Below are 114,931 nucleotides of genomic sequence, written 5' to 3'. Positions count from 1 at the left end.
ACTGCCTCGCCGCCATCCGGGACGGGAAGGCCATTGACTACGACGGCGAGTCCGGCCCCGTCCGTTTCGATGCGAACGGGGACGTCACTGCCGCCAGGTACATGGTGTTCACCTACGGAGCCGACAACAAAGCCAAGCTCACGGGAAGCGAGGCCGCCGGCAGGTCTGCCGGCTGATCGCTGGCAGCGAATACCCTCCCGTTTACGGGATTAACAAGCTCATCTGCTTGCACTCTCCCCGGGGGAGTGCTAATTATTGATTAGCACTCCAGCGTGCCGACTGCTAAAGGGTCGACCGGTTCAGGCCGGCACCGTCCCGGCAGCGGCGCAAGGAGCGAAAGAAACACCTGGTTGGGGTGAGATCCGGACCGTTGGGCGTACATAGGCCTGCGGAAAGGATCGTCCGTCGCGGGCACCACAGCGAGGTTCCTTCTTAACGACTGTCCCGAAAGGACTACTGCCGTTATGGCCAAGATCATTGCATTTGATGAAGAGGCACGCCGCGGTCTTGAGCGGGGCCTGAACACCCTCGCCGACGCCGTCCGGGTCACCCTCGGCCCGCGTGGCCGCAACGTCGTCCTCGAAAAGAAGTGGGGCGCCCCCACGATCACCAACGATGGTGTTTCCATCGCCAAGGAGATCGAGCTGGACGATCCTTACGAGAAGATCGGCGCAGAGCTGGTCAAGGAAGTTGCCAAGAAGACGGATGACGTCGCTGGCGACGGCACCACCACGGCCACCGTCCTGGCCCAGGCGCTGGTCAAGGAAGGCCTGCGCAACGTCGCGGCCGGCGCTGACCCGCTGTCCCTCAAGCGCGGCATCGAGAAGGCTGTTGAAGCCGTCACCGCCGAGCTGCTGAACTCCGCCAAGGAAATCGAAACCAAGGAAGAGATCGCCGCCACGGCTTCCATCTCCGCCGGTGACGACGAAATCGGCGCCCTGATCGCCGAGGCCCTGGACAAGGTGGGCAAGGAAGGCGTCATCACGGTCGAGGAGTCCAACACCTTCGGCCTCGAGCTGGAGCTCACCGAAGGCATGCGCTTCGACAAGGGCTACATCTCCGCTTACTTCGTCACGGACACCGAGCGCCAGGAAACGGTCCTCGAAGACCCGTACATCCTGATCGTCAACTCCAAGATCTCCAACGTCAAGGAACTGGTTGCTGTCCTCGAGAAGGTCATGCAGTCCAACAAGCCGCTGCTGATCATCGCCGAAGACATCGAGGGCGAGGCCCTGGCCACCCTGATCGTCAACAAGATCCGCGGCACCTTCAAGTCCGTCGCCGTCAAGGCTCCGGGCTTCGGTGACCGCCGCAAGGCGCAGCTGGCCGACATCGCCATCCTCACCGGCGGACAGGTCATCGCCGAGGAAGTCGGCCTCAAGCTTGAGACCGCCGGCCTCGAGCTCCTGGGCAAGGCACGCAAGGTTGTCGTGACCAAGGACGAGACCACCATCGTGGAAGGTGCAGGCGACGCCGACCAGATCGCCGGCCGCGTTTCCCAGATCCGCGCCGAGATCGAAAACTCCGACTCCGACTACGACCGCGAGAAGCTGCAGGAGCGCCTGGCCAAGCTGGCCGGCGGCGTTGCAGTCATCAAGGCCGGTGCCGCCACGGAGGTTGAGCTCAAGGAGCGCAAGCACCGCATTGAGGACGCTGTCCGCAACGCCAAGGCTGCCGTCGAAGAGGGCATCGTGGCCGGTGGTGGCGTGGCCCTGATCCAGGCCGGCGCCAAGGCATTCGCCAACCTGCAGCTCCAGGGCGATGAAGCAACCGGTGCGAACATCGTCCGCGTTGCCATCGACGCCCCGCTGAAGCAGATCGCCTTCAACGCCGGCCTCGAGCCCGGCGTTGTGGTGGACAAGGTCCGCGGCCTGCCCGCCGGCCATGGCCTGAACGCAGCAACCGGCGAATACGTCGACCTGCTGGCCGCCGGCGTCAACGACCCCGTCAAGGTGACTCGCTCTGCCCTGCAGAACGCGGCTTCCATTGCCGGCCTGTTCCTCACCACCGAGGCCGTCGTAGCCGACAAGCCGGAGAAGAACGCTCCCGCCATGGGCGGCGGCGACGAGATGGGCGGCATGGGCGGCTTCTAGCCTCCCGCTGCTCCCAGTTGGCTCATGAGTGCGGCCCCCTCTACGGAGGGGGCCGCACTTTTTTGTCTGCTCATTTTTGTCCGTGCAGTCTGGCAGGATGGTTCGGTGACGATTACTGCAGCCGCCGACGGTTCGGCATTGGGAAACCCGGGTCCCGCGGGGTGGGCCTGGTACGTGAACGACGACTGCTGGCGGGCCGGCGGCTGGCCGCACGGCACCAACAACCAGGGTGAGCTGATGGCCGTTCTGGACCTCTTCCGCTCCACGGCACACCTCCCGGACGAGGACCTGCACATACTTTGCGACAGCCAGTACGTGATCAACTCCGTGACGAAGTGGATGCCGGGATGGAAACGCAAAGGTTGGCGCAAGGCGGACGGCAAACCAGTGCTGAACGTGGACATCCTCAAGGACATCGACCGGGAGCTCGCCGGGCGGAAGTACAGGTTCGAATGGGTCAAGGGCCATGCCGGGCACGAGCTGAACGAAGCCGCCGACGAGCGCGCCAGGGCCGTGGCAAGCGCCTACCAGCAGGGCGTTGCCGCCCGCTCGGGTCCGGGGTTCCCCGACGCCGAACCGGCAACGGGCCGGCGGGCCGTTAAGGAGGGCCGCGGCGAGGGCGGCATCCCGCCGTTGTTTGAGTCCGAACCACCGGCCCGCCGCGTGGCCGCCACTCCCTCCGCAGAGGCCGGCACCAAAGTTCGTCCCGAGCCCGAAGCCCCGGCGCTTTTTGGGTCCGATGAGCCGGATCTCTTCAGCGAACTGGGCGTGGACGAACTTGGCGCCGATGCGTTCGCGGAAGCGCCGGAGGGCGCCACGCCGGAAGAAACGGTGGAGGCCCTGGAACGCGAGCTCCTCCGCCCGGATGTACGCAGCGACATCGGGCGGACGGGCCAGCTCCTGCACCCTGACTTCACGGAAATCGGGACAGCCGGGCGCCTCTGGACGCGCGACGCCATGATGATGTCCCTCGAGGAAAGCCCGGCCGGTCCTGTCGATCTGGACGTGCTCAGCGCCGACCGGATCGGCACGGATACGGTCCTGCTGACGTACCGCAGCTACTCCCGCGCCGGCTCAGCCCTGCGGAGCTCCGTGTGGGTCCTGGACGGCGGACAGTGGCGCCTGCGGTTCCACCAGGGCACGCCTGAAGCCTGAGCTGCCACTGAAGCCTGAGCCGGCGCCGAAGCCTGAGTTGCCGCCAAGCCTGAGCCCGACCGCGGGTGGCTGGCCGTAGAGGTCAGCTGAAGCGCTGCGTGTTGCCCTGTTCCGCCTGCGCATAGGTGTCCGCAGCCGACGACAAGGCCAGGTTGATGGAGGCGAGTGAGGCCTCGACCTTGCCCTGGGTCAGCGTCCACTCGGCAACGAGCGCCTGGAAGTTGGTGGCAGCCGAGCCGCGCCACGTGGCCTGCAGTTCATCTAGCCCATGCTTCATTGCCTGGACGTCGGCGCTGATCCGGTCAACGGTTGCCTTGACGTTGGCTGATTTCACCTGCAGTAGGTCGGTATCGACGGAAATGATGCTCATGACGGGCCTCTCGACATCTTAAGGGACTGCCCCGGCAGGACAATCGCAATGGTGGGCGGACCGGCCACTCCGATCCACTACGTCGAGCCTAGGAACCCGCCGGCAGGAGGGGCCACAGCCCACTCCGCTATGTGGATAAACGGTTCCCGCCGGCAACCCGCTTCCCGATAGCAGCGTCGTCTCCGGATGTCCTGTCCGAGAACGTCCCGACGCTGTCCGCTTCGACGCTGTCCGCTTCGACGCTGTCCTCGTCGGGGGAGTCCTCCCGGAGAGGGAGGCTGACCACGAGCGTCGCGCCGCCGCCGTCGGTACCTTCCACCCGGACGGAGCCGCCGTGCGAACCGATAATGGCGGCCACGATCGCCAGGCCAAGTCCGCTGCCGCCCGTATCGCGGGTACGGGAGGTATCCGCCCTGTAGAAGCGCTCGAAGACCTTGGTGGCTTCGGTGTCGGAGATTCCGGGCCCGTGGTCCCGGACCTCGAGGACTGCCCGGGCTGAACCGGCGTCGCCCTGCCGGACGCCCACCGCGATTTCGATGGGTGTTCCCTCCGGCGTGTAGCGCAGCGCATTGCCCACCAAATTGCCAATGACCTGGCGGAGCTTCGCTTCATCGCCCAGCACCGGTGCCGGCCCGGCGCTTCCCCCGTGGAGGCCGGTCAGGGTGACGGCCCGCGTCCTTGCACTGGCCTGCGTGTCCACCACGGCGTCGTGGGCGAGCAGCTGCAGGTCGATGGGCTTGCGCTGCAGCGGACGCTGCTCATCGAGGCGTGCCAGCAGCAGCAGGTCCTCCACCATGGACCCCATCCGTTTGGCCTCGCTCTCGATCCGGCCCATGGCGTTGGCTACGTCCTCGGAGGACTGCAAAGCGCCGTGCCGGTACAGCTCCGAGTAACCCCGGATCGTCACCAGCGGGGTGCGCAGCTCGTGCGAGGCGTCTGCGGCAAACCGGCGCATCCGGTCCTCGGAGGCCATCCGTGCCGCGAACGCTCCCTCGATGTGGGCGAGCATGGCGTTCAATGACTGGCCCAAGCGGCCGACCTCCGTCGTCGGATTCTCCACGTCGACGCGGCGGGACAGGTCACCGGCGGCGATGGCCGCGGCGGTCTTTTCCACCCTTGCCAGCGGCCGGAAGGACCGGGTCACTGTCCAGTTAGCGATAAAAAAAGCGAGGATAAGGGCCAACAACCCCGCGCCCACCACAACCAGGGTGGCATGGCGCAGTACCTCATCCACTGATGAAAGCGGCAGCCCGATGACCAGTACTGACCTCCGCTGGTTGCTGTCCACGATGCCGACGGCAACCACCCGCCAGTTCGCCCCGTCCTTGCCGCGGACCTGGTACGGCTCCAGCCCGCGATCGCGGGCCTCCTCCAAGGAAATGGTGTCGATGGCGGGACGGTGGTTCTCCGTGCCGCCAAGCCGCCGGCCCTGGGCACCCGGGTAGTACACCACCACGGAGTAATCCGTGGGAACGACGGGGTTTGGCACGATGAGCTGGCTGAAGGACCGTTGTTCCTGGATGGAGTCGACGGCGGCCGCGAGTTTGTCGTCCACCTGGCCCTCAAGGTACGTGCGCAGCAGCGTCAGGGTGCCGGCTCCGGTCACCGCCAGGGCCACCAGCAGGAGGGCCATCATGATGGCCACCAGCTGGGACCGGAGGTTGGCTGACTTCCAGCGCTCCAGCGCCGACTTCCATCGCGCCAGCAAGGTCAGCGCTTTTCTGCTGTCCGCAGCACGTAGCCGACACCACGCTTGGTCTGGATAAGGGCCGGGGCGTCGGGATCGATGTCCACCTTGCGCCGCAGGTAGGAAATGTAGGACTCGACGATGGAGGCGTCACCGTTGAAGTCATATTCCCAGACGTGGTCCAGGATCTGCGCCTTGGACAGGACGCGGTTCGGGTTGAGCATCAGGTACCGGAGCAGCTTGAATTCTGTGGGGGACAGCTCGATCACCTTGCCGCCGCGGCGCACCTCGTGGGCGTCGTCGTCGAGCTCCAGGTCATCCACCCGGATGACGGCCTCGTCATCCTCCAGCATCGGCTGCGTCCTGCGGAGCACGGCACGGATGCGGGCCACCACCTCGTCAAGGCTGAAGGGCTTGGTGACGTAGTCGTCCCCGCCCACCGTCAGCCCAGTGACCTTGTCCTCGGTGTCGTCCTTGGCGGTCAGGAACAGGACAGGGAAATGCTTGCCTGCCGCACGCAGCCGGCGGGTGACGGTGAAGCCGTCCATGTCCGGAAGCATGACGTCCAGCACCGCGAGGTCTGGTGCGTGCGCCTCAACGGCAGCAAGCGCCTCCCGCCCGTTCCCCGCGGACACCACGTCAAAGCCGGCGAAGCGCAATGACGTGGAAAGCAGCTCGCGGATGTTCGGTTCGTCATCAACCACGAGGAGCTTCGCTTCGGCGCTGTTCTTTTTCATATTCCCATGATGCTCCCAGAATCTGGGAGTTTTCTGGATGAATGTTGTGTGTTGGTTGGGTCAGCAGGATTCGACGTCCTTGGCGTCCATGATGCGGTAGGCGTAGCCCTGCTCGGCCAGGAAGCGCTGGCGCTTGGCCGCGAAATCCTGGTCCAGGGTGTCCCGGGCAACGAGGGAGTAGAACCGTGCCGCGCGCCCGTCCTGCTTGGGCCGCAGCAGCCGCCCGAGCCGCTGGGCCTCCTCCTGGCGGGAACCGAAGGAGCCGGAGACCTGGATGGCCACCGAGGCCTCGGGCAGGTCGATCGAAAAGTTGGCCACCTTGGACACCACAAGGGTCTGGATCTCCCCGGCGCGGAAGGCGTCAAAGAGCCTCTGGCGGACTTTGACCGAGGTTTCCCCCTTGATGACCGGGGCGTCCAGCCGCTCGCCGAGCTCGTCGAGCTGGTCGATGTACTGCCCGATCACCAGGACCTGCTCGCCGCGGTGGTGGGCCACCAGCTGTTCGGCCACGACGGTCTTTGTCTCGGACGTGGCGCACAGCCGGTACTTGTCCGCATCCTCGGCCATGGCGTACGCCACGCGCTCATCCTTGGGAAGATCCACGCGGACCTCCACGCAGTCCGCGGGGGCGATGTAGCCCTGGGCTTCGATGTCCTTCCACGGAGCGTCGTAGCGCTTGGGGCCGATGAGGCTGAAGACCTCGCCTTCCCGCCCGTCCTCACGCACGAGGGTAGCCGTCAGGCCCAGCCGGCGCCGTGCCTGCAGGTCCGCCGTCATCCGGAAGATCGGCGCGGGAAGCAGATGTACCTCGTCGTAGATGATCAGGCCCCAGTCGTGGCCGTCGACGAGCTCAAGGTGCGGGTACACTCCGCCGCGTTTGGTGGTGAGGACCTGGTACGTGGCGATCGTCACAGGCCGGACTTCCTTGACGGCGCCGGAGTATTCGCCGATCTCGTCCTCGGTCAGCGAGGTCCGCCTGAGCAGCTCGTCCTTCCACTGCCGTGCCGCGACGGTGTTGGTGACAAGGATGAGCGTGGTGGTGGAGCCCGTGGCCATCGCCGCGGCGCCCACGAGCGTCTTGCCGGCACCGCAGGGGAGCACGACGACGCCGCTGCCGCCGGCCCAGAAGTTCTCCGTGGCCAGCCGCTGGTACGGCCTCAGCTTCCATCCCGACTCGTTCAGCATGATGAGGTGGGGCGTGCCGTCGACGTAGCCGGCCAGGTCCTCCGCCGGCCAGCCGATCTTGAGCAGCAGCTGCTTCAGCTGGCCGCGCTGGGAGGAATGGACCACCACGGTCTCGGCGTCGATGCGCGGGCCAAGCAGCGGCTGGATCTTCTTGGCCCTGCTGACCTCCTCCAGCACAGGGTAGTCGCTGGTGCGCATGACCAGCCCGTGCTGCGGGTCCTTCTCCAGCCGCAACCGGCCGTATCGGGACATGGTTTCCTCGATGTCGATCAGCAGCGAGTGCGGCACGGGGAAGCGGGAATAAGTGAGCAGCGTATCCAGCACCTTTTCGGCGTCTAGCCCTGCGGCCCGGGCGTTCCAAAGCCCTAGCGGCGTGAGCCGGTAGCTGTGCATGTGCTCGGGTGCGCGCTCCAGTTCGGCGAAGGCCGCGATGGCGTGCCGGGCCTCCGTCGCCTGCTCGTGGTCCACTTCGAGGAGGATGGTTTTGTCGCTCTGGACAATCAGCGGACCGTCATTCACGCGGGTAGAACCTTCACTGCTGCATGTCCTCTGCTGCCTCGATATCGATGATCCGGTGGATGGAGAGCACCCGCTCCGTGTCCTTCCCGGGGTCAAACACACGGACGCGTCCGCCCGCCACGGATACCGGAACCACCGTTTCCAGTTTCGCATTCCCCAGGCTGTCCACGACGTTCATCACTACCTTTTGCCGGAGCCTGATGGCCTTATGCAGGGTCTCGAGTCCCAGCTGGGTTGCCTCCTCGCCGCCGGCGGCAGCCGGACGGGAGCCGTTGGGGCTGATGCCGTGCTCCGCATGGCTGCGGAGAATGGCGAGCTGGGCGGTGACGTCGGCGTCAGGAAGGGCGGTGCGCGGCGCGCTGTAGACGGGGCGACCAGTGCCAGGAAGCGGAGCAGTGCGGTTGAGGCGGACGACGGCGGATCCGGCCTCTTCGACGGCAGGTGACAGTCCCAGCCCGCGCAGCACGAGGGCCGTCTGCCGGGGTGAAGCCATGGAGACCAGGACGGTGGGGGCGATCCGGACCAGGCCCAGGGACGAAGCCGCGCCCTCCCGGCAGAGCTCACTGAGAGCAGCTTCGTCATCACTCTGGATGAAGCTCGCGGCCGCTCCGATCCGCAGCTTGCCGTGCCTGGCGGCTGTATCCTCCACCAGGTACTGCAGCGGCTGCGGCACGGCGGTGGCGGAGTACCGGCGGAGGAAATCGAGGATGCCTGCAGCGTCCTGGCCCGAGTCGAGGGCGCGGCGGATGGACTCCGCGGAGAACCGGTAAGTCGTGGCAGGGCCCTGCCCTTCGGCGTCGGCCATCCGCTGCAGCTGCTCGGCCAGGTCGGGGGCGAGGTAGCCGGGCGCCACCGCGGTCAGGTCGGCCTGCAGGAGCACATGGTTGAGGGCCGCCGGGAGGTGTTCACCGAGGAGATCCATGGCGTCGTCAGGCGCGTCCGCGGCGATGGCGGCACCCAGCTGGCTGAGCGCGCCGGACCCGATCAGCCCCAGCAGCTCCGCCTCGGCAAGCACGCCGCCGATCAAGGAACTGAACCGCCGCGCCATTCGGGGCTGCGACCACTCGGCACGCAGCAGCACGGCCTCCGCATTGAGCACCGGCGCCGCCCCGTCCGGCACGTTGGCCTCGAGCGTCAGCTCCCGCAAGATCTCCAGGATCCTCTTACGGATGACAGGCGCGTCGGACCGCTGCGCCTCGGCAGAGAGGGCGTTGACGGTGGCCGCCGGGGCGGCACGGTGGTTGGCGGGCCCGGCGGGCTGGCCATTCATGCGCTGCCCCACGAGTGACGGGGCGCGCTCGCTGGCCAGCCAGGCGTTCACGAGCCACAGCCACTGTTCCTGCCGCGGCAGCCCGAGCCATTCCAGCTGGGGCGGCTGCACCCAGCACGAGCTGTCCACGTCCAGCCGGATCAGGCCCGCCAGGGCACAGAGCTCCAGCAGCACCGCAGTGGTGTGGTGGTCCACGCGGAGCGTCTCGGCGAGCCTGCGCATCTCGCGGATGCCCACCCCGCCGCTCCGCAGGGTGGCCAGCGGCTGGTCCCTGACCGCGTGCAGCAGTTCGCCGGTGAGGCGCAGAGTCTCGGCGATGGCCCCGAGCGCGGCGTTGCGGCGGAGTGCGGCGGTGGTGACGCCGAGCATTGGGACGGGCGGACTCAGGGAGAAGTTGTTGATGATGGCGCCGCCGCGCAGGGAAATGCCTACGCTGTGCGGCAGTTCCACATGTGCGGCGTCCAGCGGCACCAGCAGGCCCCGGGCCAGCAGCCAGTCGACCGGCCCGACGTCGTGACCTTCAGTGGTGACGGAAGCCTTCCGCTGGGCCTGGGGCACGGCACCCATCGCCCAGTTGCTGAACCGGGCCAGCAGCGCCGCGGTCCTCTCCGGGGCGCCGGCGAGGAGCGCCTGCAGTCCCTCGGGGGATGAAGTCCAGTGCTGCAGCGCCAGCGCTGCGTCCATCGGCGTGGTGGCCGCCTGCACGGCGGCGCCGCTGCGGCGCAGCTCCGCCACAAGCTGGACCACGCGCTGGGCGAATGCCGGCTGCAGCCTGACCAGTTCTGTGTAGCTGCGCCCCAGCCCTGCCGGGTAGATTCCGACGACGTCCTTCAGGCTGCTCACCGGAAGATAGAAGCGCTGCCTCTGGGCGCCAGGGCCCGCCCCATGCGGCGGCTCGGCCCGCTGCACCAGGGCGAGATCATGCAGTGACTGCACGAGCTGTTCGACAGCCCCCACAGTTGAACCTGCGATGGCCTTCTTCAGCACCGCGGCCGATGCGCTGTGACCGGTGTCCGTGTTGGTGCACAGGTGCAGGGTCTCCAGCACCTGCATTTGCGGGCGGTTCAGGCGCTCCAAGGCCCGCTGCACGCTCACCCGCGCGCTGGCACGGGCGGCCAGGGCAGGGAAGTCGGGAACGCCGGGGGAGATCAGGTCCGGCCGCGCAGCGAACAAAGCCCGCAGCGACTCGTCGCTGCGTGCCTCCAGTTCCTTGCTCAGCGCTCGAATGAGGGACATCAGTCCAACGTTACCGCCCGGCGGAGCTTCCTGCCCGGCGGCGGGCGGCAACGCCGTCTGCCACCAGCACGAGCATCAGCAGGAAGGCCGCCGGCAGGCCAAAGAGTGCCGTTGATGTGATCCACTGCGGGGCCGCCTGGCCCGCAGCGGCGAGGGCTATGACCGCCCCGACCGCTGCGAGGGACAAAACTGCAAGGAGCACTGCGGCGGCCATCAGTGGCCGCCGGATACGCGCGGATGTCATGAACGTAACGCTAACAGCAGTGCCGCGGCCGCGCCTCAAAGCGGGATTAGCCTGACTCTCAGGATAACCTTGAAGGAACAGACCAACATGGACCAGGCAGTCATACCCTGAACCCGCGCATCAGTGCGGATGCGGTGACGGCCGGCCATGTCCCAGAACGTCAGAACGAAGAAGGTTGATTAGGTGCCTACCGGCAAGGTCAAGTGGTACGACAAGGATAAAGGTTTCGGATTCCTCGCAGGCGAGGACGGACAGGAAGTGTTCCTTCCCAAGTCGGCGCTGCCCGCCGGAGTTACGGAACTGAAGGCCGGCACCCGGGTTGAGTTCGGCGTCGCAGACGGACGCAAGGGCGCCCAGGCCCTCGGCCTGCGCATCCTCGACAAGACACCGTCCATCGCAAAGGCCAAGCGCCCCAACGCGAGGGATCTTGCCCCGCTGGTGCAGGACCTGGTGACAGTTCTGGACAACCTGTCCGGCACGCTGTCGTCCGGCAAGTACCCGGACGGCAACAAGGGCAAGGCCATTGCCGCTGCCCTGCGTAAGGTTGCCGACGAGCTGGACGCCTAGGCCTCCCGATGAACCCGGAACCTGAACAGGCGGAATCCAAGGTGGAACCCAAGGCACCCCAGCGCCGCACCGGTGTCCCGGTGTGGCGGATGGGGAAGCCCGACGCCGTGCTGGCCGCTGCCGTGGACGCGGCCCGGACTGCCATCGAAGGCATCGCGAAGGCATCCGAAATCGGGGACCACCTGGCCGCCCGGACCGAGGGCGACCGCGTGGTGACGCACCTTTTCGAATCACGTCTGCCGGGGTATCTCGGCTGGCAGTGGTATGCCGTCCTGACCCGCAACTCCCGCTCCAAGGTGATCACTGTCAACGAGCTTGGCCTGCTCCCGTCCGAAGACTCGATCCTCGCCCCGGAGTGGGTGCCGTGGGCCGAGCGCGTACGCCCGGAGGACGAGCAGGAGCAGGACGAGCAGGAAGTGCCGGGGGAGGCGTCTACCGGCTCCGCAACAGAGCCCGACGCCGGGGCGGGGGCTGACGTCGAAGCAGAGCCCGACGTCGAAACAGCGGCTGATGCTGAAGCAGAGCCCGACGTCGAAACAGCGGCTGACGCTGAAGCAGCGCCTAGCGTCGAAGCAGAGCCCGACGCCCACGAACGCGACTAATCACAACGAGTAATGGTTTACAACCACTGACGGCGCCGTCCGGCCGCAAGCCTGGACGACGCCGTCGAACTTTAAGCAAAGAGTTTTTGTCCAGATAATGGGGCTAAAAGGCCTTCGAAACCCGATTATCTGCACAAAAACTCCCCGCTGGCGGTTACTTCTTCAGTTCGCTCACCACGTAGTCGATGCACTCCAGCAGGGCGGAGACATCCGAAGGCTCGATGGCCACGAAGGTGGCGATGCGCAGCTGGTTGCGTCCCAGCTTCCGGTAGGGCTCGGTGTCCACGATCCCGTTGGCGCGAAGCACCTTGGCAATGGCGGCGGCATCGATCGAGTCGTCGAAGTCGATGGTGGCGATGACGTTGGAGCGCTCGGCCGCCTTGGCAACGAATGGCGTCGCGTATTCGGAGGCTTCCGCCCACTTGTAGATGCGGCCAGCCGAGTCGGCCGTGCGGCCGGCGGCGAAGTCCAGGCCGCCGTTGGCGTTCAGCCACTGCACCTGGGCATCCAGCGTGACGAGCGTGGACAAGGATGGAGTGTTGTACGTCTGGTTCAGCTTGGAGTTGTCGATGGCGGTCTTCAGGTCCAGGAAGTCCGGGATCCAGCGCCCGCTGGCCTTGACGCGCTCAGCCCGCTCCAGCGCAGCCGGGGAGAAGAGGCCCAGCCACAGCCCGCCGTCGGAGGCGAAGTTCTTCTGCGGCGCGAAGTAGTAGACATCCGTCTGGGTCACGTCGACATCGAGGCCGCCGGCAGCCGAGGTTGCGTCCACCAGCACCAGTGCGCCCTCGTCGACGCCGTTCACCCGCTGGACGGGCGCAGCGACACCCGTTGAGGTCTCGTTCTGCGGCCAGGCGTACACATCCACGCCCGCCTCGGCCTTGGGGGCGGGACAGGTGCCGGGCTCGGACTTGATGATGGAGGACTCCGCGAGGAACGGCGCCTTGTTCGTTGCCGCGGCAAACTTGGACCCGAACTCGCCGAAGGACAGGTGCTGTGCCTTCTGTTCCACAAGGCCGAAGCAGGCGACGTCCCAGAACGCCGTGGAACCGCCGACGCCGAGGACAACCTCGTAGCCTTCGGGGGCACGGAAGAAGGTGCTCAGGCCTTCGCGGACGGATCCCACGAGGTTCTTCACGGGGGCCTGGCGGTGCGACGTGCCCAGGAGCGTCGTGGCGGCCGCGGAGAGGGCCTCGATCTGCTCGTGCCTGACCTTGGAGGGACCGGCGCCGAACCGTCCGTCCTTGGGCAGGAGGTTTGCGGGAATAGTGATGCTGGTGTCGCTCACAATGGCTCCAATTTTCGGCATGGAAGTGCGGTTCGGCTGGGTCGGGGCGATGGCCGACAGGCAACCGTGACCGCCACGAAGACCCTCCTTATTCTGCCCGAAGCGCGGATACGGCGGGAACACGCGCCCGTCATAGTCCAGTCACTGAGACGGGCCCGCCACCCACCGCGCAGATTATCCGGAGTAATTCAAAATAGGCTAAGCTAGCACTGGACGTACGGGCGGATAGCCGGTGCTGCGCCGCCGTCGGCTACGCGACCGCCGCTGCAGCTTGCCGGATCCCGGTGCGGCGGACCCGCGGTACGGTGGGACGGACAAAAATACTGGGCTCGAGGAGCTGAGCTGAATGACGGATCTGATCGACACCACGGAGATGTACCTTCGCACCATTCTGGAGCTGGAGGAAGAGAACATCGTGGCGCTTCGGGCACGCATCGCCGAACGCCTCCGCCACTCAGGCCCCACCGTTTCGCAGACCATCGGCAGGATGGAACGCGACGGCCTCGTCGTCGTCTCCGGTGACCGCCACCTGGAACTGACCGAAGTGGGCCGGAAGCGCGCCACCGAGGTGATGCGCAAGCACCGGCTCGCCGAGCGCCTCCTCGCCGACGTCATCGGCCTTGACTGGGCCTACGTTCATGACGAGGCCTGCCGGTGGGAGCACGTCATGAGTGAACGCGTGGAGCGCAGGATCTACGAAATGCTCGACCATCCCACCGAGTCGCCGTACGGCAACCCCATCCCCGGCCTGGCGGCGCTCGGGGGCCAGCCCGCCCGCTCGTTCTCCGACGGCGTGGTGAACCTGCTCGATGCCATGGCCGGCTACGGTCCGGAATCCAAGGTCACCGTCAGCCGCCTGGCAGAACCCATCCAGGTGGAGCCGGAGCTGCTGGTCCAGCTGGATGAAGGCGGGATCCGGCCGGGCGCTGCCGTCTCGCTCGAACGTGTGGGGGAGTACATTTCTGTCCGCGTACCCGGGTTCGAGGGTGCCCTCGAGCTGCCGCCGGAAGTCGCGGCGCACGTGTTCGTGCGGGTGGGTTAGCGCCGAAAGCGCAGCTCCGCCTGACGCCAGCGTCCCGTCTGACATCTGCAGGTAGGATGACCTACCACTTTTGCACAGCGAATATAACGGAATTATTACTGCGCTTCTTAATCGCCTATAGTTAAACGGCAACGCCGATGCAAAAGCGTTACCTGATCTGGAGCCGAACCTTGCCAGCAGATCAGTAGCACGAGTCACCCACTGGCAGGGGCGGGGGAACCACAACCGGCTGTTTCTACAGCCTTGGGGTGAAGTCCGCAGCAGCAAGTCTCTTCCGCAGAAGGAATCCTCCCGGGATACCCCTGTGCCGGAATGGCTTGTTATGGCGGGCCGGGTCCGAACTCTCTGACCCGAATCCGACAGCTAACTTCGCAGGCTATCCAGAGAGGAAGCAGTACTTGTCGATGCAGAATGCCCGGGGCCGCCGCCGCGCGTCCGGTCCCGCTCCTGAGCCGCGCCCTGCGGAGGCCATTGCCGCGGACCGTCCCCGGGACGCTCAGCGCGAGGCGCGCCGCCGCCGCCGGGGTCCGTTCCGGCAGGTTACGGATTTCGCTTCGGCCAGTGGTGTTGGGCAAAAGGCTGGAGTGGCCCTTGCTGCTACCGGCCTGCTGCTGACTGTTACCGTCCCCGCCACCAGCCCCGTCCTGGCTGCCGACGAGCATCAGGGAGGAGCGTCCGCGTCCGCCGCCTCACCGGCCCAGCCGAAGGTCTCGGCGGAAGCGGCAGCGAAGATCGACTTCAGCCGTACGTCCGTCTCCACCACCGGTGACCCGGACGGAAAGCTCAAGCAGCTCCTGAGTGCTCAGTCTGCCGGCAGCATCAGCCGTGCGGCCTCGGTGGGCACCTTGGGCGGGCCGCTGACCACGCTCGTGAAGTCTTCGCCGTTCGGCTACCGGGTTAGCCCGATCACCGGCGGCGCCGGTGAGTTCCACCGCGGCCAGGACTTCGCCGCCCAATGCGGCACGCAAGTGCTTGCTGCGGCCAGCGGCAAGGTCACGTTCGCCGGGTGGCACCCATACGGGGGAGGCAACCGCGTGGTCATCGACCACGGCAACGGCTTGGAGACCACGTACAACCACCTGTCGTCCTCCAGCGTCGAGGTTGGCCAAAAGGTCACCCGCGGTGAGGCGATTGCCCTGAGCGGGACCACCGGCGCCTCCACCGGCTGCCACCTCCACTTCGAGGTGATGGTCAACGGGGAAGTCGTTGATCCCACCGGCTGGCTCTAAGCCAAGCCGAGTGAGCACTCTCATTCCTGTGACATGCCGTGACCTGAATGTGACATTAGCTCCGAACTGCTGTACCGTCTAAACCGCGTCAACTTTTCCGAAGTTGACGCTCTTGAGTGGATTGCCTAGCTCTGCCACCGCTCAAGGTCCGTTCGCATTACATCGTCTGGCAGGGGCGGGGGAACCAATTTTGGTCTTCGCAAGAAGGCCTTGGGGTTAAGTCGCAAAAGCTTCCCAGGAAGCCGAGCGGCCGGGTGCACTCCCATCCGAATCCGACAGCTCACCTCGCAGGCATTGGGAGAGGCTACCTTCGTGTCTTCACGCCACAATGCCGCGCGCCACCGCGCGCAAACGGTTCGTATGAACCCATTGGACTCCGTGTCCAAGGCGGTTAGCGCCAATGCCGGCACAGTAGGTCGCCAGGCAGCTGTTATCGCAGCTGCTTCAGGGCTCATCCTGAGCGTTGGCATGCCTGCCAACGCAGCCGACGCCAACATTGGTGTTTCCGCCTCCTCGGAGACCGGATCCCAGGCCGCGCAGCTTGCTGTGACCGCCGCGCCCACCGCCACTGTCTCTTTCGAGCGTCCTGAAGTCACCACGGTGGCTGCCCCGGTCGCCGAAATCATTGCTCCGCAGTCGAGCGATGAGGGCCAGGCGGGCGATGCAGGCCAGGCCAGCGACGAGAGTGCCGGTGCGGCCCAGGCCGTCACTGCCAAGTCCACCGATGGTGCGGCCTCCGCCGCAGCGTCCGGACTGGCTGCAATCGCGTACACCGGCATCGGCAACCCCTACGTCTGGGGCGGCACCACCCCCAGCGGCTGGGACTGCTCCGGCTTCACCCAGTGGGTTTACGCTCAGGCAGGCATCAGCATTCCCCGCGTCAACGCGTGGACTGCCATGAAGCCCACCTCCACGCCTGCTCCCGGCGACCTGGTCATGCAGAACGGCGGCGCCCACGTGGGCATCTACGTCGGCAACGGCATGATGATCAGCGCGCTGAACCCCTCGGACGGAACGCTCCTGCATGCGGTGTCCGCCACGGGCACGTCCTCCTTCTTCACCCTTCGCTAAAAATCCGATTCGAGACGGGCCGGCTTACCCCCAAGATGCCGGCGCGTCGATAACCCACGTCCTGCTACCGCGGTCCGTGGAACACGAAAGAGAGAAATCTTAATGACTACACGTGCGACCATTGCACGCCACCGCGCCGAGGTCACCAAGACCAACTCGCTGGCTGTCATTGCCAAGGCCGTCGGCGACAACGCCGGTGGTGTGGGCCGCCAGGCCGCAGTTATCGCTGCTGCTTCCGGTCTCGTCCTGACCAGCGGCATCGCCGCCAACGCTGCTGAGACCAACGTTCAGCGCGAATCCGCTCCGGCCTCCACGCTGGAGGTCCAGTCCGCTGCGCCGGCCACGATTTCCGCTGCGTCCAGCATTGCGATCTCCTACGAGAAGCCTGCTGTCTCCACCGCCCCGGCTCCCGTCGTCGAGGCCCCCAAGCCTGTCGTCAAGGTCCAGGAAGCGCCGCCCGCTGTTGAGGCTGCTCCGGTTGCTGAAGCCGCACCCGCAGTCCAGGCCACGGCAGCCGTTGCAACTGCTGCCCCGGCAGCTCCGAAGACCACCGCCGCCAGCGGCAAGGGCGCTGCAATCGCCGCTGCCGCCTACGCGCAGCTGGGTGTCTCGCAGGACTGCACCGCCCTGGCCACCAACGCACTCGCAGCTGTGGGCGTCCACTACCACGGCTGGCCGGCAGGCTACCTGTCCCTCGGCCGCACCGTGAGCGCTGCTGAGGCTCAGCCGGGCGACCTCGCCTACTACCAGAACGGCGGCATGGGCCTGGCCCACATCGCTGTGTACGTCGGCAACGGCCAGGCCGTCCACGGCGGCTGGAACGGCGGAACCACCGCACTGTTCAGCGTGAACGTCGGCTCCGGCCCGGTCTTCATCCGCGTCGGCGGCTAAGACACACAAGCGTTACGGAAGGACCCCCGCCAGCACGGCGGGGGTCCTTTTTTGCCTTGCACCCGCATGAATGTTTGGCGACACGCCATGGCGATGCTTGTGTTCGATTCGCTCATCTGCCTAGTGAGTGTTTACTCTTATGGTGTCGATCCATAGCCCGGACATGCAGAGGGCAGCCGGCCCTCGCGCCTCTGCCGGGTGCGGCCGTGAAGAGGTATGTGCATGCGCACTCTCGTTCTGAATGCTGGATATGAACCGCTGGCGGTAGTGACATTCCGCCGGGCGCTGGTCCTTGTGCTCACCGGAAAAGCAAGCGTGGTGGCCGAAGGCGACGATCCTGTCGTCGGGCCGCAGGACATCATGGGCCGTCCGTCCGTGATTCTCCTCAACCGCTACATCCGCCCCCGGTACAACATGATCACCGCGGTGAGCAGGCGCGGTGTGCTTCGCCGCGACGGCCACCGGTGCGCCTACTGCGGCAAGGCAGCCCACACCATAGACCATGTCCAGCCGAAATCGCGGGGCGGTGCAGACTCTTGGGAGAACCTTGTCGCAGCCTGCCTTCGCTGCAACAACGTCAAGGGCGACCACACGCCCAGCGAAATGGGCTGGAAGCTCCGGTTTGATCCGGCGCCGCCGGTGGGCACCATGTGGCAGATCAAGGAGCTGGAAAAGCCCACGCCGGCGTGGGATCCGTTCCTGCTTCCGGAAAGAGCAGCTTGACTCTGGTTTGAGCCTTCCAGGCTTACGCTGGGTGGGTGGACTTTGACGCAATAATCCTGGCCGGCGGCCGCTCCTCGCGACTGGGCGGCTCACGCAAGTCTGCCCTGATGTACGACGGTGCCACGCTCCTTGAGCGCTCCCTCGCGGCTGCCGAGGGTGCCCGGCATACTGTTGTGGTGGGACCTGAGGCGGCGGGCCTTCCCGCTGAGGTCCTCACTTCGCGCGAGGATCCGCCTTTTGCAGGTCCTGCGGCGGCAATCGCCGCCGGCCTGGCCGCCCTGCAGGGTGCAGACCCTGCGGGCATGGTCCTGGTTCTCGCGTGCGACATGCCACGCGTGGGCGATGCTGTCCGCGCCCTCCGGGACGCTCTCCCCGGCGCGGACGCTGACGGCGTCATGGCCGCATCCGCCGACGGGCGGCTGCAGCCGCTCGCGGGTTTTTATGGCACAGCTGCGCTAGAACGCGCCGTGCAGGCTGCCGCGGCGCGCAACGCCCTGGTGCACGGCTCAGTCTTCGCCCTCCTTGCTAGTCTTGACGTGCAGGCTGTGGTTGTCCCTGCCGGCTCCACCGACGATGTGGACACCTGGGACGATGCGGCCGCGTTGGGAGTAGCTGTCCGGGAGCAATGACCCGCATTCCGGACCGCCGTGAATTTGGAGGCAGGCATGAAAAGCCAGGACGAAACGCTTGAGGAGTGGTGCCGTCTGCTGCTGCGGGCCTTCGAGCTCGAGGATGTGGACGTGGACATCAACGAGGTGCTATCCGTTGCGGGAGTAGCTGCGCACTCCGTGGTGCGTCCCGCCGCCCCGCTGACCACCTTCATAGCAGGGCTGGCCACCGGCCTCAAATGTGCTGCGGGCCAGGCCCCGGACGCTGCCGCCATGCAGGGCGCGATGGACGTGGCCCGTTCCGTTGCCAAGGCGTACGCGGCCGATGAGACGCAGGCTGCTGCGGGTACCCCGGCCGCAGGCCCGGCCGCAACTTCGGCGCCCACCGGGACTTCGGGGGAATGACAGCCGCGCCCGGGCACCGCTCTACCGACGCATACTCCACGGAGGACGCAACCTCCACCGGGGATGCACCCGCTGACGACGACGCACCTGCCGCCGCCTCCGAAGCCGGGCCTGTGTCCGACACCGAAGCCGGTGCCGACGCCGAACCCGGTGCGGGGGACACGGACGCGCAGGGGGAGACGGGCGCTCAGGGGGAGCCGGATGAGCAATGGGATCCGGATGCGCCGGCGAAGCACCTGGCGCACACCTGGGAGGAGGCCCGGCAGGCCGCCTTCGACTGTGCTGCTCCCATACCTGCGGCACCCGTGCCCTTGCGTGACGCCGTGGGCCGGACTCTGGCCGCGGACATCACCGCCCAGCAGGACATGCCGCACTATGCGTCGTCGGCCATGGACGGCTGGGCCGTTAACGGATCCGGTCCGTGGATCCTGGCCGAGCCGGGGCAGCGTCTGGCACCGCACCAGGCGAGCGTGATTGTGACGGGCGGACTGATTCCCCCGGGCGCCAAGGCGGTGCTGCGCACCGAGAGCGGTGCGATGTCCACGGACGACGACGGCCTGCCTGTCCTGACGCTGGGAGGCGCCGCCCGGCCCGGCGAACCGAGGAACGGCCAGCACATCCGGAAGGCCGCAGAAGAGGCAACCGCCGGGGACGTGCTGGTCAGGGCCGGCGTCGTGCTGAATCCCGCCCATGTGGCCCTCGCCGCCCTGGCCGGGTACGACGAGGTGGAAGTGCTCGGCAAGCCTGTGGTCAAGCTGGTGCTGACGGGCTCCGAAGTGGTGGAGCAGGGACTGCCCGAGCCCGGGCGGGTGCGTGACACGTTCGGGCCACAGCTGGCCGCGGTAGTGGAGATGCTGGGCGGCCTGTGCCGTGAACAGGTCCGCATCGGGGACAGCTACACGGAATGGCTGGAGGGCCTCGAGGATTCAGGCCTCGCTGAGGCACTGAACCTGCCGGCCGACGTCGTCATCACCACCGGCGGGACGGGCCTTTCCGGCAGCGACCACTTCAGGCGTGCCGTGGCTGAACTGGGCGGACGGCTGATCATCGATGGCGTGGCAATGCGGCCCGGACACCCCGCCGTCCTCGCAGAACTTCCGGACGGGCGCTTCGTGCTGGGGCTGCCGGGAAACCCGCTGGCGGCCATGATGGCGTTGTCCACGGTGGGCGCGCCGCTCCTGGCCGCCCTCGGCCATGGCCAGCTGCCGCCGGTCCGGGAAGTCCCCTCCGGCACCATGCTCGAGCCCGACCCCGGCCGCACGCGGCTGATGCCCTTCCGCCTGCTCTACGGCATGGCCTCGCCTGCGCAGCACACCGGCCCGGGCATGATGCGCGGTCTGGCGTCGGCCGACGGCGTCCTGGTGGTGCCGCCGCACGGCGTGCAGCTCGGCGAGATGGTGCCGGCTTTCGCGCTGCCCTGGGGCCCGGCCATCCCTGAGCCGAAGACCGCGGAATCCAAACCCAAGAGCCCGGCACGGAAGTCCGGGTCCCGCGCCTCCGCCAAGCAAGGTGCCCAGAGCGGGCCGGTGGACTGGAGTGCCCTGCTCGACTGAGGTGCAATGATGGAGGCATGAACAGCCACTCAGCGCGGAGTCTCGCATGGGCCGTGTAACGCAACGACGCAAGGTGCACCGCTACGTCCTGGACGGCTCGGCCGCGGCACTGGAATTCCCTGTCCGGCACCGCGAGGACGTGCTGGCCGTGGAGGAACCACTCGAGATCCGGCTTGGGAACCTGTCCTTCTCTGTCACCATGCGTACGCCCGGGGACGACTTCGACCTGGTGGCAGGTTTCCTCGTCTCAGAGGGCGTCATCTGGGATGCGGACCAGCTGGTCTCGCTCAGGTTCTGCGCCGGCGAGGACGAAAACGGGGTCCAGACGTTCAACGTGGTCGAAGCCCAGCTGCGGCCGGATGTGCCGCTGCCGGACACGGGTCGGCACGTCTACACGTCAAGTTCGTGCGGGATCTGCGGCACGGACTCCATTGAATCGGTCACCAAGTCGTCGCACTTCAACCCCGCCGCCGACCGGCTCACCGTTCCGGTCGAGACACTTGCCTCCCTGCCGGACCGGCTGCGGGAGGCGCAGGCCGTCTTCGACGTGACGGGGGGAGTGCACGCTGCCGGACTGTTCAGGATTGATGACGACGGCGGTGCGGAGCTGCTGTGCCTCCGGGAGGACGTGGGCAGGCACAACGCGGTGGACAAGGTGGTTGGCTGGGCCCTGCGCGAACGGCGGCTGCCGCTCACGAACACCGTGCTCCAGGTGTCGGGGCGGGCCTCCTTTGAGCTGGTCCAGAAGGCCGCTTTGGCAGGCATTCCGGTGCTCGCCGCGGTCAGCGCCCCGTCCAGCCTTGCCGTGGAGCTGGCCGAGTCCACCGGCGTCACGCTGGCAGGGTTCAGCCGGGGAACCAGCCTGAACGTCTATGCAGGTGCAGGCCGCATCTCCACGCCTTCGCCGGTGCCGCAGTAGGGGCATGGCCCCTTGGCGGCCGGACGCCCAAGCAGTAGATTTTATCCATCGAATGGAACCGTTGATCCGCTCATAAGGCAGCTGAACTGCCCGGACCCAAGCTGACCGCGACGCCCATGCCCGCACGAAAGCCAGCACAGCCCGCTTCAGCTTTCACGTACTAAAGAGGTACACATTGCACGACGACCGCCGGATCACGGAAGTCCGTCTAGACCGCTTTGTCCGCGAACGGATCACCCCCGCCGTTTATGGGCGCAGCGTGCCCCTGGAGCTGACCAGCTGGGACGTCCCGGATGAACCCGTCCCCGTCCTGGAGGCCCTGCGCCAGGACTTCATGCCGCAGGAGCACGGTGCCGCCTGGGGGCGCCCATGGAGCACAAAGTGGCTGCGGCTTCAGGGAGAGGTGCCGGATGCCTGGGGAACCGCCCCGGATACGGAGGTGGAGATTGTGGTGGACCTCGGGTTTACCACGGAGATTCCCGGCTTCCAGTGCGAGGGAATCGCCTGGCGGCCGGACGGCAGCATCATCAAGGCCATCTCGCCCCGCAACCAGCACATCCCGCTGAAGCTGCTGGGCAGCGGGCTCGCCGTGGACTTCTATGTGGAGGCAGCAGCAAACCCGGATGTTGCCCAGGGCTGGAGCTTCGCGCCGACTCCGTACGGAGACAAGGCCACCGCGGGCAACGAACCGCAGTACCGTTTGGGCAGCATCGCCATCGCGGAGCTGAACCGGGCAGTGTGGGAGCTCCAGCAGGACGTGCTGACACTCAGCGGCCTCATGCACGAGCTGCCCACCGAGCTGCCGCGGCGGCACGAGATCCTCCGCGCCCTGGAGCGCATGATGGACATCGTGGACCCGGACGACGTCGCCGGCACGGCGCCCGCCGGTCGTGCAGCGCTGGCGGAGGTGCTGGCCAGGCCCGCCTACGCGTCAGCCCACCAGCTGCTGGCCACCGGGCATGCACACATCGATTCGGCTTGGCTGTGGCCTGTCCGGGAAACCATGCGCAAGTGTGCCCGGACCTTTTCCAACGTGGTTGCCCTCATGGACGAGGACCCGGACTTCGTCTTCTCCTGCTCGTCCGCACAGCAGCTGGCCTGGATCAAGGAATACTACCCGGAGCTGTTTGCCCGCATCCGGGAGAAGGTGAAGTCCGGCCAGTTCATTCCCGTGGGCGGCATGTGGGTGGAGTCCGACACCAACATGCCCGGCGGTGAAGCCATGGCCCGGCAGTTCGTCGAAGGCAAGAGCTTCTTCCTCAAGGAATTCGACGTCGAGTGCATGGAAGCCTGGCTACCGGATTCCTTCGGGTACTCCGCGGCCCTGCCTCAGATCGTCAAGGCCGCCGGGAGCCGCTGGTTCCTGACGCAGAAGATCTCCTGGAACCAGATCAACCGGATGCCGCACCACACCTTCAACTGGGAAGGCATTGACGGCACCCGCGTTTTCACGCACTTCCCGCCGGTGGACACGTACAACTCCGAGCTCAGCGGCCGGGATCTTGCGCACGCCGAGCGCAATTACCGGGACCACGGACACGGCACCATCTCGCTCGTCCCCTTCGGTTACGGCGACGGCGGTGGCGGACCGACGCGGGAGATGGTCGCCGCCGCGCATCGCGCTGCCGACTTGGAAGGCTCGCCGAAGGTCCGGATCGGATCGCCGCGCAGCTTCTTTGAGCAGGCCGAAGCAGAGTACAAAGCGCTGCCGGTCTGGGTGGGTGAGATGTACCTGGAGCTGCACCGCGGCACCTACACCAGCCAGGCCAGGACCAAGCAGGGCAACCGCCGGTCCGAGCACCTCCTGCGCGAGGCGGAGCTGTGGTGCGCCACGGCCGCCGTCCGCTCCGGTGGGGAGTACACGTACCCCGCGGCCGAGCTGAAGCGGCTGTGGCAGTTGGTCCTGCTGCAGCAGTTCCACGACATCCTGCCCGGCAGCGCCATCGCCTGGGTGCACCAGGACGCCGAACGCAACTACGCGGCCGTCGCCAAGGGGCTCGAAGCCCTCATCAGCGAGGCGGCCGCGGCCCTCCTGGGGGAGGGGACGCAGGAGTTCCTGCTCAACGCGAGCCCGCACGCCCGCCTGGGAGTTCCGGCGCTCACGGCCGCAGTGCATGCGGTAACCGAGGATGAGGTGCAAGCCACACCGCTGGACGGCGGCTTCGTCCTGGACAACGGAATTATCCGTGCCGTACTGGATGACAACGGGCTCCTGACGTCGCTGCGGGACCACGGGACAGGCCGGGAAGCGATCGCGCCGGGCCAGTTCGGGAACCACCTGGAATTGCACCGGGACACCCCCAACGAATGGGACGCCTGGGACATCGACGAGTTCTACCGGCGGAATGTCAGGAGCCTTACCGACGCTGCGGAGGTGAGGCTGGAGCGGAACGGCGGGGAGGCCGTCGTCGTGGTGGAACGGCTCACCGGGTCCTCCCGCATCACCCAACGCGTCACCCTGCCGGCGGGCAGCCCGTCGCTGGGGATCTCCACCGAGGTTGACTGGCAGGAGCGCGAGAAGCTGCTCAAGCTGGGTTTCCCGCTCGACCTGAGGGCGGACCGGTCGGCGGCGGAAACCCAGTTCGGCCACGTCTTCCGGCCGACCCACGTGAACACGTCGTGGGAGGCCGCCAAGTTCGAGATCTGCGCGCACCGCTGGATCCACGTTTCGGAACCCGGATACGGCGTGGCCATCGCCAATGCCTCCACGTACGGGCACGACGTCGCCCGGACTGTCCGGGACGACGGCGGGACCACCACTACCGTCCGGCTCTCGCTGCTGCGCGCTGCCAAGTTCCCCGACCCCGAGGCCGACCGCGGCAGGCACGTGCTGGACGTGTGGGTCCGGCCGGCAGCGGGAATCGCCGGGGCCGTGGAGGAGGGCTACCGCGCCAACCTCGCTCCGAGGACGGTGCTCGGCGCGCACCCGGCCGAGGCGCTGGTTATGGTGGACAACCCGGCCCTGGTGGTCGAAGCCGTGAAGCTGGCCGAAGACGGCTCGGGAGACGTCATCGTCCGGCTGTACGAATCCCTGGGCCAGCGCTCGGCCGGGCGCCTGACCGCCAACTTCCCGGCCACGGGCATCCAGGCGGTGGACCTGCTCGAGCGGCCGGTCGAGGCGACCGGCATGGTGGCCGGGGCGGACTCCGCGGAGCTCACGCTGCGGCCGTTCCAGCTCGTGACCCTGAGGCTCACGCGCCTCTGACGGCCTTCCGGCGCCCGCGCTTCCGGCGTACTAACAGCAGGCCGAGGCCGTTAAGAGTGGTCAGAATTCGTGCAGCAGCCGCCGGACGAACTGCCGGGTCCGCTCCTGCCGCGGCGCCCGGAGGACTTCTGCGGCCGGTCCGCGCTCCACCACCAGGCCGCCGTCCATGAAGATGACCTCGTCCGCCACCTGCCGGGCAAAGGCCAGCTCGTGGGTCACGATGACCATGGTCCACCCCTCGTCGGCAAGTTCCTGGATGACGCCCAGGACGTCGCCGACGAGTTCCGGGTCCAGCGCCGAGGTGGGCTCATCGAACAGCAGCAGCTGGGGTTTCAGGGCAAGGGCCCGCACAATGCCCACGCGCTGCTGCTGGCCGCCGGAGAGCTCGAACGGATAGGCGTCGCGCTTGTCCGCCAGCCCCACCCGGGCCAGGAGCTTTTCGGCGTCGGCCACCGCCTCGGCCCGTTTGCGCTTCTGGACCTGGACCGGTCCTTCAATGACGTTCTGCAGGACGGTCATGTGCGGGAACAGGTTGTAGTGCTGGAACACCATGGCGCTGCGGTCCCGCAGGTCCGAAATCTCCTTCTTGGAGACTTTGGCGGAGAAATCCAACGCGAGCTCGGTTCCCGCGGAGGCGCCGGAACCCGCAAAGGTGACCGTCCCGGCGTCGGGCGTTTCCAGCCCGTTCAGTGAGCGCAGGACGGTGGTCTTGCCCGACCCTGACGGCCCGATCAGGGCCACGACGTTGCCGCGGCGCACGTCGAGGTCGATGTCCCGCAGCACCACGTTGCTGCCGAACGCCTTCGCGAGGTTGCGGACCGACAGCACCGGTCTGCCCTGTGATGCGGCCCCGTGGGGTGCCGCCTGTGCTGCTCCGTCAGTGGGCGACATAACGGTCCAGTCTCCTTTCAAGCACGGACTGCCCGGAGGAAAGCGCCAGGCAAATGATCCAGTAGACCAGGGCCGCCTCGAGATACAGCACCATGAACTCCTGGCTGAACGCCGCGATCTGCTGGGCGTTGCGGAACAGCTCCGTGACCAGGATGAGCGAGGCGAGCGACGTGTCCTTGACCAGCGAAATGAAAGTGTTGGACAGCGGCGGCACCGACACCCTCGCGGCCTGCGGCAGGATGATGCGGCGCAGCGACTGGCCCCGGGACATGCCGATGGTGTGGCCGGCTTCCCACTGGCCCTTCGGCACCGACAGGATGGCGGCCCTGATGACCTCGGCGGCATAGCCGCCGATGTTCAGCGAAAAGGCGATGATGGCACTGGGCCACGGATCAAGCTTCACCCCCAGGCTCGGCAGGCCGTAGAAGATGACGAAAAGCTGCACCAGCAGCGGGGTGCCGCGGATCACCGAAACGTAGAACCGCGCCACACCGGACACCACGGCGTTGCGGCTTAGCCGCATCAGCGCCACCAGCAGTGCCAGCGCGAGGCCGATCGCGAATGAAGCGAGCGTCAGCGGGATGGTGCCAGTGATTGCGCCCGTGACAATAGGGCCGAAGGAGCTCCAGATGAGATCCCAGTTCAACGGCATCTACTTGGAGACGTCCGTGCCGAAGTACTTCTCCGAGATCTTGGCCAGCGTCCCGTCAGCGCGGAGGTCGTCCAGCGCCTTGTCTACGGCCTTAGTGAGCTCAGTGGAGCCCTTGCGGAACACGAAGGCGCTCTCTGACTTCTCAGTGGTTTCGGCGGCGATCTTCAACCCGGCATCCGGATTGGTCTTCGCGTAGTCGAGGTAGGTGAGCTTGTCATTGACGATGGCGTCCACGCGGCCCTGCCGGACCAGCGTCACGCCCTGGGCCCAGCCCTCCACGGACTGCACATTGGCGCCTGCGTCCACGGCCAACTTGTAGAAGTTGCTGGTGAGCGACTGGGCGGCGGTCTTGCCCTTGAGGCGCTCAAAGCTCGTAATGCTGCTGTTGTCCGCCTTCGTCACGATCACGCCCGTGGAGATGGTGTACGGCTTGGAGAAGTCGTACTTGGCCTTGCGTTCCGCGTTGATGGAGATCTGGTTGGCGATGGTGTCGAACCGTTTGGCGTCGAGGCCGGCGAAGATCCCGTCGAACTGGGTTTCCTGGAAGTTGGCCTTCACGCCCAGCTTGTCGGCCACGGCCCGGGCGATCTCGACGTCGTAGCCGGTCAGGTCGCCCGCTCCCTCCGCGTGGAAGCTGAACGGCTTGTAGGTGCCCTCGGTGGCGATGACAATCTCGCCCTTGGACTTCACGTCGCTGAGCGAGGTGTCCGAGCTGCTGGCATCCGGAGCCTGGGAGCCTCCGCCGCCGCTGCCACCGCCGCAGGCCGTCAGAGCCAGTGCCAGTCCGGCGAGGGTGGCTGCAAGGGCGGAGCGGCGGGAATGGATACGGTTCATGGCGGGTACCTTCTTCTTCAGGCTGCGGCGGTAGGCATCGCGGCGGCCTGTCCGGCTCCCGCGGTGCCAGTGCCTGCAACGCATTGGCAAAGACCTTTATTTCGCCATCATACGGGGGCTGAAACCGGCCCTTAAAAAGGCTGAGTGGGGGCGGTCCCCAACGGCCGCCACCACTCATCCCCCCAATGTGCGATCCGGCAGGCGCCACGGCTTGTGAGCCAGGCAGCAACTGCTTTCACACATTCATGATTCTCTCACGGTCTAATGATTTTGTGAATCCCGCTCCGCTACCTTTCGGTAGATGACGTCCCGTGACCTCCTCGGCTGGCGGCCTTGACGCGCGCCAGCCAGACCAGAAGGAGGCCGGCAGTGAAGAAAACCACCGCACCATTGTTCACTGCTGGCGCGACCACGAGGAGCTGGGGAGGCGCGAATTCCAGGCAGAGGCCGGCCACAGTGGTCACCGCTCCGGCCGCCATCAGGGCGGCCCCGGTCCTGACGAGCGGGGGCAGGCTTTCCTTGACGCTGCGCAGCAGGGCAGGCAGCAGTGCGAGGGAGACGTACGCCAGGTAGCCCCGAGCGGCAGCCCAGTAGTACGGCAGCAGGGCCTCATTCCAGGCGCTGGCCGCGCCGGCGTCCCTGAAGCGCACCGACGAGGCGGCCGGTTCCATCAGGAGGAAGACCGTCACGAGGGCCGCTGAGAAAATCGCGAGCATGGCCAGCCCCGGACGTCCGGCGATCATGCGGTGGGCGTCAGGGGCGCCAAACCCCTTCGTGACGCGGACCGCGATGAGGTAGATCGTGGCGAAAACAATCAGGCGCAGCACAACGTGGGCAATATTGATGCCGCCGAGGGCCCCGTCGATGGCCAGGTAGAACTGTTCGATGCTCAGGATCCCGGCGGCCGTCGCCAGCAGGAAGATGAAGAACAGGGTGGGGTTCACGCCGCGAACGGCGCTGGGAAGCCGGGCCACGGCGGCACCGGCGCAAACAATCAGCGTTATCCATGGGAGAATCTCGCTCATACCAGGTTCTCCCAGATTCTTTCGGTCTGTTCCTGGTCCTGCTCCTGCCGCCGCAGGGTCTTGCCCAGCGCCTGGAGGCGTTCGCCGGCCAGGGCGGCCAGGTCGCCGTCGCTGAGCCGGTCAAGGGCCGCCTGCCGTGCGCCCGGCGGCCAGCCTGCTTCCGCTTCGGTCACCAGCCCCGTAGCCACCAGTCCGCCGGCCAGTCCGACGCCGGCAGCCCGGGAGGTGGCGACGGCCAGTTCCGGGGCGAGCCGGTTAGCGGTCAGCTGTGCTGAGTAGTTCTGCGGGGCGACGCCGGTGGCGGCGGAGACGCGGTGCCGGAGCTCGCCATCGTCGATCGCGTCCACCCAGTTCTTCACCGAGGTGCCATGAGGCGGCGGGCTGAGTTCCGGCTGGCACGGGCCCGTGGAGCCTGTGCCGGTGGATTCTGTGCCGGTGGAGCACTTGGGTGCGGTGCGGACGATGACGGCCCGCAGCAGGTCGACGGTGGCGATTTGGCTAACCAGTTCCTTGTCGGAAGGAGGGAGGGAGGAACTGGAGAGGTCGTTGTACGTCTCAAAGGTGGCCAGTGCGGCGACCGGATTGATGTTGTAGGCCCGGCTGATGCTCACGACTGTTGTCTCGGCAACCTTTCCCCGCACCAGCTGCTGGGCGAGGGTGGTGCGCTTGACCCCGGAGACCCTGCAGATGTCGGCCGTGCTGGTGTCCGGTGCCACGCCATTTAGCCAGCGCTGGAATGCTTTGGCGGGGAGGGGCATGAAACGCTCTCTGCTGAACGAGTGATTGGAACGATACTAGCGGCGTGCGGCGGACACCGGCCGGTGCTTCCGCCCGGCCCGGCTGCTGGCCACCCAGATGAGTGCCAGGCCCACGACGAAGCACAGGATGGCTGTGTAGTTGATGACGAACTTCAGGAACCCCACCGCCGGCGGCATGATCGGGAAGAGCAACGTGACGGCGATCGCAGCGCAGCCCACGGCCAGAAGGAGCGCGCTTGCCCGCAGCACCGCGGGCAGGGAACTCCTGAACGCCCGCAGCATCCCCGGCAGCAGCACAAGGCACACGTACGCCGGATAAGCGCGCCCGGCGGCGGCGTAGTACTGGACAAGCACCGCGTTCCACGCGTTTCCGGTATTGACGGCGGTCATGCCTACTGAGGAACCCGAGGTGTCCATCAGGATGAAAGGCACCAGCAAGGCAATGGAAGTCAGGCCGAAGGCTAGCGTGCCGGCTTTGCCCCGGAGCAGCCGGAGACCCTGTTCATCGCCGAAGCCCGTTGCGATTCGGAGGCCGAGGAAGAAGATCGCCCCGAAGATGATGAAACGCAGCAGGAGGTTCGCGATGTTGGTGCCTCCGAGCAGGCCGTCGATCGCCAGGTATGGGCCTTTGATGCTCAGCAGGACCGCGAGGGTCATCAGCGCAAAAATGAAGAACATGGAGCGGTTCTTCCGGCGCGCCAGGTTGGGGACCCGGCTCAGCGCGGCGGTACAGCACGCGATCAGTGTGGTCCACTGCAGGATTTCAATCATCCGAGGTTCTCCCAGATCGTTTCGGTTTGTCGTTCGTCGTGTTCTTGCCGCCGCAAGGTCTTGCCGAGCGACTGAAGCCGTTCGCCGGCCAGAACGGCCAGTTCGCCGTCGGTCATTCGATCCAGGGCAGCTTGCCGGGCACCGGGCGCCCAGCCGGCTTCGGCTTCGGTCACCAGCCCGGCGGCCACCAGCCCGCCGGCAAGTCCGACGCCGGCGGCCCGTGAGGTGGCGACGGCCAGTTCGGGGGCGAGCCGGTTGGCGGTCAGTTGCGCTGAATAGTTTTGCGGGGCGACGCGGGTGGCGGCGGAGACGCGGTGCCGAAGCTCGCCGTCGTCGATTGCGTCCACCCAGTTTTTCACCGAGGTGGGATGCGGCGGCGGGGTGAGTCCGGGCGGCTCTATGCCTTTGCCTCTGCCGGCGTCCCGCTCGGTGCGGGCGATGATGGCGTGCAGCAGGTCCGTGGTGGCGATCTGGCTGACCAGCTCCTGCAGCGTGGGCGGGATCGGCGGTTTTTCCAGATCCCGGTAAGGCTCAAAGGAGCCCAGCGCTGCCACCGGATTGATGTTGAAGGCCCGGCTGATCCCCACCACAGTTGCCTCGGCCACCTTGCCGCGGACCAGCTGCTGGGCCAGGGTGGTGCGCTTGACCCCTGACGCCCTGGCCACATCAGCCACGCTGGCGTCCGGGGCGACGCCGTGCAGCCAGCGCTGGAAGGCCTTGGCGGGTAGGGGCATGAAACGCTTTCTGGTCACGGGCGGGTTGGTGCGAAGTGGCGGCCCGCCGGCCTGGATTTTACGTAGCGCGCCGCTTCAACTATGCTAAGTGGTCGAACCCGCTGGTCCGTACACCCCCCAAGTCCGGACCAGCGGGTTCTTTCATGCCCACCTGATTTTTCGGGTGAAAACGGGCAGCGGTGAGAGGATGGATTGATGACTGCAACCCTTGTTGCGAAGGACCTTTCGGGCGGTCATGATCACCGCACCCTCTTCTCCGGGCTGTCCCTCACAGTGGCCCCCGGGGACGTTGTTGGCGTGGTCGGCGCCAACGGTGCGGGCAAGTCCACACTGCTGCGGCTCCTTGCCGGCGTGGACCAGGCGCAGGACGGCACAGTCAGCCTCGCACCGGCCGACGCCTTTGTGGGCTGGCTGCCGCAGGAACACGAACGGCTCGCCGGCGAAACCGTCGCCGCCTACATCGCCCGCCGCACCGGCTGCGCGAGAGCCACCGCAGAGATGGAAGCCACGGCGGAGGCCCTCGGCTCGGGAGCGCCCGGGTCCGACGACGCCTATTCGATGGCCTTTGACCGGTGGATGGCCTCCGGGGCCGCGGACCTGGACGAACGGATTGCCCCTGCCCTGGCCGACCTGGGACTGGACGTCGGCCCCGACGCCGAGATGACCGGGCTGTCCGGTGGCCAGGCTGCGCGCGTGGCGCTCGCCGCCCTGCTGCTAAGCCGCTTCGACGTCGTGCTCCTGGACGAGCCCACCAATGACCTTGACCTGGATGGCCTGGCCAAGCTGGAAGCGTTCGTGCAGGGGCTTCGCGGCGGCGCGGTGCTGGTCTCCCACGACCGGGAGTTCCTGGCCCGCTGCGTGACCTCGATTGTGGAACTGGACCTGGCCCAGAACTCGGTGGCCGTGTACGACGGCGGCTACGAGGCCTTCCTGGAGGAACGCGCCGTGGCCCGCCGGCACGCCCGCGAACGGTACGAGGAATTCGCCGCGACCAAGGCGGACCTCGTCTCCCGGGCGCGCACCCAGCGGGAATGGAGCTCGCAGGGCGTCCGGAACGCGATGAAGAAAAACCCGGACAACGACAAGATCCGCCGTGCCGCCAGCACCGAGTCATCCGAAAAGCAGGCGCAGAAGGTCCGGCAGATGGAATCGCGCATTGCCCGCCTGGACGTGGTGGAAGAACCCCGCAAGGAGTGGCAGCTGCAGTTCAGCATCGGCCAGGCGCCCCGCTCCAGCTCTGTGGTGGCGACGCTGCGCGACGCCGTCGCGCGGCAGGGCAGCTTCACCCTGGGGCCGGTGAACCTGCAGCTCAACGCCGGTGAACGGATCGGCATCACCGGACCCAACGGCGCCGGCAAATCGACGCTGCTCCGGCTGCTTCTGGGAACGCAGGAACCGGACTCCGGCGACGCTTCCCGCGGTGTGTCCGTGGCCGTCGGCGAGATCGACCAGGCCCGAGGGCTGCTGGCCGGACACCTCAAACTGGCGGACGCCGTCGAAGCCGTCCTGACCGACTACACCTCCGCCGAGGTCCGGACCCTGCTGGCCAAGTTCGGCCTCAAGGCGGACCACACCGCGCGCACCGTGGACTCGCTGTCGCCGGGGGAGCGGACCCGCGCCGCCCTGGCCCTGCTGCAGGCCCGCGGCGTGAACCTGCTGGTCCTGGACGAGCCCACCAACCACCTGGACCTCCCGGCGATCGAGCAGCTTGAGGAAGCGCTGGAAAGCTACGACGGCGCCCTGCTGCTGGTCACGCACGACCGGCGGCTGCTGGAAAACGTCCGCCTGGACGTGCGCTGGAACGTGGACAACGGTGTCGTCACCGAACTGGCGGCAGGCAAGATGGAGCAGAACAAATGAGCATGGACGGCGTCGCCTGGCGCTCGCTATACAACATCACCCGGGCCAAGAGCGGCTCCCGGCCGTTCTCCAAGGAAACCCTGAAGCGGGTCATGGGCTTCGCCCGGCCGCACCGGGGACGGCTGATCGCGTTCGTGGTGGTCTCCGTTGCCATGGCCTTCCTGGCCGTGGCGACCCCGGTCCTCGCCGGCCAGGTGGTCAACACGATCGTTGCCCGCGCCGATGCCGGCGAGGTGGTCCGGCTGGCGGCCCTGATCGCCGGCGTGGCGGTGGCTGAGGCAGCCCTGGGCATGGTGAGCCGCTGGCTGTCCTCCACCATCGGCGAGGGCGTCATCGTGGACCTCCGCACCAAGGTGTTCGACCACGTCCAGCGAATGCCCATCGCGTTCTTCACCCGGACCCGCACCGGCGCGCTGGTCAGCCGCCTGAACAACGACGTCATCGGCGCGCAGTCCGCGTTCGCCGGAACCCTGTCCGGCGTGGTCAGCAACGTGGTGGCCCTCATCCTCACCCTCGTGGTGATGCTGAATACCTCCTGGCTGGTTACCGTGCTGGCCATGATCCTGCTGCCGATCTTCCTCATCCCCGCCCGGCGGATGGGCTCCCGGCTGGCGGACCTGCGGCGAGAGGCGGCCGAGCACAACGCCGCCATGGGCACCCAGATGACCGAGCGCTTCTCCGCCCCCGGCGCCACCCTGGTCAAGCTGTTTGGCCGGCCCGACGAGGAATCCCGAGAGTTCGCGCTTCGCGCCGGCCGGGTCCGCGATATCGGCGTGCGGACAGCCATGCTCCAGTTCACGTTCGTGACCGCGCTGACGACCGTCTCCGCCCTGGCCCTCGCCCTGGTCTACGGCCTGGGCGGCTGGCTGGCGATCGGCGGCCAGCTCGCGCCCGGCGACGTTGTGGTGCTGGCGCTGCTGCTCACCCGCCTCTACGCGCCGCTCACCGCGCTGTCCAACGCCCGCGTGGAGATCATGAGCGCCTTGGTCAGCTTTGAACGGGTCTTCGAAATCCTGGACCTCGAGCCCCTCATCCAGGAAAAGCCGGGTGCGCTGGCCGTCCCGCCCGGTCCGGTGGCCGTGGAGTTCGACGACGTGCGCTTCTCCTACCCCTCGGCGGACAAGGTCTCTCTGGCCTCGCTGGAGGAGGTCTCCACGCTGGACACCCGCGGCGGCGAGGAAGTGCTGCACGGCATCAGCTTCCGGGTGGAACCCGGGCAGACCGTTGCCCTCGTGGGGTCCTCCGGCGCCGGCAAGTCCACAGTGGCCCAGCTGCTGTCCCGGCTGTACGACGTCGATTCCGGCGCCGTGCGCCTCGGCGGCACCGCCCCGGCCTCCGGCCTGGACGTGCGCGACCTGACCTTCGATTCCATCCGCGCCACCCTGGGCATGGTCACCCAGGACGGGCACCTGTTCCACGAAACCATCGCCTCCAACCTCAGGCTGGCCCGCCCCGAAGCCACCGACGAGGACATGTGGGCGGTGCTGCGCCAGGCCCGGCTCGAAGCCATGATCCGTTCCCTTCCCGACGGCTTGGAAACCGTGGTGGGGGAGCGCGGCTACCGGCTCTCCGGCGGCGAACGCCAGCGGCTCACCATCGCCCGGCTGCTGATTGCCCAGCCCCGGGTGGTCATCCTCGACGAGGCCACCGCCGCGCTGGACTCCACCAACGAGGCCGCCGTGCAGGCGGCGCTGGGCGCGGCCCTGGAAGGCCGCACCGCCGTCGTCATTGCCCACCGGCTCTCGACGATCCGCGCGGCCGACGCCATACTGGTGGTGGAGGACGGCCGGATCGTGGAGCGCGGAACCCACACCGAGCTGCTGGCCGCGGACGGCCGCTACGCCGAGCTGTACCGGACCCAGTTCGCCGAGGCCACGGCCGTGGCGGAGGAAGCGGTGCCGGAGTACTGACCGGCCACCGGCGCCTGGAGCCGTGACTACCGGAAGATGTTGTAACTGCCCCAGCCGGCGCTGATGATGGTTCGTGTACCCATGATTCCCTTGCTGAAGGGATAGTGGGCTAGCCGGCCGTCGGTCAGCCGGGTGATGAGTCCGTGGACGCCGGGGCGGAACCCCGTCACCTCGGTAATGCTGTTGATGGTGTTCCAGCCGCCGCCAAGGCGCCGTCGGGTTTCTGGGATGAAGCTGCCAGCTCCGTTCGAGCGGTACAGCATGAGGTTCCCGTCGCCGCGTTTGGCGATGACGTCCTGTTTCCCGTCCTGATCGTAGTCCGCCATAGTGAGGTACAGGCCGCGCCATCCCGTTCCGGTCCGGACACGGGGACTCAGGCCTTTTCCGGCACTGTTGCCGTAGTACCACAACGTCCCGGCAGCGTCGTAGGCGAGGATGCCCGGGTACTTGTCGGTGCTCCGCCAGCGGCCGATCGTCACGTGGTAGGTGCTCCATCCTGCGCTGAGGACCTGGGGAGGGGCGAATCCTCCATTGGGCTTTCCGGGGTAAAAGATCATCCTTCCGTCTTTCCACTGCGCCATGATGTCGAACACGCCGTCGGTGTTCCAGTCGGTCACGAACCCCTTCGACAGCCCGGACCAGCCTGCACCGATCCTTTCCCGGGGCTGCAGGCCGCCCGTACCGTTTGGATGGTAGTTCCACAGGACGCCGTCGGAGGCGACAGCTAGGGTGTCAGCGTCGCTGCCGATGGTTGGGCGGGAGGCAAGGACGGACGCCGGGGCGCCGATCGCGATGGTTGCCGCGACGCTGGGCACTCCGGCGGCGTCCAGCGCAAACAGCAGGTAGTTGCCTGGGACAAGCACGCCGGTATCCGCCGGCAGCTTCAGCGACGCGGTGTTGCCGGATATCCCAGTTGCATTCAGGGGGATGCGCCGCTGATCAGTGTTCACGGTGTGAGTCGCCGAACCCATCCGCATCAGGGAGAACTCAGTGACCGGTGCCGCGGTGGTCACGGAAATGGTGCTGCCGGTAGTGGCGGTGGTGGGGGCGGTGACAATTTTCGGGCGGGCGCGCGGGCTGCCGTCCGCGTTCAGCAGGTAGGGCGGCGTGAAAATCTCTCCGTCCAGGTGGTTGGTCGTGCAGCTGCCGCACAGTCCGCCACCGCCGACGAAGACCCTGCCATCCGGGAGTAACAGCGCGACGCTGTGATAGGTCCGGGGAATGGCCATCGGGGCCAGCGTTGTCCACTGCCCGGTGGCGGGGTTCCAGATTTCCGGGGCCATCCTGGCGTCAGTGTCGGTGAACGGAACAGGATTCCCCTGGCCTCCGACCACGAGCACCTGGCCGTCGGGAAGGGCTACACCGTTCGCGAACGACCGGGTGACGGCCATGTCGGCGGTCCGGGCCACGGTGACCCCGGCGTTGATGTCGATGGTGTACGCGCGGGCTGTGGCAATGCTGTTCTCCTGCACGGGCGCCCCGCCCACGGTGAGGATCTTGCCGATGTCGTACATGACGGCGTCGCCGCTCATCGCGTCAGCGCTGTCTGACCGCGGGCCTGCCGGGCTGATGCTTCCGGACCCCGCGGTGGTGATCCAGTTCATCCGGCGGCTCGGCCCGGCGTGGAACACCCGGCCACCGGGCGCGGCAAATAACCACGGATGGTTGTCCGCGCGGTAGCTGCCGAGAGGATCGGCGGTCAGGATGCTGTTCACCAGCACATTCGGCAGCGTCCGCCAGCCGCTGGCGGCCGACCACACCTCACCGTGCTTGTTGCCGATGCCACCGGACCATGAACCTCCGATGGTGAACACCTCACCGGCCGATGTGGTCACGCTGGAGTGATAGCCACGGGCGATCTTCATGGCCGGCCCCGCGGTCCATGTGTCCGTCGCCGGGTTGTAGAGGCTGGTTTTTGTGCTGTTGGAACCGCCTGTGACCATGAGTTGCCCGTCGGGAAGCAGCGAGGTCCCGGGGCAGAACATGTCGTGTCCGGTGTTGGATACCTCGCTCTGGCTCACGGCGCCGGTGGCGAGATCCAGGATGGAAGTCTGGGTGAAGCCCGGCGCGCCGCCGAACGTGGTGGCGGAGTAGGCGGACCATGTCAGCAGCCGGTTCCCGGGCAAGAGTGCGGCCGCGGTGGGCACCAGCGGAAAGTTGATCGTCGGATCCCAGGACCCCAGTGACTCGTCCGACTGTACTGACTCGCTCGCCAGCGGCGCCTTGACCGCAACCGGCCTGACCGCAACCGGCATGCCCGCAACTGGCGGGGCCGCTGCCGGCGGGGCCGCGGCGTTGCCGGCACTTTCGCCCAACAAATTGATCTCCGCGGCGCTGCTCCAAGGTCCACGTCCGCCCGCTTCGGTCATGGCTTGCAGCCGCACGTAGCGGGCCTGTACTGCTGCGAACGTCACGCTTTTCTCCGCACTGGTGTCCGCCCAGGTGCCGCGGGCCACCGGAGGGGCCCACAGGGCGCCGTCGGTACTAACCGTGATCTCGAAGCTGCCGACCCTTCCGTCCGGGCTGTCGGCACGCGGGAGATAGCGGAACCCAGAGATTGTTTGCACCGCGCCGGTGTCGATCGTGATGCTGCGCGGCAAGGCAGCGGCGGTCTCAGTCCCACCGCTTTGCCAGTACGTGGCGGCGTCGCCGTCCAGAACGTGGGCTGCCCGCCCGTTCCCGCCCGATACCTGTTCGTCACTGGCCGTCACCATCCACCCGCTCCGGGGCAGCGAAGGCGGGGCAGCCTCGAGCGCGGCGGCTGGCAGCGCGGCGATGTGGATGTGTGGGCCGGTGGCATGCCCTCCAATTGCGTGTGACCCTGTTGCGCTCGGAGAGCGGTGCGGAGCCACCGCCACGTACCCCGTGATCAGGAGCAGCGCGACCGTGACAGCTGACCCAAGCCGATGCATGCGCGCCTCCGTCCGGCTCCATTGACCGATGACAGGAGAAAGGCTAGAGGGGGTGGCTTGCAAAAACCTTGGCCCCCAACAAGGGCCGGGGGCTCCGCGTCGAAGGTAGCGGTCCCGCTGGGGTCCTCGAAACCAGGGCGGGGCCCTCGAAAAGCAGGGCGGGGAACTCTAGGAGCGGGCTGCGCCCCGGGCGTCTGGCGGCGCCAGCGCCGGCAGTATGTGGTCCGTGAGCAGCGGTGCGAGGTCGCCGGGCCACTCCGCCGCGAGGTCCAGCCACCGGATCTCGGCGATCTCAGCGGAGGGGTGGGCCACCCAGGTGCCCGGCGCCGTGAACACGGTGGCCTCGATCTCCGTAGCCGCCTCGTTGGCGGCGTCGGCCAGCCAGACGCCCATCAGGGTAAGTTCGCGGGGATCGACGATGATGCCGACTTCCTCCTGCAGCTCCCGGGCGGCGGCCTGCACCGCGGTCTCGCCGGGCTCGGGCTTCCCGCCGGGATGCATGAACTTGTCCGTGCCGCGCTTGCGGACGGTCAGGAGCCGGCCCGCGGCGTCGTAGACACACACGGCGGAAACGATGATGCGCGGATTCACGGCTTCGAGCCTAGCCCGTCCGCTGCCACCGTCGCCGGCAGCCGGCGCAGCACGGACTCCAGCAGCAGATCCTTGCGCGGGCCCGTGACATCCCAGACGTAACTGAACCCGTCCTCGCCATGACGGACGTACGTGACCCGGTAAGTGTCAGGATCGCACCAGTGCCGGTCCTGACTGGCCTCCGGGGAGAAGCTCATCCGGTGGAACGGCCGGGCATCGGGAAACAGCATGTCCAGAGCGTCCGGCGTGTCCGCGGGCCGGAGCAGGTAATCGCGGGTGGCTGGCCCGGTGAAGGTGCCGCCGTCGGCAGCAGGCCAGACCACGGTCCCCTCCTCGTGGAAGCGGAGCCCGCCGTCGCCGTCCGGGGAAAAGATCACGACGCCGGTGAAAGTCCCCCGGGTGCCCGCAGCCCGGTCCAGCATGGTCCGCTCCACGGCCCAGCGGCCTGCCGCCGGGAGGGCGGGGGAGGAAGGGTGCGCCGGCGTTGTGCCCAGCAGATAGTCGCGGAGCCCGGACGGGTGCTGCAATTTCAAGTGCCCTCGATTGGAATCGAACCAACGACACCGGCTTTAGGAGAGCCGTGCTCTATCCACTGAGCTACGAGGGCGCGCGCCCGCCGCGGCCGGTTTTTGACCGGTCCGTTCGGGCACGCTTACAAGCATACAAGGTGAGCGCGCGTACTACGCTCTTGGCATGGCCGCCGCAGCTGAAGTCCCCACCGCCCGGGCAACGTTCCTGCCAGACACCGCCTCCACGCGGCAGTACATCGGGGCATGGGCGGTGCTCAGCGTGGTCCAGTATTTTATGGCGGAGGCCGCGGTCATCGGCGCTTGGGCCGGACCCGAGCCCTACAGCCGGCGGACCGGCCTCATCAGCGACCTGGGTGCCGTCACCTGCGGGCTCTACGGCGGCCGTAGCATCTGTTCACCGCTGCATGTGCTGATGAACGTCTCCTTCGTGGTTCAGGGCCTCGGCATGCTGCTGGGTGCGCTGCTGCTCAGCTCGGCGCTCCTGCGGGTGGCCGCCCGGGCCCGGGTGCGGGTCATGGCCAGCCATTCCGGGGAAGTGCCGTGGTACTCGGCCGTGGCGGCGCGGATCCTGACCGGGACCGCAGGCGCCGGCACGATTGTCGTGGGGCTGGTCCCTGAGGACCTGGAGTCCGGCTGGCATTACGCGGGCGCAGTCATGTACTTCATCGCCGGCTCGCTGGCGCTGCTGCTGCTCGGCGCCCTGTGGCTCCGGCAAACGCCGCTGGGCTGGTTCATTCTGGCCGCCGGCGGGGTGTCCGCGGCCGCCCTCGTCACGGCGGCCGTCACCGGCCTGGACGTTCCCGAGCCCGGAACCCTGGAACGGCTGATGGGCTACCCCATCACGATTGGCCTCGCGGCCGCCGGCCTGGTCATCGCCCAGCGCGTCCGGCAGGAACGGCAGGTTCGCAGGGCCTTCGCCCGGGCCCAGGCGGCCCGGAACGCCTAGGCTCCTTGGGCCGCCGCGAGTGCCTAGGCTTCCTTCTGCAGACCCGCATTTTTCGGGGACCGGCGGCCCAGGAACACGGCGGCGCCGCCGGCGAGAAGACTGGCCACGAACAGTACCCAGCCGGCCACCGTGAGGCCCGACGCCAGGGCGACCTGGCCGGCGTCGAGGTTTACCGCAGCGATCATGGAATCAATGGTGACGTTGCCCCACAGCCGGACCACCACGAACACGAGCGGCAGCGCCCAGAGTGCCCAGCGCATGGCCTTTTTTGCCACGTTGGTGCCGATCAGAAGCAGCCAGGTGAAGGCGAAGATCAGCGGAAACAGGGTGCCCGCCGTCTTATGCACATAGTTGAGCTGGCCGCGGGCGTCGGCGTCCAGGGCGCGGCGCAGCTGCTCGGCGTAGCCGGTGTCGAAGCCGCCGATCAGGGAATCGGGCATTGCCAGCCCGCCGGACAGCTGGGTGAGCTGGTTCAGCGTCAGCAGGTGGACGTACCAGAACAGGAACAGGCTGGCCACTACGCCGGCAATGACAATCAGGTTGGCGTTGTTCTGGGCCTTCGCAGGAGACCGGTCCGTTCCGGGGTTGATCACCGGCGGCAGGTGGTGCTGGGGTACTGCGGCCTTCGTGCCGTGCTTCTTGATCCGTTGTGCAGGTGTCTTGGCCATGCGTCCATTATCGCCCGCCGTCCTCCGGCCGCTGCTGCGCGTGCCTCTGCTGTGCAGGGCCTGCCCGGCGCCGATAGGCTGGGAACCGTGACGGAACTGGGCAGACACAAACTGGGTAAACACAGCGCCACCAACCTGAGCCCCGAGCTCGATGACTACGAGCTGGCGGCCGAACTGGTCCGCGAGGCCGGGCAGCTCGCGCTGCTGATGCGGCAGGGCGGCCTCGACGCCCAGCGCAAGACGTCCATCTCCGACGTCGTCACAGCTGCGGACCACGCGGCCGAAGCCTATGTGCTGGAGCAGCTTCAACGCTGCCGCCCGGACGACGGCGTCCTCGGCGAAGAAGGTGCTGCGGTGCGCGGCAGCAGTGGGCGGACCTGGGTCATCGACCCGGTCGACGGCACCTACAACTTCCTGCAGGGCTCCACCTACTGGTGCTCAGCCATCGCCCTCAAGGACGAATCGGATGTGCTGCTCGGCGCCATCTTCCAGCCCGAGGAGGACAAGCTCTGGATCGGCGGCAAGCAGCACGCCACCACCCTCAACGGCGAACCCGTCACCACCTACAAGGAGGACGGAACCAACCGTAACGCCGCCGACCTCTCCCACCTTGGCGCCGGCACGTACATCCACCCGCGGTGGCTCGCCGACCCGATGTGCGCCATGCCGTGGCACGCCGCCGCGACGTCGGCCGCAACGCTGCGTATGCTCGGGTCCGGCTCGTGCGACCTGGGGCGCGTCGCCGACGGGCAGCTTGGCTGCTGGTTCCAGCACAGCTGCCCCGAATGGGACTGGCTGCCCGGAAAGGCGATCGTGACGGCCGCCGGCGGCGTCGCCGGCACCGTTCACGTCAACGGCCTGGAATGGTTCATGGCGGGAGGAACGACGGCGGTGCACCAGTTGCGCGCCGCGCTTGAGTCAGGCTCTGTCGACTAGCATTCTTGCCCTTCGGTTCTCCCGGCGCCGGGGCCATCTGCCGGGTTATCCACAGGGCGGAATCCGGTGTCAGTTCCACCGCCTAGACTTGTAGTCACCATGGATATGTTGTTTGACCCCTACGCTGACGGTCCCTTTAAGGCTGGTTCCCACGCCGGTGCCATCACCAAGTCGCGCCCCGAAACAAGGCTGATGGCGCCCGCGTTCGGCGGCGGCCCGGGCGAATCCGCCGGCCGCCCGGCAGCTGGCCCCGCTGCCGGCCAGGCAGAGGGAGACCCGGCGGAGGATCACGCCCGGCACCATCTCCCGGACGCCGGCGCACTGCTGGCCGGCCTGAATCCGCAGCAGGAGGAAGCGGTCAAGCACTCCGGCAGCGCATTGCTGATCGTGGCCGGAGCCGGCTCCGGAAAGACCCGCGTCCTCAGTAACCGGATCGCCTACCTGATCGCCACCAACCGTGCCCACCACGGCGAGATCCTGGCCATCACATTCACCAACAAGGCCGCCGCGGAAATGCGTGAACGCATCGAGGCCCTCGTGGGCAACAGGGCCAAGGCCATGTGGATCTCCACGTTCCACTCGTCATGTGTCCGGATCCTGCGGCGCGAGGCCGCGAACGTCGGCCTGAACTCCAACTTCTCCATCTACGACTCCGCCGACTCTCTGCGGCTGATTACCCTGGTGGCCAAAAACCTGGACCTGGACCCCAAGAAGTTCGCGCCCAAGGCCATCCAGCACAAGATCTCCGCGCTCAAGAACGAACTGATCGACGACGACTCGTTCGCGTCCGCCGCGAACCACAGTGACCCGTTTGAGAGCGCCGTGGCGGACGTCTTCAAGGGCTACACCCAGCGGCTGCGGCAGGCCAACGCCATGGACTTCGACGACCTCATCGCGCAGACGGTCTACATGTTCCGCGCCTTCCCGGCGCTCGCCGATTCCTACCGGCGGCGGTTCCGGCACGTCCTGGTGGACGAATACCAGGACACCAACCACGCGCAGTATGCCCTGGTCCGGGAAATCGTCGGCGAGGGCACGGGCGCGGCGGAGCTGACCGTCGTCGGCGACTCGGACCAGTCCATCTACGCGTTCCGCGGTGCGGACATCCGTAACATCGTGGAGTTCGAGAAGGACTATCCTGCTGCCCGTACCATCAAGCTGGAGCAGAACTACCGCTCCACCCAGAACATCCTGAGCGCGGCCAACTCCGTCATCTCCCGGAACCCCAACCGCCCCGAGAAGAGGCTCTGGACCGCGGAGGGCGAGGGCCACAAGATCATCGGCTACGTGGGCGAGAACGAGCACGATGAAGCCCAGTTCATCGCCAAGGAAATCGACCGGCTCCAGGACGAGGACAATCTCCGCCCCGGTGACGTCGCCATCTTCTACCGTACCAACGCCCAGTCCCGTTCCATCGAGGACGTCCTGGTGCGCGTGGGCCTGCCGTACAAGGTGGTGGGCGGCACCAGGTTCTACGAGCGCAAGGAAATCAAGGACGCGCTGGCGTACCTCCGGGTGCTGGTCAACCCGGACGACGACGTCAACCTCCGCCGTGTCCTCAATGAGCCCAAGCGCGGGATCGGGGACCGGGCCGAGGGGGCCGTGGCGGCCCTCGCCGAGCGGGAACGCACGTCCTTCATCTCCGCCGCCCGCCGCGCCGACCAGGCGCCCGGCATGGCCACCCGCTCGGTCAACGCGGTGCTTGGCTTCGTGAAGCTCCTGGACGACCTCGCCGAGGTCGCCGCGGGCTCTGGCGCCGCGGCCGCCCTCGAGGCGGTGCTGGAACAGACCGGCTACCTCGCCACGCTGCGCTCCAGCCCGGATCCGCAGGACGAGTCCCGGGTGGAAAACCTCGCCGAGCTCGTCGCCGTCGTCCGTGAATACGAGCGCGACAACCCCGAAGGATCCCTGGGCGCCTTCCTCGAGCAGGTGTCACTGGTGGCCGACGCCGACCAGATCCCGGACGCCCCTGGCGCGGACATTGACGCCGCGGTGGCCGAGGCCAAGCGGCTTGGCGTTGTCACGCTCATGACGCTGCACACGGCCAAGGGCCTGGAGTTCCCCGTGGTGTTCCTGACCGGCATGGAGCACGGGCTCTTCCCGCACCAGCGTTCGGCCACCGACCCGAAGGAACTGGCGGAAGAACGCCGGCTCGCCTACGTGGGGCTGACGCGCGCCCGGAAGCGCCTCTACGTCACCCGTTCCGAGGTCCGAAGCATGTGGGGGCAAAGCCAGTACAACCCGGCCAGCCAGTTCCTGGAGGAAATCCCCTCCGAACTCGTTGAATGGAAGCGCGAGGGAACCAGCCGGCAGTCCGGCGGGTGGGGGAGCGGCGCCGACATCGGGTCGACCCGGTACGGCGGCTCCTTTTGGGGCGCCGGAACGGCCCGCGGCACCCGTGCCGATTCCTCCGCGGGCTTCAACGCGGACGTCCCGGCCGCCGTCGCAAAAAACCGCGTGCAGCCGCAGAAGGAAGTTGTCGCGGTCAGCGTGGGGGACAAGGTCAACCACACGAGCTTTGGCAACGGCACCGTGCTCGCCGTCGAAGGTGCCGGGGACAAGACCGTGGCGAAGGTGAAATTCGACGTCGGCGAGAAGCGGCTGCTTCTGCGGTACGCGCCGCTGACCAAGATCGACGCCTAAGCGTGCGGGTGCGGCGCCTGGATGGCGTGGCTGCAGCCCTGGCGCCGATGTTCTGGGTGGCACTGGTCGCAGTGACACTGGCGGGCTGTTCTGTAACCGTCGCGGATCCGGAGTACACCCCGCCGCCACCGCTGCCGGCCCTCGAACAGCTGAAACAGGCTCCGCTCACTGACCCCGCAGGGTTTGCGGCAGGGGAGGACGTGCTGGCGTTCGTCACTGCGGACCGGAACGTGGTGTGCGCGCTGACCTCAGCCCGCGGGCCGCACCTGGACCTGCCGTACGAAACCAACAGCTTCAGCGACCCCGATAACCAGAAACTGGCAACCGTGCCCGTGGCACACTGCGAGCTCGCGGCGTATCCGGCGCCGGCAGCACCGGACGTTGCTGACGACTGCGCGGGGACCGGACTCGGCTATCTGGGCGGCGCGGCATTCCTGACGCCCAGCCGGGCACGGTACGGCGAATGCCGGGCCGGGGTCACGCAGATGGAGGCAGAGTACGGGCCCAAGGGCACCGCAGACGGACCCGTCTCCAAGCTTCGCGTCCTGCCCGACGGCGGCAACCTCGAACGGAACGGTTTGCGGTGCTCCGCCTACCGCTCTGGGGTGGCCTGCGGAAACGTCTCTGGCGGCGTCGGTTTCTTTATCAGCCGGGATCATTACGAACTCGTCTCCGCGAAGGGCAAGAACGTCCAGACGGCGCCCGCCAAGGCCCAAAAAACCCCGTAATCACGGGGTTTTTCTACCGTCCATAGAATAGTGTCGTTACTCACAGAACAGGTAGTCTGGAACAGGCCGGTCCCTTCAAAGGACTAGAGTTCAAAAAAGGATCATTGCGCCGCGTGGCTCGTTTCCGGACCCGCCGCAGGGCGCGCTAATTCCGCAGCCCGGTCCGCACCCTGGGTGCAGTCCGGCTGTACAGAAACTACTTCGACGTAGAAGGACACTAAACCGTGGACCTGTTTGAATATCAGGCGCGCGATATGTTCGAAGCGCACGGTGTACCCGTGCTCGCCGGCATCGTGGCGCACACTCCTGAAGAAGCAAAGGCAGCTGCCGAGAAGATCGGCGGCGTAACTGTCGTCAAGGCACAGGTTAAGGTCGGTGGCCGCGGCAAGGCGGGCGGCGTCAAGGTTGCCAAGTCCGCCGACGAGGCACTTGAGCACTCCACCAACATCCTGGGCATGGACATCAAGGGCCACACCGTCAACAAGGTGATGATCGCCCAGGGTGCCGACATCGCCGAGGAATACTACTTCTCCGTCCTGCTGGACCGGGCCAACCGCAACTACCTGGCCATGTGCTCGGTTGAAGGCGGCATGGAGATCGAGCAGCTCGCCGTTGAGCGGCCCGAGGCCTTGGCCAAGGTAGCAATCGACCCCGCCGTGGGCATCGACCAGGCCAAGGCCGACGAAATCGTCGCTGCCGCCGGCTTCGCTGAAGAACTGCGCGGCAAAGTCGCCAGCGTCATTCTGAAGCTCTGGGACGTCTTCAAGAAGGAAGACGCCACCCTCGTGGAGGTCAACCCGCTGGTCAAGACCGGTGCGGGCGAGATCGTCGCCCTCGACGGCAAGGTCACGCTGGACGAGAACGCCGAATTCCGCCACCCCAAGCACGCACAGCTTGAGGACAAGGAATCCGCTGACCCGCTTGAGGCCAAGGCCAAGGCGCAGGACCTGAACTACGTCAAGCTGGACGGTGAAGTCGGCATCATCGGTAACGGTGCAGGCCTCGTCATGTCCACCCTGGACGTCGTCGCCTACGCCGGCGAGAACCACGGCAACGTCAAGCCCGCCAACTTCCTGGACATCGGCGGCGGAGCCTCCGCCGAGGTCATGGCCGCAGGCCTCGACGTCATCCTGGGCGACGAGCAGGTCAAGTCCGTATTCGTCAACGTCTTCGGCGGCATCACCGCCTGTGACGCTGTCGCCAAGGGCATCGTGGGCGCACTGGCCGAGCTGGGCCACTCCGCCAACAAGCCGCTGGTCGTCCGCCTCGACGGCAACAACGTCGAAGAAGGCCGCCGCATCCTCGAAGAGGCCAACCACCCGCTGGTTACCCTCGCCGCCACCATGGACGAGGGCGCCGACAAGGCCGCCGAGCTCGCCAACGCCCGCTGATCGAGCCTGCCGAGATCTAGGAAAGAAAACATGTCTATTTATCTGAACAAGGACTCCAAGGTCATCGTCCAGGGCATCACGGGCGGCGAAGGCACCAAGCACACCGCCCTCATGCTCAAGGCCGGCACCAACATCGTGGGCGGCGTCAACGCCCGCAAGGCCGGCACCACCGTCCTGCACGGCGAAAACGAAATCAACGTTTTCGGCACCGTCAAGGAAGCCATCGCCGAGACCGGTGCAGACGTCTCCATCGTCTTCGTTCCGCCGGCATTCACCAAGAACGCCGTTGTTGAAGCCATCGAGGCCGGCATCGGCCTGGTCGTCGTCATCACCGAAGGCGTGCCGGTTCAGGACTCAGCCGAGTTCTGGGCACTGGCGCAGTCCAAGGTCGACGCCGACGGCAACCAGGTCACCCGCATCATCGGACCGAACTGCCCCGGCATCATCACCCCGGGCGAGGCCCTCGTGGGCATCACCCCGGCCAACATCACCGGCAAGGGCCCCATCGGCCTGGTCTCCAAGTCCGGCACGCTGACTTACCAGATGATGTACGAACTGCGCGACCTCGGCTTCTCCACGGCCATCGGCATCGGCGGTGACCCCATCATCGGCACCACCCACATCGACGCCCTGGCTGCGTTCGAGGCTGACCCGGAGACCAAGGCCATCGTGATGATCGGCGAAATCGGCGGCGACGCCGAAGAGCGTGCGGCCGACTTCATCAAGGCCAACGTCACCAAGCCGGTCGTCGGCTACGTGGCCGGCTTCACCGCGCCGGAAGGCAAGACCATGGGCCACGCAGGCGCCATCGTCTCCGGTTCCGCCGGTACCGCCCAGGCCAAGAAGGAAGCCCTCGAAGCTGCAGGCGTGAAGGTCGGCAAGACGCCTTCCGAGACCGCCAAGCTGCTGCGCGAAGTCTTCGCAGCACTCTAAGGCCCACTTCAAGCAACGCGGGGTCACTCCCAGCCCAATCCACCCCCCGGATTGGGCGCGGGGTGACCCCGCGTTGCTTGTTTAAGCGCGGGCGGCTGACCCTTGCCCCGGCGCGGCAGTGGGGTCTATGTTGGCGGTCTCGAAGCACTGCGGCAGTGACAAGGACCGATCATGACCAATGCACTTAAACTGACCGTCCCCGACGGCGTCCCGTTCATCGACTTTGAGCGGGAGTTCGACTTCCCGGTGCCGGACGTGTTCCGCGCGCACAAGGAGCCTGAGCTGATCGCCCAGTGGCTGGGCCCGCGCGGCACCAACATCGACATCGACCACTACGACTTCCGTTCCGGAGGCACGTACCTGTACAACCACACCGGCCCGGACGGGGTGACGTACGCCTTCAGCGGCATCTTCCACACCGTCCGTGAAAACGAGTTCGCCATCCAGACCTTCGAGTTCAGCGGCTACCCGGACATCGTCAGCATCGAATTCATGAGCTTCGAGGACCTGGGCGGCGGCAGGTGCCGGCTGCGGGCCCACTCTGTCTATCCCAGCATGGAAGCCCGCGACGGGATGGCCCAATCAGGCATGGAAAGCGGCCTGTCCGACGGCTACGAGCGGCTCGAGGAGCTGCTCGCCAAGTAGGGCCCGCACCACAACAGAATCGTCCGACGGCGGCCGGTGACCTTTACCTCGAAGGTCACCGGCCGCCGTCGGACGTTTAAGGACCCAACTAGGTAGCAGCAGATGGCGTTCCCAGAGCTGGGAACGCCATCTGCTGCTACCTACTTGGGCTCTTGCGCAACTGCCGCACTTTGATAGAATGTCAGGACAAACTATCAAAGGAGAGCAGATGCCGCTCGTACGAATCGATGTCCACTCCGGGCGCAGCCAGGGTGAACTTGGCCGCCTAAGCCGGGGTATCCACGACGCAATCCTGGCCGAGTACGGAATCCCGGAACGCGACTACTTCCACATCGTCACCGAACATGCGCCGGGCCAAATCGTGGCGCAGGACGCGGGCCTGGGCTTCGAACGCACACGCGACGTCGTTATGATCCAGATCTTCACCCAGGGTGGGCGTAGCCAGGAGGCAAAGCAGAACCTGTTTGCCGCAGTGGCGGACAAGCTGGGGGCTCTGGGAGTCGCCGGCGAGGACGTTTTCATCGGCTATGTCGAGAACACGGCGGGGGACTGGTCCTTCGGGTTTGGCCGCGCGCAGTACGTGACCGGAGAGCTTGCCGTACCCAAGAAATAGGGCTCGAAGGGCTGCCCCCTGCGACCCGATTTTGCACTTGCGGAATGCGCGGCAACGGGCAAGTTCTGCTTGTTGTAAGTATGTCAGTACAAACCTTTGACAGGACATAAATTCTAGGGCACAGTAGTTCTTGTGGTCCCGCTCACGGGGCCGCGCGGAACGCCGGAGCCTTGGCCGTTCGGCTGCTTAGAGGTTGAGATCCAAAAGAAAGGTCCACGATCACCGTGACCCACGAACTGCTCACGATCGGGCGAATCAGCGTTGATATCTACCCGAACGACATCGGGGTGGGGCTGGAGGATGTCACGTCCTTCGGCAAGTACCTCGGTGGCTCGCCGTCCAACGTTGCTGTTGCCGCCGCCCGCCACGGCCGCCGGACCGGCGTTATCACCCGCACCGGAGACGACCCCTTCGGTACGTACCTGCACCGCGAACTGGAAAAGTTCGGCGTCGATGATTCCTTCGTCAGCCCGGTCCAGGGGCTCCAGACACCGGCCACGTTCTGCGCCATCCAGCCGCCGCATGATTTCCCGCTGTACTTCTACGGCAGGTTCCCCACGGCACCGGACCTGCAGATCCAGGCCGACGAGCTCGACACGGACGCCATCCGCGAGGCACAGATCTTCTGGTCCACGGTAACCGGCCTGTGCCAGGAACCGAGCCGCGAAGCGCACATCAAGGCCCACGAAGCGCGGCCCCGCTCCGGCCTGACGCAGGGCCAGTACACCATCTTGGACCTCGACTACCGCCCCATGTTCTGGGCCTCCGAGGAGGAAGCCCGGGAGCAGGTGGCCCGGATCCTGCCGCACGTCACCGTCGCCATCGGCAACGACCAGGAATGCTCTGTGGCCGTGGGCCCGGGAACCCCGGATGAGCAGGCGGACCGCCTGCTGGCCGCCGGCGTCGAAATCGCCGTCGTCAAGCTCGGCCCGGAAGGTGTGATGGCCAAGACCCGCACCGAGCGCGTGGTCTCCGCTCCGGTTCCGGTTGAGACCGTCAACGGCCTGGGTGCCGGCGACTCCTTCGGCGGCGCGTTCGTGCATGGACTGCTCTCCGGCTGGCCGCTGGCACAGGTCCTGGATTACGCGAATGCTGCCGGCGCCATTGTTGCCTCCCGGCTGTCCTGTGCGGATGCCATGCCCACCCCCGCTGAGGTGACCTCCCTGCTCGCCGAGCGCGGACGCCTTGTTCCCGATGCTGCTGTTCCCGGCCAGGACTCAGCTCCCAGCCAACTCACCCCCGAAGGAGCGGCCCTGTGAGCCTCAACCCCGGTTCCGCTGCCCTGGCGGTGGATGACAACCCCCGCCGATACGAACACCTGAGCACCATCCGGCTCGAAGACCCCGACGCCGTGGCCCGGGCAGCCAAGGCCCGCCGCCGCCACCCCGGCCTGAAGCACGGCCGGCAGAACTTCATCGTCGCCGCCGACCACCCGGCCCGCGGCGCCCTCTCAGTCGGCAGCGACCCGGTGGCCATGGCCGACCGCCGCCAGCTCCTGGACCGGCTGCAGATCGCGCTGGCCAACCCGGCAGTCGACGGCATTCTGGCTTCCCCGGACATCATGGACGACCTGCTGCTGCTGGGCGCCCTCGACGGCAAGCTCGTGTTCGGTTCGATGAACCGCGGCGGCCTCGCCGGCCTCATCAACGAATTCGACGACCGCTTCACCGGACACACCGCCGCGGCGCTGGAAGAACTGGGCGCGGACGGCGGCAAGATGCTGACCCGCATCTGCCTCGGCGACCCGGACACGGTTGCGCTGCTCGAGGCCACGGCGAGGGCCATCGACTCGCTCGCCGAGCGCAAGCTGATCGCCATGGTGGAGCCGTTCCTGTCCGTCCGGGAGAACGGCCGGGCCCGCAACGACCTGACCCCGGACGCCGTGATCAAGTCCATCGGGATCGCCGAGGGCCTGGGTTCCACGAGCGCCTACACCTGGATGAAGCTGCCGGTCGTTGCCGAGATGGAACGCGTCATGGCCGCCACCACCATGCCCACCGTGCTGCTGGGCGGGGACCCGGCAGGCACCCAGGACGAGGTGTTCGCCACTTGGGGAGCCGCCCTCGCCCTGCCCGGCGTGCAGGGACTTACCGTCGGCCGGACCCTGCTGTACCCGCAGGACGGCGACGTTGCCGGAGCGGTCGCCGCGGCCGCATCGCTCCTCCACCACACCACATCAGCCCTCACCGCAGAAGTATCGGAGTAGCTCCCATGGGGACGAAAACAGGAACAGGAACCCGCCGGATGACCGTGGCGCAGGCCGTGGTCGAATACCTTTCCAAGCAGTACACCGTTGATTCCGTGGGTGGCGTCGATTTCCGCGAACGCCTGATTCCGGGCACGTTCGGTATTTTCGGGCACGGCAATGTGGCCGGTGTGGGCCAGGCCCTGAAGCAGTACCAGCAGCTCGATCCGACGATCATGCCGTACTACCAGGGCCGCAACGAGCAGGCCCAGTCCCACCAGGCCGTGGGCTACGCCCGGCACACCCGCCGCCGTCAGACCTTCGCGATCAGCACCTCAATCGGTCCGGGTTCCTCGAACCTGCTCACCGGTGCCGCGCTGGCCACCACGAACCGGCTGCCGGTGCTGCTGCTGCCGTCCGACACGTTCGCCACGCGTGCTGCGGACCCGGTGCTGCAGCAGCTCGAACAGCCCTACGCGTACGACCTCACGGTCAACGACGCGTTCCGGCCGCTGTCCAAGTTCTTCGACCGGGTCACCCGCCCTGAGCAGCTGTTCTCCGCGTTCCACCACGGCCTGCGCGTCCTCACGGATCCGGCCGAAACCGGCGCGGTGACCATCTCGCTGCCCCAGGACGTCCAGGCCGAAGCGTTCGACGTTCCCGAGGAGTTCCTCGCCGAGCGTGAGTGGCGGATCCGCCGCCCGGAAGCGGACGACGACGACATCGCCCGTGCCGCCGAAGCCATCCGGGCCGCGAAGCGGCCGCTGATCATCGCCGGCGGCGGCGTCCTGTACGCGTACGCCAACGAGGAACTGGCGAAGTTGGCCGAACTGACCGGCATCCCTGTGGGCAACACGCAGGCCGGCGTCGGCGTCCTGCCGTGGGACCACAAGTACTCCCTCGGCGCCATTGGCTCCACTGGCACGACGGCGGCCAACGCCCTGGCAGCCGAAGCGGACCTGATCATCGGCATCGGCACCCGCTACGAGGACTTCACCACCGCGTCCCGGACCGCGTTCCAGAACCCGGACCTGAAGTTCATCAACATCAACGTCGCACCGATCGACGCGTACAAGCACGGCACCTCGCTGCCGATCGTCGCGGACGCCCGGAAGGCACTGGTCAAGCTCAACCAGGCACTGGGCGGCTACCGCGTGGGTGCCGACCTCGAGCAGCAGATCGCCGCCGAAAAGGAGCGCTGGAACACCACGGTGGATACGGCGTTCGACACGCGCTTCAGCCCCCTGCCGGCGCAGAACGAGATCATCGGTGCCACCAACCGGGCCATGGATGCCTCCGACGTGGTCATCTGCGCCGCCGGCTCCCTGCCCGGTGACCTCCACAAGATGTGGCGGGTCCGCGACCCGTTCGGCTACCACGTCGAATACGCCTACTCCTGCATGGGCTACGAGATCCCCGGCGGGCTGGGCGTCAAGCGCGCAGCGCTTGCCGAGGCCGCCAAGGGCGGCGCCCAGCGCGACGTCGTCGTGATGGTGGGGGACGGCTCCTACCTGATGATGCACACCGAACTGGTCACCGCCGTCGCCGAGCGGATCAAGCTGATCGTGGTCCTGATCCAGAACCACGGCTACGCCTCCATCGGCTCGCTGTCTGAATCGCTCGGCTCGCAGCGCTTCGGCACCCAGTACCGCGTCCTGGACGAGGAACAGCACAGCTTCGACGAGGGCGACACCCTCCCGGTGGACCTGGCCCTGAACGCCGAGTCCCTCGGCGTGAAGGTGATCCGGATCGAGCCGGGCGAGAAGGCCATCGCCGAACTTGAACAGGCCATCCGCGACGCCAAGGCCGCCCCGGAGCGCGGAGGCCCGATCGTGATCCACGTCGAATCCGACCCGCTGCTGGACGCGCCGAGCTCCGAATCCTGGTGGGACGTGCCCGTCTCCGCAGTTTCGGAACTCGACTCCACCAAGCAGGCCTTCCAGACATACATCGACCACAAATCCCGCCAGCGCAAGCTGCTCGGCTAACCTCCCCCACGCTTCACGACAAGCTACAGACCAAGGAAGTCATCTTTATGTCAACGACGACCGTCACCACCACCATCAACCACTTCATCAATGGCGCCGAGACCGCCGGTGAAGGTGACCGCACCACCCCCGTGTACAACCCTGCCACCGGGCAGGTCACTGCGGAGCTGCGGCTGGCCAACCGCGCCGACCTGGACACCACCGTCGCAGCAGCCCGCGCCGCCGCCGACTCCTGGGGTGACATCTCCCTGGCCAAGCGCACCGCCGTGCTGTTCAAGTTCCGCGAACTCGTCGCCGAGCACGTGAACGAACTCGCCGAGCTGATCACGGCAGAGCACGGCAAGGTCATCTCCGACGCCAAGGGCGAGATCGGCCGCGGCCTGGAGGTCATCGAGTTCGCCTGCGGCATCCCCACGCTGCTCAAGGGTGACTACTCGGACCAGGTCTCCACCGGCATCGACGTCTTCTCCTTCCGCGAACCGCTCGGCGTCGTCGCGGGCATCACGCCGTTCAACTTCCCGGTCATGGTGCCGCTGTGGATGGCGCCGATGGCGATCGCCACCGGCAACGCGTTCATCCTCAAGCCTTCCGAACGCGACCCCTCCGCCTCGCTGCTGCTGGCCAAGCTGTGGAAGGACGCCGGCCTGCCCGATGGCGTGTTCCAGGTCCTGCACGGCGACAAGGAAACGGTCGACGGGCTGCTGACCCACCCGGACGTGGACGGCATTTCCTTCGTCGGTTCCACCCCGATCGCGAAGTACGTCCACGAGACCGCCACCGCCCACGGCAAGCGCGTCCAGGCTTTGGGCGGGGCGAAGAACCACGCCATCATCCTGCCCGACGCCGACCTGGACAACGCCGCGGACCACCTCGCCGCCGCCGCGTTCGGCTCGGCCGGGGAGCGCTGCATGGCGATCTCCGTCGCCGTCGCGGTCGGGGACGCCGCGGACCTGCTGGTCAAGAAGGTCGAAGAGCGCGCTACCGCCGTCAAGGTCGACAACGGCACCGTACCCGGCGCCGAAATGGGCCCGGTCATCACCCCGGCCTCGAAGGAACGCATCGTCAAGATCGTCACCGAAGCCGAAGCAGCGGGCGCCGCGATGGTGGTGGACGGCCGCGACCTCGTCATCCCCGGCCACGAAGACGGGTTCTGGGTCGGGCCCACGGTCCTGGACCACGTCAAGACCGAAATGAGCGCCTACACTGAGGAGATCTTCGGACCCGTCCTCGTCGTCGTCCGCGTTGATACCTTGGAGGACGGCATCAGGCTGATCAACTCCAACCCCTACGGCAACGGCACCGCGATCTTCACCTCATCCGGCGCCGCAGCCCGGAAGTTCCAGCGCTCCGTGACCGTGGGCATGATCGGCATCAACGTGCCCCTGCCGGTCCCGGTGGCCTACCACTCCTTCGGCGGCTGGAAGGCCTCGCTCTTCGGCGACAAGCACATCTACGGCCCAGAAGGCGTCTCCTTCTACACCCGCGGCAAGGTCGTCACCTCCCGCTGGCCCGAAACCCACCACGCCTCCGGCGCCTCCTACAACTTCCCCTCCAACTAGCCCCCGTCCCACCCAACTAACTGGCATTAGTTGTCGCTATGAGCCCTCAAAACGACAACAACTGCGAGTCAGTTGGGAAATCTAAGGATTGAGCAATGACAGAGAACAAGCTGATCATCGGCACCGCGCCCGACTCCTGGGGCGTGTGGTTTGCGGATGACCCCAAGCAGACCCCGTGGGAGCGCTTCCTGGACGAGGTGGCCGAGTCCGGCTACAAGCGGATCGAGCTGGGCCCCTACGGCTACCTGCCCAACGACCCCACCCGGCTGGCAGAAGAGCTCAAGCAGCGCGACCTGAAGGTCTGCGCCGGAACCGTCTTCACTGCGTTCCACCGCGGCCTGGACCAGTGGGAGACGGCCTGGGAGCCAGCGCGCAAGGTCGCCGAACTGACCGCGGCCATGGGCGGCGAGCACATCGTGGTCATCCCCGCGATGTGGCGCGACGACGTCACGGGCGAGGCCGTGGAGAGCGGCACGCTTAGCGACAAAGCCTGGAGCGACCTGTTCGCCGGCCACAATCGACTGGGAAAGACGCTGCTCGAGGACTTCGGCCTCAAGCAGCAGTTCCACTCCCACGCCGACTCGCACGTCGGAGCCCAGGAGGACATCGAAACGCTGCTGGGCGCTACCGATCCGCAGTACCTCAACCTGTGCCTGGACACCGGCCACGCGGAATACTGCGGTGCCTCGAGCCTGGAGCTCATCAAGAACTACCCGGACCGGATCGGGTACCTGCACCTGAAGCAGATCAACCCGGACGTCCTGAAGAGGGTCAACGAGGAAAACATGACCTGGGCCGCGGCCAACCTGGCCGGCGTCATGACGGAGCCGCCCAATGGCCTGCCGGACCTGCGCGCCGTCATCGAGGCCGTCGAGGCCCTGGACCGCCCGATCTTCGGCATCGTGGAGCAGGACATGTACCCGGTGGCCTTCGACGTTCCCATGCCCATCGCCAAACGCACCCGCAACTACCTGCTGTCCTGCGGCTCCCGCACCGCGGTCAACTAGCCTCCGCCCGGCATCCCAAACGTAAGGAAAGAACAATGACTGAAACCCTTCGCGTCGCCGTTATCGGCGCCGGCCGCATGGGCGCGGACCACATCCAGCGCCTCAGCAAGCGCATCCACGGCGCTGAGGTTGCCGCCGTCGTCGACGTTGACCTCGCCCGTGCGCAGGCAGCCATCGAGGGCATCCCCGGGGCCGTTGCCCTGGCCGACGCCGAAGAGGCGCTGAATAACGGCGACGTCAACGCCGTCCTCATCGCCACGCCCGGCTTCCTGCACGAGGAGATCCTGCTCAAGGCCATCGCCAAGGACATTCCCATCCTCTGCGAAAAGCCGCTGACGCCGGATGCCGAGTCGTCCTGGAAGATTGTCCAGGCTGAGGAGAAGCTGGGCCACAAGCGGATCCAAGTGGGCTTCATGCGCCGCTTCGACGCCGAATACGCGGCCCTCGGCTCGGTCATCCGCGACCGCGAACTGGGCGAACTGCTCATGCTGCACCACCAGCACCGCAACCCCAGCACGCCCGCGGGCTTCACCAACGAGATGCTCATCAACGATTCCGTGGTCCATGAGTTCGACGCCATCCGCTTCTTCACGGGCGAAGAGATCACGTCCGTCCAGGTTCGGCTCGGCAAGGCTACGAAGAACGCCCCGACCGGACAGCACGATCCCCAGCACGTCCTGATCGAAACCGAGTCCGGCGTCCTGGCCGACGTCGAAATCTACGTGAACGCGAAGTTCGGCTACGAAGTGGCCACACAGGCTTCCTTCGAGGACGGCATCGTGAGCATCGGCGGCGACAGCGGCCCGTACCTCCGCAGCAACGGCCGCTGGGGCGGCAAGGTCACGCCCGGCTTCGAAGAGCGCTTCGGTGCCGCGTACGACGTGGAAATCCAGGCCTGGGTTGACGCGGCGCTCCGCGGCGAAATCGGCGGACCCAGCGCCTGGGACGGCTACGCCACCGCCGCCTGCTGCGAAGCCGGTGTGGAGGCCCAGAAGAACGGCGAGAAGGTGGCCGTGAAGCTGAACGCCAAGCCTGCGCTTTACAGCTAAGCACCCGCCCTTGGAGTTTTTGTCCAGATAATGCGACTTAGAGGCCCTCAAGGTTGCATTATCTGGACAAAAACTCCGCTCGTTAACCGACTCTTTCCACAATGGAGTGTTCCTCGTGAAAATCGCCCTTGACCCCACCCCCTTCCACCACAGCCACAGCCTGCTGGAGTTCCCCAAGGTGGTGGCCGACCTCGGCTACAAGTACATGCAGATGACGCCGCACCCGGATTTCATCCCCTTCTACAACCACCCGAAGGCCGACGACGAACTGGTGGGCCAGTTGAAGAAGGCGTGCACCGACGCCGGAATCGAAATCGCGTCCATCCTGCCTGTGCTGCGCTGGTCTGGCCCGGACGAGGACGCCCGCGAGGCAGCAGTGCGCTACTGGAAGCGCGCCATCCAGATCGCCGTGGACCTGGGCGTGAGCACCATGAACACCGAGTTCAGCGGCCGGCCGGAGCTGGCCGAGGAATCCGAGCGCGCGTTCTACCGCTCCATGGAGGAACTGCTCCCCATCATCGAGCGCGAAGGCATCGACCTGCTCATCGACCCGCACCCGGACGACTTCGTGGAGGAAGGCCTTGCCGCGATCCGCGTCATCCGTGGCCTGAACTCCAAGAACGTCGGCATGGTCTACGTGGCCTCGCACAGTTTCCACATGAAGAACTCGCCGCTGGACATCATGCGCGCGGCGGGGGACAAGCTGCGCCTGGTCCACGTTGCCGACACCATGGACCACCACGCGTCGCACGGGCTGCGCTACATCACCAACCCGCCGGGCAACGCCGTCCGGGTGCACCAGCACCTGAAGATCGGCGACGGCGACGTGAACTGGGACGAGTTCTTCGGCGGCCTGAAGGAAATCGGGTTCCTGGACCGGGACGACACCGTGATGGTGTCCAGCGTCTTCGCCGAAGACGACAATGCCGAGGAGGTTTCCCGCTTCCAGCTGGACACCATGAAGCAGTACGTGCAGAAGGTCAGCGTATGACAGCCGCGCCTTCCAGCAAGGCTGAGTTGAAACACCAGCGGGCGCTCCGCACGGTCACCATCATTTCCACCTTCGGTGGCCTGCTCTTCGGCTACGACACAGGCGTCATCAACGGTGCCCTGCCCTACATGCAGGAGGACTTGGGCCTGACCCCGCTGGGCGAGGGAATGGTGACGTCGTCGCTGCTGTTCGGCGCTGCCTTCGGTGCGCTTTTCGGCGGCCGGCTGGCGGACCGGAACGGCCGCCGCAAGATGATCATGGTCCTTGCCGTCATCTTCCTGATCGGCACGCTGTCCTGCACCCTGGCCCCGAGCACTGAGTTCATGGTGGCGGCCCGGTTCATCCTGGGCCTGGCCGTGGGCGGGGCGTCCGTGACGGTGCCGGTGTACCTCGCGGAGGTGTCGCCGTCGGCCCGGCGCGGGCGGATCGTGACGCAGAACGAACTCATGATTGTCACCGGGCAGCTGCTCGCCTTCATATTCAACGCCTACCTCGGCAACACCTTCGGCGAGGCCGGGGGCATCTGGCGCTGGATGCTGGTGATCGCCACGCTGCCGGCCGTCGCCCTGTGGATCGGCATGGCGTTCATGCCCGAAAGCCCCCGCTGGCTGGCCTCCATGGGCAGCTTCGGCGAGGCACTCGGCGTGCTTCAGCGCATCCGCTCCAAGGCCGAGGCCACGGCGGAGTTCGACGAGGTCAAGGCCATGGCCGTCGAGGACTACAAGTCGAAGATGGGTTCCTGGAAGGACCTGCAGGTCCCCTGGCTGCGGCGGATCTTCTTCGTCGGCGTCGGCCTTGCCGTGATCCAGCAGATCACCGGCGTGAACTCCATCATGTACTACGGCACGCAGATCCTGGCGGATGCCGGCTTCGGCCGCGAAGCCGCGCTCAGCGCCAACATCGCCAACGGTGTCATCTCCGTGCTGGCCACCTTCGTGGGCATCTGGCTGCTCGGCAAGGTGGGGCGCCGCCGGATGCTGATCACCGGCCAGATCGGAACCACATCGGCGCTGCTGCTGATCGGCCTCTTCTCGCTGATCCTGCCGGAGGGGACCGGCCGAGGCTACGTGATCCTGGCGCTGACCGTCACGTTCCTCGCGTTCCAGCAGGGGGCCATTTCACCGGTCACCTGGCTCATGCTCTCGGAGATCTTCCCGCTGAAGCTGCGCGGCCTCGGCATGGGCGCATCGGCCTTCGTGCTCTGGATCGTGAACTTCCTGATTGGCTTCGGCTTCCCGCAGCTGCTCGCCGCCGTCGGCATCTCCAACACGTTCTTCGTGTTCGCCGTCCTGGGTGTCGGGGCGATTCTCTTTGCCGCCAAGTACGTTCCCGAGACCAAAGACAAGAGCCTCGAGGACGTGGAGCACTACTTCAAGCACCAGGCGGGCGTCCCCGTCGAAGCAAGGATCGCCGTCGGAACGAACACCCCGGTCCAATAAGACCGCTCCCGCACGGAGTTTTTGTGCAGATAATGCCCTCTCGAGGCCTTCGAGAGGGCATTATCTGCACAAAAACTCCAGTGCCGGAGGCAGGTTTGCACCGGGACGTACGACGGCGGCCGACCAGTCACTCAGGCGTACGACGGCGGCCGGAGGGCCGGGCGGGCAGCTCTAGACGCCTACGTGGAGGCGGGGGAGGGCATCCACCAGGGGTGCCAGCTCCGGCACCTGCTGTGCTTCGGCCAGGGTCCGCTCGAGGGTGGCGTCGTGGACGGGCCGCGCTTCTGCGAGCAGCTTGCTCCCGCTGTCGGTGAGTTCGGTGTAGATGCCTCGGCGGTCGTCCCCGCACAGGATGCGGGTCAGTAGGCCACGGTCCTCCAGCCGGTTCACCAGGCGGGTGGTCGCACTGGCACTGAGGGCGGTGGCCCGGGCCAGCTGCTGCATGCGCATGTGCCACCCGTCCTGGCGGCTGAGCGCGTCCAGCACCGTGTATTCGACGACGGAGAGCTGGGCCTGCCCCTGCAGCGACCGTTCGAGCTCTGCCTCGATCAGCCCGTGCAGGGCCGCCAGGGTGCGCCACCCTTGGGCGCGCACCTCCACGGCGTCGTCCTTGATGCCCATGGGCTCTCTCCTCCTTCGGTCCGGCTCTCCGGAAACGGAGCACGGCACAGATAGTTGCTTGCGCGCTATATTTGCGTATGCAACAATTAGTGGCATACAAGAAATAGCGCGTGTGCAACTAATACCTTACGCCGCGCTCCTCTTTCCGTACAGTTCCGAAGGAGCACATCCATGCCCGTTGGCCTAATAGCCCTAGCCCTCGGCGGGTTCGGCATCGGACTCACCGAATTCGTCATCATGGGGCTGCTCCCCGAAGTGGCCGCGGACTTCCAGGTGAGCGAAGCGTCCGCCGGCTGGTTCATCTCCGGCTATGCCCTCGCCGTCGTGGTGGGAGCGCTGGGACTCACCGCTGCAGTCTCCCGCTTCCAGCGCAAGCCCGTGCTGGCCATGCTGCTGGTACTTTTCATCGCCGGCAACCTACTGTCCGCGATTGCCCCCGACTACTCAGCGATGATGGCGGGCCGCGTGGTTGCCGCCCTCGCGCACGGCGCCTTCTTCGGCATCGGGGCGGTGGTGGCGGCCAGCATGGTCGCCCCAACCAAAAAGGCCGCCGCCATCGCCATCATGTTCACCGGGCTCACGGCCGCCAACGTCCTGGGCGTTCCGCTCGGCACGCTGCTGGGACAGGCGGCCGGGTGGCGTTCCACCTTCTGGGCCATCACCGGCATCGGGGTGCTGGCGCTGGTTGGCATCACGGCCCTGGTGCCCAAGGCCGGGAACGGTGACGCCAAAAGAGTCGGACTCCGCAGCGAACTCCGGGCCTTCCGCTCCGGCCAGGTGTGGCTGTCCATCCTGGTGACCGTCCTCGGCTACGGCGGAATGTTCGGCGCCTTCACCTACATCGCCTTCACCCTCACCGAGGTTTCCGGATTCGCCGCCTCGACGGTGCCCTGGCTGCTGATTGTCTTCGGCGTCGGACTGTTCATCGGCAACACCCTCGGCGGAAGGGCGGCCGACCGCGACGTGGACCGCACCCTGCTGGCCGTACTCTCGGTCCTCGTCGTCGTACTGGTGGTATTCGCCCTGAGCGCGGGGAACCAGGTGCTCACCATCGCCTCGCTGCTGCTCCTCGGCGGCTTCGGGTTCGCCACCGTGCCGGGCCTGCAGATGCGCGTCATGAAGTACGCGGCCAAGGCGCCCACGCTGGCGTCCGGAGCCAACATCGGCGCGTTCAATGTGGGCAACGCGCTCGGCGCCTGGCTCGGCGGCGTGACCATCACCGCCGGCCTGGGCTACACGTCGCCCATCTGGGCAGGGGCCGCGATTACCCTGCTGGGCCTCCTGGTGATGGCCGGCGCTGCCGCCCGGGCAAGGGCTACTGCCTCATTCCCGACGGCGGAGCCGGCGGCTGACGCTTCGGGTCCAACCGGCCCTTCGATCCAGACTGAAGCGGCCGACGCCGAACCTGCCGCCGCCCGCTGACCGCCTGCTACGCCCCGAACGGCAGCCGCGGGTCCAGGTTCTGGCTGTCCCAGGTCTGGCGCACCCAGCCGTGGTGCGGGTCGTCGCTGATGAGCCAGTCGCGGACGCGGCCGGGCCCGGCCATGACGTTGAGGTAGTACATGTCGTAGCCGGGTGCGGCCATGGCGGGGCCGTGCCAGCCGTAGGGGACCAGTACCACGTCGCCGGTGCGCACCTCGGCCGAGACGTCGATGGGCCGGTCATCGGAGGCGTAGACCCGCTGGTAGCCGATGGCGTCAGCATCCTTGCCCGGGTCGGCAGAAGCTGAACCCGGGACGCCGGCCACCCGCGTCTCGAAGTAGTAGATCTCCTCGAGTTGAGTCTCGCCCTCCTTCTCCTCGTCATGCTTGTGGGGAGGGTAGGAGGACCAGTTGCCTGCCGGCGTGAGGACTTCGCACACGATAAAGCGGTCGGCTTCCAGCGCGGCGGGGGTGCCGAAGTTGTGGACCTGGCGCGAGCAGTTTCCGGCGCCGCGCAACTCGACGGGCGTCTCCGCCGCGGTGATCAGGCGCGTCGGGTACTGGACCTTGGCGGGCGCCGTCGCGATGGCAACCCGGCCGCCGTCGGACGATGTAACCGTCACCGCCTTGTCTGTCCCGGAGTACAGCACGTCGGTGGGGCCGCTGAAGACGCTGGCGCGCCCGGCCAGGGGGTGGTCCAGCCCGTCCACGGTGGCCGTGAACGCCCCGCTCAGCGGAATGACAATCCGTTCCTCGGCCGCGGGCGGGAGTTCGACGACGGCGCCCGGCGCCAGTGTGGCCACCTTCAGTCCCGTGTGTTCCCAGCCTTCCACGGCAAGTTTCGAGTCGGACGTTCCCAGCGAGACGTCCCAGCAGCCTTCGGCTGCGCTGCCCAGGGGGTATACCCATTCAGCCATAAGTTCGTGTCCCTTTCGGATGTGTGGTGGTCGGTTCGGCGTACGACGGCCCGGCGCATGACAGCCCGGCGCATGGGCGGGCATTTCGCCGCCCCGCGCTGAAGGAGTCTGCCTGTTCCTAGCGCTGAACCAGTGTCATTTCGAAGCTGTAGGAGTCGCCGCGGTAGACGTGGTGTCCGGTCTCCACGTTCCGGCCCGTGTCATCGACGGCGGTGCGTTCCATGGTGACCAGGGCTGAGCCCGGTTCCGTCTCAAGCAGGGGAGCCTGGTAGTCGTTGGCCACCATGGCGCCGATGCGCTGCGTGGCCAGCCGGAAGTTGACGCCGCCGCTGCGCAGGATGCCGTACAGGCCCTGCGCCTTCAGCAGGTCCTCGTCGATGTGCGTGATGTCGTCGCGCACCCAGTTCTCCATCAGGGCCAGCGGCTTGCCGCCCACTTTCCGGAGCCGGGTGAAATGGTAGACCTTAGCCCCGGCGGCGAGGTGCAGGGCCTCCCGGGTGGCGGCGTCGGCCTCGATGTGCGCAAAGGTGAGCACCTCGGTGGTGGGCTTGCTGCCGTTGTTCGTCAGGTCGTCGTACAGGCTGGACAGCTCGAGCGGGCGGCGGACCTGGCTGGACACCACCTGTGTGCCGACACCCCGCTTGCGGACCAGGAGCCCGGAGCGGACCAGTTCATCCATCGCCTTGCGCATGGTGGGACGCGAGAGGTTCAACTGGGCGGCGAGATCAATCTCGTTCTCTAGCCGGCTCCCGGGTTCCAGCAGGCCGGTATGGATGGCAGCCTCAATGCCCTGGACGACCTGGTGGTACAGCGGCACCGGCGACGAGCGGTCGATGCTGAGGTGTAGTTGGTTCGCCATTGAGTGCTCCCTTTGCGCTGCAGGTTCCTGCGTCCAGAAGGCCTGTATGTCAGTGCATGTCCGTTTGTTAGGACATACTCTGATTTTGATCATAGCAGGGCGCCGCCGGCAGTCAAGGAGCGCGGCAGATGGCGGCCTGAGCAGGGAACCGCTGGCTGTCAGGGGCCGCTGGCAGTCAGCGGGTGCGGCACGCCTCCACGAACACGCGGAACGGGGCAAGCCTCTGCTCGTCGGTCAGTTCCATGGCCTCAGGATGCCACTGCACCGAGGCGACCCACCGCCCGGGATCCTCCAGCGCCTCCACCGTGCCGTCATCCGCCACCGCGGTCACCAGCAGCCCCGGCGCCACCCTGTCCACAGCCTGATGATGGCCGGAAGCGATCTTGACCTCCATTGCGCGTACGTCGCCCGCGGCTGTGTCACCTGCGGGCGCCTCGCCCTCACTGGCAGGGACCGTCCCGCCGGCCTCCGGAAATTCGGCGGCGGCGTACATCTTCGCCACCTTGGATCCCGGGGTGATGGTCACCTCGTGCCAGACCCACGGCCTGTTGGCCGCTGCCGGAATCTGGCGGTGCGGCACGGTGCCCGGAGTCATGTCCTGGAGCAGCGTTCCGCCGTAGAGGACATTGAGCAGCTGGTGCCCGCGGCAGATTCCCAGCACCGGCGTGCCGGCATCGAGTGCGCGCCGCGCCACCGCGATGTCCAGCCGGTCCTGCTCCGCATTGACGTCATAGAGCGTGGGCCCCGGTGCCTCGCCGTAGAGGCGCGGGTCCACGTCGCCGCCGCCGGGAAGTACGACGCCGTCAAGCGCCTCGGGCCCGTCCGGCGCCCTATCGCCGTCGGAAGTTCCGCCGTCGGCCGTTCCGCTGTTGGGTGCGCCGCTGTTGGGTGCGCCGCTCGGTCCGGCTTCCAGCGACTCGGCGGTGAGCAGCACCGGCTCGCCGCCCGCATCGCGGATAAGGCTGACAATGCAGCCGAAGAGGTTGTTGGCCTTTGCCACCCGCGGGTCCGGATCTGCCGAGCTGCTCAGCCGGACCGGGATGCCGATCCGCGGCCGGCGCTCATCGCGCGGCGCCGCACTCTGTACCTCGTCTGCATCCGGCGCTGTGTCCGGGTTCTGCACTGCGTCTGGGGTCTGCACTGTTCCTGAATTCCGCGGTGAATTCTGCATCCTCAAATTCTGCCCCATATTCGGCGGGCTAGGCTGGCCCGATGAATAACCGCTATCTGGTGTCCCGGGACCGTTTCATTGCCGCGGCGCCGGACGTGGTCTTCGAGGTCCTGGCCACTCCCGCGTTGCACAGCGAAATCGACGGATCAGGCACCGTTAAGGGCGTCCAGCCGCGGGGTCCGCTGCGTCTTGGCCCGGGAGCCAAATTCGGCATGGAAATGAGGATCAGGGTTGACTACCGGATCCTCAACACCGTCACTGAGTTCGACGAGGGCCGGCGGATCGGCTGGCGCCACTTCTACGGGCACGTGTGGCGTTACCTGCTGGAGCCGGCAACGGACAGTAGCGGCGTGCCCGGAACGCTGGTGACAGAACAGTGGGATGCGCGCCACGTCCGTGGCAAATTCCTGCTCCGCCTCGCCGGCTACCTGCGCCGCCATCCGGCGAATATCGACAGGACGCTTGCCAGGCTGGACACATACGTTACGGGCGCCCAAGCCGCGGGCTGACGCACATCGTGCCGTTTTTACTGGGACTGCGCCGGTTTCGGTAGTGTTGGGAGCAATAGGCAAGGCGAAAGTAGGGCAGTCGATGGGGCGCAGGACACTTGTTGACGACCTGGTTGACGGTCTGCTGGACGACATTCTTGACGGCAGGCTCAAGCCGCATGATGCGCTGCCGCCGGAAGCCGACATCGCCAAGGCCTACGACGTAAGCCGGCTGACTGCCCGCGAAGCGCTGAAGGCACTCCGGGCGCAGAACATCCTTTACGTCAAAGCCGGCCGCGGAACGTTCGTGAACCCTCCAGACAGCTGGACCGGCCTCGACGCGATCATCAAGGCGGCGTCCCACGGCAACGCGGACGACCAGGTTTCCCGCGGCCTGATCGAGGTGCGGCGCATGGTGGAGACCGGCGCCGCCGCGCTCGCGGCCAGGCGCCACTCCGCGGAGCACGCCGAGGAGATGCGGGCGTCCATCGCGGACATGAAGAGGTTCCACCAAGCCGGCGACCTTGACGGGTTCGTGGCGGCGGACATTGCCTTCCACGACACTGTCCTGAAGGCTTCCGGCAACCCGTTTGTCCGCGCACTCCTGGCGCAGTTGGGCCAGTCCCTCTACCGCGCCCGCCGCGAGACGTCGGCGATTGAGGAGATCCAGCGGCACGCCATCGCCTTCCATCAGCGCGTGCTGGAGAGCATCCTCACCGGCGACTCCGAATTGGCCCGCAAGGCCATGGACGAGCATATGGACCAGACCTTCGAGGACTACGAACGCTACGTCCACGGAAGCCGTTCCTAGGCTCTGTAAACCCGGCGATTCTGCCGGGGCTGCCCTTTTCATCTTGACGTAATGCTCGTCACCCTCCTATGCTTTTGGTCATGTTCTTCCGTCAGATGTCTGACATCAGATCGAATCAGGCGTTTGCCCTCTGAAAGCGGACAGAACCCCATCAGAAAGCATCGGATTCCCCGGGCGAAGCCGCCGGACCGGAACCGACAGACAGAAGGTCGATGATGACTTCATTCACCACAAAGTCCTCCGGACTTGGCGAGCTTGGAGACCGCACGCTCCGCAAGGTCCGCCGCCGCGTAATGCCCCTGATTGTGCTCCTCTACTTCATCGCGTACCTGGACCGGAACAACGTCGGCTTCGCGAAGCTGACCATGAGCGAGGACATCGGCCTGAGCGCCGCAGCCTACGGCCTGGGCGCCGGCATCTTCTTCCTCGGCTACGCCGTGCTCGAAATTCCCAGCAACGCCGGCATGTACAAGTTCGGTGCCCGCAAGTGGCTGGCCCGCATCCTCATCACCTGGGGCATCTTCGCAGCGGCCATGGCCCTGGTGAACGGCGAAACCACCTACTACATCATCCGCTTCCTGCTGGGCGCGGCCGAGGCAGGCTTCTTCCCCGCCATCCTCTTCTACCTGACCCTGTGGTTCCCGGCCGCACAGCGGGTCACTGTTCTGGGCATCTTCATCCTGGCGCAGCCCGTCTCCAACGCGCTGGGCGCCCCGGTGTCCGGCCTGCTCCTCCAGATGGACGGCATCATGGGCCTGCAGGGCTGGCAGTGGCTCTACATCATTGAAGGCATCCCCGCCATCCTGCTGGGCGTGCTGACCCCCTTCCTGATGACGGACCGTCCGCGGGATGCCAAGTGGCTGGATGCCGACGAGCGAGAATGGCTCGCCACCACCATGGATGCCGAACTGGCCGCCAAGTCCAAGGGCAGCAGCCACAACTTCCTGGCAGGCCTGAAGGACAAGCGCACCATCGTCTACTCGGCCCTCTACTTCGGCCTGGTCTGCGGCATCTACGGCCTGGGCCTCTGGATGCCCACCATCGTCGCCGCCCTGGGCAAGTTCTCCACCGCCGAGGTCGGATTCATTGTCCTCATCCCGTACGCCATCGCCGCGGTCTTCGTCTACTTCTGGAGCAAGCGGGCTGACAAGACCGGCAAGCGTGCCTGGCACAGCGCCGTCAGCATGGTCCTCGCCGGCTTGGGCCTGCTCGCCGCCGGTTTCCTGCTTCCGGTCAACCCTGTCCTGGCACTCATTGCCCTGACCGCCTCGGCCATGGGCATCTACGGGGCCATTGCGCCGTTCCTGTCGATGCCGTCCGCAGCGCTCACCGGCGCAGCCGCGGCCTCCGGCCTGGCGATGGTCAACTCGCTGGGCAACCTGGGCGGATTCGTTGCCCCCTACGCAGTGGGGATCCTGAAGGACGCCACCGGCAACAACCAGAGCGGCCTGCTGTTCCTCTCCTTCTGCCTGTGCGTCACGGCCGGGGCCACCTACCTCTATGCCCGCAAGCGCCCCGAAGGCGATGCCGCGCTGGATCCGGCAGTCAAAGCCGCCGCAGACGTTCCGGCCAGCCGCTAAAAACCCATCCGAGAACCACCCGAAGGAATACCCGCAATGAGCTCAATCACCCCTTTCCCCGCAGAGCGCACCGTTGTGCTGACCGGCGCGGCGTCTGCCCGCGGCATCGGCCGCGCGGCAGCTGACCGCATGGCCAGCGAAGGCTGGTCCATCGCGATCCTGGACATCAACGCCGAGGACGCGAAGGCCGCGGCCGCGGAAATCGGGTCCAACCGGGCAGTGAAGGCGATCGGCGTCGGCGCCGACGTCTCCGACGAGGCATCCGTGGACCGGGCCATCACGGAAGTCGAAGAGTCACTGCCGCCGGTCGTGGCCCTTGCCAATCTGGCCGGCATCAGCTCGCCGACGCCCTTCATGGAAACCACCGTTGCCGAGTGGGACAAGGTCTTCGCGATCAACATGCGCGGCACCTTCGTGGTGTCACAGCGGGTCCTCAAGGGAATGATCGAACGCAAGCTCGGCCGCATCGTCAGCATTTCCTCCATCTCAGCCCAACGCGGCGGAGGGACCTACTCCAAGGTTGCCTACAGCGCCTCCAAGGCCGGCATCGTCGGGTTCACCCGTGCCCTGGCCCGCGAGGTCGGGGAGTTCGGCGTCACCGTGAACGCCGTCGCCCCCGGTCCGATCGACACCGACATCATGGGCGGCACCCTGACCGAGGAGCGCAAGGCCCAGATGTCCGAGGGCATCATGATGGGCCGCGTGGGCACCCGCGAGGAAGTGGCTGCGCTGATCTCCTTCCTGCTGGGTGCGGACTCGGGCTACATCACGGCCGCGACCTACGACATCAACGGCGGCCTGCAGGTTTCCTGACCCGTTCGTTCCCGCCCCGCTGAGTAGCAGCTGAGGGCGTTCCCAGCGCTGGGAACGCCCACAACTGCTACCCAGTTGGGTCGCTTTGGCTCCGGCGTCCGCCGGAACACGGCACTAGGCTGGGCACCATGAACCCCTCCGGCAGCCTGAACCCCAGCCCGCGGACCCTTGAGGTGAACAGCGTCGCCAGCTTCGACCGACTGGTGAGTGCCGGGGCCCGGGCGATGCACGGCTGGCACGCTCAGTCGCTTGACCTCCGCGGACGCGGCAGCGCCCTGGCCGCCCTGGACGCCGAGGGTGCGATTTTCCTGGGCTGCACCTTCGACCCGGGCGTGGAGGCCTCACTCCGCAGCCGCGGCGCACTGATTTTTCCGCGGCTGACCGGTGTTCCGTTCAATCCGTACCGCGCGGGCCTCTACACCCCGCAGGAGCTGTACGCAGGCATCATCGACGACCCCTACGAGAAAACCCCCGACGCCTTGGTCTACCAATGGAGCATGCGGCCGGGCCAGCGGAACCGCCTCGATTCCACGCTCGCGGCAGCCCTGCACGATCACGCCGTCGGCGATGCCCTGGAGGAGTTCGTCCGCGGCCTCAACAGCGGGGGCCGTTCCATCGTCGGGGTTATGGGCGGCCACGCGCTGCAGCGGGGGACCGCCGGCTTCGCCGCCGCTGCCACGCTGGGACGGCTCCTGGCCCGCCGCGGCCACCTGGTGGCCACCGGCGGCGGGCCCGGGGCCATGGAGGCGGCGAACCTGGGTGCCTACCTCAGCGCGGCCGACGACGACGATTTCCAGAGCGTGCTTCGAGAGCTTGCGGCCGTCCCCGGCTTCCGCCCCTCGGTGTCCGCGTGGGCACGTGCTGCGGCTGCCGCCGTCGAACGCTTTCCGGGCGGAACGGCGTCCCTCGGCATTCCCACCTGGTTTTACGGCCACGAACCGCCCAACTATTTCGCCACCCACGTCGCCAAATACTTCGCCAACGCCGTCCGCGAGGCCATTCTCCTGGAGGTCTGCAACGGCGGCATCGTGTTCCTGCCCGGTGCCGCGGGCACCGTGCAGGAGATCTTCCAGGATGCCTGCGAGAACTACTACGGCGCCCAAGAGACCATGACGCCCATGGTGCTGGTGGGCCGGGAACACTGGGAGGAGCGGTTTCCGGCCTGGCCCATGCTGCAAAGCCTGGCCGCCGGCCGGGCCATGGAGCAGCACATCTTCCTGGTGGACAGCGTGGACGAGGCGCTGGCGGTCCTCGGCGAGTGAAGGCGCCCCGCTGGAATGAGACCCCGCCGGAATAAGGAGGCGGCTTACAGGTCCTTGCGGCAGGATGCCTTGCCCAGTTGATACAGGCCGTTCAGGTCCCCGGCCGCGAAGCCGTCGGGGGCGCCGATCTCCGGATACATGAGCTGTACGGGGTCGTCAACGTGCTCCAGCCCCATCACGTGGCCCAGTTCATGCAGGATGACGGCGGTGGCGTAGGCGGTGCCGTCGGGGCGCTCGAGCTCCGCAGACATCTGCGGGGCATCGAGTTCCAGGCTGCCGGTGACGTAGCTCTTGGGCCCGTTTCCGTAGCTGTAGTGGGTGCTGCCGCCGGTGCCGATGACCTTGCCGCCCAGCTTGGGAGCCGCGTCCGGTGTGGTCCAGCTGATGAGCATGGGTGCCCAGCGGTCGCCGTAGGCCCCTGGCTGGTAGGGGGCGCGCTGGTCCGAGGGCTTCTCGTCGGTGGCTCCGTCGTCGACAAACTGGATGCCGGTGGCGCGCGAGATCTCCTGGACCGCCAGCGAAACCAAGCCCGCTGCACCGTCCGGCGCAAGGCTGGCATTTACGACGTAATGCAGCGGACGGCAGGGTGAGTAGCCCACGGGGGAGCCGTCAGTGTTCACGGCCAGAAATTTGTACGAGCTGCTGGGCTCCGGAGGTGGCGCCGGCGTGCCCAGCGGAGCGGCTGCTTCCTCGAGGCCCGACGGCGGTGCGCCACCGGTACTGCCTGGGCCTCCGGGCGCGCCGTACTCCGCCCCACCAGACTCGCCGCCGTGCCCGGGTTGCCCCGCTTGCCCGGCCCGATCCGGGCCAGTCTGATCCTGCCCGGCCGAATCCTGGCCAGAATCGTCCCTGCCGGAATCATCCTGCCGTGACGCGGGCTGGTCCCCGGAACCGATGCGGAAGTTCAGCACGCCGGCAAAGCGGGGGTCCCCGTACGCCATTCCGGCCGCAAGGAATGCTGCACAGCCAAAGGCGGCCAGCACGATCAGGCGGCGGATAAACCTCGCCGCCGCAGTGGCCGGACCCGAATGGCGCGGCGGGTGCCGGCGTTGAATGGGACCAGGGTCGTGACTCTCCACTGCACCCCTTTCACGGCATTCCTCGGCGGCGTCGCCTCGACAAGGGAAACAAGCATCAGGCAAACAGGCCCATTTTACAGTTCCGCCCGCCAGGCCAGGAAACCAGCTGAGCGATCCGAGAAGACCCAGGCACTGCCCGTCAATCAGGCGATGACGGCGCCAAACGCCATGCCCAGGAGGTAGGTGACGCCGGCCGCCCCCAGCCCGATGGCGAGCTGCCGTAGTCCGCGGGTGAGCGGCGAGGTGCCGGACAGCAGGCCGACGGAGCCGCCGGTGGCCAGCAGCGCGATGCCCACGAGGACTGCCGCCACGATCAGGGCGCCGATCCCGGTCATGCCAAAAAGGAAGGGAATGATGGGCACGATGGCTCCCGAAGCGAAGAAACAGAAGCTGGAGAGCGCGGCGCCCCAGGCAGTGCCCACGGCTTCGTGCTCGTCCTCGGTCTCGGGCAGTTCGGGATGGAGCGAGAGGCTCGGATCGCAGTCGCACGTGAAGAGCCCCATGCGTTCGGCCACCCGGTGTTCGGCGGCCTCGCGCGACATGCCGCGGGCAAGGTAGACCAGCAGGAGTTCGTTGTGTTCGATGTCCAGCTGGGGTGCCGCCACCAGCGTCACCTGGGTGGGCCGGGTGGCGGCCAGGAGCTCGCGCTGGGAACGGACGGACACGAATTCGCCGGCGCCCATGGAGAACGCGCCGGCCAGGAGTCCCGAGATGCCGCTGAGCAGGACCACGCCGCTGCCAACACCCGTGGCGGCCATGCCCATGACCAGCGAGAGGTTGCTGACCAGGCCGTCGTTGGCGCCGAAGACGGCGGCGCGGAAGGTGCCCGCCAGGCGGTTGCGGCCGCGCGTGGCCAGGCCGCGGACCACTTCCTCGTGGATCTGCTCGTCGGCGGCCATGGCCGGGGTGGCGGACGGTTCCCTGGTGTAGGGGGAGCGGCCCTCGGCCCGTTGCGCCAGCGCGAGCACAAAAACGGACCCGAAGTGCCGGGCGAGGAAGCCCAGGAGGCGGCTGCGGAAGGAGGCGTGCCGGGGCTTGCCCGCGTGCTCGCCGAGCAGCTTCAGCCAGTGCGCCTCGTGGCGGCCTTCGGCCTCGGCGAGGGCCAAAAGGATGGCGCGCTCTTCGCCGGAACGGTTCTGCGCGAGGTCACGGTAGACGGAAGCCTCGGCCCGCTCGTCGGCGAGGTACTGGCGCCAGCGCTTGATGTCCGCGGCGGTGGGCTCCGGCCGGGGTGCGGCGGGGCGGGACGTCGCGCCGTTGCTTGAAGCAGGCGGAGCGGACGCGTTGCCGGTGGTGTGGGGGTCAGATTCTGCGTGCTGAGACACGGGAACTCCTGGGTAGATGGGACATAGTGCGGCCCCATTGCATCGCCCACTTTACCGCGTAATTCCGCGGTTTTTCGGCCGGTAACCCTTAGCCAAAAGTTTAGGGAACCCTCAATAGCTCTGGCCGCCGCAGGCAAAGCCGCCGGCCCGCGCGAGCGCCCTTGACCACCTGCACCCGCGGTGATCTGATGAAAATGTGCCCCGCTGACGCCGGGTACGGAAGTCCAACCACACGGAGGTCTGCCTGATGAACACCAACGGATCGCGCCCCGAACCGGACACCCGCCATACCATTGAGTCCGATCCCGCCTACGACTTTGCCGAGGATGCGCCGGTGGACGAAGACTGGGACACGGAAGACGAATTCCTCGACTCAGAGGAGAGGGTTGTCCCTGCCAGCTCCGAGGCAGTGGACGATGACGAACGGGTAGTTCCGCGCGATGCGGACGACGAGTTCCGTGCGGACGAAGGCTACGAAGCCTAGGCGCCCGTTTCGTCCCGGACTGTTACCTCCTGCTTCAGCCCAACTGTTGGGCCCACGCCCGCCGGGTTCCCTGCCTGAGCTTGCGAAGGCTGGGAGCCGATGTGGACCTGCCAGGGAAGGGAGCGGGTGGGGACCACGACGGCGGTGCCTCCTTACGCTGGGAGGCACCGCCGTCGTCGTGCTTTCTAAACTGCCGGATCCCGGGACAATTACCGGGCGCTGGTCGTGACCGGCACTTCCTCGGTGTCCTTGCCGGCCACGCGGCGGTACCAGCGGCTCATGACCGCTGGGTCCGTGGGGTTGGTCAGCAGCGACACGGCAACGTACACGACTGCGGATGCGAGCAGGCCGTAGTAAATCGGCTCGTTGGCGAAGACGCCGTCCAGCGGTGCCTTGGCATTGATCTCCAGGACGATCATGGTCCCGAGCGTCACCACGGAGCCGACCGCCATGGACGCCGCGGCAGCGATTCCCGTGCCGCGCTTCCAGATGAGTCCGCCGAGGATGGCCACGAGGAGGCCGCCCACCAGGATGTCGTAGGCGATGGTGAGGGCCGCGACGACGTCCTTGGTGATGATGGCGATCAGGATGGCCACGATGCCCAGCCCGAGGACCCACATGCGGTTGGCCTTGACGTCGTGCTCGGGGTTGTCGGAGTCGTCGGTGTTGATGGTCTTGCCGAACCAGCCGGCGACGAAGGGGAGCACATCCGCACGCGCCACCGTGGCGGCGGCGATCAGGGCGCCGGATGCTGTGGACATCATGGCCGCGACGGCGGCGGCGAGCACCAGGCCGCCGACGCCGATGGGCAGCAGGTTCTGGGCGACCTCGGCGTAGACCACGTCCTTGCCTTCGGTGGCGACGTCGATGGCCGGCAGCGCCACACGAGCGGCCAGGCCGATCATGGCGCCCGCAGCGCCGTACAGGATGCAGTAGATGCCGGCTGTGGCGCCGCCCCAGCGGGCCACCCGCGGCGTCTTGGCGGTGAACACGCGCTGCCAGATATCCTGGCCGATCAGCAGGCCCAGGGTGTAAACGACGAAGTAGGTGATGATTGTCTGGACGCCGATGCCGTCGATCTGGAAGAAGCTGGCCTCCACGCGGCTGCGGATGCCGTCCAGGCCCCCGGCTGCGTTGAGCGTGAAGGGCAGCATGAGGAAGAAGATGCCCACGGTCTTGATGACGAACTGGACCTGGTCGGCCAGGGTGATGGACCACATGCCCCCGATGGTCGAGTACACGAGCACGATGGCGCCGCCGATGGCGATGGCGAGAGCCCGGTCCCAGCCGAACAGGACCACGAAGATGGTGGCGTAGGCGCTCGTGGAGGTGGCGCAGAGCATCAGGGTGTAGGCGAGCATGATGATGCCGGAGGTCCGGGTGGCCTGGCTGCCATAGCGCAGGGACAACATCTGGGAGACGGTGTAAATCTTGAGCTTCTGGATGGTGCCGGCGAAGAGCAGGCTCAGCAGCAGCACTCCGGCACCGATCGCCACCACGAGCCACATGCCCGAGATGCCGAACTTGTAGCCCAGGCCGACGCCGCCAACGGTGGAGGCGCCGCCCAGGACGACGGCGGCCATGGTTCCGGTGTAGAGGAACGGCCCCAGGCGGCGGCCGGCCACGAGGAAGTCGCTGTTGTTCTTGGTGCGGGACTTGCCCCACCAGCCGAAGGCCAGCATGGCGGCCAAGTAGACCACCACGATGGCGATATTGACGAAACTTGCGTCCATGATTTGGGGATCCTTGGAGCTTTGGCAGCTTGCGGGCCTTGCCGGGGCGGGCTGGCCGGATGGTGCTGCACTGAACGGAAATCTGGGGGAACGCTGGGTTCCTTGCTGCGCGTCTCCTCGTGGGAGTTGTTTTACAAGCAACAGTTGTTGCGTAAGAGCGTAGGCTGTGATTCGAGTAACAGTCAAGACGCAAAGCCCCGCGGTGCGGTTTGCCCCGCGTCACGGAAGGGCCGGGCCGCTAATATGACTCCAATGATGGGGCCGGGCTGCCGGCCGTGAAAGGTTCGTAAATGAAGGCACTACCAGTTGAGCCGAGCAATGTTCCGGTTGCCATCGGTTCAAGAATCCGTGCCGCGCGCCAGTCCCAGCGGCTCACCATCGAGCAGGTGGCCGACGCCACCGGATTGACCAAAGGTTTCCTGAGCCGTGTGGAGCGGGACCTGACCTCCCCGTCCGTGGCATCCCTCGTTACTCTGTGCCAGGTTCTTTCGATTTCCATTGGCGACCTGTTCGCCGCGCCGGAAACCCACTTGACCAAGCGCGACGCCGGTCCGCGGATTTCCCTCGGCGGCGAGGGGATCGTCGAGCGGCTGCTTACCGCCCGGTCCGAGCGGCGCGTGCAGATCATCCAGGCCGTCATCGATCCGCGCGGACGCGGTGAATCGGAGCTGTACGCAGTTGACTGCGACGTCGACGTCCTGCACGTGATCAAGGGGACCATCAAGCTCATTCTCACGAACGAGGAGTACGAGCTGACCACCGGCGACACCGTCACCTTCCCCGGCCGGGAGCCGCACACCTGGGTGAACCCCACCGATGAGGCCGTGGAAGTTCTCTGGGTGCTGGTGCCCGCCGCCAGTCGGTAGTTTTTTACGCTCGGACCCGGGCTGCCTGTTTCGGCGGCCCGGGTTTTTGCTGACCTCGTTTCAGAAAATTTGGTAAACAGTCGGTGCGTAATGGACAACTCCGTGTGTATGATGGCTGTCACAACCCACCCCAATTCATCCTCGAAGGAGAGGCGTTCCTTTGGAAGAGCTGCGCATCGAAGCCAACGGCAACCTTGGCCCCATCGATTCATCCCGTATTCCCCGCTACGCCGGGGCAGCAACCTATGCACGCCTGCCGCGCCTGGACCAGGTGGCGAAATCGGACATCACCGTGGTGGGCGTGCCCTTTGATTCCGGCGTCTCCTACCGCCCGGGTGCCCGCTTCGGCGCCAACCACGTCCGCGAGGCCAGCCGGCTGCTCCGCCCGTACAACCCGGCCTGGGATGTCAGCCCGTTCGAGAACTGCCAGGTGGCCGACGCCGGCGACATGGCCGTGAACCCGTTCAACATCAACGAGGCCATCGAGACCATCCAGCAGAACGCCCTCGACCTGACGGCGGCCGGCAGCAAGCTGCTCACCCTCGGCGGTGACCACACCATCGCGCTGCCGCTCCTGCGCGCCGCCGCCGAGCGTGCCGGCGGGCCCATTGCCATGCTGCACTTCGACGCCCATCTGGACACCTGGGACACCTACTTCGGCGCCGAGTACACCCACGGCACGCCGTTCCGCCGTGCCGTGGAGGAAGGCATCCTGGATACGGAGGCCATCAGCCACATCGGCACGCGCGGCCCGCTGTACGGGAAGAAGGACCTCGACGACGACCACCGCTTCGGGTTCGGCATCGTCACCTCCGCGGACGTCTACTACCAGGGCGTTCTCGAGACTGTGGCCAAGGTGCGGGACCGGATCGGGGACCGTCCCGTGTACATTTCCGTGGACATCGATGTCCTGGACCCCGCCCATGCGCCCGGAACCGGCACGCCGGAAGCCGGCGGCATTACTAGTCGGGAGCTGCTGGAGATCATCCGCGGCTTCCGCGGCATGAACCTCGTTGGCGCCGACGTCGTTGAAGTGGCCCCAGCCTACGACCACGCAGAGATCACCGGCGTGGCCGCCAGCCATGTTGCCTACGAGCTCGTCACCCTCATGGCGGACAACACCGTCGCAGGAGACCGCTTCGGTGCCGAAACCGGCTACGCCGCCCAGGCTCTGGGCCGGGAAGCCCGCCGTCCGGCAGGGTTCGCGGCAGCCTCGCCCGCGCCGGCCGGCAATGGCGCTGTCCGTGCCGCCGTGGGGGAGTACTCCCAGTGACCGGTGTCCGCAACGGCGGGGACCTCGTCGTCGAAACCCTGGAAGCGCTGGGCGCGAAAACGGTGTTTGGCATCCCCGGCCAGCACGCGCTCGGCCTCTTCGACGCGATGGGCCGGGGCAACCTGAAGTTCGTGTCCTCCCGCGTGGAGAACAATTCCGCGTTTGCGGCGGACGGCTACTCACGCGCCACGGGGGAGGTGGGCGTGCTGTTCCTGTCCACCGGGCCGGGCGCCCTGACATCGCTCGCCGGGCTGCAGGAAGCCTACGCCACGGGTGTGCCCATGGTGGTGGTTGCCAGCCAGATCCCACTCGAGGGCCTCGGCGCCCGGCGGAAGGGCATGCTGCACCAGCTGGATGACCAGAAGGCGTCGGCCGCGAACGTCACCAAGAGCCAGCGCCTGATCCAGCACGCGTCCGGCATTCCGTCCGCCATTCAGGATGCCTGGACCGAGGCGATCTCGTCGCCGCAGGGCCCGGTGTGGCTGGAAGTCCCGCAGAATGTGCTGCTGGACCCCATCATGGTGCCGCCCGTGGAGGATGCGCTGGCCGAAGCGGCGGACAACCCGCCGCGCGTCGAGCTTGTCCGCGAAGCCGTGAAATGGCTGTCGACGGCGAAGTGTCCGGCCATCATTGCCGGCGGCGGAACCCGCCGGGGCCGGGCGGAAAAGTCCCTGCTCTCGATCGCGGAAAAGCTCCGGGCTCCCGTCATCTGCACGCCCGGCGGCAACGGCGCCTTCCCGTGGAACCATGAGCTGTCGCTGCAGTCGTGGATTGAGGACCGGCACATGACGGACCTTCTGGAGGACGCGGACGTCCTGGTGGTCATCGGCTCCTCGCTCGGCGAAGTCACGTCCAACTACTTCACCTTTGAACCGCGTGGCAGGATCATCCAGATCGACGCCGAGCCGCGAGTCCTGGAATCCAACCGGCCCGGCCTGGGAATCCGCGCCGACGCCGGCCAGGCGCTCGCAGCCCTCGACGCGTCGCTGCTGGTGCCCGCCGACGCCCGGCCCGACTGGCACGGAACCACGCCCGAAGACCTTGTGCGGGAGTCGCTGCGGAAGGTGAAGGAGCGGCTGGAATCGCAGGACCTGGCCAAGGAACTGCAGTTCATGGCCGACATCCGCGAGGCAGTTCCGGCAGACATGCAGACCTTCTGGGACATGACCATCTCGGCGTACTGGGGCTGGAGCTGCTGGGACGCCCGCGAAGGGCAGTTCCACTCGGCCCAGGGCGCCGGCGGCCTGGGCTACGGGTTCCCGGCGGCGATCGGCGGGGCCGTGGGCCTGGAAACCATGGGCAGGTCAGCAGTTTCCGCGCGTGTGCTCGCTGTCTCCGGTGATGGCTCGGCCATGTACTCCATCGCCGAACTCGCCACCGCGAAGCAGCACAACGTGCCGGTTACCTGGCTGATCGTGGACGACGGCGGCTACGGCATCCTGCGCGAATACATGGTGGGTGCCTTCGGCAAGGCCACCGCCACCGAACTCGCCCGGCCTGACTTTGTGAAACTGGCCGAGTCTTTCGGCGTTCCCGCCACCCGAGTCGCCCCGGAGGAAGTGGGGGACGCGCTCAGGGCGGGCTTCGCCGCGGACGGCCCGAACGTCGTCGTCGTCGAAACGCTGCTCAAGATGTTCGCCCCCACCCACCTGGACGACTGACCCCGTCCCACCCAGCGCGAACTGGCAGCTAATGCCCCCAAAATCCGATTTTGAGGGCATCTGCTGCCAGTTCGCGCTAGGCGTTTAACCCGATCTCACATTGCTTAGTTTCCTAAAGCAACCATTTATTGGTATAGTTGCCTAAGGTAAGCAATAAGGGGCAATCCATCATGGCAGTTGAGCCAAACACGGCGGCCGAACTCGTGCGGCAGATTTTCGACCTTCAGCGCGCCGTCCGGTGCGCGGCCGTCTCGAACTCGCGCGGCCTGGAGGCTGGAGTGGCGCTGCAGGGCGTCCTTCGCTTCGTGGGGGAGAAGGAATCCCGCGCCACGCACCTCGCCGCAAGGCTGGGGGTCAGCGCTCCGGTCCTCAGCCGCCACATCGCGGAGCTTGAGGAACTTGGGCTGGTCCATCGTCGGCCCGACCCCGACGACGGCCGGGCGCAACTGGTCGCCCTCACGGACGCCGGCCGCGCGAAGCTCGTCGAGATCGAGGAACACCGCGTGGCCACGCTGCAGGAATACCTCCAGGACTGGAGCCAGCAGGACGCCGCAGAGACGGCGAAAGTACTCTCCAAACTTGCGGAATCCCTGCGGGAATCCGCCCGGGCAACGACGGCCGGCCCCATCACAACCACTACCAAACGCAAGGAGCAGTTCATTGGCTAGCCACGCTGCCGCCTCCGGGACGGCCACGTCACGCCCTTCGGCCCACGCGCCCCAGGCCCCCATGACACACCGGCAGATCATGGAGGCCCTGACCGGGCTCCTGGCTGCCTTCTTCACCGCGATCCTCAGCAGCACCATCGTTGCCAACGCGCTGCCCACCATCATGTCCGAGCTCAAGGGCACACAGACGGACTTCGCGTGGGTCATCACCGCCGCGCTGCTGGCTAACGCAGCCACCACCCCGGTCTGGGGCAAACTCGCTGACCTGTTCGACAAGAAGGTCCTGGTCCAGCTCAGCATCGTGATCTTCGTGGCGGGATCGGTGATGGCCGGCCTGTCCCAGACCATCCCGCTGCTGCTGACGGCCCGCGTTGTCCAGGGCATCGCCATGGGCGGCCTGACAGCGCTGGCCCAGGCGATCATCGGCTCCATGATTCCGCCCCGCGACCGCGGAAAGTACTCCGGCTACATGGGTGCGGTCATGGCCGTCGGCACGGCCGGCGGACCGCTGCTGGGCGGCTTCATCGTTGACAGCCCGCTGGGCTGGCGCTGGACGTTCTTCGTCTGTGTGCCGCTCGCCGTCGTCGCCCTCATCCTGCTGCAGATCACGCTCAAGATCCAGCATGTCAAGCGGCCTGCCAAGATTGACTGGCTCGGTTCCATCCTCCTCACCAGCGGCGTCAGCCTGCTCCTCATCTGGGTGTCCTTCGCGGGCAACCCCGACTACTACGACTGGTGGTCCTGGCAGTCGGCGCTGATGGTGGGCGGCGGCGTGGTGCTGCTGGCCCTGCTCATAGTGGTTGAATCCAAGGTCGAGCAGCCCATCATCCCGCTGAAGATCATCTCCGAGCGCACCACCGCCCTGGCGATCTGGGCCTCCGTGGCCGTGGGCGTGGCAATGTTCGGCTCCTCGACCTTCCTGGGCCAGTACTTCCAGGTGGCACGCGGCGCAACACCCACCGAGGCGGGCCTCCTGACCCTGCCCATGATCGCCGGCAACCTGGTCGGCTCAGTGGTTTCGGGGCAGATGATCAGCCGCACCGGCAAATGGAAGCGCTACCTGATCACGGGTACGGTGCTGCTGATCGGCGGCCTGGGCCTGGCAGGCACCATGGACCACACCACGGAACTGTGGCAGGCCGGAGTGTTCACGGCGATCCTGGGCCTGGGGCTCGGCATGCTCCTGCAGAACCTCGTCCTGGCCGTACAGAACACGGTCAGCGCCAGCAATATCGGCACAGCCAGCGCTTCTGTGGCGTTCTTCCGCTCCGTAGGCGGTGCAATCGGGGTGTCGGTGCTGGGCGCGATCATGAGCAACAGGGTCAAGGAACTGGCCACCCAGGGCCTTGCCGACGCCGGCATCAAGGCAGGCTCCGGCGCTTCAGGCGCCAGCCTCGACCTGGCCGACATGCCCGCCCCGATCCGGGACATCATGCGCGCTGCCTACGGGGACGCGACTGCCGAGATTTTCCTCATCTCTGGAGTCATTGCCGTTGTTGCCCTCATTGCCGTGCTCCTGATCAAGGAACAGCCGCTGCGCCGGACCGTGGACATCCGCCCGGAGGCTGCTGCCGATCCTGAACCGGATGCCGGGCTGGCTTCCGGGCGGCCTGCCGCTGAGTATTCCGACGACGACCTCGAGCGTGAGTTCGCCGAAGTTCTGACCCGCCAACTGGCCGGCGACGCCAAGTCACAGTCCTACGCCAGCCGGCAGCCGGCAGCGGAACCCGTCCTGCCGATGAACGAACCGCCGGCGCGGGCCCGGACCATGCTGGCTGAGATGCACACCAAGCCTGCGGACCTGGTGCCGCTCATCCAGGAAACGCAGGGGCTCCTCGCCGAGCAGCAGCTTCAGCTGGCCGCGGCCCTGAACGCCGTGGCCCGGCAGGCTGAGCAGCAGCGAATCATTGCGCAGGAGCAGGCCCGGGTCAGCGCCGAACTGAAGGCGCTGAGTCGCCGGCTGGGCAAGGAGCGGAAGCTCCAGAGCGCCGCGGCGCACTACATCGCCTCGCACGGCAAGCACCGCGGCGAATAGCGCCCGCTCCGACGGAGTTTTTGTCCAGATAATGGCGGCTAAACCCCCTCCAGGGGCCAATATCTGGACAAAAACTCCAGGTAAGGGGGCAGGGTGTACGACGGCGGGGAGCCGGCTTGGGGGCTGAAGTGTACGTTCGCGCTCGGGTGCGGGAGCCGGCGTCGTCCGTTCGACTCTTGGGTGCGTGAGCCGGGCGTCGTCCGTTGGGATGATCTTCGCGCATTACGTTTCGCACGGGCAACAGATTTCGTAGAGTTGGAAGGCTTGGGCTGTCAGTCCCGTCTGCTATTACTTCTCTTAATTCATTCGCGCTCTCCCGAAGGATCCGTGAGCATGCTCGTCACCCTCATACGGCGCTATTCCAAACCGTATTTGCCGTACATCCTGGCTGTCGTCGCCTTCCAGCTGGCATCCACCATTGCGGCGCTCTACCTGCCCAGCCTCAACGCCCAGATCATCGATGAGGGCGTCTCCCGCGGCGACACCGACTTCATCTGGCGCACCGGGGCCGTCATGCTCCTCGTGGCCTTCCTCCAGGTGGGCACCGCCGTTGCCGGCGTCTACTTCGGGTCGAAGACCGCCATGGCGATGGGACGCGATCTTCGCCGTGGGGTTTTCCGCAAGGTGACCAGTTTCTCGGCCAAGGACGTGAACGCGTTTGGCGCTCCCACCCTGATCACCCGCGGCACGAACGACGTCCAGCAGGTCCAGATGCTGGTGCTGATGGGCCTGAACTTCATGGTGTCCACACCCATCATGTGCGTCGGCGGCATCATCATGGCCCTGCGCGAGGACATCAACCTGTCCTGGCTGGTCTGGGTCTCGGTCCCCATCCTCATTGTGGTGGTCGGCTACATCGTGGTGCGCCTCATGCCGCTGTTCCGCTCCATGCAGACCAAGATCGACCGCATCAACGAGGTCCTGCGCGAACAGATCATCGGCATCCGCGTGGTCCGTGCCTTCGTCCGGGAACCGTACGAGACGGAGCGCTTCGGCCAGGCCAACAAGGAACTGACGGACGTCTCGCTCAAGATCGGCGCACTGTTCGTCCTGATGTTCCCCGCGATCGGCATGATCCTGCACCTGTCCACCGCCGCCGTGCTCTGGTTTGGCGGCCAGCGGGTGGACGCCGGCGACATGCAGGTCGGCTCCCTGACAGCGTTCCTGCAGTACCTGCTCCAGATCCTCATGGCCGTCATGATGGGCACCTTCATGGCCATGATGATTCCGCGCGCGTCCGTCTGCGCAGACCGCATCGGCGAGGTGCTCGACGTCGAACCGTCAATCCACGACCCCCTGCAGCCGGTCACGCCCAAGCAGCTGGAGGGCGTGGTGGAGTACCGCAACGTCACGTTCGCCTACCCCGGAGCCGAAGCTCCTGTCCTGAGCAACATCAGCTTCACCGCCCGCCCGGGGGAGACGGTGGCCATCATCGGCTCCACCGGCGCCGGCAAGACCTCGCTGCTATCGCTGCTGCCGCGCCTCTACGACGTGGCCGACGGCGAAGTGCTCCTCGACGGCGTCCCCGTCAGCCACTTGGACCGCGAGGAAATCACCAACCGGGTGGCCCTGGTTCCGCAGCGGCCCTACCTGTTCTCGGGAACCATCAAACACAACCTCCGCTTCGGCAAGCCGGAGGCTACCGACGACGAACTCTGGGATGCGCTGCATGTGGCCCAGGGCGACGGTTTCGTGAAGGAAAAGAAGAGCGGGCTCGCATCCCGCATCGCCCAGGGCGGCACCAACGTGTCCGGCGGCCAGCGCCAGCGCCTCTGCATCGCGCGGGCCCTGGTCACCAAGCCAAAGGTGTACCTCTTCGACGACTCGTTCTCCGCACTCGACGTCGCCACCGACGCCCGGCTGCGTGCCGCCCTCAAGCGCACCACCACCGACGCCACGGTCATCATCGTCGCGCAGCGCATCTCCACCATCACCGAAGCGGACCAGATCCTGGTGCTGGACAACGGCAGGATCGTTGACCGGGGAACGCACGAGGAACTCCTCGAAACGTCGCCCACCTACCAGGAAATTGTTGAGTCCCAGCTGAGCGTGGAGGAAGTGGCATGAGCGCCGACAAGAAGGGCATCGGCCAGGACCTCGACGTAGGCACCGGCCAGGACGCTGAGAAGCTGCAGAGCCGGACAGGCACGGAAGCTCCGGTCCTCGAAGACGACGACTTCGTCGAGGAGGAGTACAAGCCGGGCGAGGCCGACGGCGGCATGTTCGGCGCGATGCCGGCCAAGAAGGCCCAGCATTTCTGGCCGTCCGCCAAGCGGCTCATGGGCCTGCTGAAGCCGGAAGCCGCCGGCATCTACGTTGTGGTGGGCATGGTGATCATTTCCGTGATCCTCAATGTCATTGCGCCGAAGGTACTGGGCCAGGCCATGGACGTGATCTTTGGCGGTGTGGTGGGCAAACAGCTGCCCGCCGGCGTCAGCAAGGACCAGTTCGTAGAAGGGCTGCGGGCACAGGGCCAGGACAACTTCGCGGACATGGTCTCCCGGATGGAGCTCGTGCCCGGAACCGGCATCGACTTCCAGAAGCTGACCGTCCTGATTTCAGCCGTGCTGCTGATGTACTTCGTGGCCAACATCTTCCTGTGGCTCCAGGGCTACGTCCTCAACAGGATCGTCATGAAGGTGATCCGGCAGCTCCGCGACGACACGGAAAAGAAGCTCAACCGGCTGCCGCTGAACTACTTCGACACCCGGCAGCGCGGTGACGTGCTCTCCCGGGTAACCAACGACGTCGACAACGTGCAGCAGGCCCTGCAGCAGGCCTTCGCCCAGCTCATCAGCTCAGTGCTGACGGTGGTCGGCATCGTCATCATGATGTTCATCGTCTCCTGGCAGCTGGCCCTGATCGCCCTGATTGCCCTGCCGCTGTCCGGTGCCGCGGCCGGCGTGATCGGAGCGCGCAGCCAGAAGCTGTTCGCCGCGCAGTGGAAGAACACCGGCGAGCTCAACGGCCAGATTGAGGAGTCCTTCTCTGGGCATGACCTGGTGCGCGTCTTTGGCCGCGACGCCGACATGCTGGACCGCTTCGAGGAGCGCAACGAGGCCCTGTACAAGGCCAGCTTCGGCGCGCAGTTCGTGTCCGGCATCATCTTCCCCGTGATGCAGTTCGTCTCCTACCTCAGCTACGTCGGCATCGCCGTCGTGGGCGGCCTGCGGGTGGCCTCGGGCAGCATGAGCCTGGGCGACGCCACGGCCTTCATCCAGTACTCGCGCGAGTTCACCCAGCCGCTGGGGCAGATGGCGGGCATGGCCAACATGCTGCAGTCCGGAGTGGCCTCGGCCGAGCGCGTGTTCGAGTTCCTGGACGCGGATGAGCAGCACGCCGAGACCGCCACGCGGCACCTGCCGGCCAAGACCGACGGCCACGTGGAGTTCCAGGACGTCACGTTCAGCTACACGCCGGACAAGCCCCTGATCGAGAACCTGTCCTTCACCGCCGAGCCGGGGCACACCGTGGCCATCGTCGGCCCCACCGGCGCGGGCAAGACCACCCTGGTGAACCTGGTCATGCGCTTCTACGAGCTCAACTCCGGTTCCATCACGCTCGACGGCGTGGACGTCACCCAGCTGAGCCGGGCCGAGCTGCGCTCCAAGGTGGGCATGGTGCTGCAGGACGCCTGGCTGTTCGGCGGCTCCATCTACGACAACATCCGGTACGGCAAGCTGGACGCCACCGAGGACCAGGTCATGGCAGCGGCGAAGGCCACCTTCGTTGACCGCTTTGTCCGGGCGCTGCCTGACGGGTACAGCACCGTCATCGACGAGGAGGGCAACAACGTCAGCGCCGGTGAAAAGCAGCTGATCACCATCGCCCGCGCCTTCGTGGCCAACCCGTCGCTGCTCATCCTGGACGAGGCCACCAGCTCGGTGGACACCCGCACCGAACTCCTGGTGCAGAAGGCCATGGCAGCCCTCCGCACGGACCGGACCAGTTTCGTCATCGCGCACCGCCTGTCAACGATCCGCGACGCCGACACCATCCTGGTCATGGAGAACGGCAAGATCGTGGAACAGGGCAACCACCAGACCCTCCTCGCCGCCGAGGGCGCCTACTACCGGCTGTACATGTCGCAGTTCGCCGGCGCGGATGCCGAGGAGATGCCCGTGGACGATTCGACGGCGGTGCACAGCTGACCCCCGCGAACGCCGGAGGCGGCCACCCGGACCCCCGGCGCATTGAGGTGCTCGTGCCCATGCGCTGGGGGGACATGGACGCCTACGGCCACATCAACAACGTCCAGATCGTCCGCATGCTGGAGGAGGCGCGCATCGCCGCCTTCGGCCCGCCCGCCGGTGCCGGGCTGCCCGGGATAGACCCGCACGTGTCGCTCTTCAACGCGGTTCCCAAGGGGACCATGGCGCTCGTGGTGGACCACCGGATCCGTTACGTGAAGACCCTCGAGTACCGGAACGTTCCGGCGCGGGTCCAGGTATGGGTCGGGGCCGTCAAGGGCGCCAGTTTCGACATCCACTACCTTGTGCAGGACCCGGTAACTGGCGACGATTGTGTGAAGGCCTCAAGCCACCTGGCCTTTGTCGATGAAGCCACCGGAAGGGTACTGCGGCTGACTCTGGAGCAGAAGCAGCTGCTGGAGCCCTTCATTGAGCGCAAGGAGCATTGACCGTGAAATCGAAGCGCGCGGGAACGTGGAACGTGGGAACGAAAAAAGCGGCAGCGAGGAAAAAGTCCTGGAAGGAACTTCCGCCTGCGGCGCGCACCGGCACCATCGTGATTGGAGCGGCGCAGCTCGCCTTCCTGGCCGCTGCCCAGCGCGACCTTTCGCGTCGGCCCGACGAGCAGATCCGCGGCTCCAAGATGTTCTGGCGGCTGGCCACCCTGGTCAACTTCATCGGCCCGGGCTGCTATTTCGCCTTCGGCCGGAAGCGGCTGCCAGCTGTTACCGGCAAGTAGCTTCCGGGCCGGCCATGGTGCTTGCGTTCAGGTTTACCCTGTAAATTTGAACGCATGACCCCCGCCCCAAAGCCTGCCATGCACCGCGCCCTCGGAGTCTCCAAAGAGATCGAGGACGCCGCGTGGTTTGTGCTCGGCGCCGGGCTGCAGGGCAAGCCGTCGGCGTTGGACGGCCGTACGCAGACGTGGACGGCGGAGGCCGCAGCGGAACTCCTGGAACGGCTTGAACGGGGAGTCGCGGACGCCAAGGCGCCCATGATGACCAACCTGCGGCACAACCTGGCGGACGCATCCGCCTCGGCGAAGCAGCTGGCCGTGGAGCTCCTCTTCCTGCAGTCCCTGCCGCTGGCGCACGAGGTCAAGTCGCTCAAGGTCAAGCGTGCCCGCGTAGCGGAGGCGGCGTCCTGGCTCGAACCGCCGCTGGAGCTCCCGGAGGAGCTGTACCAGGGCATGACCGACCACGGCGTTATCCGCGACCGGACTGCCGAGTTTAACTGGACCATCTGGGACCACCTGAAATGGCTTTGCCGGTTCGTCCGGCACGTCGACAGGCAATCCACCGCCGTCATCAATAAGGCGCTGAAGGATCCGCTGGCGTTCCACCTGCTGGCGGCCGGCACTCCCGAGGACCAGCCGGCCATCCGGCGCAGCATCGAATACCTCGCCTGGCCCAGCTACTTCGAGCCGGTGGTGGCCGACATCGAACGCCAGGAGATCAGGGACGCCTTTGCCTCCCTCGTCGGCGGGGCCAAGGGGGACAGTGAGGAGGAGATCACCGCCGACATCCGACGCATCCGCCTGCACCTGGATGAGCAGGCCGGCCAGCGCATCGACTGGTACGCCCGGCAGCTGGTGAGCCAATGGCGGAAGGTCGGGGATCCGGGCCGCCGCGCCTGGCTGCTGCGCACCCACCACGACAACGCCGAGCTCCTGGCTGCCTGGCAGGCAGAGGAGAAGGTGACGCTCGACGTCGAACACCTCCGCCTGCTCGACGCTGGCGTTACCGCCGGGCTGGTCCAGCACGCCGTGGACGAGGACTACAAGCATCTCGGCTACGTGGAGCGGGAGGACACCAAAACCGCCGTCTTCGCCTTCCTGACCGTGATGAAGCCGGGCGACTTCGCGCTGTACCAGAACGCCGGAACCGTCCGGATCGGCGTCGTGCTCGGGGAACCGGACCATAACGCGGACAACCGGCGGATGCGCCGCAAGGTGCGGTGGTTCGACGAGGCCCACGCCGTGACCGACCTGCCGCGGCACATCCAGCGCCAGCTGGCCACCCCCGGCATCGTCGTCGACGTCACCCGGGTGGTGCAGGCACTGCAGGCGCTGCTGCCCGCCGAGGCGGAAACCGAGCCCGACGCCGATGCCTCACCCGCCACCGTCGCCCTCCCACTGCTGGGCGGCTTCCGTCCGGTGACGCAGGAGTTCGCGGACTCCCTCCACATGGAGGCGGAGCCGCTGCAGGAGATCGCCGATCTGCTGGAGGAGAACCGGCAGCTGGTGCTGTACGGGCCGCCGGGAACCGGCAAGACCTATCTGGCCAAGCACCTCGCCGCCGAACTGGCGCAGGACAGCACCGACGAGCGGGTGAAGCTCGTCCAGTTCCACCCGTCCTACGCGTACGAGGACTTCTTCGAGGGATACCGGCCGGACAAGACCGACGAGGGCCAGGTTTCCTTCAAGCTTGTCGCCGGGCCGCTGCGCCGGCTCGCGGAGGAGGCGGCCAAGCCCGGCAACGAGTCGAAGCCGTACTTCCTGATCATCGACGAGATGAACCGCGCCAACCTGGCCAAGGTGTTCGGCGAGCTGTACTTCCTGCTGGAATACCGGGATGACCGGATCTACCTGCAGTACAGCCCCAACGAGCCGTTCACGCTCCCGGACAACCTGTACATCATCGGCACCATGAACACCGCGGACCGCTCCATCGCGATGATGGACGCCGCGATCCGCCGCCGCTTTGCGTTCATCGAACTGCACCCGCAGACCGAGCCGGTGAAGGGCTCGCTGCTGAGATTCTTGGAAGCCCGGCAGCTCGACACGACGCCGGCGCTGCTGCTGGACGCGCTCAACCAGGCCATTGACGAGTGGGACCGCGACCTCATGATCGGGCCGTCCTACTTCATGAAGAAGGCCGCGCAGACCCCTGCCGGCCTGCGCCGGATCTGGAAGTACGAGCTCATGCCGTTGCTGGAGGAGCACTACCACGGGCAGCTGAACCGGGCCCAGCTGGAAGAGCGCTTCGGGCTGGACCAGCTGCTGGGACGCCTTGCGGCTCGCTAGCCCCGCCGGCCAAGCCCAGGCGTTGCGGCACATCGTTCTGGACGAGCTCTCCCGCGGCACCGTGGAGAAGCTCGACGCCGAAAGCGCCGCCTTCCTGAACTCCAGCGGCCTGACCAAGGCAACGCCGATGGGCTTGGGACTGTTCCGGATCGAGCCCGTCGGCATGGTGGGGTCCGTGCGCACTCCGCGGGTGCAGCTCGACGTGCGGCCGAAGGACCGGCTCGGACTGAGCCGTCTGCTCTTTCTGCTGAGCTACGCCGGGGACCAGGGCTTCCGCGACGACACCGTGGCAGCTGACGAGGATGCCGAGCTGTGGAGCGCCCTGGCGGCGTCGCTGGTGCAGCTCGCCGAACGTGCGCTGCAGCGCGGCGTCCTGCAGGGGTACGTCACCGTCGACGAGTCGCTCCGGACAGTCAAGGGCCGCATCCGCATCTCGGACCAGATATCCCGCCGTCCCGGGATGCTCGTGCCGCTGGAAGTTTCCTACGACGAGTTCACCGAGGACATCCCGGAGAACCGCATCCTGCGTGCCGCGCTCGAGCGCATGTCCCGTGTCCCGGGCGTCCGCCCGGAGGTGCTGGGCCGGCTGCGGCAGCTGAAGGGAAAGCTCGACGGCGTTACCCGCCTTCAAGCCGGCGCTCCGCTTCCGCCGTGGCGGGCCAGCCGGATGAACCTCCGCTATCACGCGGCGCTGAGGCTCTCCGAGGTGATCCTGCGCAATGCTTCCGCGGAGGCGGGGGAGGGCAAGCAGCAGACGGCGTCCTTCGTCGTCGACATGGGCAAGGTCTTCGAGGATTTCGTCGGCGCCGCGCTGCGCCGGGCCATGGCGGCCTTTCCCGGCGACATGAGGCTGCAGTACAACGCGCTGCTGAACGAGGCGGTACGGGACTCGGACCGGCTGACAGTGCGCCCGGATGCCGTGCACCTGCTGGGCGGCCGGCCGGTGGTGGTTTACGACGCCCAGTACCGCGCGGGCACCGACCAAGGCGCCTCCCTGTCGGCGGACCATTTCCAGATGCTGGCCTACTGCACGGCCTTGCGGGTGCCCACGGCCTGGCTGGTCTACGCGGGGGCGGGCGAGGTCAAGCTGAGACGGATCCTCAACACCGACATCGACATCGTCGAGTTTCCGCTGGATATTTCCCGGCCGCCGTCGGAGATCCTGGCAGCGGTGGCTGACCTTGCCGAGCAGTCCTGGGGAGAAGTGGTGCGCCAGGCGGGCCTCGGACGCTAGTCGCACCTGTATGAACAATAGCCCAAGACAGACAGGTCTGTCTTGCGTTTTGGGATAGACTGTTCCTAATGGCAGAGGTACCAAGCTCCGAGCCGTGGAGCGCCGGGAGAGAACCTTCCGGAGGGCTTCACACTGGACCGCAGCCTACCGCCGCGCCGGGTGTCCCGCTCACATCGGGAGGCCGGACGTATGGCGAGGAGATTGCGGCGACCGGTGCTGCCAGGATGCACGAACGAATCGTCAGCGCGGCCTACGACCTCTTTGCCCGGCGTGGCGTCCGGGACGTCGGCATCAATGAACTCATCAGCAGTTCCGGCGTCGCAAAGGCCACCTTCTACCGCCACTTCGCTTCCAAGGACGAGCTCGTACTCGCGTTCCTTGAGAAGCGCGACCAGGTGTGGACCCTCAACGCCATCGTGGGGGAGGCCAGGCGCAGGGCGGACACCCCCGAACAACAGCTGCTGGCCATTTTCGATGTCTTCTCCGACTGGTTCCATCGCACCGACTTCGAAGCGTGTTCCTTCATCAACGTGCTGCTGGAAATGGGCGCCTCGCATCCGCTGGGACGCGCCAGCATCGACTACCTCGCCAAGATCCGCGGTCATGTGAAGCAGCTCGCGGACGAGGCCGGGCTGCAGCGGACCGATGACTTCTCCCGGTCCTGGCACATTCTCATGAAGGGCTCGATCATCTCCGCGGCAGAGGGCGACCTTGACGCGGCCCGGCGCGCCCGGCGGCTGGCCGGCTGGCTTATCGAGGACCACCGGGCATAACCCGTAGAGGACGCGTCCACCCGGCAAACGCCCCGCAAAACGCCGCGGGCAAGAGCTCAGTTCTGCACCGGCACCGCAAACGTAAACGTGGTGCCTTTCCCCACTTCGCTGCGGAGCGAGACCCGGCCGCCGTGTGCTTCCACGATGGCCTTGCTGATGGACAGCCCGAGTCCGACGCCGGGGATCGCCGAATTGCGGACGGCTGCGGACCGGAAGAACTTGGCGAAGACCTCCTCCTGGTCCTGCTGGCTCATCCCCATGCCCGTATCGCTCACGCTGCACATCATGTGGCCGTCCTCGGCGCGCAGCGACACCACCACGTCGCCGCCGTCGGGAGAGTATTTGATGGCGTTCGATACGAGGTTGTCAAGCACCTGCGAGATGCGTGCTGCGTCGATGTGGGCCTCCAGCGTCTCCGGGGCGTCGGCCCGCAGGTGGATGCCGGATTCCGCCGCCCGCGGCAGGGCGGCGGTGACGCTGGTGCGCACCAGTTCAGCCATGTTCACGGCCTTCGGGGAGACGAGCAGCTGGCCGTTGCGGCTGGACAGCAGGTCCGAGACCAGCGTGAGCAGCCGCTCCGAGTTCCGCCGGATGATTTCCAGGGTGCCGCGCTGGGAGTCGGCGAGGTCGTCGTCATCGTCGTCCAACATAAGCTCGACGTAGCCAAGAATCGAAGTGAGCGGCGTCCGGAATTCGTGGGAGACGTTGGAGACAAAATCGTCCTTGGCAGCCAGGGCGTTCACAAGCTCGGTGACGTCGCTGAACACAATGACGGAGCCCGCGAAGTTCCCGTCCTGGTCCTCCATAGGCCTCGCGCTGGTGGAAATGGCGCGCTGGTCGGCCCCTGCCCCGAGCCACACGAGGTAGTCGGTGAACTCCTCGCCGAGAATCGCGCGCCGGACGGGCCGCTGGTCGACGGGGACCAGGGTTGTCCGGTCGGCGGAGAACACCAGCAGTTCGGACTCGTTGGGATCTTCGATGGTAGGCGGCGAAGCCAACAGGTGATGCTGGCGCTGCTTGCGGTTCATCAGGATGTCGTTGCCCTGCGCATCGACGGCGAGGACGCCCAAGTGCACCGTGTCCAGGACCGTATTCAATAGCCGTTCCTGGCGCTTGCTGCCGGTCAGCACGCCGCGGAGCTGGGAGTCCTTTTCCTCCAGGTCGCGCTGCTGCTCCTCCAGGTCCCGCTGCTGCCGGACCATGCTAAGCGTCATGACGGACACGGTTACGCCGATGCCCAGCATCATCACGGGCAGCAGGAAGGAGCGCGATAGGTCTTGGCCGGAGACGGCGCCCCGCAGAAACAGCGGCACCCAGATGATTGCCAGGGGGCCGAAGAACGATATTGCCACCGCCGCTTTGGGAAACAGCCCGGACGCACATAACCAGATGACCGGAAAGACCGCCATGAGGCTGAGTCCCGTCAGGCTGTCCTGGCCGCCTTCCCTGCCCAGGCAGATCGACACCAGGTCCAGGAGCGGTACTACCAGGAATGCCGGATACGGCAGTCGGTGCCAAGGCACGGCGTAGCAAAGGATCAGTATTACTGCCTGTGACAGCAGAAAGCTGATGAAAAGGGGATTGAGCAGCGTTTCAGGGAAGAACGCCAGAATGAGAAAAGCTGTGATTCCTGCCGTCACGGAAAGCGGCATTTGGCTCAGCATCACCCTGCCCCGCAGGGAGTACTCGTGGAAGGGCTTGCGGAAGAGCAGGATCCGGCCGGAGGAATCTTTCCAGGCGATACTGCTCATGGGCGCGGGTCCATCCGGACGGGGCGTGAGAAACGCATAGGAGCAGGATATCCGCCGGGAGCTATACTGCAGACGGGATGTAGCGGGCTGAGGGGGCTGCGATGGGTGATACACGCGTGGGACTGGTCATCGAGGATGACCACGACATTCGCGAATTGGTGCGCGTTGTTCTGACGCAGGCCGGTTTTGACGTGCGCGCCGCAAGCAGCGGAGCCGAGGGCGTACTTGCCGCCAAGGAACTGGACCCTGCGGTCATCACGCTCGACCTCGGGCTGCCGGACATCGACGGCTTTGAAGTCGCCCGGCAGATCCGCCAGTTCTCCGACGCCTACATCGTCATGCTCACAGCCCGTGCCGAAGAGCTGGACACCCTGATCGGGCTTGAGTCGGGTGCGGATGACTACCTCACCAAGCCGTTCCGTCCGCGCGAGCTGCGTGCCCGCGTTGCGGCCATGATGCGGCGTCCGCGTTCGACGCCGGATCTCGCCGAAGAGGCCGGCTCGCCGTCCGCCGCCGGGCATGAGGGGCGGAAGTACACCCACAACGGCCTGGACCTGAGCTACGAATCCCGGACTGTTGCTGTCGACGGCCAGGAGTTGAGCCTGACCCGCACCGAGTTCGACCTGCTGCATGCGCTGCTGGAGGCGGGCCGCATGGTCCGTACCAAAGCGGATCTGGTGCGACGCCTGCGGGACGAACCGTACGACGTCGGAAGTTACATCAGCGAGGCGGATGAGCGGTCCGTTGAGGTGCACATGGGCAACCTGCGGAAGAAGCTCGGCGATTCCGCACAGAATCCGCGCTGGCTGCAGACTGTTCGCGGCGTGGGCTACCGGCTGGCTCCGGCCGAGAGCTGAACCCCGCTTAATTTGGGCCAGCCGCCGAGAGGAACAGCTCCAGCTGTTTCTCGACGGCGGACATGTCCCGGAGTTGGCACTCCCAGACGGTGAGCACTTCCCAACCATCGTTTTCGAGCTGCCGGCGCTGGCTGGCGTCGCGGTCCCGCGTGCGGGTGCGTTTGGTTTCCCAGAATTCGGCGTTGGCCTTCGGGGCATGCTGGCCTACTTTGCAGTCGTGGAAGTGCCAGAAGCAGCCGTTGACGAAGATGACCTTGCGCCGGCCGGCGAAGACGAGATCCGGGTTGCCGGGCAGCTTGATGCCGCGCGAGGCGCCGTGCAGGCGGTACCGGTATCCCTTGGCGTGAAGCAGGCTGCGCACCAGCAGTTCGGGCTTGGTGTTCTTGTCCCGGATCCGGGACATGTTCCAGCTGCGCTGCTCAGGGGTCAGCCGGTCCGCCATATTTCCAGTCTAGGCCGGCAGTCCTGTTAGAAATCGCGCTCGGGCTGCTCGCCAAACTGGAAGTGCCGGCCGCTCACGGAGCCGGGATCGATCTCGACGTAGAAGTCCTTCAATGTGGGTACCCAGGATGCGAGCCCCAGCTCTTCAGCCTCGGCAATCTCGGCTGATTTGCTCAGGACGCGGGCCGTGCCGCGGAGCACCACGGACCAGGCCTGGTTCGACATGATGCCGTCCGTCTCGAACAGGACCCTGTCATTGATGGTCACCTGCGCGAGCTTGTTGCCCGGCGCTGTCCGGAAGTACAGCTTCCTCCGGCTGGTTACGTAGTTGACGGGGAAGATATCCGGCTCGCCCGCCACGGTGACCACCAGGCGGCCGTGCCTGGTGCCCTCCAGAAGCTGCCAGCACTGCTCTTCATCGAGGACCAGGATGGGATCGCCGTCGGTGTGGTTGAACATCATGCACTCCATTCTTCTACGACTTGTAGAAAAACGATAGGGGTATGGACGGATTTTCCCAGCAACCGCTGTGGTGCGCTACGGGGTAAGGCTGGATTTGAGGGGCGCTTACGACTCTTTACATCGCTGTAATACAGCCGGAACCGGGCTGTCGCACGGTGTGACTAGCGTCGGCAGGGACAAATTGGTGACGAAAGCGGATGCCTCATGACTAATGACCTGAAGGACAGCGAACTGACGGACAGCCCGGGCGGCGGTGGCGCCGTCGGACGTCCCGCCGTCGGGCTGAAGACCAAGCGGCCACAAGTGGGTGGCAACGCAGCGGCCTCCTACACGGATGCTATGAGCGCCACGAAGGAAAGCCTGGAGGATTACACGCTCAGGTTCGCACCGCGCTCTTACCGCAAGTGGAGCGCGGGCGTGGTGGCGACGAGCGCGCTGGGAGGCATTGCCTACCTGGCTGATTTCTCGATTGGGGCCAATATCGGGATCGCCTACGGCACGGTGAACGCAATCCTCGGAATTGTTGTGGCCGCCGTGATTATTTTCGCCACGGGTTTTCCACTTGCCTATTATGCAGCCCGCTACAACATAGATCTTGACCTGATTACCCGCGGTTCCGGGTTCGGCTACTACGGCTCAGTGGTGACGAACGTGATTTTCGCAACTTTCACGTTTATCTTCTTTGCGCTCGAGGGGTCGATCATGGCGCAGGGCCTCGAACTGGGGCTGGGAATTCCGCAATGGTTGGGTTACGCCGCGTCCACGATCATCATCATTCCGCTCGTCATTTACGGGATGAACACCTTGGCCAAACTCCAGGTCTGGACCACGCCCCTGTGGCTGCTCCTCATGGTGGTTCCGGTCGGTTACCTGCTGGTGTCCCACCCCGGCAGCATCGATGACTTCTTCGCGTACACCGGGAATTCGGGTGCTGCGGGCACCAACCTGGCCTCGGTCATGCTGGCCGCTGGCGTCTGCCTGTCGCTGATGGCGCAGATCGCGGAACAGATCGACTACCTGCGGTTCATGCCGCCCAAGACCGCCGAAAACAAGGGCGCGTGGTGGCGTGCCGTCGTCCTTGCCGGGCCGGGTTGGGTTCTGTTCGGCGCCCTCAAGCAAATCGTGGGCATGTTCATCGCCGTCTACCTGATCGCCAAGCTGGATCCGGCAGCCTCGGCCACGGCGAATGAGCCAGTGCACCAGTTCCTCGGCGTCTACGAGGAGATGATGCCGGCCTGGCTGGCGATGAGCCTCGCGGTGGTGCTGGTGGTCATTTCCCAGATCAAGATAAACGTCACCAACGCCTACTCCGGCTCGCTGGCATGGACCAACAGCTTCACCCGCGTGACCAAGACCTACCCCGGGCGCATGGTGTTCGTGGCGGTGAACCTGCTGATTGCGTTGGTCCTGATGGAAGCGAACATGTTCGACTTCCTCAACACAATTCTGGGCTTCTACGCCAACTGCGCCATGGCCTGGGTGGTGACTGTGGCCTCGGACATAGCCATCAACAAGTATCTGCTGAAGATCTCACCCAAGACGCCCGAGTTCCGGCGCGGCATGCTGCATGCGGTGAACCCGGTGGGATTTGTGTCCATGCTGGTTTCCGCCGGGGTGTCCATCGCAGTGTTCTTCGGTGCCTTTGGCTCCGGTATCCAGCCGTACTCACCGATCTTCGCGGTGGGGCTGGCCCTCGTCCTGCCGCCGGTTCTGGCCGTCCTGACCAAGGGCAGGTACTACCTGCGCCGCGCGGATGATGGCATTGACCTGCCGATGTTCGACGCCGACGGGAACCCCAGCGACGCCAAGCTGCTCTGCCATGTGACCGGGATTGATTTCGAACGCCCGGACATGATGCGCTCTGCCCAAGACGGGCCCGACGGTGAACCCCAGTATGTTTCGTCGCTCGCCTTGTCGACGGATAAGACGGGGGAGCTAGTTCTGCCGGCGCAGCGGTGTAGTGCCGTGTAGAGGGTGAATGACGCCTGATCAGGAATGAAGCGGGTCCGGTGACGTTCTTACCGGGCCCGCTTTGTGTTGTGCCGCGGGGGCGCTTGGTTGCAGACAAGGCTGTGGATAACTTTGAGCTGGAAAGTGTGATCTCGGTTACCCTTTAACCATTGTTCGGACATAGATGTCTTGAAACCTATCCGGGGGGATTAGCGCATGACTTCTCGTACCTGCATCTCTGAACGCCTACGTCTGCCTCTAGTCTCCGCCGTCGCCGTGTCCGTCATTGCGCTTAGCGGCTGCAGCGGCGGCGGGGACCCGCAGGCTGGTCCTACCGCTACGGCCGTGGTGTCGCCAGCCCAGTCCGCTTCTGCCACACCTAGTGCCACTGCGACGCCCAGGCCGACGCCGATATACAAGCCTGCCGACGCCGAGGGAAGAGCGCAGAACGTCCCGCTTCCAGTTCTGCCAAAAACTGCCGAGCGGGAAACCAAAGAGGGCTTAGTTGCATTTGCCAAATATTGGTACACCACGCTCAATTTTGCGTATGAAACAGGCAACTTCGGCCCGTTAGATAAGGTCACTGCTCCAACCTGCGCCCTTTGCCAGAAAGTTCGCCCCGGAATCGTGGAGTGGAACTCCAAAGGAAGATGGATATCCGGAGGCCTCGTCAAAGCCAACGGTGCGTTTAGCGAGTTCGTTAAGTCTTCGACAGGTGAATACCAGGTCTCCACTCAACTGGAGCAATCCGCGGGCGCTTTGCATAGGGCCGACGCCAGCATTGAAAAATCCGTTCCCGGCTCGCAAGTTCTTGCGGACATTATGATCGTGCGCTTTGTTGAAGGCCGTTGGAAAGCCGTTAATGTCGACCGGCTCGGTGCATGAGCTCACCATGGAGATCGAGCCCCACGTTCGACGCAATATCTACGCATTGTCGCTGTCGTTGCTCATCGCCGTGACTTATGCGACGCCGGCTGCCGCTGACAACACAGACGTTTTCTGGAACACGGGTGGCGTTGGAGTTTGGCATTTCGACGCTGGCAGCAAATTCTGGGTAGACGCGCCGGTGTCAGCTCCCGAGAGTCCATTCCAGTACAAATTCACTCCGTTGTGTCTGGTCGCGAATAATGACTTCGATGTGGCCTGTCTTACCGCCTCCATCAAGTGCACGGATGGGAAGGACGGGCGCCCGGTCAGGTGGTGGTGGAAACTGCGAGTTGCAGACGAAAGCAGCTGGAGCCCGATCCGCCCCGATCGCTGTATCTATTCGGAGGACCCAAGTGACGTTCTCGGTAGGATCGCCGCCCAGATCCAGCGCCGCTTCGAACAACTGCCTGTCAATGCGGGCACTCTCGGAATCCAGCCGCGTCCCCACACCCTGAGGGGAGCCGATACCAACTTCTATGCGGAGTCAGCGGAACAGTCCTTCGACGTGACAATGCTTGGGCAGAAGGTGCACATCACCGCCAAGCCTGTCCAGTACCGCTGGGACTACGGCGACGGGACATCGCTCGGCCCCACGACCACCATGGGCGGCCCGCTCCCGCAGGACCGCTGGGGTGAGAAGACCCGGACCAGCCACGCCTACGCAGCGACCGGCGACTTCAGTGTCGTCCTCACCACCTACTTCCAGGGAACCTACTCCGTAAACGGCGGGCCGGATCTTCCCATCCCCAATCAGGGCCAGTTCAGCTCACCAGCCCAGACGATGAGCGTTTGGCGCTCAATAACGCGTAATTACGCGGACGACTGCCTGACCAATCCGCGGGGTGAGGGCTGTCCGGGTTCGGCTGGGTGAAAGGCCGGTGACAGAATCGAGCTCGCGTCGCTGCTCAAAGTGAACATGCTGGCAATCTTCACGGCCCATACCACTCGGGCACCACCTCGATCAGCAAGGTCGGCGGGCGTAACGCCCGCCGAGTCGACTGAGTTCCAGAGCATCATCTCCAGAACTCGGTGAGCTGTTCGGCAAGGGCTTTGCCCTGGTCGTAACCAGCTCGAGCAGCGGGCGGACGCAGAGATAGATCCATCGCGTTAGCGCCAAACATGTGCTCGGAGTTGCTGTCCGGGAAAATCGTCTCGACTCTGCTGCCGCTTGCGAGCAGCTCGTCGCACTGTGTCGCGAGGTGCATACCCCAGTCCACCGGCGTCCGCGATTTGCCTCCGAATGGCGAGAGCACCAATACCCGCCCGTAACCGGCTGCCAAGTCGGCATTATCCGCGTTGGTTCGGTAGCCGCCGTCGATGTATCGGCTGTCGCCGATCCTGTAGGCGAAGCCACTGGCACAGCTTGCGGCGATGGCGTCCACCAAGTCGACGCCGCTATGGCGGTCGAACACGGCGGGTTCACCGGTTTGGGCATCGACGGCAGTGATGAGCATCCGCCGTCGCGGCCACAGCTGACTGGGGAGCCGGGCGGCGACGGTAGCGCGCCACCGTGTTTGCCCGGAGCCGTCCGACGCCGCATCCATGTCGAGTGCCGCCGCGCCCATTCTGCGTCGCATGTCGGCCGCATCCTTGGCGGCGGCGATGATTGCGCTCGTTCTCTCCATGTGCTCGGTCACCGGCCTGATCGGAACGCGTCCACCGCCGGATCCGGCCGGACCGGTCTGTTGCTGGGGTGCCGCGGCGAGGATCGTGGCCAGCAGTTCCATCGGGGGCGCCCCAGCTATCTGTGCCGCGGCCGTCGATCCGGCCGACGTTCCGATGACCAGATCAGCGCCGGTTACGTCCAGCCCGGCCTCGAACAGGCCGGCGATGACGCCAAGCAACCACGCGTTGCCTGTGGATCCGCCGCCACCGAGGACCAAAGCTCGCTCGCCCGCGGCGCGCGCCGGCTTTGGGGCGTTGACTTGGGGCTGATTCTGGCCCGACTTCGGTTGCTCGGGCCGCGGCCGGTCGGAGGCCGTCATCGAGGTGGAGTGCGCAGTTGAAGAAGGTGTTGCGGTCATGGGAGTCGCCTTTCGCGAATTGCCTGTGAAGGCGCTCCCGGTGGCGACTAGCTCAGTCGCGCGATCGTGGACTGCAGGGGAGCACCCGTTGCGGATACTGCGTTCATGGGTCTCACCTCCTGCCGATAGATCACGATCACGGGAATAATCGCACACCCGTGTCGCGGTGCGCAATGGGCACAAGCCAGCTGCAGAAGCGCTAACGAACGCGCCACCGCCCGCCGCCCGGGCTGGTGAACTCCGCCACACCCGGAATAGTTGCACGCGCTAGGCAGTTACAGCTGATGAACCTGATGCATTCTGAAAGGAACTCCGCATGCTGTTTTCCCCGCTGACTCTCGGCGAGCTCGAACTTCCCAACCGCCTCGTCATGGCACCGCTGACTCGTGTCCGTACCGGCCAGGAAGGCGTCCCCGGCCCGCTCGTGGTGGAGCACTACCGCCAGCGTGCCTCGCTCGGCCTGATCGTCAGCGAGGGAATCTACCCCAGCCCGGCTGGCCGCTCCTACCCGGGTCAGCCCGGGCTAGCGACCCCCGAGCAGATCGCCGGCTGGAAGAAGGTCACCGACGCAGTCCACGCTGAGGGCGGCCGTATTTTCGCCCAGATCATGCACGGCGGACGCGTCTCGCACGAGGACATCAACGGCGGCCACCGCGTCGTGGCCCCCAGCGCGATCGCCGTCGAAGGTGAGACTCGGACCTACAAGGGCAAGCAGCCGCACCCGGTGCCGCACGAGCTCTCCACCGACGAGCTGCCCATCGTCCGCGAGGAAATCGTCACCGCGTCGCGCAACGCCGTGGAGGCAGGGTTCGACGGCGTTGAGCTGCACTCCGCCAACGGTTACCTTCTCCACGAGTTCCTCGCGCCGAACACCAACGTCCGCACCGACAGCTACGGCGGCTCGCCCGAAAACCGCGCCCGTTTCGTCATTGAGACGGTGAACGCCGTCGTGGAGGCGCTGGGTGCCAACCGCGTAGGCATCCGGATCTCGCCCGAACACAACGTCCAGGGCATCGAGGAGACCGATGCCGCCGACGTCCGGGCAACTTACGATGTGCTGGTCAACTCCATCGCCCCGCTGGACCTGGCCTACCTGAGCATCCTGCACGCCGACCCGACCGGCGACCTGGTCCAGGACCTGCGGTCACGCTTCAACGGTACGTTCCTGGTCAACACCGGCTTCGGCGTCATCACCACCCGCGAGGAAGCACTGTCTCTGGTCGCAGACGGTCACGCGGACGCCGTCGTGGTGGGCCGGCCCGCCATCGCCAACCCGGACCTCGCCCGCCGCTGGCGCGAGGGCCTGCCGCTGAACGAGCCGGATCCGTCCACGTTCTACGGCGAGGGCGCCAAGGGCTACACCGACTACCCGGTGTACCAGCCGGCCTAGCCCTGGCACTGCTCCGTCCGAGCCGCTTTAGTAAGCACTGGAACCGCCCGTTCGCCGGGCGGTTCCAGCGGTTTAACCGCCCCCGAAGCGTCATCCGCGGGACTAGCTTGCGGTCTTCCCTGAGGCGTCCCTATAGGATCTGATCATGCAAAAAGCGTCCAACGGCACCCGCGCCGGGAACCGGCCCGAGGATCAGCCCGGGGGCAAGGGAGGCAGGACCGTGAGCCGCCAGGTCCTAGCAGATCACGTGTACGAGGAGCTGCTGGCCTCGCTCATGGACGGCAGGCTGGAACCCGGCGCCGCCGTCAGTATCGATGGAACCGCCCGGGAACTGGACGTGTCCCCGACCCCCGTCCGCGAGGCACTGGCCCGCCTGGAACACACCGGCATGGTCCGCAGGGTGGCGCTCAAGGGTTACCGCGTGGCCCCCGTGTTCACCCGCGAGGATTTTGCGGATTTGATGGAGGCCCGCCTCGCGATCGAGCCGGTCAACGCCCGCCTGGCCTGCACGCGTCTGAACCCGCACCGCCTCGCCGAGCTTGAGCAGACAGTCGCCGACCTCAAGTCCGCGCCGCGCGGCCCGTCCTTTGCCGAGTACAAGGACTACCTGGAGGCGGATGAGCGCTTCCACCAGCTGATCGCCCAGCAGACCGACAACCAGTTCCTCCTGGGTGCCTACGCCGCCCTCGGCGGACAGGTCCAGCGCTTCCGGCTTTTCGGGGGAGTGGGGATCACCGACGCCGAGAATGCGATCGCCGAGCACCAGTCCGTCCTGGACGCGTTGTCCAGCGGCGATCCCGACAAGGCTGGAGCCGCCATGGCTGCCCACATTCAGAAGGTTCGCGAACGCGCGATGGCGGACGCCCCGGAGGAGTAGCCCGCAGACGCGAAGCAAAAGCCAGCGCACCCAAAGTGGGTAGCAGCAGAGGGCGTTCCCAAGGTTGGGAACGCCCTCTGCTGCTACTTAGTGGGGGGAGGCGTAGCGTGGAACATGCACCGAACTTCACGTCTGAGGGTGACGCCCTTCACACGCAGGACGTATCCCTATAGGATCTTCGATGGCTGGGAGTCAACCGCGTCGAGAGGTGTGACCTTGACAACTCCTACCGGATAGTAAATCCTATAGGAAACAGGATTCCACAAGGGAGTGAAGACATGGCTTACACCGCCGACAACTGGCCCATCACCGCGGCCCTGCTGCAGTTTCCGGGCGTCGACGCCCACGGCACCCACATCAACGACGCCGACGCATCCGCGTGGGCCGAGGTGTTCACCGAGGTCAAGGAAGCCGGCTTTGCCAACGCCGACCTCACCGACAGCTGGGTCCGTCCGGGCGACCTGAGCAAGGAGCGCCTGGCCGAATTCAAGCAGACGGCCGACAGCGTCGGCATCGGCATCCCGGTCATCTCCGCCATCCGCCGGAGCATCATTGAGGAGGGCAAGTGGGAGGACAACCTGGCCTACAGCCACCGGACCATTGACGCCGCCGCTGAGCTCGGCTGCGAGGTCGTCTCCTTCGGCCTGCACCAGGCAATCACCCCGGAACAGCAGAAGCACCTCTGGTTCTGGACCGTCGAAGGCTACAAGGACCCGGCAGGGGACAAGGAAGCCTGGAACAACGCCGTCGCCCGGTTCCAGGAACTGGGCCGGCACGCCGCGGAGGTGGGCGTCCTGCTCTCGCTGGAGATGTACGAGGACACCTACATCGGCACCGCCGACTCCTCCGTGCAGTTCGTCCAGGACATCGGCCTGTCCAACGTCGGCCTCAACCCGGACCTCGGCAACCTGATCCGCCTGCACCGGCCCATCGAGGACTGGCGGGAAATGGTGGCGAAAACCCTGCCGTACTCCAACTACTGGCACATGAAGAACTACATCCGCGACGAGGACGTGGCCCGCGACATGTACGTCGCCATGCCCGCCCCCATGGAAAGCGGCCTCATCAACTACCGTGAGGCGTTCAAGGTCGCACTCTCCGTTGGCTTCCAGGGCATCCTGTGCACCGAGCACTACGGCGGTGACGGACTCTCCGTGACGGCCTCCAACCAGGACTACCTGCGCCGCCACGTGCTGCCCAAGAAGGACGGCTACGCCCTCGGCCAGAGCCAGGTGGCGCAGGGGCGGCAGCAGCCCGCCGCGGTCGCACGCTAGGGGCGCCAGCCCCCAACAGACCAGCAGAACTGTTCAACCAACCCGGATTCAATGAGGAACCATGACCCAGATCTTCGACAATCCCGCTGATTTCGCAGATGAGGCGCTGGACGGCTTCGTCGCCGCCAACCGCGGCTATGTTGCCCGCGTGGACGGCGGCGTCGTCCGCTCCACCGAGATCCCTGCCGGCCAGGTGGCACTTGTGGTGGGCGGCGGCTCCGGCCACTACCCGGCCTTCGCGGGTCTGGTGGGCCCCGGCCTTGCCGCCGGGTCCGCGTGCGGCAACATGTTCGCCTCGCCGGCTGCCGGCCAGGTCTACCGCGTGGCTAAAGCGGCAAACGCGGGCGGCGGTGTGCTGCTGAGCTACGGCAACTATGCGGGCGACGTGCTGCACTTTGGCCAAGCACAGCTCCGGCTCAACGCCGAGGGCATCGAGACGCGCACAGTGCTGGTCACGGACGACATTGCCAGCGCTCCGCTGGATCAGATCGAGAAGCGCCGCGGCATCGCCGGTGACCTGACGGTCTTCAAGATAGCAGGCGCCGCAGCCGAGGCCGGCCTGAGCCTGGACGAGGTGGAGCGCCTCGCCATCAAGACGAACTACCGCACGCGTTCGCTGGGCGTCGCCTTCGACGGCTGCACCCTTCCCGGCGCGTCCGAACCGCTGTTCCATGTTCCGGCCGGGCAGATGTCGCTGGGCCTGGGCATCCACGGCGAACCGGGCATCTCCGAGCACCCCATGCCCACCGCCTCCGAACTCGCCGAGCTGCTGGTGTCGCGGCTGCTTGAGGACAAGCCGGACGACGCCGGCAGCCGCGTGGTCGCCATCGTCAATGGCTTGGGCACGGTCAAGTACGACGAACTGTTCCTCCTCTTCGGCAAGGTCGAAAAGCTCCTCAACGCCGCCAACCTGACCGTCGTGGAACCGGAGTGCGGCGAACTCGTGACCAGTCTGGACATGTCCGGTCTCTCGCTAACGCTGTTGTGGCTCGACGACGAACTCGAGCAGCTCTGGGCCGCGCCGGCCGATACGCCGGCTTTCCGCAAGGGCAACCTCGCGCCGCGCGCCCGCCGGGAAGTCGTCGGTACAGAAGCCACAGCCGACGAGGACAACGAAAAGGCAACCGAGGCGTCCGCTAACCTGGGCCGGCTGGCAGCCGCCGTCCTCGCCCAAGTGCGGGACGTCGTCGTCGAACATGAGGCGGAACTTGGCGACCTGGACGCGATTGCCGGAGACGGCGACCACGGCATCGGCATGCGCCGCGGCGTTGATGCGGCCGCAGCGGCCGGTGAGCAGAACGCGGCAGCCGGCGCCTCGGCTGAACGCGTGCTCACCGCGGCAGGCGAGGCCTGGAGCGAGCGCGCCGGCGGAACCTCGGGCGCGCTGTGGGGGACGGCCGTGATGGCCGCCGGACTCGCGCTGGGCAACCGCGATTCGTACGCCGCCGGGGACGCGGCTGCCGCCTTGACCGCCTTCAGCAACGCCATCACCGACCTCGGCAAGGCGGAGCCGGGGGACAAGACCATGGTGGACGCCCTCCTGCCGTTCCGGGACGCGTTCAAGGAAGCGTTCGACGGCGGGGCCTCCCTCAGCGGTGCCCTCACCGCCGCCGCTGCCGCGGCCACCGAAGCAGCCCGGCAGACCGCGGACCTGCGACCCCTCAAGGGCCGCGCCCGCCCGCTGGCTGAAAAGAGCCTCGGCCACCCGGACCCCGGTGCAGTCTCATTTGGACTGATTGCCGAGCGCGTGGCCACCTACCTCGCATCTGATGCAGCCGATTCCGCAGCGGCCGCGTCCCACATGGCCTCGACGGCCGGAAAAGGAGCAACGGAATGAGCAACACAGAAGGCTGGCGTATTGTCATCGGCAACGATGAGGCCGGCGTCGAATACAAGGAAGCACTGAAAGCCCTGCTGGAGGCGGACCCCCGCGTTGCCTCCGTCGAAGACATTGGCGTCGCGGCCAACGACTCCACCGCGTACCCGCACCTTGCCGTCGCAGCCGCCCGCAAGGTGGCCGAAGGCGAAGCAGACCGTGCACTCTTGATCTGCGGCACCGGCCTCGGCGTGGCCATTGCCGCCAACAAGGTCCCCGGCATCCGCGCCGTCACCGCGCACGACAGCTACTCCGTGGAACGCTCCGTCCTCAGCAACAATGCCCAGGTCCTCACGATGGGCCAGCGGGTCATCGGGCTGGAACTTGCCAAGAAGCTCGTGGGCGAATGGCTGGAGCACCGCTTCGACGAAAACTCCTCCTCCGCCGCCAAGGTGGACGCCATCTGCTCGTACGAACCCGACTACACGAAGGCCGACTGAACATGACCGAAACACCCACCAGCTCACGCAAGTTCGCCGTCGTCGGATCCGGCTACATGGGCGGCGGCATCGCGCAGGTCCTCGCCTTGGGCGGGGCCCGCGTTGCCCTCGCCGACGTATCGGCCGAGGTGGCGCAGAAGAACTACGAGCGACTGCTCACCGAGTCCGACCAGTTCGTGGCCGACGGGCTGTTCCCCGAAGGGTCCACCGAGATCCTGAAGCAGAACCTCTGGGCCGCGAAGGACATCGAGGAAGCCGTGGCCGACGCCGACTTCATCGAGGAGGCCGTGCCCGAGATCATCGCCATCAAGCACGAGACCCTTGCCCGCATCAGCGCCGCCGCCCGGCCGGACGCCATCATCGGCTCCAACACCTCCACGATCTCCATCGCCGAGCTCTCGCAGCCGGTCGCCAACCCGGAGCGCTTCCTCGGCGTGCACTTCTCCAACCCGTCGCCGTTCATCCCCGGCGTCGAGATCATCCCGCATGAGGGCACGTCCACCGAGACGGTCGGCGCGGTCCGCGATCTGGTCCACTCCGCCAACAAGGAGACGGCCGTGGTCAAGGACGTCACCGGCTTCGTGCTGAACCGCCTGCAGTACGCGCTCTTCCACGAGGCGGCACAGCTGGTGGAACAGGGCATCGCGACGGCGGAGGACGTGGACACTCTGGTCCGCACCACCTTCGGCTTCCGGCTGCCGTTCTTCGGCCCCTTCGCCATCGCCGATATGGCCGGCCTGGACGTCTACAACTTCTGCTACAAGTCGCTGCAGACCGACTTCCCGGAGCGCTTCGCCACCCCGAAGATCCTCACGGACCTCGTGGAGGCCGGCAAGCTGGGCACCAAGACCGGCGCAGGTTTCCTGAACGTCCCGGCCGAGCGCACCCCGGAGCTGATCGCCTACCGCAACAAGGCCTACGTCGCCATGCAGAAGCTCATCGAGGAACTCGGCCCGGCGCCGATCAACTAAAGAGGCCGATCAGCTAAAGGCGCCGATCAACTAGCGCCATCTAACTAAGCACCACGGCAGGTGGGCGCTGCCCCCGGGCAGCTGCCCTCCTGTTGTGTTGCCCTTTTCGCCGGGCTGGGCGGGCTACACCCGTGCATGAACCAAGTCCAGCAAACGATTTAGGAGCATATCCATGAGCACTTTTCCGTCCGAGCGCACGGCCATCGTCACCGGAGCCGTCTCGGAACGCGGCATCGGCCGAGCCACCGCCAACTACCTTGCGGAGCAGGGCTGGAACATCGGCATCATCGACCTCGACGACGCCCTCTGCCAGGCCACGGCCAAGGAAATCGCCAACCAGTACGGCGTGAAGGCCCACGGCATGGGCGCGAACGTCGCAGACGAGGCATCGGTGCGGGCAGCCATCGACTCCATCGAGGCCGAACTGCCGCAGATCGTGGCCCTCGCGAATGTGGCCGGCGTCAGCTCGCCGGTCCCGTACCTGGAACTCGACGCCGCCGAGTGGGACCGCGTGCTCAACATCAACCTCAACGGCGTCCACTACGCCACCCGCCGCGTCGCCGAATCCATGGCGAAGAACCGGATCGGCCGCATCGTGAACATCTCCTCCGTCTCCGCCCAGCGCGGCGGCGGGACGTTCTCCAAGACCCCGTATTCCGTGGCGAAGGCCGGCGTGATCGGACTGACCCGCTCCACGGCCCGTGAACTGGGGGAGTACGACATCACGGTCAACGCCATCTCGCCTGGACCCATCGACACCGACATCATGGGCGGCACCCTGAGCCAGGAACGCAAGGACGAACTGGTCCGGGACCTCGTGGTCAACCGGGTCGGATCCACGCGGGACATCGCCGCAGCCATCGCCTTCCTCATCAGCGAGGACGCCGGATACATCTCCGGCCAGACGCTGAATGTGGATGGCGGCCTCTACATGCACTAGGAAGGACAGCCATGCTTCGCTCCTTGACCAGGGAACGCAAGATCTACCTCGCCATCGGCGTCCTCGCCAGCCTTGCCGGCGTACTGCTCATCGCCTTTTCGCTCTGAGAATTTCAAACCAACAACCTGATTTGCTCACTTTTACTCAAAGAGGAGTTTGAATGACTGTCACCAAACCTTCCACCACGAAGGAGCTGCTGGACTCGCCGATCCTCAAATCGGCCATCTCCAAGGCATCCTTCCGGCTCATGCCGATGCTCGTCATCCTGTATGTCGTGGCCTTCCTGGACCGCACCAACGTGGGCTTCGCCGAGGCCGCCCTCGAAGCGGACAAGGGCATCAGCGCGGGCGCCTACGCGCTCGGTGCCGGCATTTTCTTCATCGGCTACGCCCTGTTCGAAATCCCCAGCAACCTGCTCCTGACCAAGTTCGGCGCCAAGGTGTGGCTGGCACGCATCGCGGTCACCTGGGGCATCGTCTCCGCCTGCTTCGCCTTCGTGCAGGACGAGACCTCCTTCGTGATCCTGCGCTTCCTGCTGGGCGTGACCGAGGCCGGCCTCTTCCCGGGCGTCATCATGTTCCTCGCCGCCTGGTTCCCGAACAAGGTCCGCGTCAAGATGTTCGCCATCTTCTACCTGGCACAGCCTTTCTCCCAGATGATGGGCGCCCCGCTGTCCGGCTGGCTGATCAACATCGGCGACCAGGTTCCCGGCGTCCAAGGCTGGCAGGTCATGTTCTTCGTCGAGGGCATGCTCGCCGTGCTGGCCGGCATCGCCGCCTTCTTCTTCCTGATTAACAGCCCGCAGGACGCCAAGTTCCTCAACAAGGACGAGAAGAAGGCGCTGCTGGACGTCATGGCCCTTGAGGACAACGTCAAGGAAGAGTCCGGCCCCCGCGGTGTCCTCGCAGCCATGAAGAACGGCCGCGTCTGGTACTTCACGGTCATCTACTTCTGCCTCCAGATCGCCGTCTACGGCGTGACCTTCTACCTCCCGCAGCAGGTGTCCCAGCTGACCGGACAGAAGGTAGGCCTCGCCGTCGGACTCATGGCCGCCATCCCGTGGTTCTTCGGCATCTTCGCCTGCTACTTCATCGGCAAGGCCGCCAACACCGTGATCCGACGCCGGGTCTGGGGCACCGGGCTGTTCATCTCCACCGGCCTGTGTATCTTTGGCTCCGCCTGGGCCGGCGCCAACCACCTTCCGGCGCTGGGCATCGTGTTCATCACCCTCGCGGTGTGCAGCTTCCTCTCCATCGGCCCCATTGCCTGGTCCTATCCGACGGCGTTCCTCACCGGAACTGCCGCCGCGGCGGGCATCGGTCTCATCAACTCGCTGGGCAACCTGGGCGGCTTCGTGGCCCCGATCCTTCGGACCACCGTCAACCAGGTGACCGCCTCGGACACCGGCACCATGGGCGTTTACGCACTCGGTGTACTGCCGTTCCTCGCCGCGGTCATGATGATCGGTACCCGAAAGTTCAAGAACAAGGCCGACGACCTGCTTGAAACCAGCGCCACCGGAACGGCTGGCACTGCCAAAGATCAGGCACTGCTGGAAAAGTAGTCAGCAGCAAACACAGGCGCAGCACCACCAAGTAACCCAGCAAAGGCAGGAAGTCCGTGACGCAGCTCAGCCAGGCCATCAAAGACCCCGGCACGATTTTCGTCGGCGTCAGCACCAAGATGTACCTGGGCTACCAGGACAGCCTGCGCTGGCTGGAGGAACTGCGCCAGCAGGTGGATGCCCGCCCGGCCCTCGTGGCCGGGCGGGTGGTCCCGTTCGTGATTCCGTCCTTTCCGATGCTCCCGGCGGCAGGGGAGATCATTGCCGGGACGCCGCTGGTTTTGGGTGCCCAGAACTGCGGCTGGGCCGACGGCCCCTGGACGGGTGAGCTCTCGCCGTCGCTGCTTGCCGAGCTGGGCGTGGGACTCGTGGAGATTGGGCACGCCGAGCGGCGGCGGCACTTCGGCGAGGATGACGCCATGATCGCGCTGAAGGTCAGGCCAGCCGACGACGCCGGTGTCACCCCGCTGCTGTGCGTGGGGGAGGAGTTGCTCGCACCGGAGGCCACCTCGAATACCGGAGCAGCCGACGCCGGCAGTACGGGCGGCGCGGAAGATGCCGCCCGGTTCGTCTACGGACAGATCGAGGCCGCGGTCGGTGGGGACTGGGACCTGGCCGCCCGGCTGATTGTCGCCTATGAACCCGTCTGGGCCATCGGCGCCGCCGAGCCTGCCAGCGCGGAGTACGTGTCCGCCGTCGTCCGTGTTTTGCGGGAGCTGCTCGGCGTCCACGGACTGCAGCACATTCCCGTCATTTATGGAGGCTCGGCGAAACCCGGCCTGCTGCCCACACTGAACGGTGTGTCCGGGCTGTTCCTCGGCCGGTTCGCGCACGATGCCGCGAACTTCGGAAAGGTGCTTGATGAAGCCCTGTCGCTGGCTGACGGCGCCACGGCCTAGCCGCATCCAGGAACTCAGGGAGAGGGTTGGCTCTCCACCACTTCCGGAGGAAATGCGGACGTCGGCACGTCGGCAGTAGTCGGCTGCGGCGACGGCGGATCGGTGGTCGGTTCCGTCGGGTCAGGGCTTGGGACGTCAGTGGTCGGCGTGGGGTCCGGCGTCGGGCCGGGATCGGTCGACGTCGTTGGCTCCGGACTCGGCGTGGCCTTTCCTGCCGTGGTGGTCCCGTCGAGGTAGACGATTGCGACTGGTTTCTCCTGTTCCGAGCGCAGCACCACTTCCGCCTTCTTTCGGCCGATGTCGCCCGGTTTGTAGGAGAACGTGATAGTGCAGGTTTGGCCGGAACTGAGGGCAACGCCGCTGCAGCTGTCGCTGATTATCGCGAAGGACTGCTCTCCTGTCAGCATCGAGAGGCTCACGGAAGAAATGGACAGGCCGTCCTTGCCTGCCTTCACCTCCAACGACTCGACTTCCTCGGTTTGCGCATCAGCCGGCGCGGTGAAGGCCAGGGTTTTCGGCGGCGGTGCGCCCTGGGGCACGGGCATGCCGGTGGGCTCGGGCTGGCCGGAGGGCCACGGCTGGACGACGCTCCCTGTGGGCTGGCCGCCGGCGATGAGCGTCACCTGGCTTGAAGCTTGGCCGGGATCGCAGCCGCCGAGTCCCAATGCCACGGCCATGGCGCCGCAGAGGAAGAGCAGAGCTGGAGCAGGAGTCATCATCGCGGGACACCTCCGGGGGCAAATTCAAGGCGGATGTCCGGGCTGTCAGCCAGGACAACAGCTGTTCCCGCTTCCCGGGTCCAGCCCTCCGACAGCAGCAGGTATTTCCCGCCGGCGGTCATGATGAGCCGCAGCCCGGTGTATTTGAAGCGGTAGGCTGCGTCACCGCTCGCCACCGTTTCCTCCACCACCGGCCGGGAGAGGGCGAGCGACTGCTTGCTGAAGACCGTCACGAGTGGACGCTTGCCCAGGTCGCGGACAATATCAAGGGCCCGGTTGCTGCCCAGCGCGGATGCGAACTGTGCCGAGGCCCAGAAGAGATTCAGGACCACGATGGTGACAACGAGCCAGTAGCAGCGGTACTCCCACCGCGGGATCCCGGTCCGGGGCGGCAGTTGCCGCGCACCGTAGAGCCGGCGAAGCAGGAAGAACCCGAAGGTTGCCACCGCAAGCCCTCCGCCCTGGAGAAATGAGGGCACCAGATAAGGGGACACGAACTGCACCTGGACGAACATTGCCCAGACTCCCAGTGCCGCAGCGGTAGTGCCGGCGGCAAGCGCTGTGATTGCCGCCCATCGGAGCAAGGGGAACGCGCGTCCACGCCTTCGCAGCCCGGAGACGCCGGCGTGCAACAGGAGAGCCGCGAGGACGAGGAACAGGATTGCCGCCGCGGGGATATAGATGGCGTCGATGCTTCGCAGCACGTAATCGCTGGTGGTCAGTCCGAGGATGGTGTGGTCGACGCCGAAGTGGGCGAGCCGGGAGCTCGTGTATGTCCAGCCGAACACGAACAGCAGCCCTGTGACCGCTGACAGCGCCGGAATGGCCACGCCCAGCCACTCCAGGAGGCTGTGGCCCGCACTTGCAGGTGGGAGGGGTTCCATGGTGCCTGCTGCCTGGCGAAGTGCTGCGTCCGGAACAGGGCTGCGGCGGGGATCGCGGGCGGTTGGTCGCCTTCCTGCGCGTAAACGCTGGTTTCTCATGGGCAATCACCACACCCTGGGATCTGATGAGGTCCGTTCATGTTGTCCTTCCGGCGGCATCGGCGGAGGCGAACAGTCCTAGAGGAATGCCTCGCGGCCCGTCCCTTCGCTGAGCACGAGTTCGCCGTCTTCTATGGACACCAGGAGGCTTCGTGGCCTGCCGTGGAGTTTCATTTCCGCGCTGAGATTGCGGCTGGTGACTTCTACCCCCACCGTTGCGCCTTTTGCCGGCAATTCGACGGAAACTTCCTCGGCCATGCCCAACAATTCCCGTGTGGTGACATCGCGGTCGTACCGGGCCTCCTTGCCGTTGACCGTGATGGCAACCTCATCCTCGTTGAAGCCGTCCTGAAGAATGATGAGCAGTTCCTGCATGATGCGCCGCCTCAGTCGATGACCCCCAATGCATAAAGTCACTACACCACTTAAGGGCGGTCGTGGGTAGTGCGGTTTGCTCCATCGGCCAGCCAGTGGTCGCCCCGATTCCGGGCGCGTAGGGCAAAATGTTCTGGTGACCCAACAGCCGCAGCACCCTGCCACGCCCTCGCCCACCCCCGCCACCGCCGGGACCGACGACATTGCCGCGCGCATCGCGGAACAGATCGCCGCCGAGCTCGGCGTGAAGGCCTGGCAGGTGAAGGCAGCTGTGGACCTGCTCGACGGCGGGTCAACCGTTCCGTTCATCGCCCGCTACCGCAAGGAAGCCACGGGGACGCTCGACGACGGCCAGCTCCGCGAGCTCGACGAGCGGCTGCGCTACCTCCGCGAACTTGAGGACCGCCGTCGCGCTGTCCTGGAGGCGATCGCCGCACAGGGAAAACTGACCCCGGAACTCCAGGCCGCCGTCGTGGCCGCCGATACCAAGTCCCGGCTCGAAGACATCTACCTGCCCTTCAAGTCCAAGCGGCGCACCAAGGCGCAGATTGCGCGCGAGGCAGGGCTGGAACCGCTCGCGGACGCGCTGCTCAAGCGCCCGGACCTTGACCCCGAGCGCGAGGCAGCGAAGTACCTGAACGCGGAGCACGCCGTCGACGACGCTGCTGCGGCGCTCGCCGGTGCCCGCGCCATCCTCGTGGAGCGCGTCGCCCAGGACGCTGACCTTGCAGAGAACCTGCGCGAGCGGCTGTGGACGCAGGGCCGGATGGTGTCCCGGGTGAAGAAGGGCAAGGAATCCGAGGGGCAGAAGTTCGCGGATTACTTCGAGTTCTCACAGGCGCCGTCAGGAATGCCGTCGCACCGCGTGCTGGCGCTGCTGCGCGGTGAGAAGGACGGGGTGCTCGAGCTGGACCTCGCCGAGGGGGAACCGTCCGACGACGACGCCCTCGCCGCCGCGCGCGCTCGTTACGAATCTGCCGTGGCCCGGTTCCTCGGGGTCGCCGACCGTGGCCGGCCCGCCGACTCGTGGCTGCTCCAAACCGCCCAGGTGGCATGGCGTTCCCGGGTTCTTGCGCGGCTGACGGCCGACCTGCGGGGACGTATGTTCGCTGCCGCGGAGGACGAGGCCGTGCGCGTGTTCGCCGCCAACCTGCGGGACGTGCTGCTGGCGGCGCCGGCCGGAAACCGTTCCACCCTGGGCCTGGATCCCGGCCTGCGGACCGGTGTGAAGGTGGCGGTGGTCGACGGGACCGGCAAGGTGGTGGCCACGGACACCGTCTACCCGCACGCGCCGGCGCGCAAGTGGGACGAAGCCCTGGCGACGCTGACCCGGTTGGCGCGGCAGCACGCCGTCGAACTCGTGGCCATTGGCAACGGAACGGCGTCCCGCGAAACGGACAAGCTTGCGGCCGAACTGATCAAACAGCTCTCCGCGGCTGCCGGCTCCGGGACTGGTGCTGGGTCCGGGGCCGGCTCCGGGACTGGTGCGGCGGCGCCGCAGAAGCTGGTGGTGTCCGAGGCGGGTGCGTCGGTGTACTCGGCGTCCGCCCTGGCCGCCGCTGAACTGCCCGGCGTGGATGTGTCGCTGCGCGGTGCGGTGTCCATTGCCCGGCGGCTGCAGGATCCGCTGGCCGAGCTGGTGAAGATCGATCCGAAGTCGATCGGCGTGGGCCAGTACCAGCACGATGTCACGGCCGCGAAGCTGGACCGCAGCCTGGATGCCGTAGTGGAGGACTGCGTAAATGCCGTGGGTGTGGACGTGAACACGGCGTCGCCGGCGCTGCTGAGCCGAGTGGCCGGCGTCGGGCCCCTGCTGAGCGAGAACATCGTGGCGTACCGCAACGAAAACGGTCCGTTCGCGAAGCGCAGCGAGCTGAAGAAGGTGCCGCGGCTGGGCGCCAAGGCGTTCGAACAGTGTGCCGGGTTCCTGCGGATCACCGGGGGAGCAGAGCCTCTGGATGCCTCCAGCGTGCACCCCGAGGCGTACTCGGTGGCGCGGAAGATCCTGACTGCGGCGGGTGCCAGCCGTGGTTCCGGCGCTTCCGGAGGCGCAGCCGGGCTCGCTCCGCTTGCTGGCGCCGCGCAGCTGAATCCTGCTGACTTTGTGGACGGCTCGTTTGGACTCCCCACGGTGCGCGACATCATCGCCGAACTCGAAAAGCCCGGTCGCGACCCGCGTCCGGCGTTCAAGGCTGCAGCGTTCTCCGAGGGCATCGAGAAGATCTCCGATTTGAAGCCGGGCATGGTCCTGGAAGGAACCGTCACCAACGTCGCCGCGTTTGGCGCGTTCGTGGACGTGGGAGTTCACCAGGACGGGCTGGTTCACGTGTCCGCCCTCGCCAACAGGTTCGTCGCCGATCCGCGCGAGGTGGTCAAGTCCGGCCAGGTGGTGCGGGTCAAGGTGCTTGAGGCTGATCCGGAGCGGAAGCGCATCTCCCTCACGCTGAGGCTCGACGACGAACCGGCCCCTTCCGGCGACCGGACCGCTGGGGGACGCTCGGCTGGGGGACGCCCGGGTGGCGGACGGGATTCTGGTGGCCCGCAAGCTGGTGGACGCGGCGGACGGGACCGCGCTGCAGGCGGCGACCGGGACGGCGGCCGGAACCGGTCGGCCACTCCCGGCCAATCAGGCGGAAAGCCCGGCCCGCGCCAGGGGAATGATCCCGGCCGGTCGGCGTCCGATCGTGACAACGCAAGGCGGCAGCCGAAGCAGTCAGGCCAGCGTCCAGCTCCGGCGGACACCGCCATGGCCGAAGCACTGCGCCGGGCCGGTCTGGATACATAGCCTAAGCGAGGCAAGTAGGCTCCCGCCGCGGGCGGAGCGTGTCGCGGGCGCGGTATCCCGGAAGTGCCGGAAACCGGTGACTACAGTAGCCCCTATGAGTTTTACGAGGCCGGAGACTTTTACCACCCGTCCTACGCTGCAGGGCACGTTCGGCATGTCGGCGACTACCCATTGGCTCGCCACCGGCACTGCGCAGGCAGTGCTGGAGCGGGGCGGCAACGCGTTCGACGCGGCCACCGCCGCCGCGTTCGTGCTGCACGTGGTGGAACCGCACCTTAACGGACCCGGCGGCGACATGACCGGCGTCTTCAGCGCCGCGGAGGAGCCTGAAAAACCTGTGGTCCTGATGGGCCAGGGCCCGGCGCCGGCGGGCGCGACGGTCCAACACTTCCGCGCGGAAGGCCTGGAACTGGTGCCCGGCTCAGGTGCGCTGGCCGCTGCGGTTCCCGGCGCCGTCGATGCCTGGCTCTTGCTGCTGAGGGACCACGGAACGTGGGAACTGGCCGAAGTCCTGGATTTCGCCATCCGGTATGCACGTGACGGCCACCCGGTGCTGGCACGCGTCTGCAGCACGATTTCGGCAGTGTCCGGGCTGTTCCGGGAGCACTGGCCCACGTCGGCCGACCTGTGGATGCCGGAGGGGCGGATCCCCGAGGAGGGCGAGCTGATCCGGAACCCGGCGCTTGCCCGCGCCCTCCAGAAACTGGTCCAAGCCGGTGCGGGGCTCGGCGAGGCGTTCGCCGCAGCGCCGGCGCACACGCGTGAGGAACGCATCGATGCCGCCCGCAGGGAATGGAGCGAGGGCTTCGTGGCCCGCGCTGTGGCCGAAAGCGTCCGAACACCGCACCGACACTCTTCCGGGACCGACCACAGCGGCGTCATGACGATGGGCGACATGGCCGGGTTCCGGGCGTCGTACGAGGACGCCGCAACGCTCGAGTTCCGCGGCCACAGCATCGCCAAGACCGGCCCGTGGGGACAGGGGCCCGCCCTACTGCAGACGCTCGCGATCCTGGCCGGCTTCGATGACGATCACCTCGACCCGTCCACCGAGCTCGGGGCGCACACCATCCTGGAGGCGCAGAAGCTCGCGCTGGCGGACCGTGAGGCTTACTACGGCGACGCTGATGTCCCACTCGATTACCTGCTGTCGGAGGAGTATGCGGCGTCACGGCGGAAGCTGATCACGGAAGATGCGTCGCACGACTTCCGTCCGGGCTCCGTCCCCGGCCGTGAGCCGTACATTCCCACGCTTCGGACCGAGTACGTCCCGGGCGCTGCAGGTGTTGGCGAACCGACGCTGGCCGAAGCGGCCGTGGCGGCCAACGGGGAAACGCGCGGCGACACATGCCACATCGATGTGGTGGACCGCTGGGGCAACATGGTGTCGGCCACGCCATCCGGCGGCTGGCTGCAGTCGTCCCCGGCGATTCCTGAGCTCGGATTTTGCCTGGGCACGCGGTTGCAGATGACGTGGCTTGAGCCCGGAACGCCGTCGACGTTGACGCCGGGCAAGCGACCGCGGACCACGCTGACGCCGACGCTGGTGTTCCGCGATGGCGTTGCTGTGTCTGCGCTCGGCTCGCCCGGCGGAGACCAACAGGACCAGTGGCAGTTGCTGTATCTGCTGCGGACCATCGTCGCCGGGTACTCTCCGCAACAGGCCATCGACGCGCCGGCGTTCCACACGACGTCGATGCCCGGATCCTTCTGGCCGCGCACCTGGGAGCCTGGCGGCGCCGTCGTCGAGGACCGATTGGGCGATGACGTTATCGCCGGGCTCGAGCGGCGGGGACACCGGATCACCAGGGCAGGGGACTGGACGCTGGGACGGCTGTCCGCCGTCGTGCGTGATCCCGGGACCGGCGTGCTGCAGGCTGCCGCCAACCCTCGGGGTGCGCAGGGATACGCGGCGGGGCGGTAGGGACGGGGTGTTCTTTCGCTAGCGTTCCCATGAAGGGGCGGTGAATATTCGTGTCCGCCGGCGGCGGGGCGGGGTTTCTGGTGTGGCGATTATCTGCAAGGCTGGGGTGATGAACTACTTCCTGGAGTACACGATTCCCGCTGCCCCCGACGACGCTGAATTCGAGTTTCCACATGACGAGATTCGACCTGGGACCACTATCCCGCTCTCGGAGACCAATGCCGAGGTAGTCCACACCCCCGAGCTTCCGGCCCGCACCGGAATCATCGGCGCCACCGTGCCTGAGGCGAAGCTCGAAGCCGAGCAGCTCATCACCCACAGCCGCGCGACGGAGGCGTCCCTGTACGAGGACCCCTCGAATTCGCTGCAGGCCGGGGTTGGAACTCTCGTGGCCACCTTCACGGAAGGCAGTGGCTGGCAGGACGCGTAGCCGCCGTAGTTTTCGTTTCACCGGAAGCGCCTGGTCCCGATCTTAGGGGCTAGGCGCTTTCGTTTTTGGGTCCGAATAGTGCACCCAATCACTACCGGCGCTCACCAAATGCCACGTGGACACGGGCGCGCGTCTGCCGTCACTTCATGTTTTGTGGTGGTGGTTTTGTCGGGGTTGTTGGCGGGGGTCGATGTGGGGTGGCGGGACGAACCATGGGATTCCGTTTTTGACGTGGATTTTCCACTGTTCTTTGTGGATTAGATGGTGGTGGTGGGTGCAGAGGAGGACGCCGTTGTCGGTGCTGGTGGTTCCGCCTTGTGACCAGTAGGTGATGTGGTGGGCTTCGCACCAGGATGCGGGGATGGTGCAGTTGGGGAAGGCGCAGCCTTGGTCTCGGGCGTTGAGGGCTTTGCGGATGTGGGGCGGGAAGACCCGGGCGGTGCGGCCGATGTCGAGGATGCGTCCTTCGGAGCCGAGGAGGACGGGGATGATGTCGGCGTCGCAGGCGATTTTGCGGACGGTGGAGGCGGTGATGGGGCCGGTGTAGGTGAAGGTACCGCTGCCGGTTGGTGTGTTGGCGGGCCCGGTGCCGGGGTGGTTTCCGTTCGGAGCGTAGCGCGGGCCTTGGGCGGCGGTAGTTTGGATGCTGTTGAGGAGGTCCTGGTAGCCGATGGTGACCATGACTTGGGGGCGGCGTCCTCCGGTGGTGGGCAGGGTGCCGGCGGCGAGGGCTGCCTTGGACGCGCCGACGAGGCCGTCGAGGCGTTGTTGGGCGGGGGTGCGGCGGTCCAGGTCCGGTTCCGGGGCGGGGGCGTTGAAGACCGTGTCGAGGTCGACGGCGGCGTTGTCACTGTCACTGTTAGTGTCACGGCCGCTGCCGCTGCCAGGGCCGGTGCACTCGGCGCTGCTGTCGCTCGGGCAGTTGGTGGTGTCCGGGGTGGTGGTGCGGGGGTTGGTGGCGGTGTTCATGACGGTGGTGAGGACTTCGTATTGGTCGG

101 protein-coding genes, 1 tRNA gene and 2 riboswitches (1 of these 104 cut by a window edge) are annotated in these 114,931 nt (G+C 66.5%); of the genes, 68 read left to right on the top strand and 34 right to left on the bottom strand.

Annotated elements, in window-relative coordinates:
• The 3 genes from ACTHQX_RS17880 to ACTHQX_RS17870 all read left to right on the top strand — a co-directional run.
• Positions 1–176, top strand: partial view of an ABC transporter substrate-binding protein gene (locus ACTHQX_RS17880; RefSeq protein ID WP_440158955.1) — the end only. The gene continues 1,111 nt to the left of window position 1, outside the view; the window shows 176 of its 1,287 coding nt (coding positions 1,112–1,287); its start codon lies beyond the left edge, outside the window; it ends in the stop codon at positions 174–176.
• Between the two features lie 288 nt (positions 177–464).
• Complete coding sequence (groL, locus tag ACTHQX_RS17875; RefSeq protein ID WP_111902973.1) at positions 465–2,093, top strand: chaperonin GroEL; 1,629 nt, start codon at positions 465–467, stop codon at positions 2,091–2,093.
• A 105-nt stretch (positions 2,094–2,198) separates the two neighbouring features.
• A complete protein-coding gene (locus tag ACTHQX_RS17870) occupies positions 2,199–3,248 on the top strand; it encodes an RNase H family protein (RefSeq protein WP_440158956.1) in 1,050 nt (349 codons plus the stop codon).
• A gap of 82 nt (positions 3,249–3,330) precedes the next feature.
• Here ACTHQX_RS17870 and ACTHQX_RS17865 read toward each other — a convergent pair whose 3' ends face one another.
• The 6 genes from ACTHQX_RS17865 to ACTHQX_RS17840 all read right to left on the bottom strand — a co-directional run bounded on the left by ACTHQX_RS17865 (position 3,331) and on the right by ACTHQX_RS17840 (position 10,496).
• Positions 3,331–3,618, bottom strand: coding sequence for a WXG100 family type VII secretion target (locus tag ACTHQX_RS17865; RefSeq protein WP_440158957.1), 288 nt, complete (start codon positions 3,616–3,618; stop codon positions 3,331–3,333).
• 127 nt (positions 3,619–3,745) lie between these two features.
• Positions 3,746–5,254 (bottom strand): sensor histidine kinase, encoded by a 1,509-nt coding sequence (locus ACTHQX_RS17860; protein ID WP_440158986.1) that lies wholly within the window; start codon positions 5,252–5,254, stop codon positions 3,746–3,748.
• A 74-nt stretch (positions 5,255–5,328) separates the two neighbouring features.
• Entirely contained in the window at positions 5,329–6,042 is a 714-nt protein-coding gene (locus ACTHQX_RS17855) for a response regulator transcription factor (RefSeq protein ID WP_236807157.1), read from the bottom strand.
• A 60-nt stretch (positions 6,043–6,102) separates the two neighbouring features.
• Positions 6,103–7,746, bottom strand: coding sequence for a DNA repair helicase XPB (locus ACTHQX_RS17850; protein ID WP_440158959.1), 1,644 nt, complete (start codon positions 7,744–7,746; stop codon positions 6,103–6,105).
• Positions 7,747–7,759: 13 nt separating this feature from the next.
• Positions 7,760–10,252: a helicase-associated domain-containing protein gene (locus ACTHQX_RS17845; protein ID WP_440158960.1), complete on the bottom strand. Its 2,493-nt coding sequence runs from the start codon at positions 10,250–10,252 to the stop codon at positions 7,760–7,762.
• Between the two features lie 10 nt (positions 10,253–10,262).
• Positions 10,263–10,496 (bottom strand): hypothetical protein, encoded by a 234-nt coding sequence (locus tag ACTHQX_RS17840; RefSeq protein WP_440158961.1) that lies wholly within the window; start codon positions 10,494–10,496, stop codon positions 10,263–10,265.
• A gap of 183 nt (positions 10,497–10,679) precedes the next feature.
• Here ACTHQX_RS17840 and ACTHQX_RS17835 point away from each other — a divergent pair, with 183 nt between their 5' ends.
• Positions 10,680–11,063, top strand: a complete 384-nt coding sequence (locus ACTHQX_RS17835; RefSeq protein ID WP_440158962.1) for a cold-shock protein — start codon at positions 10,680–10,682, stop codon at positions 11,061–11,063.
• A gap of 8 nt (positions 11,064–11,071) precedes the next feature.
• Positions 11,072–11,665, top strand: a complete 594-nt coding sequence (locus tag ACTHQX_RS17830; RefSeq protein WP_440158963.1) for a DUF3027 domain-containing protein — start codon at positions 11,072–11,074, stop codon at positions 11,663–11,665.
• Between the two features lie 154 nt (positions 11,666–11,819).
• Here the strand turns inward: ACTHQX_RS17830 and serC are convergent, their stop codons facing one another.
• Positions 11,820–12,950 carry a phosphoserine transaminase gene (gene serC / locus ACTHQX_RS17825; protein WP_440158964.1) on the bottom strand — a complete coding sequence of 377 codons (1,131 nt, stop codon included), beginning with the start codon at positions 12,948–12,950 and terminating at the stop codon, positions 11,820–11,822.
• Between the two features lie 346 nt (positions 12,951–13,296).
• Here serC and ACTHQX_RS17820 point away from each other — a divergent pair, with 346 nt between their 5' ends.
• The 10 genes from ACTHQX_RS17820 to ACTHQX_RS17775 all read left to right on the top strand — a co-directional run bounded on the left by ACTHQX_RS17820 (position 13,297) and on the right by ACTHQX_RS17775 (position 24,596).
• Entirely contained in the window at positions 13,297–13,992 is a 696-nt protein-coding gene (locus ACTHQX_RS17820; protein WP_236807164.1) for a metal-dependent transcriptional regulator, read from the top strand.
• Positions 13,993–14,143: 151 nt separating this feature from the next.
• Positions 14,144–14,385, top strand: a riboswitch (cyclic di-AMP (ydaO/yuaA leader).
• 11 nt (positions 14,386–14,396) lie between these two features.
• Positions 14,397–15,221, top strand: a complete 825-nt coding sequence (locus ACTHQX_RS17815; protein WP_440158987.1) for a M23 family metallopeptidase — start codon at positions 14,397–14,399, stop codon at positions 15,219–15,221.
• A gap of 136 nt (positions 15,222–15,357) precedes the next feature.
• A riboswitch (cyclic di-AMP (ydaO/yuaA leader) is annotated at positions 15,358–15,529 on the top strand.
• Positions 15,530–15,599: 70 nt separating this feature from the next.
• On the top strand, positions 15,600–16,292 hold the full coding sequence (locus ACTHQX_RS17810; RefSeq protein WP_440158988.1) for a C40 family peptidase: 693 nt from the start codon (positions 15,600–15,602) through the stop codon (positions 16,290–16,292).
• A 102-nt stretch (positions 16,293–16,394) separates the two neighbouring features.
• On the top strand, positions 16,395–17,183 hold the full coding sequence (locus ACTHQX_RS17805) for an NlpC/P60 family protein (protein WP_440158965.1): 789 nt from the start codon (positions 16,395–16,397) through the stop codon (positions 17,181–17,183).
• A 222-nt stretch (positions 17,184–17,405) separates the two neighbouring features.
• Positions 17,406–17,906 (top strand): HNH endonuclease, encoded by a 501-nt coding sequence (locus ACTHQX_RS17800; protein ID WP_003804664.1) that lies wholly within the window; start codon positions 17,406–17,408, stop codon positions 17,904–17,906.
• 35 nt (positions 17,907–17,941) lie between these two features.
• Positions 17,942–18,535, top strand: a complete 594-nt coding sequence (mobA, locus tag ACTHQX_RS17795; protein ID WP_440158966.1) for a molybdenum cofactor guanylyltransferase — start codon at positions 17,942–17,944, stop codon at positions 18,533–18,535.
• Positions 18,536–18,571: 36 nt separating this feature from the next.
• On the top strand, positions 18,572–18,919 hold the full coding sequence (locus ACTHQX_RS17790) for a DUF6457 domain-containing protein (RefSeq protein ID WP_440158967.1): 348 nt from the start codon (positions 18,572–18,574) through the stop codon (positions 18,917–18,919).
• Positions 18,916–20,472, top strand: coding sequence for a molybdopterin molybdotransferase MoeA (locus ACTHQX_RS17785; RefSeq protein ID WP_440158968.1), 1,557 nt, complete (start codon positions 18,916–18,918; stop codon positions 20,470–20,472). The genes ACTHQX_RS17790 and ACTHQX_RS17785 overlap by 4 nt, the downstream gene beginning before the upstream one ends.
• Before the next feature lie 46 nt (positions 20,473–20,518).
• Positions 20,519–21,391, top strand: coding sequence for a formate dehydrogenase accessory sulfurtransferase FdhD (gene fdhD / locus ACTHQX_RS17780; RefSeq protein ID WP_236807181.1), 873 nt, complete (start codon positions 20,519–20,521; stop codon positions 21,389–21,391).
• Between the two features lie 175 nt (positions 21,392–21,566).
• On the top strand, positions 21,567–24,596 hold the full coding sequence (locus ACTHQX_RS17775) for an alpha-mannosidase (RefSeq protein WP_440158969.1): 3,030 nt from the start codon (positions 21,567–21,569) through the stop codon (positions 24,594–24,596).
• A gap of 60 nt (positions 24,597–24,656) precedes the next feature.
• Here ACTHQX_RS17775 and ACTHQX_RS17770 read toward each other — a convergent pair whose 3' ends face one another.
• The 7 genes from ACTHQX_RS17770 to ACTHQX_RS17740 all read right to left on the bottom strand — a co-directional run bounded on the left by ACTHQX_RS17770 (position 24,657) and on the right by ACTHQX_RS17740 (position 30,261).
• Positions 24,657–25,487 (bottom strand): amino acid ABC transporter ATP-binding protein, encoded by an 831-nt coding sequence (locus tag ACTHQX_RS17770; RefSeq protein WP_272912753.1) that lies wholly within the window; start codon positions 25,485–25,487, stop codon positions 24,657–24,659.
• Positions 25,474–26,139, bottom strand: a complete 666-nt coding sequence (locus ACTHQX_RS17765; RefSeq protein WP_236807184.1) for an amino acid ABC transporter permease — start codon at positions 26,137–26,139, stop codon at positions 25,474–25,476. Before ACTHQX_RS17765 ends, ACTHQX_RS17770 begins: the two co-directional genes overlap by 14 nt.
• Positions 26,140–26,973: an amino acid ABC transporter substrate-binding protein gene (locus tag ACTHQX_RS17760; protein ID WP_440158971.1), complete on the bottom strand. Its 834-nt coding sequence runs from the start codon at positions 26,971–26,973 to the stop codon at positions 26,140–26,142.
• 287 nt (positions 26,974–27,260) lie between these two features.
• Positions 27,261–27,998 (bottom strand): hypothetical protein, encoded by a 738-nt coding sequence (locus ACTHQX_RS17755; RefSeq protein ID WP_440158972.1) that lies wholly within the window; start codon positions 27,996–27,998, stop codon positions 27,261–27,263.
• Complete coding sequence (locus ACTHQX_RS17750; protein WP_440158973.1) at positions 27,995–28,756, bottom strand: hypothetical protein; 762 nt, start codon at positions 28,754–28,756, stop codon at positions 27,995–27,997. The genes ACTHQX_RS17755 and ACTHQX_RS17750 overlap by 4 nt, the downstream gene beginning before the upstream one ends.
• A 36-nt stretch (positions 28,757–28,792) precedes the next feature.
• A complete protein-coding gene (locus tag ACTHQX_RS17745) occupies positions 28,793–29,527 on the bottom strand; it encodes a hypothetical protein (RefSeq protein ID WP_440158974.1) in 735 nt (244 codons plus the stop codon).
• Positions 29,524–30,261, bottom strand: coding sequence for a hypothetical protein (locus ACTHQX_RS17740; RefSeq protein WP_440158976.1), 738 nt, complete (start codon positions 30,259–30,261; stop codon positions 29,524–29,526). Before ACTHQX_RS17740 ends, ACTHQX_RS17745 begins: the two co-directional genes overlap by 4 nt.
• 195 nt (positions 30,262–30,456) lie before the next feature.
• Here ACTHQX_RS17740 and ACTHQX_RS17735 point away from each other — a divergent pair, with 195 nt between their 5' ends.
• Positions 30,457–32,121, top strand: coding sequence for an ABC-F family ATP-binding cassette domain-containing protein (locus tag ACTHQX_RS17735; RefSeq protein ID WP_440158977.1), 1,665 nt, complete (start codon positions 30,457–30,459; stop codon positions 32,119–32,121).
• Entirely contained in the window at positions 32,118–34,031 is a 1,914-nt protein-coding gene (locus tag ACTHQX_RS17730) for an ABC transporter ATP-binding protein (RefSeq protein ID WP_440158978.1), read from the top strand. Before ACTHQX_RS17735 ends, ACTHQX_RS17730 begins: the two co-directional genes overlap by 4 nt.
• 26 nt (positions 34,032–34,057) lie before the next feature.
• On the opposite strand, the gene ACTHQX_RS17725 is transcribed toward ACTHQX_RS17730, so the two are convergent.
• From ACTHQX_RS17725 to ACTHQX_RS17710, 4 genes are all read right to left on the bottom strand, one after another.
• Positions 34,058–36,943 carry a galactose oxidase-like domain-containing protein gene (locus tag ACTHQX_RS17725; RefSeq protein WP_440158979.1) on the bottom strand — a complete coding sequence of 962 codons (2,886 nt, stop codon included), beginning with the start codon at positions 36,941–36,943 and terminating at the stop codon, positions 34,058–34,060.
• A 168-nt stretch (positions 36,944–37,111) separates the two neighbouring features.
• The gene (locus tag ACTHQX_RS17720) at positions 37,112–37,534 is read right to left on the bottom strand and encodes an NUDIX hydrolase (protein WP_236807193.1); all 423 of its coding nucleotides are present in this window, start codon (positions 37,532–37,534) and stop codon (positions 37,112–37,114) included.
• Entirely contained in the window at positions 37,531–38,067 is a 537-nt protein-coding gene (locus ACTHQX_RS17715) for a DUF6314 family protein (RefSeq protein ID WP_440158980.1), read from the bottom strand. Before ACTHQX_RS17715 ends, ACTHQX_RS17720 begins: the two co-directional genes overlap by 4 nt.
• Position 38,068: 1 nt before the next feature.
• Positions 38,069–38,141, bottom strand: a tRNA-Arg gene (locus tag ACTHQX_RS17710).
• An 86-nt stretch (positions 38,142–38,227) separates the two neighbouring features.
• On the opposite strand from ACTHQX_RS17710, the gene ACTHQX_RS17705 reads away from it, so the two are divergent.
• Positions 38,228–39,010, top strand: a complete 783-nt coding sequence (locus ACTHQX_RS17705) for a hypothetical protein (RefSeq protein WP_440158981.1) — start codon at positions 38,228–38,230, stop codon at positions 39,008–39,010.
• Between the two features lie 23 nt (positions 39,011–39,033).
• Here the strand turns inward: ACTHQX_RS17705 and ACTHQX_RS17700 are convergent, their stop codons facing one another.
• Positions 39,034–39,678, bottom strand: coding sequence for a hypothetical protein (locus ACTHQX_RS17700; protein ID WP_440158982.1), 645 nt, complete (start codon positions 39,676–39,678; stop codon positions 39,034–39,036).
• A gap of 87 nt (positions 39,679–39,765) precedes the next feature.
• Here ACTHQX_RS17700 and ACTHQX_RS17695 point away from each other — a divergent pair, with 87 nt between their 5' ends.
• From ACTHQX_RS17695 to ACTHQX_RS17625, 15 genes are all read left to right on the top strand, one after another.
• Positions 39,766–40,614, top strand: a complete 849-nt coding sequence (locus tag ACTHQX_RS17695) for an inositol monophosphatase family protein (RefSeq protein ID WP_236807200.1) — start codon at positions 39,766–39,768, stop codon at positions 40,612–40,614.
• A gap of 105 nt (positions 40,615–40,719) precedes the next feature.
• Positions 40,720–43,257, top strand: a complete 2,538-nt coding sequence (gene pcrA / locus ACTHQX_RS17690; RefSeq protein ID WP_440158989.1) for a DNA helicase PcrA — start codon at positions 40,720–40,722, stop codon at positions 43,255–43,257.
• 47 nt (positions 43,258–43,304) lie between these two features.
• Positions 43,305–43,985: a hypothetical protein gene (locus ACTHQX_RS17685; protein WP_440158990.1), complete on the top strand. Its 681-nt coding sequence runs from the start codon at positions 43,305–43,307 to the stop codon at positions 43,983–43,985.
• A 224-nt stretch (positions 43,986–44,209) separates the two neighbouring features.
• On the top strand, positions 44,210–45,376 hold the full coding sequence (sucC, locus tag ACTHQX_RS17680) for an ADP-forming succinate--CoA ligase subunit beta (protein ID WP_236807204.1): 1,167 nt from the start codon (positions 44,210–44,212) through the stop codon (positions 45,374–45,376).
• A gap of 30 nt (positions 45,377–45,406) precedes the next feature.
• On the top strand, positions 45,407–46,309 hold the full coding sequence (sucD, locus tag ACTHQX_RS17675; RefSeq protein ID WP_102973203.1) for a succinate--CoA ligase subunit alpha: 903 nt from the start codon (positions 45,407–45,409) through the stop codon (positions 46,307–46,309).
• Positions 46,310–46,480: 171 nt separating this feature from the next.
• A complete protein-coding gene (locus ACTHQX_RS17670; protein WP_440158983.1) occupies positions 46,481–46,954 on the top strand; it encodes an SRPBCC family protein in 474 nt (157 codons plus the stop codon).
• 208 nt (positions 46,955–47,162) lie between these two features.
• The gene (locus tag ACTHQX_RS17665) at positions 47,163–47,567 is read left to right on the top strand and encodes a tautomerase family protein (RefSeq protein WP_440158943.1); all 405 of its coding nucleotides are present in this window, start codon (positions 47,163–47,165) and stop codon (positions 47,565–47,567) included.
• Between the two features lie 224 nt (positions 47,568–47,791).
• Positions 47,792–48,826, top strand: a complete 1,035-nt coding sequence (iolC, locus tag ACTHQX_RS17660) for a 5-dehydro-2-deoxygluconokinase (protein ID WP_440158942.1) — start codon at positions 47,792–47,794, stop codon at positions 48,824–48,826.
• Positions 48,823–49,773 (top strand): Cgl0159 family (beta/alpha)8-fold protein, encoded by a 951-nt coding sequence (locus ACTHQX_RS17655; protein WP_440158940.1) that lies wholly within the window; start codon positions 48,823–48,825, stop codon positions 49,771–49,773. The genes iolC and ACTHQX_RS17655 overlap by 4 nt, the downstream gene beginning before the upstream one ends.
• A gap of 38 nt (positions 49,774–49,811) precedes the next feature.
• A complete protein-coding gene (gene iolD / locus ACTHQX_RS17650; RefSeq protein WP_440158947.1) occupies positions 49,812–51,740 on the top strand; it encodes a 3D-(3,5/4)-trihydroxycyclohexane-1,2-dione acylhydrolase (decyclizing) in 1,929 nt (642 codons plus the stop codon).
• 47 nt (positions 51,741–51,787) lie between these two features.
• Complete coding sequence (locus tag ACTHQX_RS17645; RefSeq protein ID WP_440158939.1) at positions 51,788–53,299, top strand: CoA-acylating methylmalonate-semialdehyde dehydrogenase; 1,512 nt, start codon at positions 51,788–51,790, stop codon at positions 53,297–53,299.
• 95 nt (positions 53,300–53,394) lie between these two features.
• The gene (locus ACTHQX_RS17640) at positions 53,395–54,306 is read left to right on the top strand and encodes a sugar phosphate isomerase/epimerase family protein (RefSeq protein ID WP_440158938.1); all 912 of its coding nucleotides are present in this window, start codon (positions 53,395–53,397) and stop codon (positions 54,304–54,306) included.
• Between the two features lie 35 nt (positions 54,307–54,341).
• Positions 54,342–55,355, top strand: a complete 1,014-nt coding sequence (locus tag ACTHQX_RS17635; RefSeq protein WP_440158937.1) for a Gfo/Idh/MocA family protein — start codon at positions 54,342–54,344, stop codon at positions 55,353–55,355.
• Positions 55,356–55,470: 115 nt separating this feature from the next.
• A complete protein-coding gene (locus ACTHQX_RS17630) occupies positions 55,471–56,346 on the top strand; it encodes a sugar phosphate isomerase/epimerase family protein (protein WP_190607601.1) in 876 nt (291 codons plus the stop codon).
• Positions 56,343–57,785, top strand: coding sequence for a sugar porter family MFS transporter (locus ACTHQX_RS17625; RefSeq protein ID WP_440158936.1), 1,443 nt, complete (start codon positions 56,343–56,345; stop codon positions 57,783–57,785). Before ACTHQX_RS17630 ends, ACTHQX_RS17625 begins: the two co-directional genes overlap by 4 nt.
• Before the next feature lie 171 nt (positions 57,786–57,956).
• Here ACTHQX_RS17625 and ACTHQX_RS17620 read toward each other — a convergent pair whose 3' ends face one another.
• Positions 57,957–58,406 carry a MarR family winged helix-turn-helix transcriptional regulator gene (locus ACTHQX_RS17620; RefSeq protein ID WP_440158935.1) on the bottom strand — a complete coding sequence of 150 codons (450 nt, stop codon included), beginning with the start codon at positions 58,404–58,406 and terminating at the stop codon, positions 57,957–57,959.
• A gap of 171 nt (positions 58,407–58,577) precedes the next feature.
• Between ACTHQX_RS17620 and ACTHQX_RS17615 the strand changes: the two genes are divergently transcribed.
• The gene (locus ACTHQX_RS17615; protein WP_440158934.1) at positions 58,578–59,828 is read left to right on the top strand and encodes an MFS transporter; all 1,251 of its coding nucleotides are present in this window, start codon (positions 58,578–58,580) and stop codon (positions 59,826–59,828) included.
• 7 nt (positions 59,829–59,835) lie between these two features.
• On the opposite strand, the gene iolB is transcribed toward ACTHQX_RS17615, so the two are convergent.
• The 3 genes from iolB to ACTHQX_RS17600 form a co-directional block, all read right to left on the bottom strand.
• A complete protein-coding gene (gene iolB, locus ACTHQX_RS17610) occupies positions 59,836–60,744 on the bottom strand; it encodes a 5-deoxy-glucuronate isomerase (RefSeq protein ID WP_440158933.1) in 909 nt (302 codons plus the stop codon).
• A 118-nt stretch (positions 60,745–60,862) separates the two neighbouring features.
• Positions 60,863–61,603: a GntR family transcriptional regulator gene (locus tag ACTHQX_RS17605; protein WP_440158931.1), complete on the bottom strand. Its 741-nt coding sequence runs from the start codon at positions 61,601–61,603 to the stop codon at positions 60,863–60,865.
• 175 nt (positions 61,604–61,778) lie between these two features.
• Positions 61,779–62,744 carry a gamma-glutamyl-gamma-aminobutyrate hydrolase family protein gene (locus tag ACTHQX_RS17600; protein WP_440158929.1) on the bottom strand — a complete coding sequence of 322 codons (966 nt, stop codon included), beginning with the start codon at positions 62,742–62,744 and terminating at the stop codon, positions 61,779–61,781.
• Positions 62,745–62,815: 71 nt separating this feature from the next.
• Between ACTHQX_RS17600 and ACTHQX_RS17595 the strand changes: the two genes are divergently transcribed.
• From ACTHQX_RS17595 to ACTHQX_RS17575, 5 genes are all read left to right on the top strand, one after another.
• Positions 62,816–63,283, top strand: a complete 468-nt coding sequence (locus ACTHQX_RS17595) for an SRPBCC family protein (protein WP_440158928.1) — start codon at positions 62,816–62,818, stop codon at positions 63,281–63,283.
• 82 nt (positions 63,284–63,365) lie between these two features.
• Complete coding sequence (locus ACTHQX_RS17590) at positions 63,366–64,073, top strand: FadR/GntR family transcriptional regulator (protein ID WP_440158927.1); 708 nt, start codon at positions 63,366–63,368, stop codon at positions 64,071–64,073.
• 212 nt (positions 64,074–64,285) lie between these two features.
• Complete coding sequence (locus ACTHQX_RS17585; RefSeq protein ID WP_440158926.1) at positions 64,286–65,653, top strand: MFS transporter; 1,368 nt, start codon at positions 64,286–64,288, stop codon at positions 65,651–65,653.
• Positions 65,654–65,689: 36 nt separating this feature from the next.
• Positions 65,690–66,466: an SDR family NAD(P)-dependent oxidoreductase gene (locus tag ACTHQX_RS17580; protein WP_440158925.1), complete on the top strand. Its 777-nt coding sequence runs from the start codon at positions 65,690–65,692 to the stop codon at positions 66,464–66,466.
• Positions 66,467–66,594: 128 nt separating this feature from the next.
• Positions 66,595–67,728 (top strand): LOG family protein, encoded by a 1,134-nt coding sequence (locus ACTHQX_RS17575; RefSeq protein ID WP_440158924.1) that lies wholly within the window; start codon positions 66,595–66,597, stop codon positions 67,726–67,728.
• 44 nt (positions 67,729–67,772) lie between these two features.
• On the opposite strand, the gene ACTHQX_RS17570 is transcribed toward ACTHQX_RS17575, so the two are convergent.
• Entirely contained in the window at positions 67,773–68,807 is a 1,035-nt protein-coding gene (locus tag ACTHQX_RS17570) for a matrixin family metalloprotease (RefSeq protein WP_440174636.1), read from the bottom strand.
• 143 nt (positions 68,808–68,950) lie between these two features.
• Entirely contained in the window at positions 68,951–70,132 is a 1,182-nt protein-coding gene (locus ACTHQX_RS17565; protein WP_440158922.1) for a VIT1/CCC1 transporter family protein, read from the bottom strand.
• Between the two features lie 247 nt (positions 70,133–70,379).
• Between ACTHQX_RS17565 and ACTHQX_RS17560 the strand changes: the two genes are divergently transcribed.
• A complete protein-coding gene (locus ACTHQX_RS17560; protein WP_102973224.1) occupies positions 70,380–70,616 on the top strand; it encodes a hypothetical protein in 237 nt (78 codons plus the stop codon).
• 209 nt (positions 70,617–70,825) lie between these two features.
• On the opposite strand, the gene ACTHQX_RS17555 is transcribed toward ACTHQX_RS17560, so the two are convergent.
• On the bottom strand, positions 70,826–72,349 hold the full coding sequence (locus tag ACTHQX_RS17555) for a sodium:solute symporter (RefSeq protein ID WP_440158921.1): 1,524 nt from the start codon (positions 72,347–72,349) through the stop codon (positions 70,826–70,828).
• A gap of 290 nt (positions 72,350–72,639) precedes the next feature.
• Here ACTHQX_RS17555 and ACTHQX_RS17550 point away from each other — a divergent pair, with 290 nt between their 5' ends.
• The 12 genes from ACTHQX_RS17550 (at position 72,640) to ACTHQX_RS17495 (ending at position 88,074) form a co-directional block, all read left to right on the top strand.
• Complete coding sequence (locus ACTHQX_RS17550) at positions 72,640–73,215, top strand: helix-turn-helix domain-containing protein (protein ID WP_190607566.1); 576 nt, start codon at positions 72,640–72,642, stop codon at positions 73,213–73,215.
• Positions 73,216–73,375: 160 nt separating this feature from the next.
• Positions 73,376–74,488, top strand: a complete 1,113-nt coding sequence (gene speB, locus ACTHQX_RS17545; protein WP_440158920.1) for an agmatinase — start codon at positions 73,376–73,378, stop codon at positions 74,486–74,488.
• Entirely contained in the window at positions 74,485–76,149 is a 1,665-nt protein-coding gene (locus ACTHQX_RS17540) for a thiamine pyrophosphate-binding protein (RefSeq protein WP_440158919.1), read from the top strand. The genes speB and ACTHQX_RS17540 overlap by 4 nt, the downstream gene beginning before the upstream one ends.
• A gap of 170 nt (positions 76,150–76,319) precedes the next feature.
• Entirely contained in the window at positions 76,320–76,817 is a 498-nt protein-coding gene (locus tag ACTHQX_RS17535; protein ID WP_102973229.1) for a MarR family winged helix-turn-helix transcriptional regulator, read from the top strand.
• 61 nt (positions 76,818–76,878) lie between these two features.
• Positions 76,879–78,852, top strand: a complete 1,974-nt coding sequence (locus ACTHQX_RS17530) for an MFS transporter (RefSeq protein WP_440158946.1) — start codon at positions 76,879–76,881, stop codon at positions 78,850–78,852.
• A gap of 333 nt (positions 78,853–79,185) precedes the next feature.
• Positions 79,186–80,919, top strand: coding sequence for an ABC transporter ATP-binding protein (locus ACTHQX_RS17525; protein ID WP_440158918.1), 1,734 nt, complete (start codon positions 79,186–79,188; stop codon positions 80,917–80,919).
• Positions 80,920–81,071: 152 nt separating this feature from the next.
• Complete coding sequence (locus ACTHQX_RS17520) at positions 81,072–83,003, top strand: ABC transporter ATP-binding protein (protein WP_440158945.1); 1,932 nt, start codon at positions 81,072–81,074, stop codon at positions 83,001–83,003.
• A 59-nt stretch (positions 83,004–83,062) separates the two neighbouring features.
• Positions 83,063–83,491 carry an acyl-CoA thioesterase gene (locus ACTHQX_RS17515; protein ID WP_440158917.1) on the top strand — a complete coding sequence of 143 codons (429 nt, stop codon included), beginning with the start codon at positions 83,063–83,065 and terminating at the stop codon, positions 83,489–83,491.
• A 2-nt stretch (positions 83,492–83,493) separates the two neighbouring features.
• On the top strand, positions 83,494–83,781 hold the full coding sequence (locus tag ACTHQX_RS17510) for a hypothetical protein (protein ID WP_440158916.1): 288 nt from the start codon (positions 83,494–83,496) through the stop codon (positions 83,779–83,781).
• A gap of 54 nt (positions 83,782–83,835) precedes the next feature.
• Positions 83,836–86,067, top strand: a complete 2,232-nt coding sequence (locus ACTHQX_RS17505) for an McrB family protein (RefSeq protein WP_440158915.1) — start codon at positions 83,836–83,838, stop codon at positions 86,065–86,067.
• A 37-nt stretch (positions 86,068–86,104) separates the two neighbouring features.
• A complete protein-coding gene (locus ACTHQX_RS17500; RefSeq protein WP_440158944.1) occupies positions 86,105–87,301 on the top strand; it encodes a 5-methylcytosine restriction system specificity protein McrC in 1,197 nt (398 codons plus the stop codon).
• A 224-nt stretch (positions 87,302–87,525) separates the two neighbouring features.
• Positions 87,526–88,074, top strand: coding sequence for a TetR/AcrR family transcriptional regulator (locus ACTHQX_RS17495; protein WP_111902914.1), 549 nt, complete (start codon positions 87,526–87,528; stop codon positions 88,072–88,074).
• 56 nt (positions 88,075–88,130) lie between these two features.
• On the opposite strand, the gene ACTHQX_RS17490 is transcribed toward ACTHQX_RS17495, so the two are convergent.
• Entirely contained in the window at positions 88,131–89,825 is a 1,695-nt protein-coding gene (locus tag ACTHQX_RS17490) for a sensor histidine kinase (protein WP_440158914.1), read from the bottom strand.
• 101 nt (positions 89,826–89,926) lie between these two features.
• On the opposite strand from ACTHQX_RS17490, the gene ACTHQX_RS17485 reads away from it, so the two are divergent.
• Positions 89,927–90,682, top strand: a complete 756-nt coding sequence (locus ACTHQX_RS17485) for a response regulator transcription factor (protein ID WP_236807277.1) — start codon at positions 89,927–89,929, stop codon at positions 90,680–90,682.
• Between the two features lie 7 nt (positions 90,683–90,689).
• Here ACTHQX_RS17485 and ACTHQX_RS17480 read toward each other — a convergent pair whose 3' ends face one another.
• On the bottom strand, positions 90,690–91,124 hold the full coding sequence (locus ACTHQX_RS17480; protein ID WP_440158913.1) for a very short patch repair endonuclease: 435 nt from the start codon (positions 91,122–91,124) through the stop codon (positions 90,690–90,692).
• 26 nt (positions 91,125–91,150) lie between these two features.
• A complete protein-coding gene (locus ACTHQX_RS17475) occupies positions 91,151–91,585 on the bottom strand; it encodes a pyridoxamine 5'-phosphate oxidase family protein (RefSeq protein WP_440158912.1) in 435 nt (144 codons plus the stop codon).
• Between the two features lie 204 nt (positions 91,586–91,789).
• Between ACTHQX_RS17475 and ACTHQX_RS17470 the strand changes: the two genes are divergently transcribed.
• The 3 genes from ACTHQX_RS17470 (at position 91,790) to ACTHQX_RS17460 (ending at position 95,333) form a co-directional block, all read left to right on the top strand.
• Positions 91,790–93,556, top strand: a complete 1,767-nt coding sequence (locus ACTHQX_RS17470; RefSeq protein WP_440158911.1) for a purine-cytosine permease family protein — start codon at positions 91,790–91,792, stop codon at positions 93,554–93,556.
• Positions 93,557–93,751: 195 nt separating this feature from the next.
• Positions 93,752–94,420, top strand: a complete 669-nt coding sequence (locus ACTHQX_RS17465) for a DUF6318 family protein (protein ID WP_440158910.1) — start codon at positions 93,752–93,754, stop codon at positions 94,418–94,420.
• A 7-nt stretch (positions 94,421–94,427) separates the two neighbouring features.
• Positions 94,428–95,333: a PKD domain-containing protein gene (locus ACTHQX_RS17460; protein WP_440158909.1), complete on the top strand. Its 906-nt coding sequence runs from the start codon at positions 94,428–94,430 to the stop codon at positions 95,331–95,333.
• Positions 95,334–95,475: 142 nt separating this feature from the next.
• On the opposite strand, the gene ACTHQX_RS17455 is transcribed toward ACTHQX_RS17460, so the two are convergent.
• A complete protein-coding gene (locus tag ACTHQX_RS17455; protein ID WP_440158908.1) occupies positions 95,476–96,486 on the bottom strand; it encodes a patatin-like phospholipase family protein in 1,011 nt (336 codons plus the stop codon).
• A 316-nt stretch (positions 96,487–96,802) separates the two neighbouring features.
• Here ACTHQX_RS17455 and ACTHQX_RS17450 point away from each other — a divergent pair, with 316 nt between their 5' ends.
• The 9 genes from ACTHQX_RS17450 to ACTHQX_RS17410 all read left to right on the top strand — a co-directional run bounded on the left by ACTHQX_RS17450 (position 96,803) and on the right by ACTHQX_RS17410 (position 106,717).
• Positions 96,803–97,876 carry an alkene reductase gene (locus ACTHQX_RS17450; protein WP_440158907.1) on the top strand — a complete coding sequence of 358 codons (1,074 nt, stop codon included), beginning with the start codon at positions 96,803–96,805 and terminating at the stop codon, positions 97,874–97,876.
• Positions 97,877–98,021: 145 nt separating this feature from the next.
• Positions 98,022–98,753 carry a GntR family transcriptional regulator gene (locus ACTHQX_RS17445; protein ID WP_440158906.1) on the top strand — a complete coding sequence of 244 codons (732 nt, stop codon included), beginning with the start codon at positions 98,022–98,024 and terminating at the stop codon, positions 98,751–98,753.
• A 278-nt stretch (positions 98,754–99,031) separates the two neighbouring features.
• Positions 99,032–100,027 carry a sugar phosphate isomerase/epimerase family protein gene (locus ACTHQX_RS17440; protein ID WP_440158905.1) on the top strand — a complete coding sequence of 332 codons (996 nt, stop codon included), beginning with the start codon at positions 99,032–99,034 and terminating at the stop codon, positions 100,025–100,027.
• A gap of 61 nt (positions 100,028–100,088) precedes the next feature.
• The gene (gene dhaL / locus ACTHQX_RS17435; RefSeq protein WP_440158904.1) at positions 100,089–101,864 is read left to right on the top strand and encodes a dihydroxyacetone kinase subunit DhaL; all 1,776 of its coding nucleotides are present in this window, start codon (positions 100,089–100,091) and stop codon (positions 101,862–101,864) included.
• Positions 101,861–102,343 carry a ribose-5-phosphate isomerase gene (locus ACTHQX_RS17430; RefSeq protein WP_003804524.1) on the top strand — a complete coding sequence of 161 codons (483 nt, stop codon included), beginning with the start codon at positions 101,861–101,863 and terminating at the stop codon, positions 102,341–102,343. Before dhaL ends, ACTHQX_RS17430 begins: the two co-directional genes overlap by 4 nt.
• Before the next feature lie 2 nt (positions 102,344–102,345).
• Positions 102,346–103,314, top strand: coding sequence for a 3-hydroxyacyl-CoA dehydrogenase family protein (locus tag ACTHQX_RS17425; RefSeq protein WP_440158903.1), 969 nt, complete (start codon positions 102,346–102,348; stop codon positions 103,312–103,314).
• A gap of 172 nt (positions 103,315–103,486) precedes the next feature.
• Entirely contained in the window at positions 103,487–104,254 is a 768-nt protein-coding gene (locus ACTHQX_RS17420; RefSeq protein WP_440158901.1) for an SDR family NAD(P)-dependent oxidoreductase, read from the top strand.
• A gap of 160 nt (positions 104,255–104,414) precedes the next feature.
• Positions 104,415–105,818: an MFS transporter gene (locus ACTHQX_RS17415; protein ID WP_440158900.1), complete on the top strand. Its 1,404-nt coding sequence runs from the start codon at positions 104,415–104,417 to the stop codon at positions 105,816–105,818.
• A 56-nt stretch (positions 105,819–105,874) separates the two neighbouring features.
• On the top strand, positions 105,875–106,717 hold the full coding sequence (locus tag ACTHQX_RS17410; RefSeq protein ID WP_440158899.1) for a triose-phosphate isomerase family protein: 843 nt from the start codon (positions 105,875–105,877) through the stop codon (positions 106,715–106,717).
• A gap of 14 nt (positions 106,718–106,731) precedes the next feature.
• Here ACTHQX_RS17410 and ACTHQX_RS17405 read toward each other — a convergent pair whose 3' ends face one another.
• The 3 genes from ACTHQX_RS17405 to ACTHQX_RS17395 all read right to left on the bottom strand — a co-directional run bounded on the left by ACTHQX_RS17405 (position 106,732) and on the right by ACTHQX_RS17395 (position 108,794).
• The gene (locus ACTHQX_RS17405; protein ID WP_440158898.1) at positions 106,732–107,436 is read right to left on the bottom strand and encodes a hypothetical protein; all 705 of its coding nucleotides are present in this window, start codon (positions 107,434–107,436) and stop codon (positions 106,732–106,734) included.
• On the bottom strand, positions 107,433–108,320 hold the full coding sequence (locus tag ACTHQX_RS17400; RefSeq protein ID WP_440158897.1) for a hypothetical protein: 888 nt from the start codon (positions 108,318–108,320) through the stop codon (positions 107,433–107,435). The genes ACTHQX_RS17405 and ACTHQX_RS17400 overlap by 4 nt, the downstream gene beginning before the upstream one ends.
• Before the next feature lie 177 nt (positions 108,321–108,497).
• Positions 108,498–108,794, bottom strand: coding sequence for a hypothetical protein (locus tag ACTHQX_RS17395; RefSeq protein WP_102973246.1), 297 nt, complete (start codon positions 108,792–108,794; stop codon positions 108,498–108,500).
• A gap of 136 nt (positions 108,795–108,930) precedes the next feature.
• On the opposite strand from ACTHQX_RS17395, the gene ACTHQX_RS17390 reads away from it, so the two are divergent.
• The 3 genes from ACTHQX_RS17390 to ACTHQX_RS17380 all read left to right on the top strand — a co-directional run bounded on the left by ACTHQX_RS17390 (position 108,931) and on the right by ACTHQX_RS17380 (position 113,933).
• Positions 108,931–111,579, top strand: a complete 2,649-nt coding sequence (locus ACTHQX_RS17390; RefSeq protein WP_440158896.1) for a Tex-like N-terminal domain-containing protein — start codon at positions 108,931–108,933, stop codon at positions 111,577–111,579.
• Positions 111,580–111,673: 94 nt separating this feature from the next.
• Positions 111,674–113,503, top strand: a complete 1,830-nt coding sequence (locus tag ACTHQX_RS17385) for a gamma-glutamyltransferase family protein (protein WP_440158895.1) — start codon at positions 111,674–111,676, stop codon at positions 113,501–113,503.
• A 109-nt stretch (positions 113,504–113,612) separates the two neighbouring features.
• Positions 113,613–113,933: a hypothetical protein gene (locus tag ACTHQX_RS17380; protein ID WP_236807310.1), complete on the top strand. Its 321-nt coding sequence runs from the start codon at positions 113,613–113,615 to the stop codon at positions 113,931–113,933.
• A gap of 144 nt (positions 113,934–114,077) precedes the next feature.
• On the opposite strand, the gene ACTHQX_RS17375 is transcribed toward ACTHQX_RS17380, so the two are convergent.
• Positions 114,078–114,931 (bottom strand): DUF222 domain-containing protein (locus tag ACTHQX_RS17375; protein ID WP_440158894.1); only part of this gene is annotated, 854 nt, incomplete at its 5' end.

The sequence above is a fragment of the Arthrobacter sp. SAFR-023 genome, assembly GCF_051965295.1.
In the GTDB taxonomy this organism is placed as follows: Bacteria; Actinomycetota; Actinomycetes; order Actinomycetales; family Micrococcaceae; genus Arthrobacter.
The sequence above is the reverse complement of the archived record's forward strand: the minus strand, read 5'-3'. Positions and strand labels throughout refer to the sequence as shown.

Coding starts and splice junctions, on each gene's coding strand:
- groL (WP_111902973.1), top strand. CDS start 465: ATGGCCAAGATCATTGCATTTGATGAAGAGGCACGCCGCGGTCTTGAG.
- ACTHQX_RS17865 (WP_440158957.1), bottom strand. CDS start 3,618: ATGAGCATCATTTCCGTCGATACCGACCTACTGCAGGTGAAATCAGCC.
- ACTHQX_RS17860 (WP_440158986.1), bottom strand. CDS start 5,254: ATGATGGCCCTCCTGCTGGTGGCCCTGGCGGTGACCGGAGCCGGCACC.
- ACTHQX_RS17855 (WP_236807157.1), bottom strand. CDS start 6,042: ATGAAAAAGAACAGCGCCGAAGCGAAGCTCCTCGTGGTTGATGACGAA.
- ACTHQX_RS17845 (WP_440158960.1), bottom strand. CDS start 10,252: ATGTCCCTCATTCGAGCGCTGAGCAAGGAACTGGAGGCACGCAGCGAC.
- ACTHQX_RS17840 (WP_440158961.1), bottom strand. CDS start 10,496: ATGACATCCGCGCGTATCCGGCGGCCACTGATGGCCGCCGCAGTGCTC.
- ACTHQX_RS17830 (WP_440158963.1), top strand. CDS start 11,072: ATGAACCCGGAACCTGAACAGGCGGAATCCAAGGTGGAACCCAAGGCA.
- ACTHQX_RS17820 (WP_236807164.1), top strand. CDS start 13,297: ATGACGGATCTGATCGACACCACGGAGATGTACCTTCGCACCATTCTG.
- ACTHQX_RS17815 (WP_440158987.1), top strand. CDS start 14,397: ATGCAGAATGCCCGGGGCCGCCGCCGCGCGTCCGGTCCCGCTCCTGAG.
- ACTHQX_RS17805 (WP_440158965.1), top strand. CDS start 16,395: ATGACTACACGTGCGACCATTGCACGCCACCGCGCCGAGGTCACCAAG.
- ACTHQX_RS17800 (WP_003804664.1), top strand. CDS start 17,406: ATGCGCACTCTCGTTCTGAATGCTGGATATGAACCGCTGGCGGTAGTG.
- ACTHQX_RS17790 (WP_440158967.1), top strand. CDS start 18,572: ATGAAAAGCCAGGACGAAACGCTTGAGGAGTGGTGCCGTCTGCTGCTG.
- ACTHQX_RS17785 (WP_440158968.1), top strand. CDS start 18,916: ATGACAGCCGCGCCCGGGCACCGCTCTACCGACGCATACTCCACGGAG.
- fdhD (WP_236807181.1), top strand. CDS start 20,519: ATGGGCCGTGTAACGCAACGACGCAAGGTGCACCGCTACGTCCTGGAC.
- ACTHQX_RS17770 (WP_272912753.1), bottom strand. CDS start 25,487: ATGTCGCCCACTGACGGAGCAGCACAGGCGGCACCCCACGGGGCCGCA.
- ACTHQX_RS17765 (WP_236807184.1), bottom strand. CDS start 26,139: ATGCCGTTGAACTGGGATCTCATCTGGAGCTCCTTCGGCCCTATTGTC.
- ACTHQX_RS17760 (WP_440158971.1), bottom strand. CDS start 26,973: ATGAACCGTATCCATTCCCGCCGCTCCGCCCTTGCAGCCACCCTCGCC.
- ACTHQX_RS17755 (WP_440158972.1), bottom strand. CDS start 27,998: ATGAGCGAGATTCTCCCATGGATAACGCTGATTGTTTGCGCCGGTGCC.
- ACTHQX_RS17750 (WP_440158973.1), bottom strand. CDS start 28,756: ATGCCCCTCCCCGCCAAAGCATTCCAGCGCTGGCTAAATGGCGTGGCA.
- ACTHQX_RS17745 (WP_440158974.1), bottom strand. CDS start 29,527: ATGATTGAAATCCTGCAGTGGACCACACTGATCGCGTGCTGTACCGCC.
- ACTHQX_RS17740 (WP_440158976.1), bottom strand. CDS start 30,261: ATGCCCCTACCCGCCAAGGCCTTCCAGCGCTGGCTGCACGGCGTCGCC.
- ACTHQX_RS17735 (WP_440158977.1), top strand. CDS start 30,457: ATGACTGCAACCCTTGTTGCGAAGGACCTTTCGGGCGGTCATGATCAC.
- ACTHQX_RS17730 (WP_440158978.1), top strand. CDS start 32,118: ATGAGCATGGACGGCGTCGCCTGGCGCTCGCTATACAACATCACCCGG.
- ACTHQX_RS17725 (WP_440158979.1), bottom strand. CDS start 36,943: ATGCATCGGCTTGGGTCAGCTGTCACGGTCGCGCTGCTCCTGATCACG.
- ACTHQX_RS17705 (WP_440158981.1), top strand. CDS start 38,228: ATGGCCGCCGCAGCTGAAGTCCCCACCGCCCGGGCAACGTTCCTGCCA.
- ACTHQX_RS17700 (WP_440158982.1), bottom strand. CDS start 39,678: ATGGCCAAGACACCTGCACAACGGATCAAGAAGCACGGCACGAAGGCC.
- pcrA (WP_440158989.1), top strand. CDS start 40,720: ATGTTGTTTGACCCCTACGCTGACGGTCCCTTTAAGGCTGGTTCCCAC.
- ACTHQX_RS17685 (WP_440158990.1), top strand. CDS start 43,305: ATGTTCTGGGTGGCACTGGTCGCAGTGACACTGGCGGGCTGTTCTGTA.
- sucD (WP_102973203.1), top strand. CDS start 45,407: ATGTCTATTTATCTGAACAAGGACTCCAAGGTCATCGTCCAGGGCATC.
- ACTHQX_RS17670 (WP_440158983.1), top strand. CDS start 46,481: ATGACCAATGCACTTAAACTGACCGTCCCCGACGGCGTCCCGTTCATC.
- ACTHQX_RS17665 (WP_440158943.1), top strand. CDS start 47,163: ATGCCGCTCGTACGAATCGATGTCCACTCCGGGCGCAGCCAGGGTGAA.
- iolD (WP_440158947.1), top strand. CDS start 49,812: ATGACCGTGGCGCAGGCCGTGGTCGAATACCTTTCCAAGCAGTACACC.
- ACTHQX_RS17645 (WP_440158939.1), top strand. CDS start 51,788: ATGTCAACGACGACCGTCACCACCACCATCAACCACTTCATCAATGGC.
- ACTHQX_RS17640 (WP_440158938.1), top strand. CDS start 53,395: ATGACAGAGAACAAGCTGATCATCGGCACCGCGCCCGACTCCTGGGGC.
- ACTHQX_RS17635 (WP_440158937.1), top strand. CDS start 54,342: ATGACTGAAACCCTTCGCGTCGCCGTTATCGGCGCCGGCCGCATGGGC.
- ACTHQX_RS17625 (WP_440158936.1), top strand. CDS start 56,343: ATGACAGCCGCGCCTTCCAGCAAGGCTGAGTTGAAACACCAGCGGGCG.
- ACTHQX_RS17620 (WP_440158935.1), bottom strand. CDS start 58,406: ATGGGCATCAAGGACGACGCCGTGGAGGTGCGCGCCCAAGGGTGGCGC.
- ACTHQX_RS17615 (WP_440158934.1), top strand. CDS start 58,578: ATGCCCGTTGGCCTAATAGCCCTAGCCCTCGGCGGGTTCGGCATCGGA.
- iolB (WP_440158933.1), bottom strand. CDS start 60,744: ATGGCTGAATGGGTATACCCCCTGGGCAGCGCAGCCGAAGGCTGCTGG.
- ACTHQX_RS17605 (WP_440158931.1), bottom strand. CDS start 61,603: ATGGCGAACCAACTACACCTCAGCATCGACCGCTCGTCGCCGGTGCCG.
- ACTHQX_RS17595 (WP_440158928.1), top strand. CDS start 62,816: ATGAATAACCGCTATCTGGTGTCCCGGGACCGTTTCATTGCCGCGGCG.
- ACTHQX_RS17590 (WP_440158927.1), top strand. CDS start 63,366: ATGGGGCGCAGGACACTTGTTGACGACCTGGTTGACGGTCTGCTGGAC.
- ACTHQX_RS17585 (WP_440158926.1), top strand. CDS start 64,286: ATGATGACTTCATTCACCACAAAGTCCTCCGGACTTGGCGAGCTTGGA.
- ACTHQX_RS17580 (WP_440158925.1), top strand. CDS start 65,690: ATGAGCTCAATCACCCCTTTCCCCGCAGAGCGCACCGTTGTGCTGACC.
- ACTHQX_RS17575 (WP_440158924.1), top strand. CDS start 66,595: ATGAACCCCTCCGGCAGCCTGAACCCCAGCCCGCGGACCCTTGAGGTG.
- ACTHQX_RS17560 (WP_102973224.1), top strand. CDS start 70,380: ATGAACACCAACGGATCGCGCCCCGAACCGGACACCCGCCATACCATT.
- ACTHQX_RS17555 (WP_440158921.1), bottom strand. CDS start 72,349: ATGGACGCAAGTTTCGTCAATATCGCCATCGTGGTGGTCTACTTGGCC.
- ACTHQX_RS17550 (WP_190607566.1), top strand. CDS start 72,640: ATGAAGGCACTACCAGTTGAGCCGAGCAATGTTCCGGTTGCCATCGGT.
- ACTHQX_RS17535 (WP_102973229.1), top strand. CDS start 76,320: ATGGCAGTTGAGCCAAACACGGCGGCCGAACTCGTGCGGCAGATTTTC.
- ACTHQX_RS17530 (WP_440158946.1), top strand. CDS start 76,879: ATGACACACCGGCAGATCATGGAGGCCCTGACCGGGCTCCTGGCTGCC.
- ACTHQX_RS17525 (WP_440158918.1), top strand. CDS start 79,186: ATGCTCGTCACCCTCATACGGCGCTATTCCAAACCGTATTTGCCGTAC.
- ACTHQX_RS17520 (WP_440158945.1), top strand. CDS start 81,072: ATGTTCGGCGCGATGCCGGCCAAGAAGGCCCAGCATTTCTGGCCGTCC.
- ACTHQX_RS17515 (WP_440158917.1), top strand. CDS start 83,063: ATGCGCTGGGGGGACATGGACGCCTACGGCCACATCAACAACGTCCAG.
- ACTHQX_RS17505 (WP_440158915.1), top strand. CDS start 83,836: ATGACCCCCGCCCCAAAGCCTGCCATGCACCGCGCCCTCGGAGTCTCC.
- ACTHQX_RS17495 (WP_111902914.1), top strand. CDS start 87,526: ATGCACGAACGAATCGTCAGCGCGGCCTACGACCTCTTTGCCCGGCGT.
- ACTHQX_RS17490 (WP_440158914.1), bottom strand. CDS start 89,825: ATGAGCAGTATCGCCTGGAAAGATTCCTCCGGCCGGATCCTGCTCTTC.
- ACTHQX_RS17485 (WP_236807277.1), top strand. CDS start 89,927: ATGGGTGATACACGCGTGGGACTGGTCATCGAGGATGACCACGACATT.
- ACTHQX_RS17480 (WP_440158913.1), bottom strand. CDS start 91,124: ATGGCGGACCGGCTGACCCCTGAGCAGCGCAGCTGGAACATGTCCCGG.
- ACTHQX_RS17475 (WP_440158912.1), bottom strand. CDS start 91,585: ATGATGTTCAACCACACCGACGGCGATCCCATCCTGGTCCTCGATGAA.
- ACTHQX_RS17470 (WP_440158911.1), top strand. CDS start 91,790: ATGACTAATGACCTGAAGGACAGCGAACTGACGGACAGCCCGGGCGGC.
- ACTHQX_RS17465 (WP_440158910.1), top strand. CDS start 93,752: ATGACTTCTCGTACCTGCATCTCTGAACGCCTACGTCTGCCTCTAGTC.
- ACTHQX_RS17460 (WP_440158909.1), top strand. CDS start 94,428: ATGGAGATCGAGCCCCACGTTCGACGCAATATCTACGCATTGTCGCTG.
- ACTHQX_RS17455 (WP_440158908.1), bottom strand. CDS start 96,486: ATGACCGCAACACCTTCTTCAACTGCGCACTCCACCTCGATGACGGCC.
- ACTHQX_RS17450 (WP_440158907.1), top strand. CDS start 96,803: ATGCTGTTTTCCCCGCTGACTCTCGGCGAGCTCGAACTTCCCAACCGC.
- ACTHQX_RS17445 (WP_440158906.1), top strand. CDS start 98,022: ATGCAAAAAGCGTCCAACGGCACCCGCGCCGGGAACCGGCCCGAGGAT.
- ACTHQX_RS17440 (WP_440158905.1), top strand. CDS start 99,032: ATGGCTTACACCGCCGACAACTGGCCCATCACCGCGGCCCTGCTGCAG.
- dhaL (WP_440158904.1), top strand. CDS start 100,089: ATGACCCAGATCTTCGACAATCCCGCTGATTTCGCAGATGAGGCGCTG.
- ACTHQX_RS17430 (WP_003804524.1), top strand. CDS start 101,861: ATGAGCAACACAGAAGGCTGGCGTATTGTCATCGGCAACGATGAGGCC.
- ACTHQX_RS17425 (WP_440158903.1), top strand. CDS start 102,346: ATGACCGAAACACCCACCAGCTCACGCAAGTTCGCCGTCGTCGGATCC.
- ACTHQX_RS17420 (WP_440158901.1), top strand. CDS start 103,487: ATGAGCACTTTTCCGTCCGAGCGCACGGCCATCGTCACCGGAGCCGTC.
- ACTHQX_RS17415 (WP_440158900.1), top strand. CDS start 104,415: ATGACTGTCACCAAACCTTCCACCACGAAGGAGCTGCTGGACTCGCCG.
- ACTHQX_RS17405 (WP_440158898.1), bottom strand. CDS start 107,436: ATGATGACTCCTGCTCCAGCTCTGCTCTTCCTCTGCGGCGCCATGGCC.
- ACTHQX_RS17400 (WP_440158897.1), bottom strand. CDS start 108,320: ATGGAACCCCTCCCACCTGCAAGTGCGGGCCACAGCCTCCTGGAGTGG.
- ACTHQX_RS17395 (WP_102973246.1), bottom strand. CDS start 108,794: ATGCAGGAACTGCTCATCATTCTTCAGGACGGCTTCAACGAGGATGAG.
- ACTHQX_RS17385 (WP_440158895.1), top strand. CDS start 111,674: ATGAGTTTTACGAGGCCGGAGACTTTTACCACCCGTCCTACGCTGCAG.
- ACTHQX_RS17380 (WP_236807310.1), top strand. CDS start 113,613: ATGAACTACTTCCTGGAGTACACGATTCCCGCTGCCCCCGACGACGCT.